Genomic DNA, 95,420 nt, shown 5'->3' on the forward strand with positions numbered 1-95,420 from the left:
CTCTGCTACCCCCCCTGGGGCAGCAAGAGCAGAAACCCCCGCTCGACGCCACACTGCGGCGGAGCGCGGCGCCTCTCTTTTCCCCAAACCGCCGCCCTCCCCGCTGCTCCCCCGCGCTCAGGCCGTGCCGGCGCGGTCGATCCAGTTCTGCAGGCCCGGCACCGTCAGGGTGCCCCCGAACTGGCCCGCCTGCTTCAGCTTGACGCTGGTGAAGAAGGCGAAGGGCACGTTCAGCGGCGGCGGGCTCTCGGGGCTGAAGGTGATCGGGATGATCCCGAAGAGGTTCCCCTTCAGCTCGTCGGTGTACATGGTGACCGTGCCGTCCCGGAAGGTGGACGTCGATCCCCGGGCCGCCTTCACGTGCGTGGTGTACGGGCCCTGGCGGACGGTCTGGTGCAGGTCCTTGATGTCGATCGAGGACGCGGTGAACTTCAGCACCTTCTTGATCTTCCCGCCGGCCGTCTTGACCTCGACGATGCCGTGGTAGTCCAGTCCGTAGAGGGTCAGCAGCGAGCTGTCGAGGTACCAGGGGTCGTCCGGCAGGAGCGGTACGCCGGGCTCCAGCTCCGCGTCGGCCAGGGCCTTTGCGTCGTACGTGGGGCACGGGAAGGGCTTCTTGCCGTCCCCGTCCGCCTGCGCACCCGTCTCGTCCCGCGGCTCCGCGGCCGTCCTCCTGACCTCGTCCGAGAGCTCCTCGACCTCGGCGCCCGCCCGCCGGGCCGCCTCGCGGACGGCCTCCTCGGCCGGATCCGGCGCGGACTGCACGGGCCCCCGCGCCCCGGGGGCCGCGGGCTGCTCCGGCGGCGGGGTGGCCGCCTTGCGCCCGAGCCGGCGGGCCGCCTCGTCGAGGAACTCCCCGATCCGGTCCCCCACCCCGAGCGGGTCGAGCGGGTCCACCGTGTCCCCCGGGGCCGGCGGGGGCTGTACGGGCCGGGCGGGCCCGGCCGTCGCCGTGGCGGAGGGGGAGGCCGCGGGCTCCGGCTCGCCGGTGTCCCCCGGGGCCGGGGTCGTACCGGGCGAGGGCGGGGCGGTGGGCTTCTCCCCCGGCTCGTCACCGGGCTTGCCGGGCTTGTCGCCGGGCTTCCCGCCGGGGGTAGCGGACGGCGAGGGCGTGGCCTCCGGCGCGGCCGGCTCGTCGGAGCGGGTCACGCAGGGGCCGGGGGCGAAGGGGATGTCCTTGTCGTCGGCCAGGGCCAGCCGGGGGGCCATGCCCATCCCCACGAACACGGCGGTCGGCATCGCCGCCAGGGCCATCGCCTTGCCGGCGGGTATCTGGAGCTTGGTCAGCAGGGACTTCCTGGGCGCCGCGTGCCGCGGCCCCCTCCGCTCACGGGAGTCTGCGCCCGGGGCAACCGCCCGCTGCGTCTCGTCACCCCGCACTGTTCCTCCCGCCGTTGGCGTGGGCAGTCGTCTCGGTCGCATCGGACTTCTCGAACGACACGCGCGGGGCGTGGCCGTACGGGGTCTCCTGCGGGGCCGTTTCCGCGCGGGGGCCGGGCAGTACCGCCTCGTCCGCCTCGTCGGCGGGCTGTCCCGGGGCCCAGGAGAGCGCGAGCCCGCCGCCGATCAGGGCGCACAGGAATCCCATGAAGAAGCCGCCGATGTTCGACACCGGGAGGGAGACCAGGGCGAGCAGGATCGACGCGACACCCGCGAAGATGCGGATGCTCTCCTGGAACCAGAGGGCCAGGCCGAGGGTGACCAGGAGCACGCCGATGATCAGCGAGCCCGCGCCGGCCGTGGTGGCCATGGCGATCGTGACATTGCCCAGCCGGAGGTCGGCGTACGGGAAGTAGGCGATCGGGACGCCGCCGAGCAGCGTGAACAACCCGGCCCAGAAGGGCCGCTGGCCGCGCCAGTCGCGGAACTTCATCCTCGCGAAGGCCAGCCAGTGCATGTCTGCGTGGGAACCGGGGATCTCGGCGTTCATGGACTACAGCTCCCTGGAAACGGTGGTACGGAGAACTCTGAAGATCACAGGTGACCGGACGGGCGGGTGACCGGCGAACGACCGCCCGCCCGTCCGGCTACGCGTTCAGCTCACGGGCCCGACGGGCCTAGTAGCACGGGTCGTTGCCCGCGATGAGCTTCAGGCTGAGGTTGCTCAGCTTGAACGTGCCGGCCGTGGTGGCCCACGCACGCTGCTTCACGCCCTCCAGGACCGCCACCTCGGCGCGCTGCGAGAAGGCGTACGGGTTCTTGACCGTCCCCGGCTGCGGCTTCGTCGCGTGGCTGGCGTCGCCGACGGCGACACCGATGTCGAGGTTCTTGAAGGTGGACACCTCGGTGTCCAGGTCGGCGACGTCGAGGTAGATGTTGTCGGCGACGGCGGGCGAGCCCTTGTGGCCCGCGCGCAGCTTCATGGTGATGTTGCCGAGGCCGGGCACCGGGGTGACCAGCGACTGGCACATGTTGCTGATCTCGGCCTTCTTGAAGCCCGAGATCGTGACCGGGTGCGCGGCCTTGTTGCCGTGCATGTCGTGGCCTTCGGCGACTCCGCCGTACTGGATCAGGTCGTAACCCTCGAGCTTGTCGGCCGTGACCTTGAAGTCCTGGCCGGACACGCTGAACGAGGCCGCGAGGGCGCCCTGCGCCAGACCGACGCCGACCGCGGCCGTGGCCGCGATGCTCGGCACCATGACCAGCGCGAAGCGCTTCCATCTGGTCCCGCCACGAACCTGGGAACTCATGTGTTTCCTCCTTCTCGGACGTACATCTCCGGTCCGGGGCAAGCCCGTCCTGGGATGGGAGAAGTGCTACGTCCTCGGAGGAGCGCAAGCGGCCGAGGCGGCGCGAACCGCAACGGGAACACCGGCGACCACCCCCGAGCGACAACCACTGGGCCGCACTGGCGCACGGCCGGAGGACAGGCCCTGCCGACGGCAGAGACCCCCCTGTCCCGGGCCGGTGCGACTGCCACCGGCCCGCCCGGTGGGGACCCATCTGAGCGATGGACCGAGCGTGGCCGATCGTGGTGCATTCACGGCCGGGGCACAAGGGGGTTCGTTACCGGCTAGTAACGGGACGATAACCAGCGTGCGTACGGGCGGCTCCGGGCAGCGACGCAGGGTCGTACCCGAGGCCACGACAGAAGGGGGCGCAGGCCAATAAACCGGGCAGAACCCGGGAGGGGACTTACTCCGAGTAACAGCGGCCGCGATAGCCAAGTTTTGGCAAAGCGCGGCCGTTGTTTGTCTCGGCGTCAATAACACTGCCGTCCGTTAACCGGAATCGGCGTCCGGATCAGAAGAGCACCCGCGCGAGGGCCGTACGGGCCGCGGAAACCCGGGGGTCGTCGGCGCCGATCACCTCGAAGAGCTCCAGCAGGCGCAGCCGTACGGAATCCCGCTGCTCGCCCGCCGTGACGCGCACGGTGTCGATCAGGCGCCCGAAAGCGTCCGATACGTGCCCGCCGGCAAGGTCCAGGTCCGCCGCGGCGATCTGGGCCGCCGGGTCCCGGGGGTCGGCGGCCGCGGCGGCGCGCACCGCCTGCGGGTCCATGTCCCGCACCCGCAGGAGCAGTTCGGCCTGCGCGAGGCCGAGGCGGGCCTCGGTGTTGCCCGGGTCGTCGGCGAGGACGTTCTTGTACGCCTGCACGGCGCCGCCCAGGTCCCCCGCGTCGAGCGCGTCCACGGCCGCGGCCAGCAGGGCGTCGTACGGGCCGACCGGGTCCCCGGCCGGGAGGGGGGCGCCCTCGGCGTCCGGGTCCACGGCGATGCCGGTGATCCCGAAGCGCTCCTCGGCGATCTGCACCAGCTGGGCCAGCGTCTCGCGGATCTGGGCCTCGGGCGCCGCGCCCTGGAAGAGGGGCAGGGCCTGTCCGGCCACCACGGCGAAGACCGCCGGGATGCCCTGGATGCCGAACTGCTGCATGAGCATCTGGTTGGCGTCCACGTCGACCTTGGCCAGCAGGAAGCGCCCGCCGGCCTCGACGGCGAGGCGCTCCAGCAGGGGGCCGAGCTGCTTGCAGGGCTCGCACCACTCGGCCCAGAAGTCGATGACGACGGGCACCTCGGCCGAGCGCTGCAGGACGTCCCGCTCGAATCCGGCCTCGTCTACGTCGATGACCAGCGCGGAGGGGGGTACGGCAGCACTGCCGCCCTGGCGCGCGGCCTCGGCACGGGCCTGCTCGGCCTTGGCCTTGGCCTCACCGGCCGCCTTCACAGCGGCGAGGTCGACTACGCCGCTCATGGACATGTTTCTGGGCTGCATGCGTACATCCTCCCCCCTGCGCGCGCGACCGCGAAAAGAGCGGCCGAAAACATCCGGTCGGAAGACCGGTTGTGAAGGAGCGCACGGATCTGCGGGTCGGCGCCGGGTCCCCACCGGGCGCCTGTGGTTGTCGCTCTTACGCTACGGGCCGTAGCGTAACTGGATCCCCGCCCGCGCGCTGCGTGATCTGGGCCACACCCCGCTCACCGACCGACCGGTATGGTCGCCGCCATGCACAACAGACCCGCCTCCCGCACCGGCCGCCCCCGCAGCGCCGCCGCGGACGCCGCGATCCTCGCGGCCACCCGCGAGGCGCTGGTCGAACTGGGCTGGTCCAAGCTGACGCTCGGGGACGTCTCGGTGCGCGCCGGGGTGGCCAAGACCACCCTGTACCGCCGCTGGTCGGGGAAGAACGAGCTGGTCGTGGACGCGGTGGCGGAGCTCTTCGACACCCTCGAACTGCCGGACCGCGGCTGTCTCGAAGCCGATGTCGAGTACGTGGTCCTGCAGTTCGCCGGGCTGCTGGCGCGCCCCGAGGCGCGGACCGCGCTGATGGCGGTGGTCGCCGAGTCCACCCGCGACGACGCGCTGCGCGAGCGGATCCGCTCGGCGATCGTGGAGCGCCAGAAGCACCTGGTGGCGCTGGGCCGCGAGCGGGCCCAGGCCCGGGGGGAGCTGCCGCGCGAGGAGGACGGGGAGCTGGTGGCCGCCGCCACGGACCTGGTCTTCGACGTGATAGCGGGCTCGGTGGTGCACCGCGCCCTGGTCAGCGCCGAGCCCGTGGACCCGTCCTGGGCCGCGGCGTTCACCGCCCTGCTGGTGCACGGCCTGAAGGGCCCGGCCGCCTGACCCTCCCGTACGCGCGGAGGCCGCCGGGCCCGTGCCCCGGCGGCCTCCGCCTGTGCTGCCCCGCAGGGGCCTAGAAGCCCGCGGGCTCCGTGTAGGTGCCCCACTCCTCGCGGAGGGTGTTGCAGATCTCCCCGAGCGTGGCCTCGGCCCGTACGGCGTCCAGCATGGCCGGGATCATGTTCGAGCCGTCGCGGGCGGCGGCGAGCATGGCCCCGAGGGACGCGGCGACCTTCGCCTCGTCGCGCCGGCCCTTGCGCTCCGCCAGGGCGCGGACCTGCTCCCGCTCGACCTCGTGGCTGACGCGCAGGATCTCCAGGTCGCCGGTGACCGAGCCGTGGTGGACGTTGACGCCGACCACGCGCTTGTCGCCCTTCTCCAGGGACTGCTGGTAGCGGAAGGCCGATTCGGCGATCTCGCCGGTGAACCAGCCGTCCTCGATACCGCGCAGGATGCCCGAGGTGATCGGGCCGATGGGGTGCCGGCCGTCGGGGTGGGAGCGCAGGCCGCGCTCCTTGATCTGCTCGAAGATCTTCTCGGCGTCGGCCTCGATGCGGTCCGTGAGCTGCTCGACGTACCAGGAACCGCCCAGCGGGTCGGCCACGTTGGCCACCCCGGTCTCCTCCATGATCACCTGCTGGGTGCGCAGGGCGATCTCGGCGGCCTGCTCGCTGGGCAGGGCGAGGGTCTCGTCCAGGGCGTTGGTGTGCAGGGAGTTGGTGCCGCCGAGGATGGCCGAGAGGGCCTCCACGGCCGTGCGGACCACGTTGTTGTACGGCTGCTGGGCGGTGAGCGAGACCCCGGCGGTCTGGGTGTGGAAGCGCAGCCACTGCGCCTTGTCGGTCCTGGCGCCGTAGACCTCCTTCATCCAGCGGGCCCAGATCCGGCGGGCGGCGCGGAACTTGGCGATCTCCTCGAAGAAGTCGAGGTGGGCGTCGAAGAAGAAGGACAGGCCGGGGGCGAAGACGTCCACGTCCATGCCCCGGGAGAGGCCGAGCTCCACGTACCCGAACCCGTCGGCGAGGGTGTAGGCGAGCTCCTGTGCGGCCGTGGCCCCGGCCTCGCGGATGTGGTAGCCGGAGACGGACAGGGGCTTGTACGCGGGGATCCCGGCGGCGCAGTACTCCATCAGGTCGCCGATGAGGCGCAGGTGGGGCTCCGGCTCGAAGATCCACTCCTTCTGCGCGATGTACTCCTTGAAGATGTCGGTCTGCAGGGTGCCGTTGAGCACCCCGGGGTCGACACCCTGCCGCTCGGCGGCGACGAGGTACATGCAGAAGACGGGCACGGCCGGGCCGCTGATGGTCATGGAGGTGGTGACACCCCCGAGGGGGATGTCCTTGAACAGGACCTCCATGTCGGCGGCGGAGTCGATGGCGACCCCGCAGTGGCCGACCTCGCCGAGGGAGCGCGGGTCGTCGGAGTCGCGGCCCATCAGGGTGGGCATGTCGAAGGCCACGCTGAGCCCGCCGCCGCCGGCGGCCAGGATCATCTTGTAGCGCTCGTTGGTCTGCTCGGCGTTGCCGAAGCCCGCGAACTGGCGGATGGTCCACGTCCGGCCGCGGTAGCCGGTGGGGTGCAGGCCGCGGGTGTACGGATACTCCCCGGGCCAGCCGATCCGCTCGAAGCCCTCGTACCGGTCGCCGGGGCGGGGGCCGTAGACCGGCTCCACCTCGTCGCCGGAGAGCGTGGTGAAGTCGGCCTCGCGCTTGCGGGCCTTGTCGTAGCGGGCCTGCCAGCGGAGGCGGCCTTCCTCGATGGCGTCAGCATCCATGCCTCCGAATTTACTAGGACGTCCTAGTAAATGTCGATGGGGAACCGCTCCCGGACACACGGAAGCGGGCCCCGGGATACTCCCGGGGCCCGCTTCCACGCGTGCGGAGGGCTGCCGTCAGGCCTTGGCCGGCTCCGGGCGCGGGTCGGCGATCAGCGGCTCGACCTCGGCGCGGACGTTCTTCTCCACGAAGAAGGCGGCGAAGGGGATGGTGCCGGAGACCAGCACCCACAGCAGCTTGCCGAAGGACCACTTGGCCTTGGAGCCCAGGTCGAAGGCGAAGACGAGGTACACCATGAAGAGCACGCCGTGCGCCTGCGAGACCGCGAAGGTCAGGTCGGCGCCGGTGTCGAAGCCGTACTTGGCCACCATGCAGGCGCAGAGGATCAGGAGCATGACCGCGGTCACGAGGGCCATGACGCGGTAGCGGGTCAGCACGCTTCGTTTCATGCCTACGAGCCTAACCGTCCGCAGGCGCGATCTTGACGGGGGTCCGCCTCCGCCGCCCCTGCCCCACGCCGCGCCCGCGCTCCTCCTGCTCCCCCCTACTTCTCCTCGAAGTCGGCGGCCGCGACCCGCAGCGGACGCAGCATCGCGAAGATCTCCGCGCACTCCTCCGCGTCGTACACGCCGAGCCCGAAGTCCACCGCCATCAGGTCCTTGGTGGCCGCCTCGACCACCTCGCGGCCCTTCTCCGTGATGGAGGCGAGGGTGCCGCGCCCGTCGTTGGGGTTGGGGCGCTTGGCCACGAGCCCGGAGCGCACCAGCCGGTCCACGGTGTTGGTGACGGAGGTCGGGTGCACCATCAGCCGCTCGCCGATCTTCGACATCGGCAGTTCGCCGGCCCGCGAGAAGGTCAGCAGCACCAGGGCCTCGTAGCGCGCGAAGGTCAGCCCGTACGGCTTGACCACCGCGTCGACCTCCCCGAGCAGGATCTGGTGGGCCCGCATGATCGAGGTGATCGCGGCCATCGAGGGCGCCGGCCCCCAGCGGCCCTGCCACAGCTCGTCGGCGCGGGCGATGGGATCGAAGGGGAGGCTCAGCGGCTTGGACACGTGCCGACCCTACCGGGGGGTCATTTCGCGGGTCAGCCCCGTCTCGCTTTTCGGTCACCCTCGGTCGCCCTCACCTCACCGAGCAGCACCAGGACGCAGCCGGTGCCGAGCACGGCCGCGCCGGTGACCACCCAGGTCACCGGGACCAGCTCGGCCGCGAGCCCGGCCAGGGCCATCCCGGCCCCCTGGAGGGTCATCAGGCCGGTGCTGAGCACGGTCATCGCCTGCCCGCGCAGCTCCGCGGGCACGGCTTCGACGTACCACTGGTCCAGACCGAGGGTGTAGGCGTGCGCGAACCCGGCGAGGACCAGCAGGAGGGCGGTGGCCCCTACACCGGGGCGGAGCGCGTAGCCGAGCAGCGGCAGCAGTCCGGCGGCGGCGAGCGGTACGACGATCCGCTCGCGGGCCCGCGGCCCGAGGGCGGAGCCGGCCCACAGCTCGCCCGCGATGGTGCCGACGGGCAGGGCGCACATGAGCAGCCCGAGGGCGGCGGTACCGGCTCCGATGCCGTCGGCGTACGGGACCATCAGCGCCTCGGGGGCGACGACGAACAGCGGGGGCAGCCAGAGGAGCAGGGTGAGGGCGCGCAGCCGCCGGTCGCCGAAGACCTCGCGGACCCCGGCGAGCGGGGAGGGCCGCGGGGCGCCCGCGGCGCGGGCGGGGCGCAGGGAGGTGCCGAAGCGCAGGAGCAGGGCGGAGCCGAGGAAGGCGGCGGCCGTGAGCGCGAGCGCCCCGCGGGCGGGGACCACGGCGAGCAGCAGTCCGCCGACCCCGAAGCCGGCGAGCTGGGCGCTCTGCGCGACCATCCGCAGCAGGGAGCGGCCGAGGACGTAGGTGTCGCCCTCGCCGAGGATGTCGGCGAGGGAGGCGTTGCGCACGCCCGTGAAGAGGGGGGCGACGAAGGCCATGGTGCAGCGCAGGACGAGCAGCACGGCCACGGGGGTGCCCGGCAGCACCATCAGCGCGGCGCAGCCGGCGCACACGAGGTCGCAGAGGACCAGGACGCGCCGGGCGGGGAGCCGGTCGGCGAGCGGGGCGAGCAGGGTGCCGCCGGCGAGGTAGGGCAGGAAGCCGAGGGCGAAGGTGAGGGCGCTCATCGCGGGCGAGCCGGTGAGCCGGTACACGAGCACGGTCAGGGAGAGCTCGGCGACGACCACGCCGAGCACGGAGGCGAGGTGTGCGGCGAACACGGGCCGGAACTCCCGGACGCCGAGGGGGGCGCGGTATCCGGGACGGGCGGCGGCCCGGGCGGGCGGGGTGCCGGGGGCGGCGTCGGGGGCGCCGGGCGAGGCGTCGGGTGCAGCGGACATGGCGCCGAGCCTGTCGGCCCGGGCGGCGGCGGACGATAGATTCGGGCTGGCCCGAATCCGACCGGATCCACCGTCGGGCCGGGGTCCCGGCGCCGGGCCGGGGTCCGGGTGCGGCGGGAGCGACGGCGGGGAGGCGGGCGGCGCGTGGCGTTCTACCTGCGGTTCGGGGAGGCCGACCTGCTGCGGTGCCGGTTCGCGGTGTCGCCGCGCTGGGAGACGCAGGAGGCCGTGCGGACCCTCGCGCGCCCGGAGCGGCTCGGGTACCACCTGCCCTGGCTGCGGGCGGTCCGCAGCGCCGCCGCCGGGCTGGACCTGCGGCCGCTGTGGCTGCTGATGCCGCTGCGCGGGCACAGCCCCGACTTCCTGGGCCCGCCGCCGCTGGGCCCGAACGCCTCCTTCGCCCAGGAGATCGCCTCGGTACGGGCGGCCGCGGCGGACCCGGAGGCCGTACGGGCGGACCTGGCCCGGTCGCTGGCCTGCACCCCGGGCGCCCCGGAGAGCGCCGCGGGCCGGGCCATGCTGGCCGATCCGGCCGCGGCGGTGGAGCGGCTGGCCGCCCTCACCGAGCAGGCGTGGCACGTGCTCGTGGAACCGCACTGGCCCCGGCTGCGCGCCCTGCTGGAGGCGGACGTGGTCTTCCACTCCCGGCGGCTGGCCGCCGAGGGGCTGGCGGGGCTGTTCGCCGGGCTGCACCCGGACCTCTCCTGGGACGAGCGCGCGGCCACGCTCGCCCTCGGCCGGCCCGGCCACCACGACCGGGACCTCGGCGGGCAGGGGCTGGTGCTGATGCCGAGCGCCTTCGTGTGGCCCGAGGTGGTGGGCGGTTTCGACCCGCCCTGGCAGCCGACCGTCATCTACCCGGCCCGCGGGGTCGGGGCCCTGTGGGGCGGCGGGCGGGAGCGCACCCCGCAGGCGCTGGCCCGGCTGCTGGGGCCGGCACGGGCCGATGTGCTGTGCGCCCTGGGCGAGCCCGCGTCCACCGGCGACCTCGCCGTCCGGCTGGGCCTCGCGCCCTCCTCGGTCTCGGCCCACCTGAAGGCGCTCCTGGGGGCCGGTCTGCTGCTCGCCCACCGGCACGGGCGCCGGGTGCTGTACGAGCGCACGCCGCTCGGGATCGCCCTGGCGGCGGGCGCCGACCCGGCAACAGGGGTACCGCCGGTGTCGTGACCCTCCGACCACTGTCCGTTATGTCACGATAACCCGGTCCGTTGCCCGCCCAGCCGCCCCGAGGGGTCCCGGATGCCAGGCCACCAGAGCCGCCCAGACCACAGCAGCCAGAGCCGGAACCGGAGCGAGCACCCGAACCGGAACCGGCAGACCCGCCGCCGCCTCCCGCGCCCCCCGCGCTCCCGGCTCGGCGCCCTCGCCCTGGCCGCCCTGCTCCTGCCGGCCGCCGCCTGCTCCCCCGGATCCGGGTCCGGGCGGGACGCGCCCGCAGCGACCCGGGCCGCCACCGGCGGCGCCGGAACCTCCGCAGAACCCGCGCCCGCCTCGCCCTTCTGGGTGGACCCGCAGAGCGATGCGGCCCGGCAGGTCGCGAGCTGGGAGGCGCAGGGCCGCACCGGGGACGCGCAGGTGCTGCGCCGGATCTCGGAGCGCCCGATGGCGCTGTGGGGGCCGGGCGAGGACCCGGCGCCGGAGATCCGGCGGGCGGCGGCCTCGGCCCGCGCGGAGGGCCGGACCCTGGTGCTGACGGCGTACAACATCCCCTACCGGGACTGCGGTCAGCACTCCGCGGGCGGGGCCGCGGACGCCGCGGCCTACCGCCGCTGGATCGGCGCCTTCGCCGGGGCCATCGGCACCGCGAAGGCGATCGTGATCCTCGAACCGGACGCGGTCCCGCACATCATCGACGGCTGCACCCGGGCCGACCACCACGCCGAGCGGCTCCAGCTGCTGTCGGAGGCGGTGGACCGGCTCAAGGCCCAGCCGGGCACCCGCGTCTACATCGACGCCGGCAACCCGGCCTGGATCCCCGACCCGCAGAAGCTCGTCGAGCCCCTCTTCAAGGCGGGCCTGGAGCGCGCCGACGGCTTCTCGCTGAACGTGTCGAACTTCCAGCCGGACGCGGAGGGCCGGGCGTACGGGGCGAGGATCTCGCAGGCCACCGGCGGCAAGCACTTCGTGATCGACACCAGCCGCAACGGCGACGGCCCGCTCCCGGGCAACCGGGAGCAGGCCTGGTGCAATCCGCCGGGCCGGGCGCTGGGCGCGCCGCCCACCGACCGGACGGGCGACCCGCTCGTGGACGCGTACCTGTGGATCAAGCGCCCCGGGGAGTCGGACGGGCAGTGCCGGGGCGGGCCCTCGGCGGGCACCTGGTGGCCGGACTACGCGCTGGGGCTGGCGCGCCGCGCCCGGCAGTAGCGCGTGGTCCGCGCGCGTCCGCCCGTACCGGGCAACCGGTACGGGCGGACGCGCGCGCAGGCCGTCAGGGCGTCTTCGGCGCGGGCTGCTTGACCTGGATCCACTTGGCCACCGACGGGGTCCCGTCGGCGTCCGTGACGAAGAGCATGTACCAGCCCGGCGGCACCAGCGTCGGGTCGGCGGGCACGTCCACGGTGACCGTGCCCGCGGCCTCGTCCTTCTCCAGCCCCAGTGCGATCGAGCGCTGCTCGACGTCCGTGGTGTGGGTGACGGCGCTGGGCCGCATCAGCCGGGCCCGCTCGATCCGGGTCGGGTCCGGGGTGGTGAAGGTGGCGCGGCCGTTCTGGTCCACCTCCTGCGGGCCCTGGCCGAGGGCGGGCCGCAGCGCGGGGTCGCGGTGCAGGTAGGGCGGGGTGTAGACCTCCATCCGGGTGTCGAACTTGCCCAGCTTGGTGTTGTCCTTGTCCGCGAAGAGCGGGTCGGATCCGAAGGTGGCCACCCGGCCGTCGGGCAGCAGCAGGGCCTCCGAGTGGTAGTTGCGGCCCACCGAGGGGGCCGCGGCGGCCGTGAAGGCGTTGGTGCGCGGCCAGTAGAACTGGGCCCGGTGGATGTCGCTGGCCCCGCGGCCCCGGTAGTCCGCGGCGCCGCCGGTGGTGAACACCGAGTCGTCCGGCAGGATCACCGAGCTGAGGTAGCGGGTGCCCTGGGGCAGCTTCGGCCCGTCCCGGAAGACCGGGGAGGCCGCCTTCAGGTCCACGACCGCGGTCCGGCTGGTGGCCTTCGGGGACTCGCCGACCCCGCCGCCGCCGAGCACCATGAGCCGCTGGTCCTGGGCGGGGGGCAGCAGCAGGGAGGAGGAGGTCTCCAGCTGGTCGGGGTCCGTGAGGCCCTTGAGCTGCTGGAAGCTGTTCGTCTTGATGTCCCACAGGCCGGGCTCGCGGCCCTTCTCGGCGGGCCCGTACCCGGCGTTGGAGCCGGTGTAGAGGAGCTTGCCGCCCTGGGTGAGGAAGAGGGCGGGGTAGGTGGGGAAGTAGCGGAAGGGCCCCTTGGACCACTTCTTCGTCTTCGGGTCGTAGATCTCGTTGTCCCCGGGGACCACGTCGCCGACGTCGTTGAGCCCGGAGACCGCGAGCACCTTCCCGTCCTGGAGGGTGACCAGGGTGGGGTACCAGCGGGCGTCCTTCATCGGGGCGACGGGGATGTACTTCTCGGCCTTCGGGTCGAACTCGTACGCCGCCTTGATCCCCTGGAAGTCCTGCTTGTCCACGCTGAGCCGCTCGGCCAGCCCGTAGACGTTGTCGGCGTCCTTGCCCTTGAGCCCGACCACCTCGTACTGGGCGGCCTGGGTGGTGAGCCCCTGGGGCCCCTCCTGCGCGGCCTCGACGAACACCCGGGACTCGGCGGCCACCACCTTCGTCTTCCAGGGCAGCATCCGCCCGCTGCGCGCGTACGAGATCTCGAACTCGCGCTTGGCCTTCGGCACGGTGACGTCGAACTTGGACACGTACTCGACCCCGGAGGGGGACCGGAAGACGGTCCCCTTCTTGAGGGTGACGTCCTTGTCGGGGCTCTCGTTCTTGACCCGCATGCCCCCGCCGGCCCGGGTGACCTTTCCGTCGAGGACCTCGTAGCGGGCGGTGCCGCCGGCGACGAGCAGGCGGCCGTCGGGCAGCTGGCTGTGGCCGGCGCAGAAGAAGTCCTCGGGGGTGGGGATCTTCTTGAAGGTGTCGTTCGACGGGTCCCACAGGACGGTGTCGAAACTGCCCTTGTCGAAGTTCTCCTGGTTGTTGCCGGAGCCCGCGATCAGGAGCACCTTGCCGGTGTGCAGCAGGGCCGCGTGCATCGCGTTGACCCGCATCTCGCGGGGCATGTCGACCATGCCCCAGGAGCCGTACTGGACCTTGTAGCTGCCTTGGCCGATCTTGTAGGTGTGGTACCTGTCCTCGGCGAAGGAGAGGGCCGCCGGGGCGTTGAGCCCGGCGAGGACGACCACCGCGCCCACGCCGAAGGCGGTCTTCTTGAACTTCTTCGAAGGCCGGTAGGCCATGGGTCAGTTCCCTCCTGTGGTCGTGGCGAAGGCCGGCTCCGGCTCGTCCCCGGGCTCGGGTCCGCCGGCCAGCACGGCGGTGGTCGTACGGGCCCGCACCCGGCGCTCCCGCAGGAGGCCCGCGCCCCACACCGCGACCGGTGCGAGGGCGATCAGCAGGGCCAGGACCGCCCAGACGCGCATGGCCGCATGGGTGTGGTCGTAGCGGACCGAGGCGGCGAGGGAGGTCACGAGCACCGCGGCCCAGAAGAGGTGGATGCGGAAGGTCGCGAGCCGGTCGGGGCTGGCGCCGTCCCCCTTGGGGGTGACGACGAACCGGCCGCGGGTGCGCAGCACCGCCGAGCCCAGGGACCGCAGGTAGACCGGGGCGCAGACGGCGGACATCGCCATGCCGGCCAGTCCGCCGGAGCCCGCGGGCTCGTGGGGTGAGACGTTGTGCCGCCGGTTCCAGAGGTAGAGGCCGATCTGGAGGGCCGCCGCGTCGCTGTAGAGCATCAGCCACACCGAGGAGGAGACCTGGGTGCCCGAGGCGCCGAACCAGAGGAACAGCACGCAGCTGAGGATGCCCAGCAGCCAGTTCACGGCGGTCATCGGGTAGTAGACCAGCATCAGCGTGTAGTTGAGCCAGCGCCCCGGAGGCATCCGGAAGAAGCTCTTCCAGTACTGCTTGACGAGGGTCTCGTACGTGCCCCGGGACCAGCGCAGCTGCTGGGTGAAGAAGTCGGTCCAGGAGGCCGGGCCCTCGCCGACGGCCAGCACGTCCGGGGTGTAGACGGAGCGCCAGTAGCGGCCGGTGGCCTTGTTGCGCCGGCGGTGCAGCTCGAAGCCGGTGGCCATGTCCTCGGTGATGGAGTCGTACAGGCCGCCCACCGAGAGGAGGGCGCTGATGCGCACGACGTTGTTGGTGCCGACGAACATGGGGGCGCCGTACCGGTTGCCCGCGCGCTGGATCAGCGCGTGGAAGAGGTACTGCTGCGATTCGGCGGCCTTGGTGACGGACTCGGTGTAGTTGCCGTAGACCTGCGGGCCGACGACGAAGGCCACGTCGGGGTCGCGGAAGAACCCGAGCATCCGCTCCAGGAACTGCGGCAGCGGGACGTGGTCGGTGTCGACGGAGGCGAAGAACTCGTACTCCGAGCCGTGCATGGCCAGCCAGGCGTTGTAGTTGCCGTGCTTGGTCTTCTCCCGGTGCGGACCCTTGGGCCGGTTCCACGCGGGCACGCCCTTGCGGGTGAAGTGGCGGGCCCCGAGCTCGGCGCACAGCGCCTGCGCGGCCGGGTCGTCGCCCTCGTCGAGGAGCCAGACGTCCAGCAGCCCGTCGTGGCGGATCCGCAGGGCCGCCTCCAGCGTGGCCCGCACCATCGGCAGCGGTTCCTTGCCGGGGACGTACGTCGTGAGGAAGGCGACCCGGGTGCCGGGCTCCGGCACCACCGGGACCGGGTCCCGGGCGACCATCGTGGCGTGGGCGATGGAGACCACGTTGACCACCATGAAGAGCATGATCAGCGCGATCGAGCCGAGCATCACGGCGTCCAGCCTGACCAGCCAGGGGTCGGCGCCCTCGCGTTCCGTCCAGTGGGAGGGCCAGACCAGGTAGAGCAGCAGTCCGGCGGCCGCGAGCGGGGCCAGCGTCATGAGGAGGGCTGCGCGTATTCGGTGCGGCTCCCCGGACATCAGGGAGCGGTACTGCACCCGGTATCCGTTGGGGTCCGGCTCGCTCAGCGGGCCGGCGAGACGGCTGTGGGTCTCGTAGTCGTAGCCTCTCGGCCGCACGGTCCCTCCAGAGCTCGAAACCGATGTCTGATACGCCCACAAAAATGGACAGAACCGGGCGTGTCGAACGGAATGCGGCCGAGCGGGGGAGATGGGAGAGCCGGGAGATCGCACCGCCGTACGGGTGGGCACCCCCGCCCCGGAGCCCCCGGCGGAGTGCCGGTCCGGCCCGGGGACCGACGCGAAAGCCCCCGGCCGGGAGGGGCCGGGGGCTTTCGTACGGCAGGGCCGCGGGGGCTGCGCGCGCAGCGCCGGACCGGCGACCGGGCAGACGGATCGGCGGGGCCGCGGATCCGCCGGTCAGTCGCGGGCGAGGTGCCGCTCCACGGTCTCGACCTTGGAGTCGAGCCCGCCGATCACCCCGGGGCGGAGGTCCGCCTTCAGCACCAGCGAGACCCGCGGGGCCCGCGCCTCCACGGCCGCGACGGCACGCCGCACGACGTCCATCACTTCCTCCCACTCCCCCTCGACGGAGGTGAACATGGCGTCGGTGCGGTTCGGCAGCCCGGACTCGCGGACCACCCGCACCGCGTCGGCCACGTACGCGCCGACCTCCTCGCCGACCCCCAGCGGGGTGACGGAGAACGCGACGATCATGCCGCGGCGCCTTCCGCGGCGGGGCGCGCGGCCGTGAGGGCGGCCTCGTCGCGCTTGAGGATCCTGTCGCCGTACAGGCCTCCGAAGGGGATCACGGCCAGCACGAAGAAGAGCAGGACCTTCTTGAAGGGCCACTTGGCCTTGTTCCACACGTCGAGCAGGAAGACCGCGTAGACCACGAACAGCAGACCGTGCAGCGCGCCGAGCGGCGGCATCAGGTAGTCGATGTCCGAGATCCGGCTCAGCAGCGACCCGAAGACCAGCAGGGCCGGGAAGGACAGCGCCTCCGGTATCGAGATCAGGCGCAGGCGGTGCAGGGCGGAGGCGGTCTTGATGTCCACGGGGAACCTTCGGGCCGGGGTCGGGTGCCCGGCCATTGTCCCAGCCCGCTTTACCCGATCTTGACCCAGGGGGTTGTGACCCTCGCTGGCAGGGGCTGATATCGGTCACAACCCCCTGTTCGCCGCCGCCGGGGGCCGTTAACGTCTCCCCGTGGCTCAGTTCCGACTCCAAGGCAGCAAGGTCCTCGCCGTCGACCTCGCCGGCGACACCGTCAAAGCGAAGAACGGCTCGATGGTCGCCTACGACGGCCAGATGGCGTTCAAGAAGATGTCCGGCGGCGGTGAGGGCATCCGCGGCATGGTGACCCGCCGCCTCACCGGCGAACAGATGACGGTCATGGAGGTGCAGGGGCACGGCACCTGCTTCTTCGCCGACCGCGCGAGCGAGATCAACCTCGTCAACCTGCACGGCGAGAAGCTGTACGTCGAGTCCAGCAACCTGCTGTGCACCGACGGGGGCCTGCGCACGGGCACCCACTTCACCGGCCTGCGCGGCGGGGCGACGGGCAACGGCCTGTTCACCACCACCGTCGAGGGCACCGGCCAGGCGGCGATCATGTCCGACGGCCCGGCCGTGGTCCTGCGGGTCAGCGCCCAGTACCCGCTGTCGGTGGACCCGGGCGCGTACATCGCGCACACGGGCAACCTCCAGCAGCACTTCCAGTCCGGCGTGACCTTCCGCACCCTCATGGGCGAGGGCGGCGGCGAGGCCTTCCAGCTCCGCTTCGAGGGCGAGGGGCTCGTGTACGTGCAGCCCAGCGAGCGCAACACCGTCGGGGGCGACGTCTGATGCCGTTCAACCAGATCAACTCGAAGATGATCGAGGCCCAGGTGCTCCCCGGGCAGCGGCTCTACAGCCAGCGCGGCGCGATGCTCGCCTACCGCGGCGAGGTCTCCTTCACCCCGGACCTGACCGGCGGCCAGGGCGGGGTCATGGGCATGATCGGCCGGCGGGTGGCGGGCGAGCAGACCCCCCTGATGACGGTCGAGGGCCAGGGCACCGTGCTCTTCGGCCACGGCGGCCACCACGTGCACGTGGTCACCCTCGGCGGGGACACCCTGTACGTCGAGGCCGACCGCCTCCTCGCCTTCGACGGCACCCTCCAGCAGGGCACCATGTTCATGGGCTCGCAGGGCGGGGTCATGGGCATGGTCCGCGGGCAGGTCACGGGCCAGGGGCTGTTCACCACCACCCTCGCCGGGCACGGCTCGGTGGCCGTGATGGCCCACGGCGGGGTCATCGAGCTGCCGATCACCCCGCAGCGGCCGGTCCACGTGGACCCGCAGGCGTACGTGGCCCACCGGGGCGACGTGCGCAACAAGCTCTCCAGCGCGGTCGGCTGGCGGGACATGGTGGGGCGCGGCTCGGGCGAGGCCTTCCAGCTGGAGCTCTCGGGCCACGGAGTGGTGTACGTACAGGCGTCGGAGGAGAAGCTGTGATGACCGGACCCGTGGTCCTCGACCCCTACACCCTGCCGTCGGACGACAACGTCAACCCGTACACCTTCTGCGTGGAGCTCAAGGGCAGCCAGTGGTTCCTGCAGAAGGGGAAGATGATCGCCTACTACGGGCAGATCGACTTCAACGGCATCGGGCACGGCCGCTTCGACCGGCTGCTGCGCACGAGCTTCCACTCCCCGCTGCACGCCTCCGACTGGGTGGTCGCCGAGGGCTCGGGCAAGATGCTGCTCGCCGACCGGGCGTTCGACGTGAACTCCTTCGACCTGGACGAGGGCAACCTGACCATCCGGGCGGGGAACCTGCTCGCGTACCAGCCGAGCCTGGCGCTCAAGCAGTCGATCGTGCCGGGGTTCCTGACGCTGATCGGGACCGGCAAGTTCGTGGCGGCGTCCAACGGGCCCGTGGTGTTCATGGAGCCGCCGCTGCGGGTGGACCCGCAGGCGCTGGTGGGCTGGGCGGACTGCCCCTCCCCGTGCCACCACTACGACCACGGCTACATGCAGGGCGTGATGGGCGGGCTGCGGCAGCTCGCCGGTATCGGCGGGGCCTCGGGCGAGGAGCACCAGTTCGAGTTCGTGGGCGCCGGCACGGTGCTGCTGCAGTCGACGGAGCTGCTGATGGCGGCGCAGCCGGTGGGCGCGGTGCACGCCGAGGCGGGGGTTCCGGCGGCCGGCGGGCTCGCGGGCCAGCTGGGCCTGCCGCCCGGCGCCCGGCTCCCCGGGCAGCTGGGCGACCTCCAGCGCCGCTTCGGACTGTGACCGCTACGCTGCGGAGGGGCGTGGCCGCCGGTCCGGCCGTTCATTTTTGTACGAAATTCAACATCTTAGGGTAGAGTCCTCTTATGGAGACCGAGACGGCACCCCTCCCCCAGGACCAGTCCGGGGCAGTCCCCTGGCTGAGCGACGCCGAGCAGTGCGCCTGGCGCACGTACCTCGACGTCAACAGGCTGCTGACGTACCAGATGGAGAAGGACCTCCAGCCCTTCGGCCTGACCAACAACGACTACGAGATCCTGGTCAACCTCTCGGAGTCCGAGGACCACCGGATGCGGATGAGCGACCTCGCGACCGCGACCCTGCAGTCGAAGAGCCGCCTGTCCCACCAGATCACCCGGATGGAGGGCGCCGGGCTCGTGGTCCGCGTGAACTGCGAGTCCGACCGCCGCGGGCTGTACGCCGTCCTGACCGACCAGGGCATGGAGACCATGCGCAAGGTCGCCCCGCACCACGTGGCCTCCGTGCGCGCGCACTTCATCGACATGCTCTCCCCCGAGGCGCTGGAGGAGCTGCGCAGCTCCCTCAAGCCCGTCGCGGAGCACCTGCGCGACCGGCGCGGCAAGGTCTGAGCGGCGCCGGCCCGCCTGCGCGATCCGCAGCGCCTCCGTAGACTGGCGAACGCCCGATCTGTCCGGGATGCCTGTTTCTGACCCTGCTTTCGGCTGCGGACACGGAGCCGACGGAGTTGACGGAGGAGACGCCATGTCGAAGCGCGGCAACAAGCGGCGGGCCCGCAAGAAGAAGGGCGCGAACCACGGCAAGCGCCCCAACACCTGACACGGCGGTGCCCCCGCCCCCTCGCGAGGAGGGGGCGGGGGCACCGGCGCGTCCGGGTGCGGTACGGGCCCCGGGAGGGGCCGTACGGTCCCTCAGGCGCCCGCGGTGAGCCCGGCCAGCAGCTCGTCGGCCGCCGCGTACGGGTCCAGGGCGCCGGCGGCGACCCGCTCCGCGAGACCGCCCAGGTGGGCGTCCCCGCCCAGGTCCCCGATCCGCGAGCGCAGGGCCGTCACCGCGATCGTCTCGATCTCGCGGGCCGCCCGGGCCGCCCGCCGCCCGGCGAGCACCCCGCGCTCCTCCATCCAGGCCCGGTGCTTCTCCAGGGCCTCGACCAGCTCGTCGATCCCCTGGGACCGGGCCGCCACGGTCTTGACGATCGGCGGGCGCCAGTCACCGGGGCCGCGGGTCTCCCCCAGCCCCAGCATGTGGTTCAGCTCCCGCGCGGTGGCGTCGGCCCCGTCCCGGTCGGCCTTGTTCACCACGTACAGGTCGCCGATCTCCAGGATGCCCGCCTTGGCGGCCTGGATGCCGTCGCCCATGCCCGGGGCCAGCAGCACCACCGAGGTGTCGGCCTGCGAGGCGATCTCCACCTCGGACTGGCCCACGCCCACCGTCTCCACCAGGACCACGTCGCAGCCGGCCGCGTCCAGCACCCGGATGGCCTGCGGGGCGGCCCAGGCGAGCCCGCCGAGGTGGCCGCGGGTGGCCATCGAGCGGATGTACACCCCCGGGTCGGAGGCGTGGTCCGACATGCGCACGCGGTCGCCGAGGAGCGCCCCGCCCGAGAAGGGCGAGGACGGGTCCACGGCGAGGACGCCGACCCGCTTGCCGGCCTTGCGGTACGCGGTGACCAGGGCCGAGGTGGACGTGGACTTGCCGACCCCCGGGGAGCCGGTCAGGCCGACCACGTAGGCCCTGCCGGTGAGCGGGGCCAGCGCGGCCATCACCTCGCGCAGCTGCGGGGACGCCCCCTCGACCAGTGAGATCAGCCGGGCCACCGCCCGGGGCCTGCCCTCGCGGGCCTGCGCCACGAGCTGGGGGACGTCCACCGTCATGCGTTCTGCGCTCCTCGGTTCGGTGCGGTCGGGCTCACTGGGTCGCGCAGGTCACGCCTTCGGCACGCGCAGGATGAGCGCGTCGCCCTGGCCGCCGCCGCCGCACAGGGCGGCCGCTCCGAGGCCGCCGCCGCGCCGCTTGAGCTCCAGCGCCAGGTGCAGCACCACGCGGGCGCCGGACATGCCGATGGGGTGGCCCAGGGCGATGGCGCCGCCGTTGACGTTCACCTTCTCGGAGGTCACGCCCAGGTCCTTCATTGACTGGACGGCAACCGCGGCGAAGGCCTCGTTGATCTCGATCAGGTCGAGGTCGGCGACCTGCTTCCCCTCCTTCTCCAGGGCGTGCAGGATCGCGTTGGACGGCTGCGACTGGAGCGAGTTGTCCGGGCCGGCCACGTTGCCGTGGGCGCCGATCTCCGCGATCCACTCCAGGCCCAGCTCCTCGGCCTTGGCCCTGCTCATCACGACCACCGCGGCGGCGCCGTCGGAGATCTGCGAGGAGGTGCCCGCCGTGATCGTGCCGTCCTTCGCGAAGGCCGGGCGCAGCTTGCCGAGGGACTCGGCGGTGGTCTCGGCGCGGATGCCCTCGTCGGCCGAGAAGAGCACCGGGTCGCCCTTGCGCTGCGGGATCTCGACCGGGGTGATCTCGGCCTCGAAGACGCCGTTCTTCTGGGCGGCGGCGGCGCGCTGGTGCGAGGCGGCGGCGAAGGCGTCCTGCGGGGCGCGGTCGATGCCGAGGCGGGTGTTGTGCTTCTCGGTGGACTCGCCCATGGCGATGCCCTCGAAGGCGTCGGTCAGGCCGTCGTACGCCATCGCGTCGAGCATCTCGACGGCGCCGTACTTGTAGCCCTCGCGGGACTTGGGGAGCAGGTGCGGGGCGTTGGTCATGGACTCCTGGCCGCCGGCCACGACCACGTCGAACTCTCCGGCGCGGATGAGCTGGTCGGCCAGCGCGATGGCGTCGAGGCCCGAGAGGCAGACCTTGTTGATCGTCAGCGCGGGCACGTTCATCGGGATGCCGGCCTTGACGGCGGCCTGGCGGGCCGGGATCTGGCCCGCGCCGGCCTGGAGCACCTGGCCCATGATCACGTACTGGACCTGGTCCCCGGAGATGCCGGCCCGCTCCAGCGCGGACTTGATCGCGAAGCCGCCGAGGTCGGCGCCGGAGAAGGACTTGAGAGAACCAAGAAGGCGACCCATGGGCGTGCGGGCCCCGGCGACGATCACCGACGTGGTGCTGTTCGTTCCGGACATGTTGGCGAATCCCCTTTCAGCTGGGGAAGCTGAGGAGTGAACGAGGGTTTACGTCAATGTACTGAGCGGTACCGGCGGGGTCACCGGGCAACAGGTGTGATCGCGCGCACGTTGCGTAACCACCCTGTCAAGCGCTGCACTGAACCCATGCTGACAAGAATCGACCACATCGGGATCGCCTGCTTCGACCTCGACAAGACCGTCGAGTTCTACCGTGCCACGTACGGTTTCGAGGTGTTCCACACCGAGGTGAACGAGGAGCAGGGCGTCCGCGAGGCCATGCTCAAGATCAACGAGACCTCGGACGGCGGCGCCTCCTACCTCCAGCTGCTGGAGCCCACCCGTGAGGACTCCGCCGTGGGCAAGTGGCTGGCCAAGAACGGCGAGGGCGTGCACCACATCGCCTTCGGCACCGCGGACGTGGACGGCGACGCCGAGGCCATCCGCGGCAAGGGCGTGCGCGTCCTCTACGACCAGCCGCGGACCGGCTCCATGGGCTCGCGGATCACCTTCCTCCACCCCAAGGACTGCCACGGCGTCCTCACCGAACTGGTCACTTCGAACCCGGAGCACTGAGCTCCCCGACCCTGAGCACTGACCACCGGATTCCCCGGCCGGTAGAGTGACGGTGGCTCGGCCGGGGTTTGGCGTGCGCTGAGGGGCCGGGGCCTGTACGGGTCCGCGTCCCGCGGCGGGAATCTGACACCATTCCCCGGGGGCGCCGTTCAGCGGGCGGACGGTGCTCTTTGGGAGAGCTTGCGACCAGGGGACGGATGGGACCGCGCCGTGCGGGGCTACGAACGCCAGGAGAGTATTCAGGCCGAGGCCGACCATCTCTCGCGCTTCGAGGCCGAGATGGAGCGGCTGAAGAAGGAGCGCGAGAAGGCCGTCCAGCACGCCGACGACCTGGGATACCAGGTCGAGGTGCTGCGGGCGAAGCTCCACGAGGCACGCCGCAACCTGGCGTCCCGCCCCGCCTACGACTCGGCTGACGCCGGCTACCAGGCCGAGCAGCTGCTGCGCAACGCGCAGATCCAGGCCGACCAGATGCGCACCGACGCCGAGCGCGAGCTGCGCGAGGCCCGGGCCCAGACCCAGCGCATCCTCCAGGAGCACGCCGAGCACCAGGCCCGGCTCCAGGCCGAGCTGCACGCCGAGGCCGTCAGCCGCCGCCAGCGGCTTGACCAGGAGCTCAACGAGCGCCGCCAGACCGTCGAGTCCCACGTCAACGAGAACGTCGCCTGGGCCGAGCAGCTGCGCGCCCGTACGGAGTCCCAGGCCCGCCGGCTCCTGGAGGAGTCCCGCGCCGAGGCCGAGCAGTCCCTGGGCGCCGCCCGCTCCGAGGCCGCCCGCGTGGCCGAGGAGACCCGGCGCCGGATGTCCGCCGAGGCCGAGGCGGCCCGTACGGAGGCCGAGGCCACGCTGGCCCGGGCCCGCAAGGAGGCCGAGCGGCTGCTGACCGCCGCCTCCGCGCAGGCCCAGGAGGCCGCCGAGCACGCCGAGCGGGTGCGGACCAGCACCACCGCCGAGGCCGAGCAGGCCCGGCAGCAGACCATGGACCTCGGCCGGGTCGCCGAGCAGCGCGTCCAGGAGGCCGACAGCACCCTGCGCGAGGCCCGCGCCGAGGCCGAGAAGGTGCTCGCGGAGGCCAAGGAGAGCGCCGAGCGGCAGCTGAGCTCCGCCGAGTCCGTCAACGAGCAGCGCACCCGCACCGCCAAGGAGCAGGTCGCCCGCCTGGTCGGCGAGGCCACCAAGGAGGCCGAGGTCCTCAAGGGCGAGGCCGAGCAGGTGCTCGCCGACGCCCGCGCCGAGGTGGAGCGGATCCGCACCGAGGCCGCCGAGGAGGCCCGTACCGCCGCCGCGGAGGACACCGCCGCGCAGCTGGCCAAGGCCGCCCGGACCGCCGAGGACGTGCTGAACAAGGCCTCCGAGGACGCGCAGGCCACCACGCGGGCCGCCGGCGAGGAGGCCGAGCGGATCCGCCGCGAGGCGGAGGCCGAGGCGGAGCGGCTGCGCTCCCAGGCCGCCGCCACCGCCGAGCAGCTCAAGGGCGCGGCGAAGGACGACACAGAGGAGTACCGCGCCAAGACCGTCGAGCTCCAGGAGGAGGCCCGGCGGTTGCGCGGCGAGGCCGAGCAGCTGCGCGCCGAGGCCGTCGCCGAGGGCGAGCGGATCCGCGGCGAGGCCCGCCGCGAGGCCGTCCAGCAGATCGAGGAGGCGGCGAAGACCGCCGAGGAGCTGCTGACCAAGGCGAAGGCCGACGCGGACGGGCTGCGCGGCGGGGCCGCCGCCGAGAGCGAGCGGGTCCGCGCCGAGGCCGTCGAGCGGGCCGCGGCTCTGCGCGCGCAGGCCGCGGAGACCCTGGAGCGGGCCCGCACCGAGGCCGAGGAGCTGCGCACCGGTGCCGAGGAGCGGGCGCAGGCCGTGCGCGACGAGGCCGACGGGGCCGCGCGCGAGCGCCGCGAGGAGACCGAGCGGGCCCTGGCCGCCAAGCGGGCCGAGGCCGACGCCGAGCTGGCCCGCCTCCACGAAGAGGCCGAGGGCCGCCTCGGCACCGCCGAGCAGACCCTGCGCGACGCCCGGTCCGGGGCCGAGGGCATCCGCCGCGAGGCCGCCGAGGAGGCCGAGCGGCTGCGCACGGAGTCCGCCGAGCGGATCCGCACCCAGCAGGCCCTGGCCGAGACCGAGGTCCAGCGGCTGCGCGACGGGGCCGCGGACGACGCGGCCCGCACCCGCGCCGAGTCCGAGTCGGCCGCCGTCCGGCTGCGTACCGAGGCCGCCGCCGAGGCGGAGCGGCTGAAGACCGAGGCGCAGGAGACCGCCGACCGGCTGCGGGCCGAGGCGAAGGCCGCCGCCGAGCGGGTGGGCGAGGAGGCCGCCGAGGCCCTGTCCGCCGCCCGTGAGGAGGCCGAGCGGCGCCGCCGCGAGGCCGAGGAGACCCTGTCGGGGGCCCGCGAGGAGGCTGGCCGCGAGCGCGACCAGGCCCGCGAGCAGAGCGAGGAGCTCCTCGCCCAGGCCCGCAAGCGGGTCGAGGAGGCCCAGGCCGAGGCGCAGCGGCTGGTCGAGGAGGCCGACGCGCGCGCCACCGAGCTGGTCTCCGCGGCCGAGCAGACGGCGCGCGAGGTCCGCGAGTCCGTCGCCGGTCTGCACGAGCAGGCCGAGGAGGAGGTCGCCGGGCTGCGCAGCGCCGCCGAGCACGCGGCCGGCCGCACCCGCACCGAGGCGCAGGAGGAGGCGGACCGGGTCCGCGCCGACGCGTACGCCGAGCGGGAGCGGGCCGGCGAGGACGCCGCCCGGATCCGTGCGGACGCCAAGACCGAGACGGACGCGGCGAAGGCCCTCGCGGAGCGCACGGTCGCCGAGGCCATCACCGAGGCCGAGCAGCTGCGCGCCGACACCGCGGAGTACGCCCAGCGGCTGCGTACGGAGGCCACGGACGCCCTCGCCGCCTCGGAGAAGGACGCGGCGCGCACCCGCGCGGACGCCCGCGAGGACGCGAACCGCATCCGTTCGGAGGCCGCGGAGCAGGCCGACGGGGTCCGGGCGCAGGCCCAGGAGGACGCGGAGGCCGTACGGGCCGAGGCCGCGCAGGTCATCGACGCGGCGCGCGCCGAGGGCGCCCGCCTGGTCGGCGAGGCGCAGGCCGAGACCGAGCGGATGACGGTCGAGACCCGGGCCGCCAACGACCGCACGGTCGGCGAGGCGGCCGAGGAGGCCGGTCGGCTGCGCGCCGAGGCCCGCGAGGCCCTGGAGGGCGCGCGCGCCGAGGGCGGCCGGATCATCGGCGAGGCCACCGCGGAGGCCGAGCGGGTCACGGCGGCGGCGAACGAGACCCTGGCCTCGGCGGAGCGCGAGGCCGAGCAGACGCTCGACGAGGCCCGCGCCGAGGGCAACCGGCTGCGGTCGGAGGCCGCCGAGCAGGCGGACCGGCTCCTCGCGGAGGCCGTCTCGGAGTCCGAGCGGCTGACGTCCGAGACCCGGACGGCCAACGAGCGCACGGTCGGCGAGGCCGCGGCGGAGGCCGAGCGGCTGCGGGCCGAGGCGGCCGAGACGGTGGCCTCCGCCCAGGAGCACGCCACGCGGACGCGCACGGAGGCCGAGCGGGTCAAGGCCGAGGCGGCCGGCGAGGCGGAGCGGCTGCGCACGGAGGCCCGCGAGGCGGCCGAACGGATGCAGGACGAGGCCCGCGAGGCGGCCAACAAGCGGCGCTCCGAGGCGGCCGAGCAGGCGGACCGGCTCATCGGCGAGACGGTCGCCGAGGCGGAGAAGCTGACGGCCGAGGCGCAGAAGCAGGCGCTCGCGGCGACCACGGCGGCCGAGGAGCAGGCCGACGCGATGGTGGACGCGGCCCGCAAGGAGGCCGCGCGGATCACCTCGGAGGCCACGGTCGAGGGGAACTCGACGGTGGAGAAGGCCCGTACGGACGCGGACGAGCTGCTGGTCGGCGCGCGGACGGACGCGGCGGCCATAAGGGAGCGCGCGGAGGAGCTGCGCACCCGGGTCGAGTCCGAGGTGGAGGAGCTGCACGACCGGGCCCGCCGGGAGGCCGCCGAGCAGATGAAGACCGCCGGCGAGCGGGTGGACAACCTGGTCAAGGCGGCCACCGAGCAGAGCGAGCTGGCCGAGCGCAAGGCCAAGGACCTGGTGTCCGAAGCCAGCAGCGAGGCGAGCAAGGTGCGCATCGCGGCCGTCCGCAAGGCGGAGGCGCTGCTCAAGGAGGCCGAGCAGAAGAAGGCCGTGCTGGTCAGGGAGGCCGAGGCGCTGCGGGCCGACGCGAAGGCGGAGGCGGAGCAGCTGGTGGCCGAGGGCCGGCGCGAGCTGGAGGTGCTGGTGCGCCGCCGGGAGGACATTCAGGCGGAGATCTCCCGTGTCCAGGACGTCCTTGAGGCGTTGGAATCATTCGAGGCGCCTACGGGTGGCGGGAAGTCTTCCACCGGCTCGGCGGGCGGTCAGACCGGGGGCGGGGTCAAGGCCGGCGCGGCGGCGGGATCCACTCGTTCGGGTGGCAAGTCGTCAGAGGGCTAGCGAGCGGTACCGGAAGTGTGCTCCTGATGGAGGATCAGGCGAACGAGTGACAAGCATTCCGTCGCCTTGCCACTCAAAAGGGGTGTCATTGTCCAGATCAAACGCGGATTGACTCGATGACACGCCGCTCCGGCGCCTAGGATCCCCTTAACACCTCACCTAGCAACTCATCGGTCTCATTCGACAGGAACCCCATGAGCGACACTTCCTCCCCCTTCGGCTTCGAGCTCGTGCGGCGTGGTTACGACCGCGGTCAGGTGGACGACCGCATTTCCAAGCTCGTCGCCGACCGCGACGGCGCCCTGGGCCGCATCAGCTCGCTGGAAAAGCGCATCGAAGAGCTCCACCTCGAAACGCAGAACGCCCAGGCCCAGGTCAGCGACGCGGAGCCGTCGTACGCCGGCCTCGGTGCGCGCGTCGAGAAGATCCTGCGCCTCGCCGAGGAGGAGGCGAAGGACCTGCGCGAGGAGGCCCGCCGCGCCGCCGAGCAGCACCGCGAGCTCGCCGAGTCCGCCGCCCAGCAGGTGCGCAACGACGCCGAGTCGTTCGCCGCGGACCGCAAGGCGAAGGCCGAGGACGAGGGCGTCCGCATCGTGGAGAAGGCCAAGTCCGACTCCGCCACCCTGCGCGCCGAGGCCCAGAAGGACGCCGCCTCCAAGCGCGAGGAGGCCGACGCGCTGTTCGAGGAGACCCGCGCCAAGGCCGCCCAGGCCGCCGCGGACTTCGAGACCAACCTGGCCAAGCGCCGCGAGCAGTCCGAGCGCGACCTGGCCTCCCGTCAGGCCAAGGCGGAGAAGCGCCTCGCCGAGATCGAGCACCGGGCCGAGCAGCTGCGCCTGGAGGCCGAGAAGCTCCGTACGGACGCCGAGCGCCGGGCCCGCCAGACGGTGGAGACCGCACAGCGCCAGGCCGAGGACATCGTCGCCGACGCCAACGCCAAGGCCGACCGCATCCGCAGCGAATCGGAGCGCGAGCTGGCGGCGCTCACCAACCGCCGCGACTCCATCAACGCCCAGCTGACCAACGTCCGCGAGATGCTGGCGACGCTGACCGGTGCCGCGGTGGCGGCGGCGGGCTCCCCGATGGACGACGAGCCGGTGACCCGCGGCGTCCCCGCGCAGCAGAGCCGCTAGTCCCCGCGAGGGCGGCGCAGCAGCCCTCCACCGCACGACAGCAGTACCGCAGTACCCACCCCCGTACGGCCAAGGGCCCCTCCGTCACTCCGGTGGCGGGGGGCCCTTGGCCGTTCTAGCGTGTTCGGCATGATCGAGCTCGAGGGACTCACGAAGCGATTCGGCGCGAAGACCGCGGTGGACCACCTCAGCTTCCAGGTCAGGCCGGGGGTGGTGACGGGGTTCCTCGGGCCGAACGGGGCCGGGAAGTCCACGACGATGCGCATGATGCTGGACCTGGACAACCCGACCGCGGGTACGGTCCGCATCGACGGCCGGCACTACCGCGAACTGGACGAGCCCCTCAAGTACATCGGGGCCCTGCTGGACGCCAAGGCGATGCACGGCGGGCGCAGCGCCTACAACAACCTGCTGTGCCTGGCCCAGTCGAACCGGATCCCGGAGCAGCGGGTCGCGCAGGTGCTCGACATCGTCGGACTGACGGCCGTGGCCAGGAAGAAGTCGAAAGGCTTCTCGCTGGGCATGGGTCAGCGGCTGGGAATCGCCTCCGCACTGCTGGGGGATCCGGAGATCCTCATGTTCGACGAGCCCGTCAACGGTCTGGACCCCGAGGGAATTCACTGGATCCGCAATCTCATGAAGGGCCTGGCGGCAGAGGGGCGGACCATCTTCGTGTCCAGCCACCTGATGAGCGAAATGGCCCTCACGGCGGATCATTTGATCGTTATCGGCCAGGGCCGGCTGCTGGCCGATACCTCGATGGCCGATTTCATTCAGCAGAACTCCCGTAGTTACGTGCGGGTAAGGTCCCCGCAGCAGGAACGCCTCAAAGACGCCCTCCACGAGGCCGGTATCACCGCGGTCGACGCGGGCGGCGGCAGCGTGGAGATCGACGGGGTCGCCGCCGAGCGGATCGGCGAGCTCGCCGCCCGCCACCAGCTGGTCCTGCACGAGCTCAGCCCGCAGCGCGCCTCCCTCGAGGAGGCCTTCATGCGGATGACCGCCGAGACGGTCGAGTACCACGCCCACTCCCCCGGGCCCGGCCCCGGCACACCTCCGCAGGCCCCGGCGCCCGCGGCCGGCCCCGCCCGGCCCTGGGGCGCCTCCTACGACGAGCAGCGCAAGGGGGAGTGACCGATGGCCCCGGTAACCGCCGTCCTCACCTCCGAGTGGACCAAGATCCGTACGGTGGCCTCGACCACCTGGACCCTGGTCAGCGCACTCGTGGTGACCGTGGCCCTGAGCGCCGCCCTGTGCGCCCTCATGAAGTCGCAGTTCGACGACCTCTCCGACATCGAGCGGGCCACCTTCGACCCCACCCTGATCAGCTTCTCCGGGATGGTCCTCGGCCAGCTCGCCATGGTGGTCTTCGGGGTGATGGTGGTCGGCACCGAGTACAGCTCGGGCATGATCCGCACCTCCCTGGCCGCCGTGCCCCAGCGGGCCGCCTTCCTGTTCAGCAAGGTGGCGGTGGCCGCCGTCCTCGCCCTGGTGATCGGCATGGCGACCAGCTTCCTGTCCTTCTTCCTCGGACAGGCCCTGCTGGGCGGGCACCGGACCTCCATCGGCGAGCCGAACGTCCTGCGGGCCGTCTTCGGCGCCGGGCTCTACATGGCCCTGATCGCGGTCTTCTCCATGGGCGTCACGGCCATGCTGCGCAGCTCCATGCTCTCCCTCGGCATCCTGATGCCCTTCTTCTTCCTGGTCTCGCAGATCCTGTCCGCCGTACCGGGCGCCAAGGAGGTGGCCCGCTACTTCCCCGACCAGGCCGGGGCCAAGATCATGCAGGTGGTCCCGGAGGCCATGGGCAGCGACCCGTCCCCGTACGGGCCGTGGACCGGGCTCGGGATCATGGTGCTGTGGGTGGCGGCCGCACTCGTCGGCGGCTGGCTGGTCCTCAAGCACCGCGACGCCTGAACCCGCTCCCCGGGGGCCTTCTCAGGGACGGCTCAGGGGTGGGATCAGGGTCACCCCCGGGGCCGGTCCGGGACGGAACCGGCAGGGCCCCAGTAAGCTCTTAAGCCTTACGAGGGCGAGAGCCGCCCGGGCCAGGCAAGGGACGAGCAGCATGATCGAGGCAGTCGGCCTGACCAAGCGCTTCGGTGCGAAGACCGCCGTCGACCAGCTGTCCTTCCAGGTCAAGCCCGGTCTGGTGACCGGATTCCTGGGGCCGAACGGCTCCGGCAAGTCCACGACGATGCGCATGATCCTCGGCCTGGACCGGCCCACCTCCGGCCAGGTGACGATCAACGGCCACCCCTTCCGCTCCCTGCCCCACGCCCAGCGGCACGTCGGCGCCCTCCTCGACGCCAAGGCCGTCCACGGCGGCCGCCGGGCCCGCTCCCACCTCGTGGCCCTCGCCCAGCTCTCCGGGATCCCCGAGAAGCGCGTGGACGAGGTGCTCGGCGTGGTGGGCCTCCAGGACGTGGCCCGGCAGCGCGCCAAGGGCTTCTCCCTGGGCATGGGCCAGCGGCTGGGCATCGCCGCGGCCCTCCTCGGCGACCCCCAGGTGCTGCTCTTCGACGAGCCGGTCAACGGGCTCGACCCCGAGGGCATCCTGTGGGTCCGCAACCTGATGAAGCAGCTCGCCGCGGAGGGCCGTACGGTCTTCGTCTCCTCGCACCTGATGAGCGAGATGGCCCTGACCGCCGACCACCTGATCGTCATCGGCCGCGGCCGGCTGCTCGCCGACATGGGCGTGCAGGAGTTCATCTCGCGCAACTCCGCCGGCTTCGCCCGCGTACGGGTCGCGGAGGACGGCGGGGAGTCCCCCGCAGCCGCCCGGCAGCGGCTCGCCGCCGCCCTGGAGGAGGCCGGAGCCCGGGTGCTGAACGAGCCCGACGGCGGCCTGCGGGTGACGGGCCCGGGCCTGCCCCGCATCAGCGCGCTGGCCCATGCGGCCGGCATCCGGCTCTGGGAGCTCTCCCCGCACCGGGCCTCCCTGGAGGAGGCGTACATGCGCATGACCCAGGGCTCCGTCGAGTACACCTCCACCGACGACCCCCGGGCCGAGCTGTGGGAGCCGCAGCCGCACGCGCTGCCCTCCTGGCCCGACGAGGACGCCGCCCCCGAGGTCCCCGAGGAAGGCTGGTTCGCACCGCCCCCGCCGGACGCGGCCGGGCGGACCGCGCCCTTCCTGATGCCCTCCCAGCCCGCCGACCTGGCCCCCGCGGCCCCGTCGCCGGCCGCCCCCGCAGCCCCGCAGACCGACCCCGAGGACCCCAGATGACCGGCCCGACCACCGGCACGAGCCCCGGCGGCGCGCCCTACACCTCGCCGCTGCCCGCCGTCCGCCCGCACCTCGGCCACGCCATGGCCTCCGAGTGGACCAAGCTGGTCTCGGTCCGCTCCACCCTGTGGACCCTGGGCTCGCTGGTCGGCCTCGTCGTCGGGATCGGCCTGATCGCGGTGGCGCAGACCAAGGACAGCGACTTCCTGTCGGTGCCGTTCATCGCCCCGGCGCTGTTCGGGCTGTTCGTCGGGCAGATCGCCGTGATCGTCCTGGGCGTGCTCACGATCTCCTCGGAGTACGGCACCGGGCTGGTGCGCACCACCTTCACCGCCGCCCCCGACCGCTACCGCGTGCTGACCGCCAAGCTCCTGGTCTTCACCGGCACGGCCTTCCTCGCGGTGGCCGGCTCGGTCCTGACCGTCGGCCTCGCCGCCGCCGTGGTGCACAGCGGCCCCGCCGCCGGCCACCACGGCGCGGGCGAATGGCTCGACGCCCTCGCGGGCAGCCTGTACGTCACCCTGCTCGGGGTGCTCGGACTGGCCGTCGGGGCCGTGCTGCGGCACTCGGCCGGGGCCATCGCCGTGATGCTGGGCGTGGTCACCCTGCCGCCGATCATCGGAGGCTTCCTCACGGTCTGGGAGACCACCCAGGCCCTCGGCACGGGCATCCTGCGGTACAACGCCCCCGTCGCACTGAGCGCCCTGTTCGGCCTGCCGGCCGACGGTGACGCCTCGGGGACCAGCGGCCTGGGCCAGTTCGCCCTGCTGCTGCTCGTCACGGCTGGCGCGGTGGCGGGCGCGTACGCCGCCACGGGCCGCCGGGACATCTGAGGCGGGGGCCCGCCGCGCGGCGGGCCCGGCCCCGTCAGTAGCGCGGGGCGTTCCGGGACCGCTGCACCCGCGAGGTGCGGCGGTCCTTCGCGTTCCAGCAGGCCTTGTGCCAGTGCCGGCGGTCGTCCACGCCCCCGTACTCGGGCCAGGCCACCAGGTGCGGCTGCCCGGAGGGGATCTCCTGGTCGCAGCCCGGGCAGCGGTAGCGCTTGCCCCGGGCGCTCGCCCCGGCGACCGTCCGGACCTTCCAGTCCTCGCCCAGCCACTCCTCGGTGCGCTCCAGGCCGAAGCGGTCCGCTCCCTCGGAGTCTCGGCCCGAGCCTCGATCCTGGGGGGTCTCGCCGCCGCGGGGGCGGTTGTGGCGCGGTGACACGTATACCTCACGGGGAGACTGCGGACGGGGACTTTGCTCCAGACTACGCGCAGCCGCACCGGTCTCCCCCATGGTGTCCGCGGAGGGAAACAGTCCGTTCACGAGTGTCCGATCCCGGTCGCCACGGAAGTGATTCCCCGACAATCTCAATAACTTCCGCCTCCGCCCGTGCCTTTGGCACGTGTCAGACGTTGTTGCCGTCGAGGGGGAAAGGCGCGTCAGCCGCGAGGAGGCAGAAGGCGATGCGGGTAGGAGCGTTTGTACTGGCGGCCCAGTTCCCGGGCCAGGGGCAGGGGGAGGCGCTGCACCGGGCGGTGCGGACCGCCGAGGTGGCCGAGGAGGCCGGGCTGGACTCGGTGTGGGTCGCCGAGCACCACTTCATCCCGTACGGGGTCTGCCCGTCGGCGGTGACCCTGGCGGCCCTGATGCTGGGCCGGACCCGGCGGCTGCGGGTGGGGACCGCCGTGAGCGTGCTGCCCACCGCGCACCCGGTGGCGCTGGGCGAGCAGGCCGCCCTGCTGCACCTGACCTCCGGCGGGCGGTTCAGCCTCGGGGTGGGCCGCGGGGGCCCCTGGGTGGACCTGGAGGTCTTCGGCACCGGCCTGGCGGCGTACGAGGAGGACTTCCCGGAGTCGCTGGACCTGCTGCGCCGGTGGCTGGCCGAGCCCCGGGTGGGGGCGGCCGGGGACCGGTACTCCTTCCGCGAGGTCGCCGTGGTCCCGCGTCCCGCGCAGGCCATGGAGGCGGGCGCGGAGGACGGCGCGGGGACGGGCGGGTCCGGACCCGAGGTGGTCCTCGCCTGCACCTCCCCCGCGTCGGTGCGGCTGGCCGCGGAGCGCGGGCTGCCGATGCTGCTGGGGATGCACTGCGGGGACGAGGACAAGGCCGCGATGGTGGCCATGTGGCGGGAGGCCGCGCTCGCCGCGGGGCAGGATCCGGAGCTCGTACGCACCGCCGGGCACGTCTCGGCGGGGGTGGCCCAGCTCGCCGACCGCACCGAGGACGCCGTGGAGGCCCTGATGAAGGCGGTGCCGGGCTGGCTGCGGGAGGGCCTGGCGGCGTACGAGACGGTCGACGGGCGGCAGCGGGCCATGCGGGACCCGGTGGCCTACACCGAGCTGCTGTGCTCCCTGCACCCCGTGGGCAGCCCGCGGCTGGCCGCCGACCGGCTCGCCGCCACGGCGGAGCGCACCGGCATCAGCCGGTTCGCCCTGCTCGTCGAGGGCTCCGGGGACCTCGCCGGCACCGAGGAGAACGTCCGGCGGCTGGGCGCCGAGGTGCTCCCCGCACTGGGCTGATCCCGGAGGGCTGCCGCTCCGGTCGTGCCTTCGGAGCGGCAGCGCAGTGCCGGTACCGGCTTCGGGGTCGGTACCGGCGGACGGCAGACGGCTAGGCAGTGTTTTAGAACTGGGGTCCGTGTCTCGCCTTGTGCCGTGATGATCTCGGTGTGGGGCGAGGGGATCTTTCGGATGACCAGTGGGCGGTGCTGGGGCCGTTGTTGCCGGTCGCGGTGTTGGGCAGGCCGTCGGTCGGCCGGCGTCGGTTGATCGACGGGATCCGCTGGCGGGTGCGGACCGGTGCACCTTGGCGTGATCTGCCACCCGAGTACGGTCCGTGGCAGACCGTCTACGGGCTCTTTCGTCGGTGGCAGCGCGATGGCGTCTGGTCGGCGGTGTTGACCCGGTTGCAGGCCCGGGCGGACGCCGCCGGGCTGATCACCTGGGACGTGAACCTGGACTCCACGATCTGCAGGGCTCATCAGCACGCGGCCGGTGCCCGGCGGGACGGCCAGACCCAGAAGGAACCGCCGGGCGGCCACCGGGCCGAACCCGACGACCACGGCCTGGGCCGGTCCCGAGGCGGCTGGACCACAAAGATCCACCTGTCCTGCGAGCAAGGGCAGAAACCGTTATCGCTGCTGGTCACAGCAGGTCAGCGCGGGGACAGCCCACAGTTCACCGCCGTGCTGGAAGCCATCCGGGTTCCCCGCATCGGCCTGGGCCGCCCCCGAGTCCGCCCGTTGCGGGTCCGTGGTGACAAGGCGTATTCATCACGCGCGAACCGCGCGTATCTGCGTCGGCGAGGGATCCGCTGCACGATCCCGGAACCTGCCGGTCAGGCCGGCCACCGCAAGCGCCGGGGCACCTTCGGCGGGCGGCCTCCGGCCTTCGACCGCGAGGACTACAAGGCCCGGCACGCGGTCGAGTGCGGCATCAACCGGCTGAAGCGCAACCGGGCGGTGGCCACCCGGTTCGACAAGCTCGCGGTCCGCTTCGAGGCGACCGTTCTCATCGCCGCCATCAACGAATGGCTGTGACCAGCCGGAAGTGTCGGCCGCGCATGTCATTCTGGCCGCGATCAGTCAGCGGGTTGAGGGGAGACAGGGCCGATGGGGACTGCGTACTACCGGGCCGAGAGCGAGAACGGCGACCACATCGCGGACCCGTCCGAGGATGCGCTGTTCATGCTGATCGACGACCTCAACGACTCGGACAACACCTTCGTCGTCATCCAGCCCGACGAGGACGACCCGGTCTGGTTCACCTCGGTCGCCGTCCTGGACGCAGGCGGCTACGAGGTCGTCCGACGCGACACAACCCGCAGCGAACACTCCGTCGTCACCGAAACCAGCACCGACCGGATCGCCCGCGACCTCACCATCTGGATGGCCGCCCGCGACTTCCCCGGACGGCCCACCCAGCACACCACCAACTTCCAAAACAAGCCCTAGCAGTCCCGGAGCAGCGGCGACTGGTTCAGGAGCTGGCCCCGGAGGGACGTGAACTTGGCCAGCCGGTCGTCCGCGGCCGGGTCCAGCGGGAACACCGCGACGCGGTGGCAGTTCTGGAAGGCCAGGCGCACCCCGAAGTGCCGCTCCAGCGAGCCCCGTATCGCATCGCTCGCGAGGGCGCGCAGCAGCTGGCCACGGGCCTGCTCGTCCGGCGGCGGCGTCTGGTTGTCGGCGAACTCTCCGCCGTCCACCTTCAACCGGGCCACCAGGGAACTGACCATCTCCCAGGCGTAGGGCAGGGAGGTCCGGACGCAGTCGACGAAGGCGGCTTCGTCGACCTCGCCTCGCTCGGCCTGTTCGAGTAGGGCCGGTGAGACGTCGAGCGACATGGGTTCTCCTCTCGCGGCCCCGGGTGGCCGGGGCCTTACGGGCAGGGAAGGAGGCAGCGACGCAGCGTGCACATTCGGCGACCTCCCGCTAACACGGTAGGCGCCCCGTGGGTACGGCACCAGGAGAATGCGCATACAACGAGCCACCAGCGAAGGGGGCTTTCAGGGGCGAATCGCGCCGGGGCGTGCCGGTCGAGTAGCGTTGCGCACCATGCGTCTCGTCATCGCCCGCTGCTCCGTCGACTACGCGGGCCGGCTCACCGCCCACCTGCCCTCCGCCCCCCGCCTGATCCTCGTCAAGGCCGATGGGAGCGTCTCCATCCACGCGGACGACCGGGCGTACAAACCGCTCAACTGGATGTCTCCGCCCTGCACCCTCAAGGAGGGCAGCGGGGACGAGGCCGGCGTCTGGACCGTCGTCAACAAGGCGGGCGAGAAGCTCATCATCACGATGGAGGAAGTCCTGCACGACTCCTCGCACGAACTGGGCGTGGATCCGGGCCTCATCAAGGACGGCGTGGAAGCGCACCTCCAGGAGCTCCTCGCCGACCGGATCGAAACCCTGGGCGAGGGCTACACCCTGATCCGCCGCGAGTACCCGACGGCCATCGGCCCGGTGGACATCCTGTGCCGGGACTCCGACGGGGCGACGGTCGCGGTCGAGATCAAGCGGCGCGGCGAGATCGACGGGGTCGAGCAGCTGACCCGCTACCTGGAGCTGCTGAACCGCGATCCCCATCTCGCCCCGGTGCGCGGGCTGTTCGCGGCCCAGGAGATCAAGCCGCAGGCCCGGGTGCTGGCCAACGACCGCGGTATGGACTGCGTGGTGCTCGACTACGACGCCCTGCGCGGTATCGAGGACGACAAGCTCCGGCTGTTCTGAGCCCTCACGCGGCGGGTCCGGGACCTGCCGTACGCCGACTGCCCCGGCGCCGTCACGACGGCGCCGGGGCAGTGGTGTCAGAGGGTGCCGGCGGAGGCTCCGGGGGTGGTGCCGGCGGCCGAGGGGCCACTGGTCGTACCGGAACCGGAGCTGGTGCCGGCGGTGGTGCCGGTACCGCCGGACGGGCTGGTGCCGCCGGTGTCGGTACCGCCGGTGTCAGTGCCCCCGGTGTCGGTACCGCCCGTGTCGGTGCCACCCGTGTCCGTACCGCCGGTGTCGGTACCGCCCGTGTCGGTGCCCCCGGTGTCGGTACCGCCGGTGTCCGTGCCCCCGGTGTCCGTGCCCCCGGTGTCGGTACCGCCCGTGTCGGTGCCACCCGTGTCCGTACCGCCCGTGTCGGTACCGCCCGTGTCGGTGCCCCCGGTGTCCGTACCGCCCGTGTCCGCGCCGCCGGGGCCCGCGCTGGGGCCGCCGGAGGTGGTCGGCGGGGTCGGGCGGCCGGTGCCGGGGGCGGAGGGCGAGCCGCTCGGGTCGGTGCCGCCGCTGCCGCCGGTGGCCGCGCCGCCCGACGCGGACGAGGAGGACCCGGAACCCGCGGGGTCCGAGCCCCCCGAGCCCCCGCCGGAGCCGCCCGAGCCGTCCTCCGGGCCGCCGTCGCCCTCGTCGTCCGGGGCGACCTCCGGGTCGCCGCTCTCGTCGGTGGTGACGTACTGGCCGCTGCGCTGGCGCTGGCCGCCCTCGTCGTCGCCGGACAGGCTGAGGCTGATGGTGGTGCCGAGCACGGCCACCAGCAGGGCCGCGGCGGCCGCCACGACCACGTTGCGCTCGCCGCGCAGCAGGGAGCGCCCGCCGGGCCGCTTCCCGCCGGGGACCCCGGCCGCGGCCGGGGCGGCGGGCGCGCCCACGGAGAGCACCGGCACCACGGGCTCCGGCGGCGTCGCGGCCACCTCGGTGGGCGGCGCGAGCCTCGGGAAGGCGTCCTTGACCACCTCGGGGACCGGCTCCGCGTCCAGGCCGAGCGCGGGCAGCCCCTGGGTCAGGGCCTCGGAGGGCTTGGGGGCCTCCAGGACCAGCGGCGGGGAGAGCGGGGCGCCCGCGCGCGGGCCGCCCTCGCGGTCCTCGACGAGGGTCAGGGCGCGCCGGCCGGCGACCGTGCCGCGCTTGTCGGCGAGGGCCCCGCGCAGGGCGATGGAGGCCTCCAGCTCGGCCCGGGCCCGGTCCAGCTGCCCGTTGCAGAAGGCGAGGACGCCGCGCTCGTGGTGGAAGTACGCCTCCTCGGCGACCTCTCCGGCGATCCGCGCGGCCTCCTGTCCAGCGCGCAGGATCCGCTCCCAGGCGCCCCAGTGCAGGCCTGCGGCGAAGGCGGGCGCGGCGGTGCGGGCCAGCAGCACGGCGGCGGCGGGCTCCCCGTCCTCCTGCCCGGGGACCAGGGCGGCGAGTACGGCGAGCACGGCGTCCGCCTCGGCGGCGGCCCGCTCGGGGGTGACGGAGGAGTGGCCGGTCCACCAGGTGTAGTGGCGGGCTGCGGTCAGGGCCAGTTCGGCGGCCTCGTCCCCGTACCCGGCCTCCGCCAGCTGGGCGGCGACCCCGTCGGCCAGCCGGTGGCGGGAGCCGACGGGGGTCAGGAGCCCGCAGGCGAGCAGTTCGGCGGTGGCGGTGTCGGCGTGGGTGTCCCCGACCAGGGCGGGCAGGTGGGCCGGGTGCGGGAGCTCGCCGCCGAGGGCGACGGCGAAGCGCAGCACGGTCCGGGCGGACTCGGAGAGCCGGGAGGCGAGCAGGACGGCCGGGGCGGCGGTCTGGCCGAGCGAGGGCAGTCCGGCGTGGCCGCCCTCGCGGCGCTCCTCGAAGACCCCGGGCTCCTCGCCGTCCTCGTCCTCGTCGGTGCGGTTGATCTCGTCGCGCTGCCGCAGCAGGGCGCCGGCCTGCACGAAGCGGCGGGGCAGCCCGTCGGAGGCGAACCAGAGGGCGCCCGCCCAGGCGTCCTCCTCCTCGGTGAGCGGCCGGCCGGCGATGCGCTGCAGCAGTTCGGTGGCGGCGGGCCGGCCGAGTCCGCCGAGTTCGACCTCCTCGACGCGGGCGTCCGGGGAGGGGGCGGGGGCGCCGGGGGCGGCCGCGATCAGGTAGGCGCACTCGGGGGTGGCCCGCAGCAGTTCGTCGAGGGCGGCGCCGCCGAACTCCAGGTCGTCGAGGACGACGACGGCGCCTATCTCGCGGACGCGGTCGAGGAGTTCCTGCCGGTCGGGGCGGTGGTCGGGGGCCTCGTACACGCAGTGGTAGAGGGCGTGGAGGAGGTCGGCGACCTGCTGGCGGTGGCCGCAGAGGCGGACCAGCCCGTCGGGGGCGAGTGCGGCGCAGTCCCCGGCCACCGCGTCGAGGAGGGCGGAACGGCCGGATCCGGCGGGCCCGGTGAGGCGTACGGAGCGTCCGGCGCCGAGCAGCCGCACCAGGCGCTCGCGCTGCTCGGTGCGCTCCAGCAGCGGGAGGTGTGCGTCGGGGGCCGGGGCGGCGGGTCCGGCGGGGGCCTGCGGGCGGGCTTCGAGGGCGCGGGCGGCGCGGTCCTCGGCGGTGCGCCGGACGGGCTCGGGGGCGGGGGTGCCGGGGCGGCGGGCCTCTATCTCGCTGCCGTCCACCGGATTGACCGTCAGGACGGCGTCCCCGCAGTGGAGTCGGAGGATGCGGGCGGGTCCCGGCGGGCGGCCCCCGTGCGTGCCGGAGTGTCCGGCGGCTCCTCCGAGCCCCTGTATCCGGTCCATGACCAAAGCCCCCCGATCGCGTCGTGCGCCGTCGTTCTCCCCGGCCTTCGCACACTCCGCTGTCGCTGCTGGTCCGGCATCCGGTCCGCGGTTTCTCACCACGTACCGATGGCCGAACCCTAGACGTAGGGCAAGTATCACGGAACAGGCGGGGTCCCCATCCGCACCGGACCATCACGGTATGGCCTCAGGGGCTCCGCTGGGCGGGGCTGATGATTTGCGCAGCAGAATCCGGCCCGCGCGGCGATGGAGCGCACCGGGCGCGGAGCGCACGGTCCAGGGGCCCGGGTCAGGAGCGCGGCAGGGACTCCGCCGCGATTCCGCCCTCGATGGCCAGGATCCGGTGCAGCCGGGTGGCGACGAGCAGCCGCTGCATCTGGGGCGGTACGCCGCGCAGCACGAGCCGGCGGCCGGAGCGCCCGGCCCGCCGGTGGGCGCCCATGATGACGCCCAGCCCGGTCGCGTCCCAGGAGTCGAGGGCGGTCAGGTCGAGGACGAGGTCGCCGTCGCCGTCGTCGAGGGCGGAGTGCAGGACCGTACGGGCATCCGCGGCGCTGCGCACGTCGAGGCGGCCCCCGACGGCCAGTTCGGCGTGGTCGCCCCTGATGTGCATGTGTGCTCCCCGGGAGGTACTGCGTACGAGTGGTCCGTGGTCGGCAACTCTCACCGGAAGTGACTGCCGCGCGGGCAGGGAAGTTGCCGACCGTGAGCGAACCGATACCTAATTCACCCTGGGGGGTGGGGCATCCGAACGGCCGTTCGCTCAGTGCTGGTAGAAGCCCTGTCCGCTCTTGCGGCCGATGTCGCCCGCGTCGACCATGCGCCGCATGAGCTCCGGCGGGGCGAACTTCTCGTCCTGGCATTCGGTGTAGATGTTGCTGGTGGCGTGCAGGAGGATGTCGACGCCCGTCAGGTCGGCGGTCGCCAGCGGCCCCATCGCGTGGCCGAATCCCAGCTTGCACGCGATGTCGATGTCCTCGGCGGAGGCCACGCCCGATTCGTACAGCTTCGCCGCCTCGACGACCAGCGCGGAGATCAGGCGGGTGGTGACGAAGCCGGCCACGTCGCGGTTGACGACGATGCAGGTCTTGCCCACGGACTCGGCGAAGGCGCGCGTGGTGGCGAGGGTCTCGTCGCTGGTCTTGTAGCCGCGGACCAGCTCGCACAGCTGCATCATCGGGACCGGCGAGAAGAAGTGGGCGCCGACGACCCGCTCGGGGCGGTCCGTCACGGCGGCGATCTTGGTGATCGGGATGGCGGAGGTGTTGGAGGCGAGCACCGCGTCCTCGCGCACCAGCTTGTCGAGGGTGCGGAAGATCTCGTGCTTGACCTCCAGCTTCTCGAAGACGGCCTCGACGACGATGTCCACGTCGGCGACGGCGTCCATGTCCGTGGTGGTCGTGATGCGCGCGAGGGCCGCCTCGGCCTCCTCCGCGCTCAGCTTGCCCTTGGAGACGAACTTGTCGTACGAGGCCTTGATGCCGTCCGTACCGCGCGTCAGGGCGGCGTCGGTGACATCGCGCAGCACGACGTCCCAGCCCGCCTGGGCGGACACCTGGGCGATTCCGGACCCCATCAGTCCGGCACCGATGACGGCAAGCTTCCCAGCCACTGCACACCCCTGGATCTCTGTCGGAACTCCGGCTCTCCGGCGGAGACTAGCGCCCGCGGGCGGCCGTGTGACCGGGAAGTAACACGCGTCACGTCTCAGATGACGGACATCACACCGGTACGGCCCACCCGGTGGCGCACGGCCCCCAGTTGGGTGCTGGCTACGCTGGCGGCATGGTGAACCTGACGCGCATCTACACCCGGACCGGTGACAAGGGCACGACCGCCCTCGGCGATATGAGCCGCACCGCCAAGACGGACCTGCGGATCTCCGCCTACGCCGACACCAACGAGGCCAACGCCGCCATCGGCACGGCCCTCGCCCTCGGCGGACTGTCCGAGGAGGTCGCCGCGGTGCTGGTCCGCGTCCAGAACGACCTCTTCGACGTGGGCGCGGACCTGGCCACCCCGGTGGTCGCGGAGCCCGAGTTCCCGCCGCTGCGCGTGGAGCAGTTCTACGTGGACAAGCTGGAGGCCGACTGCGACCGCTTCAACGGGGAGCTGGAGAAGCTGCGCAGCTTCATCCTGCCCGGCGGCACACCCGGCGCGGCCCTCCTGCACCAGGCCTGCACGGTGGTCCGGCGCGCGGAGCGCTCCACCTGGGCGGCCCTGGAGGTGCACGGCGAGGTCATGAACCCGCTGACCGCGACCTACCTCAACCGGCTGTCCGACCTCCTCTTCATCCTGGCCCGTACGGCCAACAAGGAGGTCGGGGACGTGCTGTGGGTCCCGGGCGGGGAGCGCTGAGGCCCCGCCCCGCGCCCCTCCCCTTCTCACCCTCCCGGCCCGCCCCCCGGGCGGGACGGGACGCGCCGGGACGGGCCGCCCCCCGCGCGACCCGTCCCGCAGCCCCTCCCCCGCCACTCCCCGCGGTCGCTTCCCGCGGTCACTTCCTGAGGTCGGTGAGCCGCTGCGGCTCCGGGGCGGCGGGCGCACCGGCAGGGGCCTTCTTCGGCCACACCGTGTAGCAGACGGCGATCAGGGCGTGGATGCCGGTCACGCGCAGGGCCGCGTACTGCCAGGAGCGCAGCGACTCCGTGCTCCCGTCCCCGCCGACGTACCAGATCGCGCACTGGAGCAGCGCCAGGGCGACGGCGGCGCCGAGCACGGTGCGGGCCCACAGCCGCCACTCGTGGGCGGCGCGCTCCCTGCCGTAGCCCGCGCCGGGCGGCTTGGGGCCGCCGGCGAAGCGGTACGCGGCGTGGCTGTCGAGCCACTTCACCGTGTAGTGCCCGAACGCGACCGTGTAGCCGATGTAGAGCGCCGCGAGGCCGTGCTTCCAGTCCGGCTCGGCCCCGTTCTTGAGGTCGATGGTGGTCACCACCAGCAGGACCACCTCCAGCAGCGGCTCGCACAGCAGCACCGCCGCGCCGAGGCGGGGCATCCGCGCCAGGTAGCGCAGGGCCAGGCCGGCGGCCAGCAGCACCCAGAAGCCGACCTCGCAGGCGATGATCAGTCCGACGATCACGGTAGTTCCCCTCTCGGCTCGCCGCGGATCCCCCCGGCTCCCTTCCAATGTGCCGCCCCCGCGGTCGCGGATCGTCGTCGCCGGTGACGATCCGCGCCTGCGTCCTTCGATGTACGCGGCGCGGCCGCAGATCTGACCGGGCGCCGACGCCGGGGGCCCCGCCCACCGTGTTTCATGGGCGGGTGACCGCCGCCCCCCACCCCCTGCACCGCCTGCGCCCCCATCCGCACGACGTCCTGATCGGCGCGGTCGGGCTGGCCACCGGACTGCTCCTGTACGCCTTCGGGCTGTCGAGCAACGGCCCCCGCGAGTTCGTGCCCCGGTGGTCGGTGCTGGTGCCGCTGTGCGCGATGGCCGCCCTGGAGCTGCTGCGCCGGACCGCCCCGCACACGGCCCTGGTCCTGGGGACGGCCGCGCTGGTCGCGGACCAGTTCACGCCGGGCAACCTGGCCACGATCGCCCTGTTCACGGACCTGATGTACGCGGCCGTGGTGTACGGCTCCCCCAAGCTGGCCCGGCGGCTGCCGGTGGTCACGGCCGTGATCACGGTGGTCCTGACCGTGGTGTTCCTGCTGTGGCTGCGCAGACCCGAGGCCCTGCTGATCGGCGTGGTGACCTCCTTCATCGCCTTCTTCCCCGCGATCACCGGCGCCGCCCTGCGCAACCACCGCGAGGCCGCCGCGGCCGCCCGGCTCCAGGCCGAGCAGACCGCCCGGCTCGCCGAGATGGACCGGATGCAGGCGGTCACCGCCGAGCGCTCCCGGATGGCCCGCGAACTGCACGACATGGTCGCCAACCACCTGTCGGCCATCGCGATCCACTCCACCGCCGCGCTGTCCATCGACTCCCCCGAGACCAGCCGCGAGGCCCTCGGGGTGATCCGCGAGAACAGCGTGCAGGGACTCGCCGAGATGCGCCGGCTGATCGGGCTGCTGAGGCAGGCGACGGGGGCCGAGGAGCCCGCGGCGGCCCCCACCCTGGACGGGCTCGGGGCCCTGCTCGCCCAGGCGCGCACCAACGGCTCCGCCAGCGGCCTGGAGTTCGAGCTCGACGACGCGCGGACCGGGGGCGCGCCCCTGCCGGCCCCGGTGGAGCTGGCCGCGTACCGGATCGTCCAGGAGTCGCTGACCAACGCCCTGAAGCACGCCGGACCGGGCCGGGTGGCCGTCCGGCTGGAGCACGGGGACGGGTCCCTGACCGTACGGGTCGACAGCCCGTACGCGGCCGCGGGGCGGCCCGGTCCGCGGGCCCCCGGCTCGGGCGCCGGGCTGATCGGGATGCGGGAGCGGGCCGCCCTGCTGGGCGGGGAGTTCGAGGCCGGGCCGGACGGTCCGGGCCGGTGGCGGGTGCGGGCGGTCCTGCCCGCCGAGGAGAAGGCGGTGGAGTCGTGAGCGGGCCGGAGGAAGGCCGCAGGGCCGTACGGGTACTGGTCGCGGAGGACCAGCAGGCCGTACGGGCGGGGCTGGTGCTGATCCTGCGCAGCGCCGGGGACATCGAGGTGGTCGGCGAGGCCCCGGACGGCGAGGAGGCGGTCCGGCTGGCCCGGGAGCTGCGCCCGGACCTGGTGCTGATGGATGTGCAGATGCCCCGGCTGGACGGGGTCTCGGCGACCCGGCAGGTGGTGGCGGAGGGTCTGGCGGACGTCCTGGTGCTGACCACCTTCGACCTGGACGAGTACGTGTTCGGGGCGCTGCGCGCCGGGGCGGCGGGCTTCCTGCTGAAGAACGCGGACGCGCGGGAGCTGATCGAGGCGGTGCGGACGGTCGCCCGCGGGGAGGGGCTGATCGCGCCGGCGGTGACCCGGCGGCTGATCGCCGAGTTCGCGGCCCCGCGGCCGGTACGGAGCGTGACCGCGGCGGAGGAGGCTGCTGTGGCGGGGCTGACGCGGCGGGAGCGCGAGGTGCTCTCCTGCCTCGGGCAGGGGCTGTCGAACGCCGAGATCGCGGAGCGGCTGGAGATGGCGGAGGCCACGGCGAAGACCCACGTCAGCAGGCTGCTGGGCAAGCTCGACCTGCGCAGTCGGGTCCAAGCGGCCGTACTGGCACAGGAGTTGGGGATCTAGGGCGGCGCTCGAACGAGTTCCCCAGGGAGGTCTGGACCTCTTGACGGTTGGTCCAGACCTTTCTAGTCTCACCGCAACACTGTGGTGAGCGTGCCATGACAAAGCGTGCTCACGGGCGGCGCAGGTCCCACCCCCATGTCGTGCTCGGCTACCGATGCGACGGACCTACGGAGGAGCACCCTTGAGCACAGCTTCCCCCCCACGCACGAAGCGCCCGCGCTTCCTGAACCGCGTCGCGGCCACGGTCGCGGCCTTCGCCCTCCCGCTCGCCGGGCTCGTCGGCCTGGCGTCCCCCGCCCAGGCCGCGACCTCGGCCACCGCGACCTACACCAAGGTCTCGGACTGGGGCAGCGGCTTCGAGGGCAAGTGGACGATCAAGAACACCGGCACCACCTCCCTCAGCAGCTGGACCGTCGAATGGGACTACCCGGCCGGCACCCGCGTCACCTCCGCCTGGGACGCCACGGTCACCAGCAGCGGCAACCACTGGACCGGCAAGAACCTCGGCTGGAACGGCACCCTCTCCCCCGGCGCCAGCGTCAGCTTCGGCTTCAACGGCTCCGGCCCCGGCGCCCCCAGCGGCTGTAAGATCAACGGCGCCTCCTGCGACGGCACCCCGCCCGGCGACACTCCCCCCACCGCCCCGGGCACCCCCGTCGCCAGCAACGTCGCCGACACCTCGCTGACCCTGAACTGGTCCGCCGCCACCGACGACAACAGCGTCAAGAACTACGACGTCTACCGCGGCTCCACCAAGATCGGCACGGTCGCCGCGACCACCTACAACGACAGCGGCCTGACCAAGGGCACGACGTACACGTACTCCGTGGTCGCCCGCGACAGCATCGACCAGACGGGCCCCGCCTCCGGGACCGTCTCGGTCACCACCACCGGCGGCGACCTCCCGCCCCCCGGCGACAAGGTCAAGCTCGGCTACTTCACCAACTGGGGCGTCTACGGGCGCAACTACCACGTGAAGAACCTGGTCACCTCGGGCACCGCGGCGAAGATCACGCACATCAACTACGCCTTCGGCAACGTCCAGGGCGGCCGCTGCACCATCGGTGACGCGTACGCCGACTACGACAAGGCGTACACCGCCGACCAGTCCGTCGACGGCAAGGCCGACACCTGGGACCAGCCGCTGCGCGGCAACTTCAACCAGCTGCGCAAGCTGAAGGCCCAGTACCCGCACATCAAGATCCTGTGGTCCTTCGGCGGCTGGACCTGGTCCGGCGGCTTCGGCCAGGCGGCCGCGAACCCGACCGCCTTCGCCCAGTCCTGCTACGACCTGGTGGAGGACCCGCGCTGGGCCGACGTCTTCGACGGCATCGACCTGGACTGGGAGTACCCGAACTCCTGCGGCCTGTCCTGCGACACCTCCGGCCCCGCCGCGTTCAAGAACATGATGCAGGCCATGCGCGCCAAGTTCGGTGCGAACAACCTGGTCACCGCGGCCATCACCGCCGACGCCTCCGACGGCGGCAAGATCGACGCGGCCGACTACGGCGGCGCCGCCCAGTACATCGACTTCTACAACGTCATGACGTACGACTTCTTCGGCGCCTGGGCCGCCAAGGGCCCGACCGCCCCGCACTCCCCGCTCACCTCGTACGCCGGCATCCCGCAGGCCGGCTTCAACTCCGCCGACGCCATCGCCAAGCTCAAGGCCAAGGGCGTCCCGGGCAGCAAGCTGACCCTCGGCATCGGCTTCTACGGCCGCGGCTGGACCGGGGTCACGCAGGCCACCCCCGGCGGCACCGCCACCGGCCCGGCCGCCGGCACGTACGAGCAGGGCATCGAGGACTACAAGGTCCTCAAGAACACCTGCCCGTCCACCGGCACCATCGCCGGCACGGCCTACGCCAAGTGCGGCAGCAACTGGTGGAGCTACGACACCCCGGCCACCGTCGTCTCCAAGATGGCCTGGGCCAAGCAGCAGGGCCTGAAGGGCGCCTTCTACTGGGAGTTCAGCGGCGACACCGCGAACGGCGAGCTCGCCAACGCCGTCCACACCGGGCTCCAGTAGCCCGCCCGCGGCCGCACCGGCCGCGGCACCCGAACGGAAGCCGGGGAGAGGGGTCCGCCCCCCGATCCCCGGCTTCTGCCGTGTCTGCGGGCCTACTCCTCCTCGTCCCACTCGCAGGTGGCGATGCCGTGGTCGATCTGCACGGCGGAGCTGCCGGGCGGGCACTCGTGCACGACGTGGTCACCGCCCTCGCACACGGTGTACAGGCCGCCGGGCAGGGCCCAGACCCCCTCCTCGCACAGCAGCCCCGGCGCGGCGTGCGCGGAGGCGCCGCCCAGGGTGAGCACCCCGGCGGCGAGGACGACGGAAGCGGTGGCAGTGGAGAGGCGGAACAGACGGGGGGACGTCATGGGGAGCGGACCTCGTTCCTGTCGCGGCGGGGCGTACATACGTTCCGCAGCACAACGAGGCGCACACCGCGGGGTCACCGCGATGGGGCCGATCGGGCCAAGAAGACCACCGGAGGGGGCCCGCAGGACCGCGGCCGCGGCCGCGGCCGCCCGGACGGCACCGGGCGGGGACCGGTCAGGCCACGTTGACGCGCTGGCCGGGGGGCGCGGCCTCCAGCCAGGCCAGGAAGCCCGTCAGGGCGTCCTCGCTCATCGCCAGCTCCAGGCGGACCCCCTCGTGGAGGCAGCCGAGCACGACGGAGTCGGAGAGCAGGGCCAGCTCCTCCTCGCCCTGCGGGGCGCGGCGGGCCAGCACCTCGATCGAGGAGCGCTGGAGCTGCCGGCGCGGCCGGTGCGCGTAGCTGAACACGCGGAACCACTCGACGTGGTCCCCGCTGTACCGGGCCACCCCGTACACCCAGCCCTTGCCGGAGGCGTCGGGCTCCTCGGGCACGTCCCAGCGCAGGCTGCAGTCGAACGTGCCGCCCGAGCGCTGGATCAGCCGCCGGCGCAGGCCGAACACGAAGAGACCGATCACCACCAGGGCGACGACCAGGCCGCTCACAAGCAGAGCGAGGAGCATCTTCACCGACCTCCTCGCTCATCAGAATGACGCTGTGAACACCGAACCAGTACCTGCACCTGCATCGCCTCAGCCGCGGCCCCGCCTGGAAGGTTCCAGCGGGCCGCGGCTGAGAGGGTAAAACTCTTCCGGTGCCGGGGTCAGGACCCCGCCACCGCACGCAGCCGGACTTCGGCGCGACGCTCGGAGGCCGCGTTGGCCTCCGACTTGGCGCGCTCCAGTGCCCGCTCCGCACGCTGGACATCAATCTCGTCGGCGAGCTCGGCGATTTCCGCCAGCAGCGAGAGCTTGTTGTCCGCGAAGGAGATGAATCCGCCGTGCACCGCAGCGACGACGGTCCCACCCTCGGTGGTGCGGATGGTCACCGGGCCCGATTCCAGCACACCGAGCAGCGGCTGGTGACCGGGCATGACGCCGATGTCGCCGGACGTGGTGCGCGCGACAACGAGAGTGGCCCCGCCGGACCAGACACTGCGGTCCGCGGCGACCAGCTCGACGTGCAGCTCAGCAGCCAAGATGGCTCCTCGGGTCTCCACCCGGCGGGTCGGCCGGGTGTTGGGTCAAATTCTAATGGGCGTGGGGAGAGGGACGGGACGCACCCGCCCCTCTCCGTCAGTCTCAGCTGTGCTCACGGATGAGCGCGGCTTCAGGAGACGCCCAGCTCCTTGGCGTTGGCCTTCAGGTCCTCGATGCCACCGCACAGGAAGAACGCCTGCTCGGGGAAGTGGTCGTAGTCACCGTCGCAGATCGCGTTGAACGCGGTGATCGACTCGTCGAGCGGGACGTCCGAGCCGTCGACACCGGTGAACTGCTTCGCCACGTGGGTGTTCTGCGACAGGAAGCGCTCGACGCGACGGGCACGGTGGACAACGAGCTTGTCCTCCTCGCCCAGCTCGTCGATACCGAGGATCGCGATGATGTCCTGGAGGTCCTTGTACTTCTGCAGGATCCCCTTGACGCGCATCGCCGTGGCGTAGTGGTCCTGCGCGATGTACCGCGGGTCGAGGATGCGGGACGTCGAGTCCAGCGGGTCCACGGCCGGGTAGATGCCCTTCTCGGAGATCGGACGGGAGAGAACCGTCGTCGCGTCGAGGTGGGCGAAGGTGGTCGCCGGCGCCGGGTCGGTCAGGTCGTCCGCGGGGACGTAGATCGCCTGCATCGAGGTGATCGAGTGACCACGGGTCGAGGTGATGCGCTCCTGGAGGAGACCCATCTCGTCGGCCAGGTTCGGCTGGTAGCCCACCGCGGAGGGCATGCGGCCGAGCAGGGTCGACACCTCGGAACCCGCCTGGGTGTACCGGAAGATGTTGTCGATGAAGAAGAGCACGTCCTGCTTCTGCACATCGCGGAAGTACTCCGCCATGGTCAGACCGGCCAGGGCGACGCGCAGACGGGTGCCCGGGGGCTCGTCCATCTGGCCGAAGACGAGCGCCGTCTTGTCGATGACGCCGGAGTCGGCCATCTCCTCGATGAGGTCGTTGCCCTCACGGGTACGCTCACCGACGCCCGCGAACACCGACACACCGTCGTGGTTGTTGGCGACGCGGTAGATCATTTCCTGGATCAGAACGGTCTTGCCGACACCGGCACCACCGAACAGACCGATCTTTCCACCCTTGACGTACGGGGTGAGGAGGTCGATGACCTTGACGCCGGTCTCGAACATCTCGGTCTTCGACTCGAGCTCGTCGAAGCGGGGGGCCTTGCGGTGGATGGGCCACCGCTCGGTCACCTCGGCGTTGGCCTCCGGGTAGTTCAGCACCTCGCCCAGGGTGTTGAAGACCTTGCCCTTGGTGAAGTCGCCGACCGGGACGGTGATGCCCGTGCCCGTGTCGGTGACCGGGGCCTGGCGGACCAGGCCGTCGGTCGGCTGCATCGAGATGGTGCGGACCAGGCCGTCACCCAGGTGCTGGGCCACCTCGAGGGTCAGCGTCTTGAGCGCGCCGTCCTCGGCCGGGTCGGAGACCTGGACCTTGAGCGCGTTGTAGATGTCGGGCATCGCGTCGACGGGGAACTCCACGTCGACGACCGGGCCGATGACCCGGGCGACGCGGCCCGTGGCGGCGGCCGTCTCAACAGAGGTCGTCATTACTTGTCACTCCCCGCGGTCGCGTCGGCCATGGCGCTGGCGCCACCGACGATCTCGCTGATTTCCTGGGTGATTTCGGCCTGGCGGGCCGCGTTGGCAAGCCGGGAGAGGCTCTTGATGAGGTCTCCGGCGTTGTCGGTCGCCGACTTCATCGCGCGGCGGCGGGCGGCGTGCTCGGAGGCAGCCGACTGCAGCAGCGCGTTGTAGATCCGGCTCTCGACGTAGCGCGGCAGCAGGGCGTCGAGGACGTCCTCCGCCGACGGCTCGAAGTCGAACAGCGGAAGGATCTCGCCCTTCGTACCGCTCTCCTCCGCAGCCTTGTCGAGGCTGAGCGGCAGCATCCGGCCGTCCACCGCGCTCTGCGTCATCATCGACACGAATTCCGTGAAGACGATGTGCAGCTCGTCGACACCACCCTCGGCGGTCTCCGTCTGGATGGCCTCGATCAGCGGCCCGGCGACGCGCTTGGCGTCGGCGTAGGCCGGGCTGTCGGTGAAGCCGGTCCACGAGTCCGCGACCTTGCGCTCGCGGAAGCCGTAGTAGGCCAGACCCTTGCGGCCGACGATGTACGTGTCGACCTCCTTGCCCTCAGCCCGCAGCCGCTCGGTGAGCCGCTCCGCCTGCTTGATGGCGTTGGAGGAGTAGCCGCCGGCCAGACCGCGGTCGGCCGTGACGAGCAGAACCGCGGCGCGGGTCGGCGTCTCGGCCTCGGTCGTCAGGGCGTGCTTGGTGTTCGAGCCGGTCGCCACCGCGGTCACCGCACGGGTGAGCTCGGTCGCGTACGGCATGGATGCCGCCACCTGGCGCTGCGCCTTGACGATGCGCGAGGCGGCGATCATCTCCATCGCCTTGGTGATCTTCTTGGTCGCCGTGACGGCACGGATGCGACGCTTGTAGACCCGGAGCTGCGCTCCCATGAGTCAGGTCCCTTCCGTCGTCACTTGGAGACGTTGACGGCCGCCGGAGCGTCCTCGCCGAGGAGCTTGCCGTCCGAGGTCTCGAACTGCTTCTTGAAGTCGGCGATGGCGTCCGCGACGGACTGCAGGGTGTCGTCGGACATCTTGCCGCCGTCGGCGATCGAGGTGAGGAGGTCCTTGCGGCTGACCCGCAGGTGCTCCAGCAGCTCCGACTCGAAGCGGCGGATGTCGTTGACCGGGACGTCGTCCATCTTGCCGGTGGTGCCGGCCCAGACGGAGACGACCTGCTCCTCGACGGGCATCGGCTGGTACTGGCCCTGCTTGAGCAGCTCGACCAGGCGCTTGCCGCGCTCCAGGGCAGCCTTCGAGGCGGCGTCCAGGTCGGAACCGAAGGCGGCGAACGCCTCCAGCTCGCGGTACTGGGCGAGGTCCAGGCGCAGACGGCCGGAGACCTGCTTCATCGCCTTGTGCTGGGCGGAGCCACCGACGCGGGAGACCGAGATACCGACGTTCAGCGCCGGGCGGATGCCCGCGTTGAACAGGTCGGACTCCAGGAAGCACTGGCCGTCGGTGATGGAGATGACGTTGGTCGGGATGAACGCCGACACGTCGTTCGCCTTGGTCTCGACGATCGGCAGACCGGTCATCGAACCGGCACCCATGTCGTCGGAGAGCTTCGCGCAGCGCTCCAGCAGACGGGAGTGCAGGTAGAAGACGTCGCCCGGGTAGGCCTCGCGGCCCGGCGGACGGCGCAGCAGCAGCGACACGGCGCGGTAGGCGTCGGCCTGCTTCGACAGGTCGTCGAAGATGATCAGGACGTGCTTGCCGGCGTACATCCAGTGCTGGCCGATGGCGGAGCCGGTGTACGGCGCCAGGTACTTGAAGCCGGCCGGGTCGGACGCCGGGGCGGCGACGATCGTCGTGTACTCGAGCGCGCCGGCGTCCTCCAGGGCGCCGCGCACGGACGCGATGGTCGAGCCCTTCTGGCCGATGGCGACGTAGATGCAGCGGACCTGCTTGTTCACGTCGCCGGAGCGCCAGTTGTCGCGCTGGTTGATGATCGTGTCGACGGCCAGCGCGGTCTTGCCGGTCTGGCGGTCGCCGATGATCAGCTGACGCTGACCGCGGCCGACGGGCACCATGGCGTCGATGGCCTTGTAGCCGGTCTGCATGGGCTCGTGGACCGACTTGCGGACCATGACGCCGGGGGCCTGCAGCTCGAGGGCGCGGCGGCCTTCGGTCGCGATCTCGCCGAGACCGTCGATCGGGTTGCCGAGCGGGTCGACGACGCGGCCGAGGTAGCCCTCGCCGACGCCTACGGAGAGGACCTCACCGGTGCGCTGCACCGGCTGACCCTCCTCGATGCCGCTGAACTCGCCGAGGACGACCGCACCGATCTCGCGCTCCTCGAGGTTGAGGGCGAGACCGAGGGTGCCGTCCTCGAACTTCAGCAGCTCGTTCGCCATGGCGGAGGGCAGGCCCTCCACCTTCGCGATGCCGTCACCGGCAACGCTGACCGTGCCGACCTCTTCGCGCGAGGCCGCGTCCGGCTTGTACGACTGGACGAAGTTCTCCAGTGCGTCCCGGATCTCCTCCGGCCGGATCGTGAGCTCCGCCATCTGGGTTCCCTGCTCTCCTTGTTGGGCCTGAAGCTTCTTAGGGGTCTGGGGGTGACCCCCAGGAATCTTCTGCAATTTCTGCACGGCCCAACCGGGCCGCTAGGAATGCTTTGTGCTTGTTGTGGCTTGGTCAGCCGGCCATGCGGCGGGACGCCTCGGCGAGGCGCTCCGACAGGCTGCCGTCGATGACCTCGTCACCGACGCGCACCGTGATCCCGCCGAGGACCGCGGGGTCCACGTCGAGGTTCAGGTGCATCTCGCGGCCGTACAGCTTGGCCAGGACCGCACCGAGGCGCTGCTTCTGCACGTCGCTGAGCGGAACCGCGGTGGTCACCGTGGCGACCATGCGGTCACGCCGCGCAGCGGCGAGCTTGGAGAGGGACTCGAGTCCCGCTTCCAGGCTACGTCCGCGCGGGTGCGTCACGAGACGCTGGACCAGGCGCTCGGTGACGGCGCTCGCCTTGCCGCCGAGGAGGCTGCCCAGCAGCTCGCCCTTGGCGGAGGCGGCGGCCGACCGGTCGGTCAGCGCCGCGCGGAGCTCCTTGCTCGACGACACGATCCGCCCGAAGCGGAACAGCTCGTCCTCGACGTTGTCCAGGACGTTGCCCTGCTGGGCCGCCGTGAGGTCGGCGGTGGCCGCCAGCTCCTCCAGCGAGTCCACCAGGTCACGCGACTGCGACCAGCGGGAGCGGACCATGCCGGACACCAGGTCGAGGGTCTCCCCGCCCACCTGGCCACCGAGCAGGCGCCCGGCCAGCTCGGCCTTGGCCTCGCCGGACTGCGCCGGGTCGGTGATGACCCGACGCAGCGACACCTCGCGGTCGAGCAGCGCGGTCACGGCAGCCAGCTCGCCGGCGAGCTTCGCGGCGTCGGCGGACGTGTTGTCCGTCAGCGCGTCGAGACGCTCACGTGCGGCGGCCAGAGCCTCGCGGCTCGCTCCGTTCATCGCGCGGCCTCGGCCTTCTCCTCGAGCTCGTCGAGGAAGCGGTCGATGGTCCGGCTCTGCCGGGCGTGGTCCTCGAGGGACTCGCCGACGAGCTTGCCCGCCAGGTCGGTGGCCAGCTTGCCGACGTCCTGGCGCAGGGCCTGGGACGCGGCCTTGCGGTCGGCCTCGATCTGGGCGTGACCGGCAGCGATGATCTCCTCACGCTGCCGCTGGCCCTCTGCGCGGAGCTCTTCCTTCAGCGCAGTGCCCTGCTCCAGCGCCTCCTGGCGCAGGCGAGCGGCCTCGTGACGGGCCTCGGCGAGCTGAGCCTTGTACTGCTCGAGCACGCTCTGGGCCTCGGTCTGAGCGGCCTCGGCCTTCTCAATGCCACCCTCGATCGCCTCGCGGCGCTCCTCGAGAACCTTGTTGATGGTCGGCAGGAGCTTCTTCCAGAAGAACAGGAAGACGATGGCGAAGGCGATGGTGCCGATGAGCAGCTCGGGACCCGGCGGAATCAGCGGGTTCTGCTTCTCCTCAGCCGCGATAGCGACCAGGTTGGCGATCACATCAGTGCCTTTCGTCGAAACGGGTCAGCGAGTGGAATTACTGACCGAAAACGAACGGCATGACGATGCCGATGAGGGCGAGCGCCTCACAGAAGGCGAAGCCCAGGATCTGGTTGGCGCGGATCAGGCCGGCAGCCTCGGGCTGGCGGGCGAGGGCCTGGGTGCCGTTACCGAAGATGATGCCGACGCCGACGCCGGGGCCGATGGCCGCGAGGCCGTAGCCGATGGAGCCGAGGGAGCCGGTGACGGCGGCAAGGGTCTGAGACATGCCGGGTTCTTCCTTCTCTTTCACGGACCGGTGGGGGTTGGCCACCGGACGACTGTGTGTGTTGCGGGGCGGGTGAGGCTCAGTGGTGCTCGGCGAGAGCGCCCTGAATGTAGGAGCAAGCGAGGAGCACGAACACGTACGCCTGGACCGCCTGCACGAAAAGCTCGAAGAGGATCATGATGATCGTCATCACGAAGGAGACACCGGCGGCGGGGATCATCACGCCGTTCAGCAGGTACCAGGAGGCAACCGTGAACATGACCAGCATCAGGTGACCGGCGAACATGTTCGCGAACAGTCGGACCGCGTGGGTGAAGGGCCGGACCAGCAGGTTCGAGAAGAACTCGATGACCATGACCAGCGGCAGCACCGGGCCGAGCGACTTGTCGTAGCCGGTGACGTTCTTGAAGAAACCGATGAAACCGTGGCGCTTGAAGGTCAGCGAGACCCAGACGACGTACACGATCAGGGCCAGGACCATCGGGAAGGCGATGATCGAGGAGACCGGGAACTGCGCCAGCGGGATCACGGACCAGATGTTCATGATCCAGATGAAGAAGAACAGCGAGACCATCAGGGGGACGTACTTCTCGCCCTCCTTCTTGCCCAGCGTCTCGTAGACGATGCCGCGGCGGACGAAGTCGTAGCCCGCCTCGCCGACCATCTGGAGCTTGCCCGGGATGACCTTGGCCTTGCCGAAGGCGGCCCAGAAGAACCCGACGACGATCAGGGTGGTGACGACTGCGAGCAGCATCACCTTGTTGAACTCGTACCCGCCGACCGTGAAGATCGGCTGGAAGAGGAACGAGTTCAGTCCCGGAGCGGGGAAGCCACAGCCGTTGTCGGACAGGATGCGGCAGCTCCAGTCAAAGGCCAACTGGGTCTGGTCAGCACTCACCGCGGGCTCCTTCAGCGTGGCGCATAGGTACGGCAACCTCGTTGTGTCGGCGCGGCACGCAGCCGCGGATCGGCACTGGACTGGTCTTACGGATGTGGGGGCGGCTGGCAGGCAAAGAGCCTCGCGATTGAGCAGGCGTCAGCTCAGATGCCCGCGCCCGCGATGCCGCAGTTGGCACCGGACGATAGCAGGATCCCGAACGCGCACTTATCCCGCCCCTACCCTTCACGACGAGGACCCCGTGTTTCCGGGCTTCTCGCCCTTCTCGGAGTCGGGCTCGACGTAAAGGATCTTGGCCTTCATGTGCGCACGGGCCTGGGCGGCGATCCACACGAGGGTGGTCGCGACCAGGGTGGCGGCGAAGGCCTTGGGATTGAACAGCGTCGTGTCCTTGAACACGGCGACGAAGACGAAAAGCAGCAGCAGCTGGGTGGTGTAGAGCATCAGCCCCATGGCCTGGAACAGCTGCGGCAGCGACTTGGCGGTGCGCTGGAGCACCACCACGCCGATCCCCATGAAGAGGATCACCACCAGCGTCGCCACGACGGCTCCGAGCGCACCCTTGCCCCCGGCGACCACACCGCTGATCACCGCGGCAACGGCGCCGGCGGCAGCGGTGGGTACGACGGTACGCAGGAGCGACCGGGTGTCTTCAGAGCGCATGGCGAAGTAGCTCCGCGTGGTGGTGGGGGTACGGGACTCGTCGGGACGAGCGTAAGCCCGGTCCGGGATTGCTCCTCGGGCCAATGGACCGTCGCACTACGGTCCTTCGGCTCTGTCGCCGGGTCTAGTGAACGGTATCACAAACTATTTGATGAGGTCTTTACCTGGGAGGTGTGCGGACTGTCACACATGAGAGTGACCATGCGCGTGTGTGCACTCCACAGCTTCGCTTTGTCTGGTATTGGGATGCGGCACCCGAATCGTCAACACGGCGATACCGGGTCCGGACCCCTGTGCCCGGGCAAAATGTTGGCCTGCCGTCCACTTCCGGTTGACCCGTTCGCATACCCGCGTACGGCGTCCGCTCAGCGGGACGACTCGGCCGTCGGGCGCTCCTCGGTGAGGGTGTGGCGGCCGCCGGTGCCGTGCGGGCGGGCGGTGCGGGGGTGGTGGTCCAGGGCGGTGGCCCCGTTGGCCCCCGAGACCCCGACCGTGACCCGGGCCGGGACCGGCTCCTCGGCCGCCGCGTCCGCCAGGGCGGCCTCCGCGGCCCGCTCCGCGTGCCGGTAGCGCGGCGGGACCAGGCGCTCGGCCCAGTGCGGCGCCCGGGGGCTGAAGCGGGGCAGCAGGAGCAGGACGAGGCCCACGGCGCTCAGCCCGAAGAGGACGAGCACGATCCACATCGAGGCCGAGTGCACGGAGTACGCCACCGCGCCGAAGGCCACGAGCCCGGACCAGAAGTACATGATCAGCACGGCCCGGCTGTGCGAGTGGCCGATGTCCAGCAGCCGGTGGTGCAGGTGGCCGCGGTCGGCCGCGAACGGCGACTGGCCGTTCCAGGTGCGCCGCGCGATGGCCAGCAGCAGGTCGGCCATCGGGATCGCGATGATCGTCAGCGGCAGCAGCAGCGGGATGAAGACCGGCACCATCGCGTGGGTGGCGGTCCGCTCGCTCGCGAACCACACCTTCAGCGCGTCCGGGTCCACCTGCCCCGTGATCGAGATCGCGCCCGCCGCCAGCACCAGCCCGATCAGCATCGAGCCCGAGTCGCCCATGAAGATCCGCGCCGGGTGCATGTTGTGCGGCAGGAAGCCCAGGCACATGCCCATCAGGATGGCCGCGAACAGCGTCGCCGGGGCCGCGGCCTCGATCCCGTACCCGAACCACAGCCGGTACGAGTAGAGGAAGAACGCCGCCGCCGCGATGCAGACCATGCCGGCCGCGAGCCCGTCGAGCCCGTCGACGAAGTTGACCGCGTTGATGGTGATCACCACGAGGGCGACCGTGAGCAGGTTGCCCTGCCACTGGGTGAGCGCGACCGTCCCGACACCCGGGACGGGGATCCACAGGATGGTCAGGCCCTGCATGACCATCACGCCGGCGGCGATCATCTGCGCGCCGAGCTTGATCAGGGCGTCGATCTCGAACTTGTCGTCGAGCACGCCGACCAGCCAGATCAGCGCCGCCCCGGAGAGCAGCGCCCGGGGCTCGTTCGACAGCTCGAAGACCCCGTTCAGGTTCTGCAGGTGGTCGGCGACCAGCAGGCCCGCGCAGAGCCCGCCGAACATGGCGATGCCGCCCAGCCGCGGGGTGGGCTCGCGGTGGACGTCGCGCGCCCGGATCTCCGGCATGGCGCCGGCCGCGATCGCGAACTTGCGCACCGGTCCGGTGAGCAGGTAGGTCACCGCGACCGTGACGCAGAGCGTCAGCAGGTATTCACGCACGGGCTGCCCCAGATGTATCGCCGGCCATCTCAGGCCCACACATTAGCTGCGAAGTCCACTCCGTTGAGGACACCCGCAGGACGGTATCCGGTTGCGGAACGCCCCGGTTGTCCTCAGCGGTCCGGGTAAGGGGGAAATCTCCCCGCGAGATCCGCGACCTGCGCCCGCACCCCGGGGTCCCCGCGCAGGGCCGCTCCGAAGAGCTCCCCGATGCGCGCCATCTCGGCCGTCCCCATGCCCTGCGTGGTCACGGCGGCCGTGCCGAGCCGGATCCCGCGCTGCTCCCCGTACGGCAGGGCGCAGGTGTCGAGGACCATGCCGGCGGCGGCCAGGAGGCGGCGGGCGGCGGGGCCGTCGGGGCCGAGGGCGGCCGGGTCGGCGGTGATCAGGTGGGTGTCGGTGCCGCCGGTGGTCACGTGCAGCCCCTGGAGGGCCAGGGCCTGGGCGAGAACCCTCGCATTGGTGACGACCCGATGGGCGTACGCCGTGAACGCCGGGGCGGCGGCCTCCCCGAAGGCCACGGCCTTGGCCGCGACGGTGTGCATCTGGGCGCCGCCCTGGGTGAAGGGGAAGACGGCCCGGTCGACGCGCTCGGCGAGCTCCGCGGAGCACAGCAGCATCCCGCCGCGCGGGCCGCGCAGCACCTTGTGGGTGGTGGCGCAGACGATGTCGGCGTACGGCACGGGGCTGGGCGCGGCGCCGCCGGCGACCAGCCCGATGGGGTGGGCGGCGTCCGCGATGAGGTAGGCGCCGACCTCGTCGGCGATCTGCCGGAAGGCCGCGTAGTCGGGGTGGCGGGGGTACGAGATCGAGCCGCAGACCAGGGCCTTGGGGCGGTGCCGCCGGGCGAGGGCCTCGACCTGCCCGTAGTCGATGAGCCCGGTCTCGGCGTCGACCCCGTACCCGACGAAGTCGAACCACCGGCCGGAGAAGTTCGCCGGGGAGCCGTGCGTGAGGTGCCCCCCGTACGCCAGCCCCATCGCGAGGACGGTGTCCCCGGGCCGCAGGAGGGCCGCGTAGGCCGCCAGGACGGCGGCGGAGCCGGAGTGGGGCTGGACGTTGGCGTGCTCGGTGCCGAAGAGGGCGGTGGCGCGCTCCACGGCGATCCGCTCGGCGGCGTCGGCGTACTCGCAGCCGCCGTGGTGGCGGGCGCCGGGGTAGCCCTCGGCGTACTTGTTGGCGAGGGCGGAGCCGAGGGCGGCGAGGACGGCGGGCGAGGTGAAGTTCTCGGCCGCGATCAGCTGGAGGCCGGTGGCCTGCCGGTGCCGCTCCCCGTCGAGGACGTCCGCGACGGCGGGGTCCTGGCTGCGGAGCGCGTCGGGGGCGGCGGGGCCCGGGGCGGAGGGGGTGCGGGCGGGGTTGCTGACGGTGGTCATGGCGTGACTCCGACGCGTGGGGGCAGTACGCCCACTCTAGGCCGCCATCACCGCATACGCACCGAATGCGGACATACGGGCGGTCGGGGCCGGGGCGGGCGGGAGGCCCGCGGTCCGCCGCCGGGTCCCCGGCGGCGGGGCCCGGCGCCCGGTTCAGCGCCGGGCCGCGACCCCGGTCAGCGCGGTCACGACCGGGTCCAGGGCCTGGTTGATCTCGTCGCCGATGGAGCGGAAGAAGGGGAGCGGCGACCCGTACGGGTCGTGTACCTCGTCGGCTTCCGCGGAGGGGGCGAGCAGCCAGCCGCGCAGGGCCGCCGCCGCCCGGACCAGGGCACGGGCGCGCTCGGCCATGCCCTCGTCCAGGGGCGGGAGCGTCGCGGGGTCTATGGCCCGCACCAGGCGGGTGAACTCCTTCAGCGTGAAGGTGCGCAGGCCCGCCGAGTGGCCCATCGAGATGACCTGGGCCCGGTGGTCGCGGGTGGCGGTCAGGACCAGGTCGGCGCGGATGACGTGCTCGTCGAGCAGCTCGCGGCCGGTGAATCCGGAGGCGTCCGCACCGAAGTCGGCGAGCACCTCGGCGGCGTTGGCCTCCATCGGGGCGCCCTCGTGGCCCCAGGTGCCCGCGCTCTCCACGATCAGCCCCGCGCCGCCGGACCGCCCGGCGCCGAGCCGGTCGGTCAGGGCGTGGCGGGTCAGCCGCTCGGTGATGGGCGAGCGGCACACGTTGCCCGTGCTGACGTGGAGGATGCGGAAGGCGTCCGTCCCGGCTATGCCACGCCCCTCAGGGCTCACGGGGCCACCTCGAGGTCGGGTACGACCTCCCGCAGCTGCGCCGCCGTCAGCGCGCCCTCCCTGAGCAGGACGGGCACCTTCCCGGTCACGTCGACGATGGAGGAGGGCTGGATGCCGGGCGTGGGCCCGCCGTCCAGGTACACGGAGACGGAGTCGCCGAGCATGGTGCGGGCGGCGTCGCAGTCCTCCGGTGCGGGGTGCCCGGTGAGGTTGGCGGAGGAGACGGCCATCGGGCCGACGTCCGTGAGCAGCTCGATCGCGACCGGGTGCAGGGGCATCCGGATCGCGACGGTGCCGCCGGTCTCGCCGAGGTCCCACTGGAGGGAGGGCTGGTGGCGGGCGACCAGGGTCAGGGCGCCGGGCCAGAAGGCGTCGACGAGCTCCCAGGCGGCCTCGGAGAAGTCCGTGACGAGCCCGTGGAGGGTGTTCGGGGAGCCGATGAGCACGGGCGTGGGCATGCCGCGGCCGCGGCCCTTGGCGGCCAGCAGGTCCGCGACGGCCTCGGGGCTGAAGGCGTCCGCACCGATCCCGTACAGGGTGTCGGTGGGCAGCACGACCAGTTCGCCGCGGCGGACGGCCGAGGCGGCCTCCCGCAGGCCCGTCTTGCGGTCCGTGGCGTCGTTGCAGTCGTATCGCCGGGCCATCAGCGGGTCTCCTCGTGCGCGGGGGTGGGGGCGGGGCGGGGCTTCGTCACGGCAGCGCCTTGCGGGCGGTGGCGAAGCGCGGCCGGTTGTTGAGGTCGGGGTGGTCGGCGGCGTCGGCCCAGCCGCGCTCCTCGGCGAAGATCCAGGGGACCTGGCCGCCCTGGGTGTCCGCGTGCTCGACGACGACGATGCCGCCGGGGCGCAGCAGCCGGTGCGCGGTGCGCTCCAGGCCGCGGATGGTGTCGAGGCCGTCCTCGCCGGAGAACAGCGCCATCTCGGGGTCGTGGTCGCGGGCCTCGGGGGCGACGTACTCCCACTCGGTGAGGGGGATGTACGGCGGGTTGGAGATGACCAGGTCCACCTGGCCGTCCAGCTCGGGCAGCGCGGTGAGGGCGTCGCCCTGGTGGACGACGACGCGGGAGCCCTCGGCGTTCCTGCGGGTCCAGTTCAGGGCCTCGTCGGAGAGCTCGACGGCGTGCACACGCGAGCGCGGCACCTCCTGCGCCATGGCCAGGGCGATGGCCCCGGAGCCGGTGCAGAGGTCCACGATGAGGGGTTCGACCACGTCCATGGCCCGGACGGCCTGTATGGCCCAGTCGACCACCGACTCGGTCTCGGGCCGGGGGACGAACACCCCGGGGCCCACCTGGAGCTCCAGGTAGCGGAAGAAGGCGCGGCCGGTGATGTGCTGCAGGGGCTCGCGGGCCTCGCGGCGCGCGACCGCTTCCCAGTAGCGCGCGTCGAAGTCGGCGTCCTTGACGTGGTGCAGCTCACCCCGTTTGACGCCGTGCACCCAGGCGGCGAGCTCTTCCGCGTCGAAGCGCGGTGAGGGCACGCCGGCGGCGGCCAGCCGCTGGGTGGCCTGGGCCACCTCCGCGAGCAGCAGGTTCACGCTTCCTCCACCGGGGTCGTACGGGCTTGCAGGGTGCGGCCGGGGCGGCCGGGTCCCCGAGCGGGCTTACTGGGCGGCGGCGAGCTTGGCCGCGGAGTCCGCGTCCACGCAGGCCTGGATGACCGCGTCGAGCTCGCCGTCGAGGACCTGGTCCAGGTTGTACGACTTGAAGCCGACCCGGTGGTCCGAGATCCGGTTCTCGGGGAAGTTGTACGTACGGATCTTCTCGGACCGGTCGACGGTGCGCACCTGGCTGCGGCGGGCGTCGGCGGCCTCCTGCTCGGCGGCCTCCTGCGCGGCGGCCAGCAGGCGCGAGCGCAGGATGCGCATGGCCTGCTCCTTGTTCTGGAGCTGGCTCTTCTCGTTCTGGCAGGAGGCGACCACGCCGGTCGGCAGGTGCGTGATGCGCACGGCCGAGTCGGTGGTGTTGACGGACTGGCCGCCGGGGCCCGAGGAGCGGTAGACGTCGATGCGCAGGTCGTTGGCGTTGATCTCGACCTCGACCTCCTCGGCCTCCGGGGTGACGAGCACGCCGGCGGCGGAGGTGTGGATGCGGCCCTGGGACTCGGTGGCGGGGACGCGCTGGACGCGGTGCACCCCGCCCTCGTACTTCAGGCGGGCCCACACGCCCTGGCCGGGCTCGGTGGCGCCCTGGCCGCCCTTGGTGCGCACGGAGACCTGGACGTCCTTGTAGCCGCCGAGCTCGGACTCGGTGGAGTCGATGATCTCGGTCTTCCAGCCGACGCGCTCGGCGTAGCGCAGGTACATGCGCAGCAGGTCGCCGGCGAAGAGGGCGGACTCGTCGCCGCCCGCGCCCGCCTTGATCTCCAGGAGGACGTCCTTGTCGTCGCTCGGGTCGCGCGGGACCAGCAGCAGGCGGAGCTTCTCGGTGAGCTCCTCGCGCTGCGCGGTCAGCGTCTTGACCTCGGCGGCGAAGTCGGGGTCGTCGGCAGCGAACTCCTTGGCCGTCTCGATGTCCTCGCCGGCCTGCTTCCAGGCGCCGAAAGTGCCCACGATCGGGGTCAGCTCGGCGTAGCGCTTGTTGAGCTTGCGCGCGTTGGCCTGGTCGGCGTGGACCGAAGGGTCGGCGAGCTTCTTCTCGAGGTCGGCGTGCTCGCCGACCAGTTCCTCGACCGCTTCGAACATCGGGGGCTCCTGGGGTGAAGTGCGTGCAGGCCTGGGAGGCGCTGCAGGGGCTGCGGGACGACAAAGGCGCCGGTCCGGCCGCCCCCGAGTGCTCGGGGGCGGCCGGAGACCGGCGCCGGGGTCGCGCTACTTCTTGGCCGCGGCCTTGCCGAAGCGGGCCTCGAAGCGGGCCACGCGGCCACCGGTGTCGAGGATCTTCTGCTTGCCCGTGTAGAACGGGTGGCACTCGGAGCAGACCTCGGCACGGATGGTGCCCTCGGTCAGGGTGCTCCGGGTGGTGAACGACGCGCCGCAGGTGCAGCTGACCTGGGTCTCGACGTACTCGGGGTGGATCTCGCGCTTCAAGGTGTCTCCTAGTTTCGGGAGGGCGCCGGGTCGCAGGAGCCGAATTGCGCGCTGCGTGAACCGGGGCCGACGTACCAGTCTGCCAGGACCGGCCCGCCTGAACAAAATTCGCGGACGCTCCCCTCAACGGGGGCGGGCGGGTGTCTATTCCTTGACGAGCGAGCCCGCGGTCCCCTTGTCCCCGGCGGACTTCTCGGTGGCCGAGGCGGGGATCGGCCGGTCCGCGAGGAGGGCCTGCCAGACCTGCCCGGTCTCGGCCTCCAGCGGGACGACCCGGTTGGGGTCGATGCGGTCCGCACCCACCGGCAGGGTGATCATGTGCAGGTCCTGGGAGTCGATCTCGGCCAGGCCCGCGGCGAAGCCCATGAGCTCCTTGACGTCGCTGAGCTTGCTGTCGGTGGTGATGGCCTTGGTGCCGGTGTCGGCGAGGTCGAGGAGCCGCTTGGGGCTGTCGAAGACGCCGATGCTCTTGACCTGCTTGATCAGCGCCTTGATGAAGGCCTGCTGGAGCTGTATCCGGCCCAGGTCGCTGCCGTCGCCCACGCTCTTGCGGGTGCGGACCAGGCCGAGGGACTGCTCGCCGTTCAGGGTGTGGGTGCCGGCGGAGAGGTCGAGGTGGCTGGCCTTGTCCTTGATCGGCTTGGTGGTGGTGATCTCCACCCCGCCGAGCTTGTCGATGATCTTCTTGAAGCCGGTGAAGTCCACTTCGAGGTAGTGGTCCATCCGGATCCCGGACATCTTCTCCACGGTCTTGACCGCGCAGGCGGCCCCGCCGACGGTGAAGGACTCGTTGAACATCTGGCGCTCGCCGCCCGGGTCGACCGAGCCGCCCGCGGTGGTGCAGGAGGGCCGGGTGACCAGGGTGTCCCTGGGTATGGACACCACGCTGGCCTTCTTGTGGCCCTCGTAGAGGTGGACGATCATCGCGGTGTCCGAGCGGGCCGAGCCGCCGTCGTCCGCGCCGTACTCCGCGTTGTCCCCGCCGCGGCGGGAGTCGGAGCCGAGGACGAGGATGTCCATGGAGCCGTTGTCGACGTCCGCGGGGCGGTCGTTGCCCAGCGCGGCGTCGATGTCGACGCTCTTCAGGTTGCCGTTGAACTTCGTGTAGACGTAGCCGATCCCGGCGCCGCCGAGCACGATCGCCGCGGCGGCCGTCCAGCCGGCCGCCTTCAGCGCCCTGCGCCGCGGGGCCTGCCGGCGGCGGCGCCCCTGCCCGCTCCGGCCGGCCGCACGCGCGCCCGCCCTGCGGGGCCTGCTGTCCTCGGTCATGCTCTCCTCAGTTCTGCGGCTGTGCGCGCTGCGTCGTCCCCTGCCCCGGTGCCGTGCCCCTCCCGGCCCCCGCGGGCCGCGGGCCCCGGGCTTCCCGGGGGCCCGCATCCAGAGACGGGAGCGGCGGCCAAAGGGTTGCACGACGCACTGTGCCCACCGTGCGGGCACGGTGGGCACAGGGGTGGCACGATATGACGCCGTGATCAGACCGTTACACCGGTCTGACCTGGGCTTTAGCCGAAGAGGTTGTACGCGTTCCAGCCGGCACCGAAGTTGGTGCGTGTGGCGAAGGTCGCACCGGAGGAGGTGCCGTAGCCGCGGTACAGCCACATGGTGCCGGAGCTGTCGCGGGCCAGCAGGTCCGCCTTGCCGTCGTTGTTGACGTCACCGGTCAGCGTGATCTGGTTGTAGATCTGCCACCCGGCGCCGATCTTCACGCGGGCCGCGAAGGCCTTCGTGCTCAGCGCGCCCTGGCCCTTGTACAGCCACAGCACACCGGCGGAGTCGCGGGCCACGAGGTCGGCCTTGCCGTCACCGGTGAGGTCGCCGTAGCCGCGGACGGCGTTGTAGATCTGCCAGCCGAAGCCGACCTTGACGCCGGAACCGAAGGTGCCGTTGCCCTTGCCGGGGTTGATGTACAGGTCGCCGTTGGAGGTGACCGACACCACGTCCGGGAGGTCGTCGCCGGTCACGTCGCCGGGGGCGACGATCTGGCGGCGGGTCTGCCAGCCGGTGGTGACCTTGCTCCACGTCTTGCTGGCGCCGTTGAGCAGGTAGACGTCACCGCTCGCGTTGCGGCGGATCAGGTCCTGCGCGCCGTCCCGGTTGAGGTCGGTCTGGCGGATCAGGTTCGCGCTCGACGCGTCGCCCGCGCTGCTGCCCTTGGAGAGGGAGGTCAGCTTCGAGTGGAAGGGGTACAGGTCCCCGTTCGAGGTGTTGCGGGCGATCAGGTCCGCGGCGGAGTCGCGGTTCCAGTTCGCGTCGTAGACCTCGGCGCGCAGCGCGCCCGCGTACGCGGTGGCCTTGGCGTACACGCCGTAGGCACCCTTGTACACACAGCCGGTGACGCCCCACGAGACCACGCCGATCAGGCGGCCGTTGCGGACCAGCGGGCCGCCGGAGTCGCCGTTGCAGGCGGTGGTGGTGCCCGCGTTGGTGCCGGAGGCCGGCTTGCCCGCGCAGACCATGTGGCCCTTGACCAGCTGCGAACCCCAGAAGTTGTCGCAGGTGGTGTCGGCGACCAGCGGGAGGTCGGCCTTCTTGAGGTACTGCGACAGGCTGCCGTTCGAGGACGTGAGGCCCCAGCCGAAGACGGTCGCGGTCGCGCCGGCGGTGTAGTAGCCGGTGTCCGTGCTGCGGGCGAGCGGCAGGTTCTTCGCGCCGGTCTTCGCGGTCAGCGTCAGGACGGCGACGTCGTTGTCGAACGTCTGGTTGTTGTACTTGGGGTGGATCCACTGGCGCTGCACCTTGTAGGCGGTGCCGCCGTTGGGGTCCACGGTCCCGTTCGAGTAGATGGTCGCCAGCTGCGTACCGCCGGTGATCACGTGGCCGAACGTGCCGTAGTTCAGGCCCTCGACGCAGTGCGCCGCGGTGACGATCTTCGTGGGGGTGACCACGGTGCCGCCGCAGAACGAGCCCTTGTCCGGGTTGCTCGGGTCGAACCAGATCAGCTGCGCCATCCACGGGGCGCTGGAGATCGTGGTGGTGCCGCCGCCGATGATCATGGCGTCGGCCTGGGGCTTGTCGCCCGCCTTGCGCAGGGCCTGGAAGGCGGCCTCGCGCTGCTTGACCGGGTCGGCCTTGACCGGGGCGGCGCCGGAGTCGGCGGCCTGGGCGCCGGTGGCGCTCAGGGTGGCGCCGGCGAGGGCGAGAACGGACACGGCCACGGGGGCCACGAGAAGCCTTCTGCGCTGCAGACGGCCCGCACGAGTGCGTATGTGCACGCGTTCATCCTTCGGGATTGGTCCGGCGCGCACCCCCGGGAGGAGGTGCGCGCCGAAATCAGGAGTGGAAGCGGAACCGGTCCTTGGCTACCGGTCCCGCTCCGCGGCAGGGGTGCCGCTTAGTTGCGAAGCTGCGGCGCCACGATCTTCGCGTACGCGCTGTACTTCGCGAACACCGGGTAGGCACCCTTCGCGACGCAGTTCACGACGCCCCACGAGGTGACGCCCACGAGGCGGCCCTTGACGATCAGCGGACCGCCCGAGTCGCCGTTGCAGGTGGTGGTGGTGCCGCGGTCGCTGCCGGTGGCCTTCTTGCCCGCGCAGACCATCAGGCCCTTCTTGAACTTGCTGCCCCAGACGTAGCGGCTGCCGCAGGTGGAGTCCGCCTGGATGGGGAGCACCGCGTGCTTCAGGTTGGGCGAGATGTTGTTGCTGCGGGAGCTGTAGCGGCCCCAGCCCGCGGTGACGGCCTTGGTGCCGGGGCGGTAGGAGGCCTTGTCCGTGGCGGTGGTGACCTTGAGCGGCTTGACCGAGGTCTTCTTCGCCAGGGTGAGGACCGCGATGTCGTTCGCGTAGGTCTTCGGGTTGTACTTCGGGTGGATCCACTGCTTCTTGAGCTTGATCACCTTGCCGCCGTAGAGGCCGCCGTTGTCGGCCACGTGCGTGGCACCGACGACGACTACGCCCTTGGTGACGTAGTTGCGGCCCTTGACGCAGTGGGCAGCGGTGACGATCTTGCGCGAGTTCACGACGGAACCGCCGCAGAAGTACCCGCGGCCACGGCTGTCCTGGACCCACAGCTGCGCCATGAAGGGGTACTTCTTGATGCTGGTCTTCGCCCCGCCGATGATGTACGAGTCGCGCTCCGGGGTCGACTGCACCCCGGCCGCCTTGATGATGCTCATCAGCTGGGCCTCGGCCGGGTCGGCGGCCGGAGCGGAAGCGGCGCCGGCCGGAGCCACGCCGGTGGCCAGCAGGCCCGCAGCCATCGCGGACGCGAAGCCCACGGACGTCATACGGCGCACGGTCTTGGAAAGGAACACTCAAACTCCCCGTAGAACGGATACGAGCGGCACGTCCGGGGAAACTGCTCCGGCAGGCGGAGCGCAGCGGAACTGGAAGCGGAACGCCCCCTGGCCGCTACCGCGGTGGCTGCGGACGAGCAGCTCAACCGGTGTCCCCCGACGTGCGGCCCGCCGATCGTATGACGTGTCCGCGACCAACTCCAATCAATAGAAGTCGAGTTACAGAAGCAAGGCGACTTTGTGACAAGACCCGGAAATACCGAAGGTAGTTGAGGAAACAACCACCAGCGGAGGCGGGAGCGGAAGCCCGGCCGGCCGCCGGACAGCAGAGTGCCCCGGCACCGAAGTGCCGGGGCGCTCTGCGCTGTTGACGGACCGTCAGTCGTCGTTCTTGCCCGACGGGGTCGTCTTCGCGATCTGCATCAGGAACTCGGCGTTCGACTTCGTCTGCTTCATCTTGTCGAGGAGCAGCTCGATCGCCTGCTGCGAGTCGAGCGCGTGCAGCACCCGGCGCAGCTTCCAGACGATGCTGAGCTCCTCGCTGTTGAGGAGGATCTCCTCCTTGCGCGTACCCGACGGGTCGACGTCGACCGCCGGGAAGATGCGCTTGTCGGCGAGCTTCCGGTCGAGCTTGAGCTCCATGTTGCCGGTGCCCTTGAACTCCTCGAAGATCACCTCGTCCATGCGCGAGCCGGTGTCGACCAGCGCGGTGGCCAGGATGGTCAGCGAGCCGCCGTCCTCGATGTTGCGCGCCGCACCGAAGAAGCGCTTCGGCGGGTAGAGCGCGGTCGAGTCGACACCACCGGACAGGATGCGGCCGGAGGCGGGCGCCGCGAGGTTGTACGCGCGGCCCAGGCGGGTGATGGAGTCGAGCAGGACGACCACGTCGTGACCCAGCTCCACGAGGCGCTTCGCGCGCTCGATGGCCAGCTCGGCGACGGTGGTGTGGTCCTCGGCCGGGCGGTCGAAGGTCGAGGAGATGACCTCGCCCTTGACCGACCGCTGCATGTCGGTGACCTCTTCCGGACGCTCGTCGACCAGGACGACCATCAGGTGGCACTCGGGGTTGTTCGTGGTGATCGCGTTGGCGATCGCCTGCATGATCATGGTCTTGCCGGTCTTCGGCGGGGCCACGATCAGACCGCGCTGGCCCTTGCCGATCGGCGACACGAGGTCGATGATCCGCGTGGTCAGCACGCCCGGGTCCGTCTCCAGGCGGAGGCGGTCCTGCGGGTACAGCGGCGTCAGCTTCTGGAACTCGGGGCGGCCGCGGCCGGACTCCGGCGCCATGCCGTTGACCGAGTCGAGGCGCACGAGCGCGTTGAACTTCTCGCGGCGCTCGCCCTCCTTCGGCTGGCGCACGGCACCGGTGACGTGGTCGCCCTTGCGCAGGCCGCTCTTGCGGACCTGGGCGAGGGAGACGTAGACGTCGTTCGGGCCGGGCAGGTAGCCGGAGGTCCGGATGAACGCGTAGTTGTCGAGGATGTCGAGGATGCCCGCGACGGGGATCAGCACGTCGTCGTCGGCGACCTGCGGCTCGTTCGGGCCGAACTCGTCGCGTCCGCGACGGCCGCGGCGGTCGCGGTAGCGCCCGCGGCGGCCCCGGCGGCCGTTCTCGTCGTCGAAGTCGTCCTGCGGGCCGTTGTCCCGCGGCTGCTGCTGGCCCTGGCCCTGCTGGCCGCGGTCCTGACGGTCCTGGCCCCGGCCGCCGCCCTGCTGCTGGCGCTGGCCGCGCTCCTGCTGGCCGCGGTCCTGGCCCTGCTCCTCGCCCTTGCCGCGCTCACGGCGGTCGCGCTGACCGCGCTCGCCGCGCTCACGGCGGTCGCGGCGGCCGCGGCCCTCGCCGTCCTGCGCGGACACGGCGCCGACGTCGGCCTTCGCCTCGGCCTGCACGGACTCGGTCCTGGTCTCGGCCTTCGGCTCCGCCTGGACCGCGGTGGCGGCCGGGGCGGACTGCTCGGGGCTGCCCGAGGGGGCGGTGGCGCGGCGGCGGCGGCGCTCGCCGGCCGGCTGCTCGTCGCCCTGCTCCGCGGCGGGAGTCTTGGGGGACGGCTGGCCCGGGATGTCGATCTGCTGCTGGGCGGCCGGCTTCTCGGCGCGCGCGGCGGCAGGGGCCTCGGCGGGCGCCTCGGCGGCCGCACGGGCCTTGGAGGCGGCGGTGCGGCGCTTCGGCTTGGCCTCGGCGGCGTCGGCGGAAGCGGCAGCGGCCTTGGGGGCGCCCGCGCCCGCCTGGGCCTCCTTGATGACCTCGATCAGCTGGCTCTTGCGCATCCGCGCGGTGCCCCTGATCCCGAGGCCGGAGGCGACCTGCTGCAGCTCGGCCAGGACCATGCCCTCGAGGCCGGTGCCGGAGCGGCGACGCTTGGGCGCGGCGCCCGCGGCGGGCGCGCTGCTGTCGACGGAGGTGTCGGCAACGCCCATCAGATCGGTGGTGTCGCTCACGAAGGGTCCTTCCCTGGAGCGGACGTCGGCCTGTCTGGCTCGGCGACCGGTTGTGCTGTCCGGCCGCGGTCCATTGCGTGGACCGTGCCGGGGCGGTGGTCCGCCGGTACACGTACGGCGGAGGAAATTAGTGCATGGGTTCCGGCGAGAAGCCCCCCAGCTGGAAGCGTGGGAATGTCACGCCGATTCCGGAGCGTGGCTCGTAACTGCCTGGCAGTGGTCAAAGCAGTCGGGGAGGCTCCCGGAAGAAAGGTGGTCCCGGATGGGGACACAGAGCACCGAGCCGCAAAGGCTTCGGCTGCGTACTTGAGGTTAACACTACCGGATCCAACAGACATTCCCCCTCTCAATCACCGGCAATCGCATGACTCACCGGCAGGCGCGCCCCTGCGTGCCCATTTCCGCAGGAGCGCCTTTGTGCGCTTTCGTGCAGGCGCCGCCCGGCCCGGCAGCGGGCCGGGCGGGCTCAGCCGCCGAGCGGCAGGACGCTCGCACCCGCGGCGTCGAGGGCGAGCCGGTTGGCCGCCCACCCCTCGCCCGCGAGCAGCGCGACCTTGTCGGCCGCACCGTGTTCGACCAGCGCGAGGACCGTCGGGCCCGCGCCGGAGATGACCGCGGGGACCCCGTCCGCCCGCAGCCTGTTGACCAGGGCCGTGCTCTCCGGCATCGCCGGGGCGCGGTACTCCTGGTGCAGCCGGTCCTCGGTGGCGGGCAGCAGCAGCTCGGGGCGCCTGGTCAGCGCCTCCACGAGCAGGCCGGCCCGGCCCGCGTTCACCGCGGCGTCGACGTGCGGGACGGTACGGGGCAGCAGCCCGCGGGCCGTCTCGGTCAGCACCGGCTTCGAGGGGACGAAGACCACCGGAACGATGGAATCGCTGGGTTCCATCCTGATGGCCTTGGCGGAGCCGCCGTCCATCCAGGCCAGCGTGAACCCGCCGAGGAGGCAGGCGGCGACGTTGTCGGGGTGGCCCTCGATCTCGGTGGCCAGCTCCAGCAGCGCGGCGTCGTCGAGCTTCGCCTCGCCGCCTATGGTCACGGCGCGGGCGGCGACGATGCCGGCGCAGATCGCAGCGGAGGAGGAGCCGAGGCCGCGGCCGTGGGGGATGCGGTTGGCGCAGACGACCTCGAGGCCGCGCGGCTGCCCGCCGAGCAGGTCGAAGGCCGTGCGCATGGAGCGTACGAGCAGGTGGCTCTCGTCGCGCGGCAGGGAGTCGGCGCCCTCGCCCGCGATGTCGATGTTCAGGCCGGAGTCGGCCACCCGGACGACCACGTCGTCGTAGAGCCCCAGGGCGAGGCCCAGGGCGTCGAAGCCGGGGCCGAGGTTGGCGCTGGAGGCGGGGACGCGCACCCGTACGGCGGCGGCGCGGAAGGCGGGACCGGCCATCGCTCGATGACACTCCTTGTGACTGGCTGCGAGATTTCGCGGCGAATGTACTGCAGAAGGTACGACATCCACAGACCCGGCGAGCCGCTGACGGCGGACCCCCGGCATATGCAGCGGCGCGGCGGCATATGCGGCTGACGGATGTAAGTACAGCCTATCGAAGGAAGGTTCTGTCACGACATAGGGCGCACAGGAGGCGCACGATGCGTGTCGCGGGCCTCCTGTGCCCCTTTGTCTCGGTACCGCCGGGACTGCGGGGGACTGACCCCGGCCGCCGCGGGGAAGCCGGGCCGGGGCGCTCCCCCGGCCCGGCTTCAGACCCGTACCGGACCCTCTCCGGGCCCGGGCGGTACAGGCGTCAGGCCAGGCCCAGGCGGGCCGCGGCGGCCTCGGCGTCCACCGGCACGGTGACCGGCTGCGGGGCGCCGGCGACGGCCCAGTCGGGGTCCTTCAGGCCGTTGCCCGTGACGGTGCACACGATCTTCTGGCCCGGGTCGACCAGCCCCGCCTCGGCGGCCTTGAGGAGGCCCGCCACGGAAGCGGCGGAGGCGGGCTCCACGAACACGCCCTCCTGGGCGGCCAACAGCCGGTACGCGGCCAGGATCTGGCGGTCCGTCACCTCGTCGATGAAGCCGCCCGACTCCTCCTTGGCCGCCAGGGCGTACTCCCAGGAGGCCGGGTTGCCGATCCGGATCGCCGTGGCGATGGTGTGCGGCTCCTTGACGACCTCGCCGCGCACGATCGGCGCCGAGCCGGAGGCCTGGAAGCCCCAGACCCGCGGGGTGCGGGTGGCCAGGCCGTCGGCCCGGTACTCCTTGAAGCCCTTCCAGTACGCGGTGATGTTGCCCGCGTTGCCCACCGGCAGGACGTGGATGTCCGGGGCGTCGCCGAGCGCGTCCACGATCTCGAAGGCGGCGGTCTTCTGGCCCTCGATGCGGACCGGGTTCACCGAATTGACCAGCGCGACCGGGTAGTTCTCGGAGAGCCGGCGGGCCAGCTCCAGGCAGTCGTCGAAGTTGCCGTCGACCTGGAGGATCCGCGCGCCGTGCACCAGCGCCTGGCCCATCTTGCCCAGGGCGATCTTGCCCTGCGGCACGAGCACCGCGCTGACCATGCCCGCGCGGACCGCGTAGGCGGCCGCGGAGGCGGAGGTGTTGCCCGTCGAGGCGCAGATGACGGCCTTGGCGCCGTCCTCCTTCGCCTTCGTGATCGCCATGGTCATGCCGCGGTCCTTGAAGGAACCGGTCGGGTTGGCACCCTCGACCTTCAGGTGCACCTCACAGCCCGTGCGCTCGGAGAGGACCTGAGCGGGGACCAGGGGCGTGCCGCCCTCGCGGAGCGTGACCACGGGGGTCGCGTCCGTCACCGGAAGGCGGTCCCGGTACTCCTCGATGATGCCGCGCCACTGGTGGGTGCGATGGGTGCTCATGGGTGCTTACTCCCCTTCAACGCGCATGATGCTGGCGACACCGCGGACGGTGTCGAGCTTCCGCAGCGCCTCGACGGTCCCCGAGAGGGCCGCGTCGGGCGCGCGGTGGGTGACGACGACGAGGCTGGCCTCGCCGTCCTTGCCCTGCTGCCGGACGGTGTCGATCGAGACCCCGTGGAGGGCGAAGACGGTCGCCACCTGGGCGAGCACGCCCGGCTTGTCGGCCACGTCGAGGCTGATGTGGTACCGGGTGACGACGTCGCCCATGGGGCTGACCGGCAGCTGGGTGTACGCCGACTCGCCGGGCCCCGTTGCCTCGGCGAGCTTGTTGCGGCAGACGGCGACGAGGTCGCCGAGAACGGCCGAGGCGGTCGGCGCGCCGCCCGCCCCCGGGCCGTAGAACATCAGCCGCCCGGCCGCCTCCGCCTCGACGAAGACGGCGTTGTAGGCCTCGCGCACGGAGGCGAGGGGGTGGCTGAGGGGGATCATCGCCGGGTGGACGCGGGCGGTGACGGACTCGCCGTCGGCCGCGCGCTCCAGGATGGCGAGGAGCTTGATGGTGCAGCCCATGCGCTTCGCGGATGCGAAGTCCGCGGCGCTGACCTCGGTCATCCCCTCGCGGTACACGTCGTCCAGGCGGACGCGGGTGTGGAAGGCGATGCCGGCCAGGATCGCGGCCTTGGCGGCGGCGTCGTAGCCCTCGACGTCGGCGGTCGGGTCGGCCTCGGCGTACCCGAGGGCGGTGGCCTCGTCCAGCGCCTCCTGGTAGCCGGCGCCGGTCGAGTCCATCTTGTCGAGGATGAAGTTCGTGGTGCCGTTGACGATGCCCATCACGCGGTTGATCTTGTCGCCGGCGAGGGACTCGCGCAGCGGGCGGATCAGCGGGATGGCGCCGGCCACGGCGGCCTCGTAGTAGAGGTCCTTGCCGTGCTGCTCGGCCGCGGCGTGCAGGGCGGCGCCGTCCTGGGCGAGCAGGGCCTTGTTCGCCGAGACGACGGACGCGCCGTGCTCGAAGGCGGTGGTGATCAGGGTCCGGGCGGGCTCGATCCCGCCGATGACCTCGATGATCACGTCGATGTCCCCGCGTTTGACCAGGGCGGTCGCATCGGTGGTGATCAGCGCGGGGTCGATGCCCTCGCGCACCTTGGAGGGGCGCCGCACGGCCACGCCGGCCAGTTCCACGGGCGCGCCGATCCTCTGCGCGAGGTCGTCGGCGTGCGTCGTCATGATGCGCGCCACCTCTGAGCCGACCACTCCACAGCCCAGCAGCGCCACCTTCAGCGGACGCGTACGCATCATCGACCTACGCCTTTCGTCAAAAACCCGGCCTGCACTGCGCAGGCCGTGGAAGAGCACGGTGTGAACCAGTCTCACGCACTGGACACAAGTTTCCACCCTCGGTCCAGTGCGTGAGACGCCAATTTCATTATCCGAGGTCGAGACTCAAGAGATCCTCCTCCGTCTCGCGCCGGACGATCACCCGGCCCGCCCCCTCGCGGACGGCCACGACCGGCGGGCGCAGGGCGTGGTTGTAGTTGCTGGCCATCGAGCGGCAGTACGCACCGGTGGCCGGGACGGCGACCAGGTCGCCCGGGGCCAGGTCCGCGGGCAGGTAGGCGTCCCGTACGACGATGTCGCCACTCTCACAGTGCTTGCCGACCACACGGGACAGCATCGGCGCGGCGTCCGAGCGGCGCGACACGAGCGCGACGCTGTACTCGGCGTCGTAGAGGGCGGTGCGGATGTTGTCCGACATGCCGCCGTCGACGCTCACGTACGTGCGCAGCCCCTCCAGCGGCTTGACGGTGCCGACCTCGTACAGGGTGAAGGCGGTGGGCCCGACGATGGCGCGGCCGGGCTCCACGGAGATCCGCGGGGTGCGCAGCCCGGCGGACTCGCACTCGCGGGTGACGATCTCGCTGAGCGCCTTGGCGATCTCGTGGGGCTCGCGGGGGTCGTCCGCGGAGGTGTAGGCGATGCCGAGGCCGCCGCCGAGGTCGATCTCGGGCAGCTCGACGCCGTGTTCGTCGCGGACGGCGGCCAGCAGCTGCACCACGCGGCGGGCGGAGACCTCGAAGCCGGCCATGTCGAAGATCTGCGAGCCGATGTGCGAGTGGATGCCGGTGAGCTCCAGGCTGTCGTGCCCGAGGGCCCGGCGCACGGCCTCGGCGGCCAGCCCGTCGGCCACGGCGATGCCGAACTTCTGGTCCTCGTGCGCGGTCGCGATGAACTCGTGCGTGTGCGCCTCGACGCCGACCGTGACGCGGATCTGCACCTTCTGGCGCACCCCGAGCCCGGCGGCGGCGTGCGCGACCCGGGCGATCTCCTGGAAGGAGTCGAGCACGATCCGGCCGACCCCGGTCTCGATGGCGCGGCGGATCTCGGCGGCGGACTTGTTGTTGCCGTGGTACGCGATGCGCTCGGCCGGCATCCCGGCGGCGAGCGCGGTCGTCAGCTCGCCCGCGGAGCACACGTCGAGGTTGAGCCCCTCCTCCTTCAGCCAGCGCACAACGGCCTTGGAGAGGAAGGCCTTTCCGGCGTAGTAGACGTCGGCCTCCCGGCCGAAGGCGTGCGCCCAGGCGCGGCACCGGTCGCGGAAGTCCTCCTCGTCGAGGAAGTACGCGGGCGTGCCGAACTCCTCGGCGAGCCGGGTCACTTCGATGCCGGCGACCGAGACCACACCGTCCGCACCGCGGCTGACGGTCTTCGACCAGACCTTCTCGTCAAGGACGTTGAGGTCGGCGGGCGGGGCGGTGAAGTGGCTCTCGGGGAGCACGTCCCCGTGGCGGGGACCTGCGGGATGCGCGGAACGGCTCATCGTTCGGGTCTCTCTCTGCTGTCCGGGCCTCCGGCCCCGGGCTCCTCCGGGACTCCGGGGATCCTGGGGCCTTCGTATCCGGCGGATCTGGAACGGATCTGGGACGGATCTACATGACTTCGGGTGCTTCGATACCGAGCAGGGACAGGCCGCCGGCCAGCACCGTCCCGGCGGCTTCGGCGAGGGCCAGCCGGGAGCGGTGGGCGGCCGAGGGTTTCTCGTCCCCCTTGGGGAGCACGCAGTGCTGGAAGTCCAGGAGGGCGTCGGCGGTCAGCGCGAGGTGCCTGGTGATCCGCTCGGGAGACCGGTGGTGTGCGGCCGCCTCGAGCACGAGCGGGTACTCGGCGACGAGCCGGAGCAGCACCCGGGGGTCGCGGGCGCCGGGGATGCGGTGACTCCCGCGGTCCGGGGAGCCGCTGCTGTACGGAGGGTCGCTGCTGTACGGAGAGCCGTCGCGGCGCGGACCCTCGGGTTCGGGGTGGTCGGGTTCGGGGTGGTCGGGTCCGGGGCCATCATGGCGCGGATCCTCGTACAGCGGCTCGAAGCCGAGCAGAGCGGCGGCGCGCAGCAGCGCCAGGGCGCGGGTACGGGCGTACCGGACCCGGAAGCAGGGGTTGGAGTCGTCCTGCGGAAGCGGCGCATCCGGCAGCCGCAGGTCCTCCCGGGCGGGCACGGCGAGCATCAGCCACTGCACATCGGCGCCCCCGAGCACCTCGTAGCCCCGCCCCGAGGCCCCCCTGACGGCCCCCACCCGCACGACGCCGCGGCCCTTCCCCTGAACCTGCTGCGCCCCTGGGGCCCCTTGCGCCCCTTGGATCCCTTGCGTGCTGAGAATCCGCCGCACAGCACCCCGCACGACCTCTTCCCGCCCGGCCCCGAACGGATTGGCCCCGCGAACGGCAACCCCCCCGAAACCCTGCCCCTGCCCCTGCCCCCTGTACCCGAACCGCAGCCCTTCCCTCCGCACCAGGCCCACCAGGCTGGGAGTGCCGGGGGTACCGGAACCCGCTGCACTCTCCAGTACAAAGTTCAGGAACCCAGGCCCCGTGACCTGCACGGACGCGATCCCGCCCGTGCCGTCGATCTTCGAAGCGAGCAGCTCGGCCAGGGCGTACGGGGCCATCCCGGCCTCGCGGGCGAGCCGCAGCGCAACGGTGCAGGCGTAGTCCCCGACCCCACCGGGCCGGGACCGCTCGACCACGATCCGGTCGGGCACGGCGGCATGCAGCTCCCCGCTCTCGACGGCGCTGCGCACGGCGCGCACGACGGTACGGGAGAGGTCTGCGGGGGTCACGGGTCCAGCGTAGGGGAGGAGGCCCTCACGACCGCGAAGGGTTTCGCCATGTGGATGCCGGAGCTACGGCGCCCCCTCATCCTTCGGCCGGCCTACCGCCCCGCCCCCTGCGGCTCAGCCGCCTCCGCGCGCCCACCCCGCCTGGGCCCGGCGCCCCTCCCTCTCCATCAGCCGCCGCACGACCCGCACCAGCTCGGCGGGCTCGAAGGGCTTGGCGAGGAAGGCGTCCACGCCGAGCGCGGAACCGTCCTCGACCTCGTACTGCGTACACGCGCTGACGATGGCGACGGGGAGGTGGCTGGTACGCGGATCGGACCGCAGCCGCGCGGCGGTCCCGAGCCCGTCGAGCCGCGGCATGACGACGTCGAGCGTGACCACGTCGGGCCGCACTTCGTGGACGACGTCCAGGCATTCGGCACCATCGTTCGCGGTCACGACCTCGAAGCCCTCCAGCTCGAGATTGACCTTGATCAGCTGCCGGATGACCTTGTTGTCGTCGACAACAAGCACCCGGCCCGAGGCGCCTGACACAACTCGAGAGTAGGTGGGCCCCGGCCCCCGCGTCCGGGTTTTCCCCACTTCCACCCCGTCCGAGCGACCCGACCACCCCTCCCCCGCAAACCAGTTCCTGATCACCCCGGGGAAGCTGGTAGGGTTCTACCCGTCGCCGCAAAGCAGACGACACGCCCCCGTAGCTCAGGGGATAGAGCAACGGCCTCCGGAGCCGTGTGCGCAGGTTCGAATCCTGCCGGGGGCACTTCGCAGGAAGTGCCCAAAGACCCCGCCATCAGCGGCAACGCTGAGAACGGGGTCTTCGCGTATGTGCAGCCAACTGCCCCTGTGCGCAGCCGTATGCCAGGGCCCGCGGACTATTCGTGGACGGGATCTTGAGCCGTCGGCGCAGGTCAGCCCAGGAAACGCCGAAGGCCCCCGGACAGGTCCAGGGGCCTCGCGGTCTATCGCACCTCTTGCGCGCTCACTCACTCGTACTCGCGTAACAGGTCCTCGATCCGCCGGTTCGCCACCTCCTGCCGACCGTCCAGGCACTTGGCGTACCGGCTCAACAGCACCTCCACGCTGTTGCCCGCGCGCTCGGCGACCTCGGTCGGGTCGACGCCCGCGTTGAGCCACGTGGACAGCGCCGAGTGTCGGAGGTCGTACGGCCGGTGCGCGAGCGGCGAGGCCGCGACGGCCGGCGGCAGGGCGAGGACCCGGGCTTCCTGCCAGGCCCGGTAGTACGTCGAGGAGGACACCACTCCCCCGCCCTCACTGGCGAACAGCCGACCGTCCGCAGCCGTGCCGAAGGTGTCCAGGTGCTCCCGGAGGATGGACACGAGCTGGGGCGGGATCGGCACCCGGCGGACGTCCTCCACGGGCCGGTTCTTCAGCCCCCGGTCGTCGTGGCTCTCCCCCGAATCGGTCCACTGCTTGCCCACGCTCGGCCGGGTGCGGTGCAGCAGGGCGGTGCCCCAGCCGGAGTCCGGCAGGGTCAGGTCCGGCTCGGAGAGACCGACCGCTTCGGCCGGCCGGAAGCCCCCGAAGTACATCCCGGCGAAGAGGCCCACCAGGCGCCGGCCGCGGGCCCGGCGGTAGCCGCCGACGTACGAGACCGCGTGCAGGAGCGCGCGGGCCTGCTCCGGGTTGGCCACGACCCGGGGGTCCACCTCGTTCGAGACCTTGGGCTTCTGCCAGCGAACAGCCGCGAGCGGGCTCTCTCGGAACTCGCCGAGGTCCACGGCGTAGAGCAGGGCGTTCACCAGCGTGCGCCGCTTCCGCCGTACGGTCTCGGCAGCCGCCGCGGTCCCGTCCAGCTTGAGCTTCAGCGAGTCGAGGACCGCACGGCCGAGTGCCGGATCGGTGAGGTCGGACAGCGGCCGGGAGGCCTTGGCCACCCAGTGCAGGACGTTGCCGACGTCGGCCGGAAGCTCCCGGTCGTCCGGGGCGGGGAGGACGAAGGCCCAGTTCCTGAGGGCCTTGCGCAGCTCAGCGTCCGCAGGTCGGCCGGGCCGGTCGTTCAGGAGCGCCATCGTGACCGAGGTCAGGGACTCGTTGATCCCGTCCCGGGTGTTCGGGGCCGCGTGCGGCCACTTCATGGCGAGGTACTTGAGCGCGAAGGCGTACCAGGTCAGCGTCGGCTTCTGCTCGGCCATCGAGCCGGGGAGCCCCGAGCCCGTGTCGAACTCCTCACCGTCACGGGCCGCCCGCATGAGCTTGGACCGGTAGTTGTCCGCGAGCCCCTTCGTCCGGAAGGACTCTGAGAACACCTGCCCGGACACGGACCAGCGGACGTCGTAGGAAGGCCGCTTGGTGTCCCGCTTCCGGACGCTCCAGATCTTGACGTCCAGCGACTTCACGCGGCAGCCCCTTCCCGGGACCGCAGCCAGGCGTGGAAGTCGGAGCGCCAGACCCGCAGCTCGCCGTTGGGCAGCGTGAAGGCCTTGGGCGCCTTGCCCAGCTCTCGCCACCGGTAGAAGGTCCGCCGCGAGATCCCCTTCAGCTCGGCGAGAACCTCCGCGGTGGTCATCAGCTCGTCCTTCATACCGCGTCTCCTTCCGGGGCAGGGAGGTCTTGCAGGGCTTCACGGGCGGTCCGGCGGTTGAGCTGGATGCCGCGGGCGATGGTGGCGGCGAGGGCGGACTCGCCGGGGGTGTGGCCGTGGCCGGCGTACTGCCAGGAGGAGAGGACGAGGACCGTGTCCGGTGCGGCGTCGAAGGCGTGCTGTTCCTGGGCGGCCCGGTAGTCGGCGCGGGTCTGGCGGAGGGCGCCGAGGGTGGTGGAGTACTGGCGGGACTTGGTGGAGAAGTGGCCGCGGAAGCCGAGCATGTGCGACCAGGCGGCGAGGCGGCGGTCCGGGTACAGCGGGTCCAGGTCGAGGCAGGCCGTGATCAGGCGGGCGGCGTGGTCGGGGACGTCGAGGAGGACAAGGGCTTCGCGGTTGCCGATGCGGCGGTCGAGGGTGCCGGTGTCCTCGGCGGCCTTGGTGGCGTACTTGGCGACGTACGAGGCCACGGCCTGTTCGGTGATGTCGGAGCCGTCGCCGAAGGCCTTGATGGGGCGTACGTCGAGCTGGGTGCCCCAGCGGAGGGTGCGGGCGGGCTGGTCGCCGGCGGCGGGGACGGTGAGGGTCGTGTAGGCGTGGGCGGCGGCGGCCCGGATCGCTTCGGAGAGCAGGTGGGTGGAGGCCCAGTGGGGCGGCGGGGTGGAGGGGCCGCCGGGTCCGTCGAGGCGGATCACGGCGTGGAAGTGGATCGCTCCGCGCTTCTGGAACTCGGCGACCTTGCCGAAGGAGACGCGGCAGGACTCGGCGAGCTCACGGCGGGTGAGGCCGGCGCGTAGGGCGAGCTCGCGGCGGAGGCGGTTGGCGAAGCGGGCCCAGAGCTGTCCGGCGTGGTTGTTGAAGAGGACGGCGCCGGCGTAGTCGTAGGTGGCGGGGTCGAGGGCGGTGCCGAGTTCGGCCGCGTCCTCGTGGTGGCGGGTGCCGCAGCGGCAGGGGCGGCCGGTGGCGGGGCGGTTGTGGACCGGGCCGAAGGACGGGGCAGTGAGGGTGGCGAAGACGCGGGGGTGCTCGCGGACGGTGGCGGGGACACCGCGCCGGTCGTCTCCGGCGAGTCCCGCCCGGATCAGGTGGTACGTGTCGCCCGCGTAGGTCCAGGCGCAGGAGGGGCAGCGGGAGGCCCGGCGGTTGCCGCAGGCGATCCGGAGCCGGCCGCCGGGCTCGTCGGCGGTGGAGTAGCGGTGCAGCGCCAGCCCCGTGGCCTTGTCGGTCGTAGCGGTCCAGCCGGTGATGTGGATGGGGTCGGCGCAGCCGCCGGTGCGGTGGACCTGCTCTTCCCAGCGGCGGAAGCCGGGGGACCCGGCCACCCTCAGCGCATCGGCGAGGGTGGCCGGGTCCAGGCCCGCCATGGTGGCGGTGTGGGTCACGCGTGGTCTCCCTGGTTCTTCTTGGGGGCCGGGTCGGAGAAGAAGCGCCAGGAGCCGAGGACGGTGGAGTTGCCGTTCCGGTCCGGCGGGGTGCTCTGGCGGGGCTCGTCGGGGTGCCGGTCGTTCCAGTCCTCGGCGCACACCTTGTGGACGGGCTCGCCGCGGTGGGACCGAAGGGGGGTGGGCTTGCCGCAGAGGGTGCAGGCGCAGTCCCCGGAGTGGTCGAAGTGGCGGTTGTCGCGCCAGTTCAGGAGGCCCATGCCAGCACCTCCGCCCGCCGGTGGTGGTCGAGGAACTGTTCGCCGATGTGGCGGGTGTAGGCGGGCGGGATCGCCTGGGCGAGCGCGCGGCGGTCGGACGTCCAGCCGATGCCCATGGCGGTCTGCCACTGGGGGACGGTGCCCTTGCCGCCGCCCTGGCCGTAGACGGCGAAGTACGGGCCGGTGTGCGTACGGCCGTGGCGGACGCCGGCGACCCGGCCACGGTGGCGCAGGTGCGGGGTCTGGAGCGTGGGGAAGCCGTGGACCTCGAAGACCCGGTGGCGAATCACGCCGAGCCCGAACATCTCCCCGCACAGCACCAGGTCCGGGCGCAGCGGGGCGCTGGGAACGTTCTCGATGACGTAGGGGCGGCCGGTGGCGAGGAGGGCGGTGCGACCGGCGGGGATGAGGTCGGGGTACGTGCGGCCCCGGTTGGTGCCCTTGGTCAGGGTGGAGTGGGACTGGCAGGGCCAGGAGGCGTGGACCAGGTCGAAGCCAGCGCCGTGGCGGCGGACGAAGTCGACCGCGTCGCCCTGGTGGAACTCGAAGGGGTAGTCGGGCTGGGGGTTGACGTCCACGCCCACGACGTCCAGGCCGGCGAGGTGGTAGCCCATCCCGGCGCCACCGGCCCCGCAGCACAGGTCCAGGACCCGAAGACGGCCCACGGGCCTCACCGTCCGGCCCTGGCGGCGGAGGCGGACGGCGATCCGGTGCGCCCGCTCTGACGGGTGCCGGTGCCGTGGCAGGCCTTGCAGTGGGCGGTGATCGTGCGCAGGTGGCCGGCGGGGGTGCGGCCGCCGAGGGTGATGGCGACGGAGGCGTGACCGTCGCAGTCGGGGCAGATGTGTCCCCGGGCAAGGGTGTGCTGGGCCATGATGGTGCTTCCTTCCGGATCGTTTGGTTCGGGCAGGAGCACGGCGCCGGGACGGCGGAGACTTGGCGGTTGAGGCCGTCCCGGGGCCGGATCAGCGGTGGGTCTGGCCGTTCAGCAGCGACCGCAGGACGACGGCGCAGACGGCGACCGAGGCGCCGGTGATGGCGACGGCGAGCAGCAGCGAGACCAGCACCGCACCGACGACCAGAACCAGGCCCGCACCACCGGCGACCGCGGCGACGAGGCCGGTCGGGGTGAGGCGGACAGCCGGGATCTGTACACGAGGCTGAGCCACCGGCGCCGCGACCGGGGCGGGGGCAGGGACGGACGTCGGGTCCGGCACGGCGGGCGCGGTCGGGTGGGCCAGCGGGGTCACGAGGCCGGTCGGCAGGGGGTTGGTCGGGATCTTGGGGCGGAACATGGCTGTTCTCCCTTCATGGGGTTACTTGGTGATGGCTCCGTCGATGACGGGGGCGAGGAGGCTGTCCGCGAGGAGGTAGCCGCCGAGCAGGAGCACGGCGATCAGCCACCAGGGCGGGCGGACGAGCTTGACGCCGAGGGCGCCGACGGCGATCAGGGCGAGCCAGAGCGGGACGTCCATGACGGTCTCCTGGGGTCAGGTGATGCGGCAGCGGTGGGCGCGGGCGGCGAGCTGGGCGGCGGTGCTGGAGGCGTAATTGGCGACCGACCATCCGCAGTCCTCGGCGGTGCAGACCGCGGCGTGCCGGGTGCGGCCGTTGCGGCGGTCGCGGTAGGTGCCGATCTGCACCGGGCCGATGCGCATGAGCGAGGTGAAGCGGTCGAGGGCGGACACGGGATCTCCTTTCAGGCGAGTTGGGCGGCGATCGCGTCGGCCATCGGGGCCGGGACGCCGAGGCGGGCGCGGAGGGCGGACGGGTCGAGCGGGGTGCCCGTACGGGCCTGGTGGTCGGCAGCGAGGCGCCGGGCGTGCTCGACCAGGGCGAGCGGTACGGCCGGGGCTAGCGACTCAGGGATCGGTACGGGGTCGGGCTCAGTCACCGCCGGGTCCGGGGCCGCGGTCGGCAGTTCGGGCACGTCGGGGACTTCAGGGATGGGATCGGGCTCGGGATCGGGCTGGGGGTCCGGCTCCCGCTCGATCACCGTGAGGGCGGGACCCTTCACGGGGTCCGAGGTCTCGCCGTGATCGGGGGCAGTCGCGGCCGGGGGCCGGTGGTGGGCGAGGAGGGTGCCGCCGAGGAAGGCGAGGGCGGGCCAGCCGGCCACGAGGATCCGCAGCCAGGCCGGTACGTCGTCCAGGTCGAGCAGTCCGGCGGTGGCGACGTTCGCCCCGAGCGAGGCGGCGAGGGCCACCGTGAACCAGAGCCAAGCCGAACCGGTCGGGCATCCGGCCTTCCGAAGCAGCCGGAGCCGGTGCCAGGCAGCGACGAGGAGCAGGTCCACGCTGACCGGGTAGGCCCAGGCCTTCCAGCCGGTCTGGCCGGCCGCTTCGGCGAGGTCGTGCAGGTGGGCGAAGGACAGGGCCCCGGCGATGACGGCCTGTACGAGCACCGCGTCCAGGCGCAGGGTGCGGGCCATTGTCCGCTCCTCTCAGGTGGTCGCGGTCTGGCCGGCCCCGAAGCAGGTCAGGCAGACGGCGGTCTGCTTGTCGCCGGTCTTCCGGCGCCCGCGGGGGCCGACACAGACGCTCTCGTCGGTCTCGCCGGACCCGTGGCAGTCCGGGCACTCGATGACCGCGGGCTTGGGCCTGCGGGCCGTGTTCTTCCTGGTCGTGGCCATGGCGAACGCTCCTTTCGGATCGGTTGAGGGCATGGCTGGGTAGGGGCGTGGCGTGTCGAGGTCACGCCGACCTTGGTGCGATGGGGTTCAGACGCCGGCCGCGGATTGCTTGGGCAGGACCTTGCCGGTCAGCGGCGGCGCGGGGACCGCGGGCCGGAACGGGGCCAGTTCGCCGATGTCCGGGGTCCGGTGCGCGTTGGCGTTGCAGACGTCCACGGCGCGGCGGATCGAGAGGTGCGGGGTGCGGATGCGGACCCAGCCGCCGGAGGAGTCGCCGGCCACGGCGGTACCGGGGCGGTCGGCCGCGATCCGTACGGTCGCGAGGGCCGCGTCTTGGGCGATGTCACCGAAGGCCATGTTTGCCGAGGTCTCGTCGTTGACGCGGTGCGCGGTGCGGCCGGTGAGCTGGGCCCGGAGCATGGTGATCCCCTTGCCGAGCTCTGATCCGAACCGCTGGCCGCAGATCTCCAGATAGATGCCGGCGGCCCGGCCGAGCTGGGCGAGGCGTACCAGGTCCGTGATGATCTGGTCGCGCCGCCGTTCTTCGTCCTTGGTGACGTACAGGGCGAGTTCGGCGACTTCATCGACCAGCAGGACCACCGGCACCGGCCGCAGGTGCCGCGGCAGGTCCCAGATGTTGGCGGTGATCTCCGCGTCGGGCACGTCGAGGCTGATGCCCTGCTCGCGCCGGATCAGGTCGTAGATACGGGACATGTAGCGGACGAGTGCGGCGAGCACGTCCGCGGCGGTTTCGGGGTTCTCGGCGAGGGCCGTGAAGCGCCGCGCCAGCGGGGCGAGTTCCACCCCGTTCTTGCAGTCGATGCCGACCAGGGCGACGCGGTGGGTCGCGAGGCCGACGACCAGGTTGCGGAGGTAGACGGACTTGCCGGACTGCGTGGCGCCGACGTTCAGCGCGTGCGGCACCTGGAGGTAGTCCCGGCAGAAGACCTGCCCGTCCTCCCTCAGCGCCACGGGAACGCTCATCGGGTGTTCGTCCCGTACGGCTGGCATCCGTACCCGCTTGAGTACGTCGTAGCCGGTCATCCGCAGTTCGACGACTCCCGAGCGGACTTCCCGGGCGATCACGTTGTACATCGCGAAGGAGTGCCGGAGCCGGTCCGAGGCGGCGGAAAGGTCATACGCGTCCTGGCCGGGCCGAAGCCGGAGCCGGAGCACGAGGCCGGTCCGGGTCGGCCGTATCCGCAGGATGCGCGGGGCCCGCCACTCCGGGACTTCGCGCTTCGACCAGCGGGCCAGGGTCAGGCGCCACCGGGGCGGCGGGACGGTGAGCCCGCAGGCTTCCATCACCGACCGGTAGCGGACCAGGACCCGTACGACCGCGAAGACGATCCCGAAGGCCATCCAGTACCAGGCCGGCCGCCACCACCGGAGCACCAGCACGGGTGCGACGAAGGCGACCAGCAGCAGCGCGACCGCTAAGGCGTCCACGTTCAGGCGCCCTTGGCCTTCGACGCGTCCGCGGCGAGCGAGGTCACGGCGATGGCCTTGAAGGAGATGCCGTGCCGCTTCTGGCCGTTGAACTCGTTCTCCCAGGGTCGGGCGACGAGACCGGTCAGGGCCACCGGGGTCCCCATGGTCAGGTCGCCGGTGATGCCGGGCTTGGGCACGACCACGGACAGGACCTCGGCCTCGCCGTACGCGGCGAAGAGCACGTCCACGGTCATGAGCGTGGCGTTCGTCTCGGGGTCGGTGGCGATCTCGCCGGTCCGCCGGTCCTTGATCTTCGGGGTCGGGGGCTGGGCCACCATCACCATGGCCGCGGCGGTGTCGATGGGGAGCTGACGCACGCAGATCACTCCTCTATAGAGGTTCGACTCCGTCACTCATGTATATGAGTGACATGAAGAAGAGTGCCCGACTCCTATACATGAGTCAACCCGCTACGAGAGAAAACTCGCAGCGGGTTGAAGGGACTTGAGGGCGCGTCAGTCCTGAGCGGGGATCCGGTACTCGAAGACGAACTGGTCAGCCGCCATGAGGGTGTCGCAGACCTCGACCACACGCCCCTTGGTCGTCACGGCGTTCCGGAGCAGCCGGACCACCGGGGCGCCGGGGCTGAGAGCCAGCTCGGACACCTCCGCCGCCGTGGCCTGCCGAGCCTGGAGCGTCTCCACGAACTCCGCGAACACGTGCCCGTGGTCTTCGAGCCGGGCGTAGATGCCCCCGCCGCCCGGGTTCTCGGCGAACAGCTCGGGGATCTCCTTCACCACGTCCCACGGCAGGTAGGAGCTGGCCGTCTCGACCGGCGTCCCGTTGCGGAAGTAGAGCCGCCGGCGGGCGAGCACCTGGGTGCCTTCGTCCACGCCGAGCCGATCGGCGATCTCCCCCTCAGCCGCCAAGGGGCCGATGTACAGCACGCTGACCTTGGCTTCCGCCCCGGACTGCGTGGACTCGGCGAGGTACGCAGCCTTGCCCTCCTGCCGCAGCGAGCGGCGGAAGCGGTCCGAGGACCGGTGCCGCACCGGCGGGCGGTCTTTGACTATCGACCCCTTGCCGTGGCGGGTCTCGACCAGCCCGCTCGCGCGGACCTCCACCATGGCCTTGCGTACGGTCCCGACGGAGACGCCGTAGCGGTCCATCAGCTCCGACTCGCTCGGCACCATCTGGCCGGCGCTGAGCACCCCCGCCCGGATCTGCTGGACAAGGTCGTTCGCCACCTGCAAGTACTTGGGTACGGCCTTGCCGTTGCTTGCGGTTCCCATGCTCCTTCTCGGCCTCCTATGCTCCTGTACATGAGTACGGGAGCCCCGAAGGTCCAGTCAACGCCCCTCCACTCCGTGTCCGTGGCGGGCGCGGTCGTGCGCGAGGACGGCCGGCTGCTGGCGATCCAGCGCGCGGACAACGGGACCTGGGAACTCCCCGGCGGAGTCCTGGAGCTCACCGAGTCCCCCGAGGACGGCGTACGCCGCGAAGTCCTGGAGGAAACCGGCATCCACGTGGCGGTAGACGAGCTGACCGGCGTCTACAAGAACACGACCCGGGGCGTGGTCGCCCTGGTCTTCCGCTGTAGGCCGACAGGCGGCACGGAGCGCACCTCCGATGAGTCCACGGCCGTCGCATGGCTCACCCCCGACGAGGTAGCCGACCGCATGGCCGAGGTCTTCGCCGTACGTCTCCTGGACGCCTTGGACGGAGCGGGCCCCCACGTCCGCAGCCACGACGGGCGCCGGCTGATCGACGCGAGCTGAGCCGACGATCCACTACGGCCCTCAGGCAGTAGCCCAGGCCTGCCGGTGCCGGGCGACGGCGTAGATCTGCTCCACTTTCCGAGCGTCGAGCACTCCGGTGGCGTGCGCGAGGGCCGCGAGGCTGCGGTCGTTGTAGACCTGCACCGTCTGCCGAGGCGAGGCGAGTTCGACCGCTGCCGGCTGCACGAAGATCAGCAGCGGGGCCACCTCCACTGAGAAGCCGCAGTGGGCAGTCAGCACCTTGGCCGCGCGTTCGGCTTCCCGCCGGGCCTTCTTCGGGATGGGGTACCCCGGCCCGTGATCGACCTTGACGACGTCGTCGCCGACCCAGACGTTCCGTCCGGTGAAGTTCTTCGTGTTCAGCGTGAACACCCCGCCGGGCCCGATCAACAAGTGATCGATGTCGTGCTTCGGCGGCAACGGCACCGAGTGCAAGACCACCCAGCCATGCCCAAGGAACCGCCGCAGTTCCTTCCCGACCTTCCGCTCCCCCACCAGGCCCTTGCGCCAGCTGTCCATCCTTGCGGGGCGCCGCAGCACCACATCGAGCCACCGCTGTGCGAGCCCGGGCCCCTCCGCGGCCAGCTTCTTCTTCAGCCCCTCACCGGGCTTGTTCCGCGCCAGATCGTCACCGTCAGCCAGGGGCGGCAGCGAAGGAGGCACCGAAGGCCGAGGAGGAGGCGACACCTGAGAGGTCGGCCGGGGCTCAGGCTGCGGCCGAGAGACGAGTGGCGGAGGCACCGACCCCCGCATCTTCGGAACCTTCCCAGCCGTGGCCCCGTTGGCACCACCCTCCGTCGGCACGTACCGAACGAGCGCCATGAGCACCTCTGCCTGTAACTCCGGACGCTTCAACTCCAGATGCCCGCTGACCTGATCAAACCAAGCCACCTCACCGCCATCGGAGTCATTCACATAGAGCCGGTCTCGCCCATACCGCTTCCATGCCTTGACCGTCAGCTCCCCCACAGGCCCCCCTCAGCCTTGGCCGTCCCCAAGACCATGGCAACAGCCCGAGCAGCCGCCCACAAGAAGGCCTTTAGGAGTGGGTCAAACTTTCCCTACTTCATCAAGCACCCGGCTGCGCTCCGCTCCGCCGGGCGGGCTTCCCGGCTCCGCTCTCGCGCGACGCTCCTGCCTTCGGCCCGCTCCGCGCGCGCTGCGCCGACGCCCGCCCCTACAGACGGGATAGGCCCGAAGGCATGAGCCGAGCACATGGGGGCCGCTGGTTCCCTCCCTCACCGAACAGGCCTCCGGCGGGGGCGCTCAGGCTCCGGGATGGCGGGGCACCGCTCGCGCGTGCCGGCCGGAGTGTGGTTGAGGCGGGGAACTCCCATCCCGTCTGCCATCGACCCAGGACAAGCCGAGCAGCCACGGCACCGGGCGTCCAGGTCGTACGTCCAGTTGGGCGCTCCACCTGGACGCCCGGCACCGCGCCCGCTCCACATACGTGTGGGTCGACGGCAGACGGGATGGGAGTTGGGTGGGTAGCGAGAAGGGGCACGCCCCCGTCTATATCCGCTCAGCCCACACCGATGCGTGTTCTAACTTGCGCCACCGACCGGATCATGAACAAGCGACTGCATACGCAGGTCCTCCGGTGCTCGCGAGAAGAGGATCTCGAAGTAATCTTCCCATTGCTTCTTCGCCCGCCCGAGCAATCCCGCCCAATCCATTGCATCCATGTCGCGCGGCCGCATGTCATCGATCTTAGCGAGAACATCCGTCGCCTTCTCGATCTTATCCGCAACCAGCAACCCGGATACCGAACGGAAATCGGAGTAACGGGCCAGTGTGGCATGTTGCAGTTTGTAGACGTAGCGCTCGTATCGGTTCAGGTGATCCCAGTCAACCTTGAGTCCGGGGCGCATGAACTCCACAACCAGAAGCTGATTGCCGGATGACAAGACGAGATCCATCCGAGCGTTCCAGTATTCTCCATACGCCTCCTTGGCGACCTCGTCAACGAGCCCCTTTACGCTCTTTTCCACCCTGAAGGTTTCCCATCTGGGAGAGACAAGCCAGGGGTTCTCGGCAATGTAGTCGCGGACTTCGTTCTCAAGTTCGCGCTTCTTGATCCTCTCTTCCAGTCCCGTAATCAAATTCAGCTGACTCTTGACACGCTCAGCCGCATGAAGCGCACTCATGACGCGCGACTCTGCCAGGATCTTCACCAGGGCCTCAGCATCCATGATGTCAGCCTCAGAGAGATCATCAATCAGCCCTCGAAGCCGGCCACCTTCCCAGGCCGTAAGCATCGCTTCTGCCAGGTCCGCAAACTGATCGTCATTCAGCGAAGAAATGCGGGCGATTGACGTGAGCGCCTTCTCAACGATCTTCCGCTCCGGCTTTTCCAGCTTTCCGAGCCGTACCGAAAACGGCGTCATTCGCTTGCGCATCGCATCGACCTTGGCCTTGGAACGCAGGCCCTGCCAGATCCGCAGCAGCGACTTGACCCGACCCTGCCCCCATTCCAAAAGGGGGCGAGATGCGTCCATCTCCCAGTTGACCCGCTGACGCTCAGTGGAGATGAGATCCCGCTTCTGTTCATCGAGGAAATCCGCCTCGACCCGCCCAGACAGATAGCTAGTTCCCTGCTGACCCCCGAACCCGCCACTGAGGTTGAACAGGAAGGGCCGCTGGGCGAGTTTGTGATGACTGAAAACCGAAATCCCAGTCAGCTCCTCTTCGCCGATCGGCTCCTTGTAGAAGACAAACTTCCATCGAACCGTGTTGCCATCCGGGAGGGTCTCCAAGCCCCACCCGTCCTCGTCGATAACCACCCCGTCCGGCAATTGATCATGAGAGTAGGCGCCAGGGAAAGAGAACTCTATCTTCTCGACATCCTCAGAATCCGAAATGGGCTCGCCGTTCACATTTACGTGGAACTCATCTGCCCGCTCCAGCAGCAAGAACCTACGCGCCATGCTCGTCCTGAACTGAGATGCATTCGGCGTAACCTTCAGCGAAAGGTCACTCAGGGTGATAGTCGTGCCGTGGTCCCTCTTACGCCCCTCTGAAGGCGCATCGTACTCCAAAACCTCGACCGCCAAGGGCCGACTTTCGGCGTAAGAGTCAACATCTTCAATCAGCTGCGCAGCATCGAGGCGGAATACCGTCCGCTCGCCGGTCTCTTTGCTAACCGTTTCCACGGTCACGAATCGAGCAATACCGAAGCCAGCAAACTTGCCGATGCCCTTCCGCCCCATCATTGGGCGACCTTCAGGCGTCCTATCGTCGCCTCGATCTTTACGGCGGTCATAACCGACGTTCAGGTAACGCTCCTGGCACTGGGCAAGCGTCATCCCCTCGCCGGTGTCGGAGATGACAATTTGCGCACCCGGACCAATCTTTACCGGCAGGGCAACATCGACGTTCCGGGAATCCGCATCCCAAGAATTGGAAACCAGTTCAGCGATTGCCGCCACTGGCGATTGATACATGTCGATGCCGAGATGCTCGATAACCCGGCCTCGAAATCGAATCTCCAACTGAGGTACGACAGTGCTCATGAGTCCCCCGTTCGTCACGGAACATGCCAATGCAGGGCGATCAAGCTACCGCGTGGTTCGTGGTGGCACCAGCACTTCGTCCCACACGCTGCGTTCATGCCAGTTGGGGCCCTGCCGGCCAGGCAACGTCCGTCAGTGCATGAGCGTCACGCGAACGGAGTCTGGACTCTCACCGGGAGGGACGCCCCGACTGTCGGTACCTGCCGCTAGTGTCGCCGCAGGATCGCAACAGTGTCAGGGGGCGCCATGGGTGGGAGCTTACGTGTGGGTCAGGTGTATCGGTACGCCACCGGCAAGGACCCCGTACCAAAGGTTCTCGACGGCTATCCCAACTTCCACCACGTGACCCACTCACCGGACATGAGGCGAGCGCTCCTCGAGTCAGGCATCAACGGGATGGCCAAGGTCGCGGCGGCGCCATCTCCCCGACGGCCGGTGATCCTCGTCCGATCCAGTCCGTGGAAGGCAGGAACCGAACAAACCCCTTGGCATGACGTGTTCGACATGGACAACGGGCACGTGCGTTACTTCGGAGACCACAAAGCCACAACCACGGTGCCCCCCGGAAAGACGATCGGCAACGCTGCACTGCTCGATGCGTTCACCGGGCATCAGGGGCACACACCTGAGGAACGTGCCAGTGGTGTCCCGCTGCTCCTATTCCGCGCCGTCTCACGCAGCGGCAAGGTAAAGGGCCATGTCGAGTTCTGCGGGCTGGGCATCATCGAGCGGGCTGAGCGACTGGTGCAGTGGGGCGGTAGTGACCACGCTACTTTCACCAACTACGTGTACGACATCGCCCTGCTCGACCTGACCGACGAGGACGACAAGGTCTCTTGGGAGTGGATCCACTCCCGTCGCAACAAGGATCTGAGCGACGCAGAGACGCTCGCACTTGCTCCGCGGGCGTGGCGGGAGTGGGTCAGGAACGGCAGTTCGGAGCTTCCGCGACTCCGCCGGCGGGTTGCACGGGCCAAAGTGACCAAGGTGCCTGACCAGCGACCGCAGCCGGGCACGCCTGAGGCCAAAGATCTGGAGTTGATCTACAAGTACTTCGATGGCCGCAAGCACGACTTCGAGGCTGTGGCCTCCGCGGTTGCCGCGCGCGTGCTGCGAGGTGCTGGGAACAGTTACCTCGAAGGATGGCTGACCCAACGGTCCGGCGATGGAGGGGCTGACTTCGTGGGCAGGCTCGACATCGGAAGCGGACTGGCAGGCACCAGCCTCGTCGTCCTCGGTCAGGCGAAGTGTGTCCGGCTCGACCACGTCGTCTCCGCCGACCAGATCGCTCGGGTTGTGGCGCGTCTCCGCCGGGGCTGGATCGGCGTCTATGTCACGACCGGGGCCTACTCCGTGCCGGCGCAGACCGAGATGGTCGAGGATCAATATCCGATCGTTCTAGTCAACGGGCTAGACCTGGCGCGGGAGCTCAGGAGCATGGCCCGGGATGATCACGGCGGAGACCTTGAAGCCTGCATCGAGGACATACTGCGGGTCCGCGAGACCGCGGTCACCAACCGTCGACCGGAGGAGATCCTGCTGGAGTAGGCGCCTGGGCAGCCCGTGGCCCATTCGTGGACTGGGCAGCCCCGACCGGCCCGTAGCAAGCTGCTGAACTGCTGCTATGCCGCAAGCTCACAGGCCCTCCGGAGCCGTGTGCGCAGGTTCGAATCCTGCCGGGGGCACTTCGCAGGAAGTGCCCGAAGACCCCGCCATCAGCGGTAACGCTGAGGACGGGGTCTTCGCGTATGTGCGGGCAACTGCCGCTGCTGGATGGCGCGGAGCAGGTCTCCGCCGAGTCCGCGGGCGCAGGCCCGCATCACCCGGGGCCGAGGGGCGGCAGTCCCCGTATGTGCACAGCACGTCGGCGTCGGCGCACCAGTGGTTCGGCCTCACGCATCCCGCTGAGGCAGGTGGTGCCGGGCTGCGGCGTAGATCTGCTTCGCCTTCCGGGCGCCGAGCACCCCAGCGGCATGTGCGGGAGCCGCGAGGGGGGTTACGGCTGGGGAGCGTTGGGGGTTTCGGTTTTTTCGCGCATTTTGCGGAGGAGTTCTGCCTTCTTGTCGGCTGCGCCCTGGCGGTCCAGGTTGCGGTGGGGGCCGTTGTTCTGGCGTTCGGTGCGGGACAGGCGCTTGCGTTGGCCGCCGCCCTGGCCGATGGGGTTGTTGATGTTCTTGCTCTTGGTCACGGGGGCTCCCGGTCGTGGGTGGGTGGGTCGGTCGTGGCGGTCTTCGGGTCGTCGGCCGGAGGGCTGCTGTGGCCCGGCGGGGGCCGTCCGTGCGGGTGACGGTGGGAAGAGCGTGTGGGGACGACGTTACTCCGCCGCGGGGGGAGGGGGCGGGTGGGGCGAGGCGTGGGGTGCGGTGGGGTGGGGTTCAGAGCTGTTGGAGGAGGTGGCGGAGGTGGGTGCTGGAGACGTGGGTCGTATAGGGGAGGTAGACGACCTCTACGCCTACGGCACCGAAGTCGCTCTCCCACTGGGCGGCTCGGGGGGTGCCTCGCCAGTCGTCGCCCTTGAAGAGGCGGTGGAAGCCGACCCGCTGCCAGGCCTCCATCTTCTCCAGCGTGTGGTCGACCACGACCTCGTCGACGTACGACATCGAGCGGACGATCTCCATGCGCTCTTCGAGGGGGATCACCGGGAGGTGGCCCTTGTGGGCGGAGGCCTCGTCGCTCAGGACGCCGGCGACCAGGTGGTCGCACTGGGCGCGCGCGTGCCGGAGGAGGTTCAGGTGCCCGATGTGGAAGAGGTCGAAGACTCCGGACGCGTAGCCGATGAGCTGAGACACCTGGGGGTCGTCCTTCAGGTGGCGCAATCCCGCTGGCGGTGTGCGCTGCAGGGCGGGAGGCGGGGCAGAGCGGGAGGTGCGGTGGGGCAGTGCAGTGCAGGGCAGGGCAGGGCAGGGCAGGGCGATCTTGCACCATCGGGTGGGTTTAGCAAAGGGTCAGGTCAGGGGTGGTGGGGGGGCGGTGGGGGTGCGGGTTGGCGGATCGTACGGGTGGGGTTGGGGGAAAGGCTGGACATGGGCTTGGGGTGGGGTGGCGGTGTGGGGGGCGGGCGTACGTTGGGGGCGTTGGGCCTCTGGTGAAAACGCCTGGTGAAAGGGGTGTCCGGTGCGGGAGATCGTGGATGTCGCGCAGCAGTGGGTGGCTGAGGGGCGGGGGGCCTTTCTGGCCAGGGCCGTGACCGAGCAGGGGTTCGGGCCGCGGGAGCCCGGCGGGGCGGTGCTGATCGATGCGCGCGGCACCTGCGAGGGCCGGCTGTACCGCGGGGTCTTCGATGCTCAGCTCGTCGCCGAGGTGGCGGCGCTGCCGGCCGGGGACACGGCCCGGGTGTGCGAGGTGTCGGTGCACGGGGCCGAGGCGGAGTCCGCCGGGCTGACCTGCGGCGGGCAGGCGGAGATCCTGATCCAGCCGCTGGACTCCGTACCGGCGCAGTGGTGGCGGCTGCTGGGTGAGGGGGCCGGGGCGGCGCTGGTGTCGCGGCTGGACAGGGCCGGGCGGCAGGTGGTGAGCACGGTGGTGCGGCCTGGGCTGGGTGGGGGTGGGGCTGAGGATAAGGGGGTGGGTTCGGGTGAGCTCCAGGGTGCGGGTGGGCGCGCTGGTGCGGAGGTTCTAGGGGCTGAGGAGCGGGCTCGGGAGATGCTCGGGCGGCATCGGGCCGGGCGTGAGGCGCGGTGCGGGGAGGGTGACGAGGGGCTGGTGCTGATCGAGGCGCAGCCTGCCGATCCGTACCTGGTCATCGGCGGGTCGGGGGAGCTCGCCGAGCTGATCCGGGCGCAGGCCCGGCTGCTGGGCTGGCAGGCGGTGACCACGCTCGACGGGGGCGAGGCAGCCGAGCTGCTGGGCGGGCGGCGCGGTTCGGAGTGCCTGGTCATGCTGAGCCACGATCCGGAGTTCGACGTGCCCACGCTGCGGACCGCGTTGCGGGACGGGGTCGCGTACGTCGGAGCGCTCGGCTCCCGCAAGACGCAGGCACGGCGCCGTGACGGGCTGCTCGCGGCGGGGGTCGGCGAGGAGGCACTCGCCCGGATCCACGGGCCGATCGGGCTGGATCTGGGGGCGCGTACGCCTGCGGAGACGGCGATGGCGATCTGTGCGGAGGTTCTGAGCGTGTTGACGGCCGGGGAGTAGGGGGAAGGGCGGGTGGGGCGGGGTGGGGCGGGATTCCCGTCCGGGGGGGGTGAGGGGGGCGTGAGGGGGCGAGGGGAGCGGTCGTGAGGCTCCTCCTGGGCTCCGGGGGGCGGTTTGGCCGTGTGGTGAGGTCGTCTCCTTTGGATCTTGGCGGATCGGGGTGGACGGCGTCTGATGCTGTGCCGCGAAAGGGCGGAGGGGGCCGGGTACTGGGTGCACCAGGCTTCCCGGGTACACCCAGTAGCCGGGCTTCCCGGCGGCTCGGCTTCTCCAAGGCCCTCGATGCGGAGCCGAGACGGAGCGAGCGCGGCAAGCGCGGCAAGCGCGGCAAGCGCGGCAAGCGCGGCAAGCGCGGCAAGCGCGGCAAGCGTGGCAAGCGCGGCGAGGCCGCAGAGTCAGGGGGCAGGCGCAGGGGCGGGGGGCAGGGGCAGGGGGCCGTCTGGTTCCGGAGGAGACGGTCTGTCTAGGTTCGGTGCCACCAGCGGCGGCGTTGTGGGGGGTGGCAGGCGGCTGCGGCGTTCTGGGCGTCGCGGGTGAGGGGGTGGTCCGGGCCGAGGGTGCGGGCGCGGGCGGCGGCCACCTGGGTGTGGAGGGCCAGGGCGTCGGGGCGGCGGCCGGACTCGCTGTACGTGTGGGCCAGTTCGGACAGTGCGGTGAGGGTGTGCGGGTGGTCGGGGCCCTGGGTGTGTTCGCGGCCGGAGGCCACCTGCTGCTGGAGGGCGAGGGCCTGCGGTAGCAGGCCCGCTGTGCGGAGGGTACGGGCCAGGGCGGCGGCCCGGTCGAGGGTGTCCGGGTGCTCGGGGCCGAGGAGGCGGAGGTGCTCCTCGTGGAGCTCCTCCTCCAGCGCGAGGGCGTCCTCGGTGTGGCCGGCCAGGGAGAGGGTGGCCGCCAGGCGGATTCGGGCGGTGGTGTGGATCTCCGTGGTGGGGAGTTCTGGGGTGGGGACTTCCGGGGGGTGGGTTTCTGCGGGGTGGGTTTCTGCGGGGTGGGTCTCCGGGAGGTACGTCTCCGTGGTGGGGAGTTCTGTGGGGCGCGTGGGTGCGGGGCGCGTCGCCGGGGGGCGGGTGGCTGGGGTGGGGGCGTCCGTGGGGTCGGTCGTGGTGGGGGGCTCCGTGGGGTGCGTTGTCGTGGTGGGGGGCTCCGTGGCGGGGGCAGGGGGTGGGGTGGGGCCGCTGGTGGGGGGTTCGGTCGGGGGGTCGGCGGGGGTGGGGGCTGGGTTTGGGGTGGGGGGTTCGGGGGCCGGGGGGCTCGCGGCCGGGGGCGGGGGTGTGTGGGGTGTGGGTGGGCGGGGGGCGTCGGCCAGGACTTCTTCCAGGAGGTCGATGGCTTCCGCGTAGCGGTTCAGGTCCCGGTAGGCGAGGGCCAGGTCCGCGCGGGCCGCGAGGGTTTCGGGGGCGCCCGGGCCGAACAGGCGGATGCGGTCGGCCACGATCTGCTCGGTGAGGTCGAGGGCCTCGTTGCCGTACCCCGCCGCCGCGTACGCGGCCGCCAGTCCCGCGCGGCGGTCCAGGGCGGTCGGGTGTTCCGGGCCGTACGCCTCTTCGCAGCGGCCGACGAGGAGTTGCCCGTACGCGATGGCCGCCCGGTGCAGCCCGGCCTCGCGCAGGCTGCGGCCGGCCCGGTCCAGGGCGGGGTGGAGCCGGGGTTTCCAGAGGGCGTCGGAGGGTTCGCGGGCGAGCAGGAGGGCGTTGGCGCGCAGGACTGCGCACAGGTCGGGGTCGGTCTCCTCGCTCGCGGGCCAGCGTTCCAGGAGGGCGTCCGCGGCGGCGGTGAGGATCGCCGGGAGCTGCGCGGCGGGGAGGTCGGCGCGGGTGGCGCGGACGGTCAGGGCGTGGATCCGTACCGCCCGGGGGCCTGATCGGGGGTCGTCGGCGAGCAGCCCGTACCGGTTCAACAGCCGTACGGCCGCCCGCGCTTGACCCGGGTCCACGTCGGTGCCCGCGGCTGCTGCGAGGTGGCGGGAGACGGCGGGGCCGGTCCAGAGGGAACGCGGGTGCCCGGCGGGGTCCAGGACGGCGGCCAGGCGGAGGGCGGGCACGGCCAGGCCTACGGGGTCGCACTCCTGGGCCGCTTCCAGGGCGAGGTGGAGGGTGGCTGCGATGTGGCGGGAGTGGGGGGTGGGGAGGGTGTGGCGGATGCGGTGAGGGG

General features: G+C 71.7%; 93 protein-coding genes and 1 tRNA gene. 27 read left to right on the plus strand and 67 right to left on the minus strand.

Annotated elements, in window-relative coordinates; genetic code table 11:
• Positions 1–117: 117 nt before the first annotated feature.
• The 4 genes from ACZ7JZ_RS29290 to ACZ7JZ_RS29305 form a co-directional block, all read right to left on the minus strand.
• Positions 118–1,380 carry a hypothetical protein gene (locus ACZ7JZ_RS29290; protein ID WP_470944499.1) on the minus strand — a complete coding sequence of 421 codons (1,263 nt, stop codon included), beginning with the start codon at positions 1,378–1,380 and terminating at the stop codon, positions 118–120.
• Positions 1,370–1,930, minus strand: coding sequence for a DUF6114 domain-containing protein (locus tag ACZ7JZ_RS29295; RefSeq protein ID WP_470944502.1), 561 nt, complete (start codon positions 1,928–1,930; stop codon positions 1,370–1,372). Before ACZ7JZ_RS29295 ends, ACZ7JZ_RS29290 begins: the two co-directional genes overlap by 11 nt.
• A 127-nt stretch (positions 1,931–2,057) precedes the next feature.
• Entirely contained in the window at positions 2,058–2,690 is a 633-nt protein-coding gene (locus tag ACZ7JZ_RS29300) for a DUF6230 family protein (RefSeq protein WP_470944505.1), read from the minus strand.
• Positions 2,691–3,243: 553 nt separating this feature from the next.
• Positions 3,244–4,212: a tetratricopeptide repeat protein gene (locus ACZ7JZ_RS29305; protein WP_470944507.1), complete on the minus strand. Its 969-nt coding sequence runs from the start codon at positions 4,210–4,212 to the stop codon at positions 3,244–3,246.
• Positions 4,213–4,443: 231 nt separating this feature from the next.
• Here ACZ7JZ_RS29305 and ACZ7JZ_RS29310 point away from each other — a divergent pair, with 231 nt between their 5' ends.
• On the plus strand, positions 4,444–5,061 hold the full coding sequence (locus tag ACZ7JZ_RS29310; protein WP_470944508.1) for a TetR/AcrR family transcriptional regulator: 618 nt from the start codon (positions 4,444–4,446) through the stop codon (positions 5,059–5,061).
• Positions 5,062–5,131: 70 nt separating this feature from the next.
• On the opposite strand, the gene ACZ7JZ_RS29315 is transcribed toward ACZ7JZ_RS29310, so the two are convergent.
• The 4 genes from ACZ7JZ_RS29315 to ACZ7JZ_RS29330 all read right to left on the minus strand — a co-directional run bounded on the left by ACZ7JZ_RS29315 (position 5,132) and on the right by ACZ7JZ_RS29330 (position 9,197).
• A complete protein-coding gene (locus ACZ7JZ_RS29315; protein ID WP_470944511.1) occupies positions 5,132–6,832 on the minus strand; it encodes an acyl-CoA mutase large subunit family protein in 1,701 nt (566 codons plus the stop codon).
• Between the two features lie 117 nt (positions 6,833–6,949).
• Positions 6,950–7,282 (minus strand): DUF3817 domain-containing protein, encoded by a 333-nt coding sequence (locus ACZ7JZ_RS29320; protein WP_470944514.1) that lies wholly within the window; start codon positions 7,280–7,282, stop codon positions 6,950–6,952.
• 95 nt (positions 7,283–7,377) lie between these two features.
• Complete coding sequence (locus ACZ7JZ_RS29325; RefSeq protein ID WP_470944517.1) at positions 7,378–7,887, minus strand: MarR family winged helix-turn-helix transcriptional regulator; 510 nt, start codon at positions 7,885–7,887, stop codon at positions 7,378–7,380.
• A gap of 32 nt (positions 7,888–7,919) precedes the next feature.
• Complete coding sequence (locus ACZ7JZ_RS29330) at positions 7,920–9,197, minus strand: MFS transporter (RefSeq protein ID WP_470944519.1); 1,278 nt, start codon at positions 9,195–9,197, stop codon at positions 7,920–7,922.
• A 144-nt stretch (positions 9,198–9,341) separates the two neighbouring features.
• On the opposite strand from ACZ7JZ_RS29330, the gene ACZ7JZ_RS29335 reads away from it, so the two are divergent.
• Together ACZ7JZ_RS29335 and ACZ7JZ_RS29340 are read left to right on the plus strand one after the other, a co-directional pair.
• The gene (locus ACZ7JZ_RS29335; RefSeq protein ID WP_470944522.1) at positions 9,342–10,364 is read left to right on the plus strand and encodes a DUF5937 family protein; all 1,023 of its coding nucleotides are present in this window, start codon (positions 9,342–9,344) and stop codon (positions 10,362–10,364) included.
• Positions 10,365–10,436: 72 nt separating this feature from the next.
• The gene (locus tag ACZ7JZ_RS29340) at positions 10,437–11,564 is read left to right on the plus strand and encodes a glycoside hydrolase family 6 protein (RefSeq protein WP_470944524.1); all 1,128 of its coding nucleotides are present in this window, start codon (positions 10,437–10,439) and stop codon (positions 11,562–11,564) included.
• Positions 11,565–11,628: 64 nt separating this feature from the next.
• Here ACZ7JZ_RS29340 and glxA read toward each other — a convergent pair whose 3' ends face one another.
• The 4 genes from glxA to ACZ7JZ_RS29360 all read right to left on the minus strand — a co-directional run bounded on the left by glxA (position 11,629) and on the right by ACZ7JZ_RS29360 (position 16,322).
• Positions 11,629–13,611 (minus strand): radical copper oxidase GlxA, encoded by a 1,983-nt coding sequence (gene glxA / locus ACZ7JZ_RS29345; RefSeq protein ID WP_470944527.1) that lies wholly within the window; start codon positions 13,609–13,611, stop codon positions 11,629–11,631.
• 3 nt (positions 13,612–13,614) lie between these two features.
• Entirely contained in the window at positions 13,615–15,384 is a 1,770-nt protein-coding gene (locus ACZ7JZ_RS29350) for a glycosyltransferase family 2 protein (RefSeq protein WP_470944529.1), read from the minus strand.
• 300 nt (positions 15,385–15,684) lie between these two features.
• Positions 15,685–15,981 carry an MTH1187 family thiamine-binding protein gene (locus tag ACZ7JZ_RS29355; protein WP_470944532.1) on the minus strand — a complete coding sequence of 99 codons (297 nt, stop codon included), beginning with the start codon at positions 15,979–15,981 and terminating at the stop codon, positions 15,685–15,687.
• Positions 15,978–16,322 (minus strand): DUF3817 domain-containing protein, encoded by a 345-nt coding sequence (locus ACZ7JZ_RS29360; RefSeq protein WP_470944536.1) that lies wholly within the window; start codon positions 16,320–16,322, stop codon positions 15,978–15,980. The genes ACZ7JZ_RS29355 and ACZ7JZ_RS29360 overlap by 4 nt, the downstream gene beginning before the upstream one ends.
• Before the next feature lie 151 nt (positions 16,323–16,473).
• Here ACZ7JZ_RS29360 and ACZ7JZ_RS29365 point away from each other — a divergent pair, with 151 nt between their 5' ends.
• The 5 genes from ACZ7JZ_RS29365 (at position 16,474) to ACZ7JZ_RS29385 (ending at position 19,336) form a co-directional block, all read left to right on the plus strand.
• Complete coding sequence (locus tag ACZ7JZ_RS29365) at positions 16,474–17,112, plus strand: AIM24 family protein (protein WP_470944540.1); 639 nt, start codon at positions 16,474–16,476, stop codon at positions 17,110–17,112.
• Positions 17,112–17,762 (plus strand): AIM24 family protein, encoded by a 651-nt coding sequence (locus ACZ7JZ_RS29370; RefSeq protein ID WP_470944543.1) that lies wholly within the window; start codon positions 17,112–17,114, stop codon positions 17,760–17,762. Before ACZ7JZ_RS29365 ends, ACZ7JZ_RS29370 begins: the two co-directional genes overlap by 1 nt.
• Positions 17,762–18,541 carry an AIM24 family protein gene (locus ACZ7JZ_RS29375; RefSeq protein ID WP_470944546.1) on the plus strand — a complete coding sequence of 260 codons (780 nt, stop codon included), beginning with the start codon at positions 17,762–17,764 and terminating at the stop codon, positions 18,539–18,541. The genes ACZ7JZ_RS29370 and ACZ7JZ_RS29375 overlap by 1 nt, the downstream gene beginning before the upstream one ends.
• Positions 18,542–18,624: 83 nt before the next feature.
• Positions 18,625–19,128 carry a MarR family winged helix-turn-helix transcriptional regulator gene (locus ACZ7JZ_RS29380; protein ID WP_470944549.1) on the plus strand — a complete coding sequence of 168 codons (504 nt, stop codon included), beginning with the start codon at positions 18,625–18,627 and terminating at the stop codon, positions 19,126–19,128.
• A gap of 133 nt (positions 19,129–19,261) precedes the next feature.
• Positions 19,262–19,336 (plus strand): 50S ribosomal protein bL37, encoded by a 75-nt coding sequence (locus ACZ7JZ_RS29385; RefSeq protein ID WP_372460710.1) that lies wholly within the window; start codon positions 19,262–19,264, stop codon positions 19,334–19,336.
• 92 nt (positions 19,337–19,428) lie between these two features.
• Here ACZ7JZ_RS29385 and meaB read toward each other — a convergent pair whose 3' ends face one another.
• Positions 19,429–20,391: a methylmalonyl Co-A mutase-associated GTPase MeaB gene (gene meaB, locus ACZ7JZ_RS29390; RefSeq protein WP_470944552.1), complete on the minus strand. Its 963-nt coding sequence runs from the start codon at positions 20,389–20,391 to the stop codon at positions 19,429–19,431.
• 51 nt (positions 20,392–20,442) lie between these two features.
• Positions 20,443–21,645: an acetyl-CoA C-acetyltransferase gene (locus ACZ7JZ_RS29395; RefSeq protein ID WP_470944554.1), complete on the minus strand. Its 1,203-nt coding sequence runs from the start codon at positions 21,643–21,645 to the stop codon at positions 20,443–20,445.
• 147 nt (positions 21,646–21,792) lie between these two features.
• Here ACZ7JZ_RS29395 and mce point away from each other — a divergent pair, with 147 nt between their 5' ends.
• From mce to ACZ7JZ_RS29430, 7 genes are all read left to right on the plus strand, one after another.
• Positions 21,793–22,221: a methylmalonyl-CoA epimerase gene (gene mce / locus ACZ7JZ_RS29400; protein WP_470944556.1), complete on the plus strand. Its 429-nt coding sequence runs from the start codon at positions 21,793–21,795 to the stop codon at positions 22,219–22,221.
• A 210-nt stretch (positions 22,222–22,431) separates the two neighbouring features.
• On the plus strand, positions 22,432–26,670 hold the full coding sequence (gene scy / locus ACZ7JZ_RS29405) for a polarized growth protein Scy (protein WP_470944559.1): 4,239 nt from the start codon (positions 22,432–22,434) through the stop codon (positions 26,668–26,670).
• A 194-nt stretch (positions 26,671–26,864) separates the two neighbouring features.
• A complete protein-coding gene (locus tag ACZ7JZ_RS29410) occupies positions 26,865–27,803 on the plus strand; it encodes a cellulose-binding protein (RefSeq protein ID WP_470944562.1) in 939 nt (312 codons plus the stop codon).
• Positions 27,804–27,932: 129 nt separating this feature from the next.
• Complete coding sequence (locus ACZ7JZ_RS29415; RefSeq protein ID WP_470944565.1) at positions 27,933–28,937, plus strand: ABC transporter ATP-binding protein; 1,005 nt, start codon at positions 27,933–27,935, stop codon at positions 28,935–28,937.
• A gap of 3 nt (positions 28,938–28,940) precedes the next feature.
• Positions 28,941–29,720 carry an ABC transporter permease gene (locus ACZ7JZ_RS29420; RefSeq protein ID WP_470944568.1) on the plus strand — a complete coding sequence of 260 codons (780 nt, stop codon included), beginning with the start codon at positions 28,941–28,943 and terminating at the stop codon, positions 29,718–29,720.
• Between the two features lie 151 nt (positions 29,721–29,871).
• Positions 29,872–31,032, plus strand: coding sequence for an ABC transporter ATP-binding protein (locus tag ACZ7JZ_RS29425; RefSeq protein ID WP_470944570.1), 1,161 nt, complete (start codon positions 29,872–29,874; stop codon positions 31,030–31,032).
• Entirely contained in the window at positions 31,029–31,865 is an 837-nt protein-coding gene (locus tag ACZ7JZ_RS29430) for an ABC transporter permease (RefSeq protein ID WP_470944573.1), read from the plus strand. The genes ACZ7JZ_RS29425 and ACZ7JZ_RS29430 overlap by 4 nt, the downstream gene beginning before the upstream one ends.
• Before the next feature lie 34 nt (positions 31,866–31,899).
• Here the strand turns inward: ACZ7JZ_RS29430 and ACZ7JZ_RS29435 are convergent, their stop codons facing one another.
• Positions 31,900–32,238, minus strand: a complete 339-nt coding sequence (locus tag ACZ7JZ_RS29435) for an ATP/GTP-binding protein (protein ID WP_470944575.1) — start codon at positions 32,236–32,238, stop codon at positions 31,900–31,902.
• Between the two features lie 242 nt (positions 32,239–32,480).
• Between ACZ7JZ_RS29435 and ACZ7JZ_RS29440 the strand changes: the two genes are divergently transcribed.
• The 3 genes from ACZ7JZ_RS29440 to ACZ7JZ_RS29450 all read left to right on the plus strand — a co-directional run bounded on the left by ACZ7JZ_RS29440 (position 32,481) and on the right by ACZ7JZ_RS29450 (position 34,969).
• Entirely contained in the window at positions 32,481–33,536 is a 1,056-nt protein-coding gene (locus ACZ7JZ_RS29440) for an LLM class flavin-dependent oxidoreductase (RefSeq protein WP_470944578.1), read from the plus strand.
• Between the two features lie 149 nt (positions 33,537–33,685).
• Complete coding sequence (locus ACZ7JZ_RS29445; protein ID WP_470944581.1) at positions 33,686–34,555, plus strand: IS5 family transposase; 870 nt, start codon at positions 33,686–33,688, stop codon at positions 34,553–34,555.
• A 72-nt stretch (positions 34,556–34,627) separates the two neighbouring features.
• Positions 34,628–34,969, plus strand: a complete 342-nt coding sequence (locus ACZ7JZ_RS29450; protein ID WP_470944582.1) for a hypothetical protein — start codon at positions 34,628–34,630, stop codon at positions 34,967–34,969.
• Here the strand turns inward: ACZ7JZ_RS29450 and ACZ7JZ_RS29455 are convergent.
• Complete coding sequence (locus ACZ7JZ_RS29455; protein WP_470944585.1) at positions 34,966–35,358, minus strand: SCO5389 family protein; 393 nt, start codon at positions 35,356–35,358, stop codon at positions 34,966–34,968. The genes ACZ7JZ_RS29450 and ACZ7JZ_RS29455 overlap by 4 nt on opposite strands.
• Positions 35,359–35,569: 211 nt before the next feature.
• Between ACZ7JZ_RS29455 and nucS the strand changes: the two genes are divergently transcribed.
• A complete protein-coding gene (gene nucS / locus ACZ7JZ_RS29460) occupies positions 35,570–36,241 on the plus strand; it encodes an endonuclease NucS (protein WP_470944588.1) in 672 nt (223 codons plus the stop codon).
• Positions 36,242–36,318: 77 nt separating this feature from the next.
• On the opposite strand, the gene ACZ7JZ_RS29465 is transcribed toward nucS, so the two are convergent.
• The 3 genes from ACZ7JZ_RS29465 to ACZ7JZ_RS29475 all read right to left on the minus strand — a co-directional run bounded on the left by ACZ7JZ_RS29465 (position 36,319) and on the right by ACZ7JZ_RS29475 (position 40,606).
• Positions 36,319–38,994, minus strand: a complete 2,676-nt coding sequence (locus ACZ7JZ_RS29465) for an ATP-binding protein (protein ID WP_470944591.1) — start codon at positions 38,992–38,994, stop codon at positions 36,319–36,321.
• Between the two features lie 289 nt (positions 38,995–39,283).
• Positions 39,284–39,607 carry an STAS domain-containing protein gene (locus ACZ7JZ_RS29470; protein ID WP_470944593.1) on the minus strand — a complete coding sequence of 108 codons (324 nt, stop codon included), beginning with the start codon at positions 39,605–39,607 and terminating at the stop codon, positions 39,284–39,286.
• A 150-nt stretch (positions 39,608–39,757) separates the two neighbouring features.
• Positions 39,758–40,606 carry a 3-hydroxyacyl-CoA dehydrogenase family protein gene (locus tag ACZ7JZ_RS29475; RefSeq protein WP_470944595.1) on the minus strand — a complete coding sequence of 283 codons (849 nt, stop codon included), beginning with the start codon at positions 40,604–40,606 and terminating at the stop codon, positions 39,758–39,760.
• Positions 40,607–40,779: 173 nt separating this feature from the next.
• On the opposite strand from ACZ7JZ_RS29475, the gene ACZ7JZ_RS29480 reads away from it, so the two are divergent.
• Positions 40,780–41,352 carry a cob(I)yrinic acid a,c-diamide adenosyltransferase gene (locus ACZ7JZ_RS29480; RefSeq protein WP_470944598.1) on the plus strand — a complete coding sequence of 191 codons (573 nt, stop codon included), beginning with the start codon at positions 40,780–40,782 and terminating at the stop codon, positions 41,350–41,352.
• Positions 41,353–41,491: 139 nt separating this feature from the next.
• Here the strand turns inward: ACZ7JZ_RS29480 and ACZ7JZ_RS29485 are convergent, their stop codons facing one another.
• Positions 41,492–42,073: a hypothetical protein gene (locus ACZ7JZ_RS29485; RefSeq protein WP_470944600.1), complete on the minus strand. Its 582-nt coding sequence runs from the start codon at positions 42,071–42,073 to the stop codon at positions 41,492–41,494.
• 182 nt (positions 42,074–42,255) lie between these two features.
• On the opposite strand from ACZ7JZ_RS29485, the gene ACZ7JZ_RS29490 reads away from it, so the two are divergent.
• From ACZ7JZ_RS29490 to ACZ7JZ_RS29500, 3 genes are all read left to right on the plus strand, one after another.
• Positions 42,256–43,464, plus strand: coding sequence for a sensor histidine kinase (locus ACZ7JZ_RS29490; RefSeq protein WP_470944603.1), 1,209 nt, complete (start codon positions 42,256–42,258; stop codon positions 43,462–43,464).
• Positions 43,461–44,135 (plus strand): response regulator, encoded by a 675-nt coding sequence (locus ACZ7JZ_RS29495; protein WP_470944605.1) that lies wholly within the window; start codon positions 43,461–43,463, stop codon positions 44,133–44,135. The genes ACZ7JZ_RS29490 and ACZ7JZ_RS29495 overlap by 4 nt, the downstream gene beginning before the upstream one ends.
• A 154-nt stretch (positions 44,136–44,289) precedes the next feature.
• Positions 44,290–46,164, plus strand: a complete 1,875-nt coding sequence (locus tag ACZ7JZ_RS29500; protein WP_470944608.1) for a glycosyl hydrolase family 18 protein — start codon at positions 44,290–44,292, stop codon at positions 46,162–46,164.
• A 92-nt stretch (positions 46,165–46,256) separates the two neighbouring features.
• Here ACZ7JZ_RS29500 and ACZ7JZ_RS29505 read toward each other — a convergent pair whose 3' ends face one another.
• From ACZ7JZ_RS29505 to ACZ7JZ_RS29640, 28 genes are all read right to left on the minus strand, one after another.
• Complete coding sequence (locus ACZ7JZ_RS29505; RefSeq protein ID WP_470944610.1) at positions 46,257–46,514, minus strand: hypothetical protein; 258 nt, start codon at positions 46,512–46,514, stop codon at positions 46,257–46,259.
• A 175-nt stretch (positions 46,515–46,689) separates the two neighbouring features.
• Entirely contained in the window at positions 46,690–47,142 is a 453-nt protein-coding gene (locus ACZ7JZ_RS29510; protein WP_470944613.1) for a DUF2550 domain-containing protein, read from the minus strand.
• 134 nt (positions 47,143–47,276) lie between these two features.
• The gene (locus ACZ7JZ_RS29515) at positions 47,277–47,651 is read right to left on the minus strand and encodes a F0F1 ATP synthase subunit epsilon (protein WP_470944616.1); all 375 of its coding nucleotides are present in this window, start codon (positions 47,649–47,651) and stop codon (positions 47,277–47,279) included.
• Between the two features lie 131 nt (positions 47,652–47,782).
• Positions 47,783–49,225, minus strand: a complete 1,443-nt coding sequence (gene atpD, locus ACZ7JZ_RS29520) for a F0F1 ATP synthase subunit beta (RefSeq protein WP_470944618.1) — start codon at positions 49,223–49,225, stop codon at positions 47,783–47,785.
• Positions 49,225–50,142, minus strand: coding sequence for a F0F1 ATP synthase subunit gamma (locus ACZ7JZ_RS29525; protein WP_470944620.1), 918 nt, complete (start codon positions 50,140–50,142; stop codon positions 49,225–49,227). Before ACZ7JZ_RS29525 ends, atpD begins: the two co-directional genes overlap by 1 nt.
• A 20-nt stretch (positions 50,143–50,162) precedes the next feature.
• Complete coding sequence (gene atpA, locus ACZ7JZ_RS29530) at positions 50,163–51,761, minus strand: F0F1 ATP synthase subunit alpha (RefSeq protein WP_470944622.1); 1,599 nt, start codon at positions 51,759–51,761, stop codon at positions 50,163–50,165.
• Between the two features lie 130 nt (positions 51,762–51,891).
• Entirely contained in the window at positions 51,892–52,707 is an 816-nt protein-coding gene (locus ACZ7JZ_RS29535) for a F0F1 ATP synthase subunit delta (RefSeq protein ID WP_470944624.1), read from the minus strand.
• Positions 52,704–53,252 carry a F0F1 ATP synthase subunit B gene (locus ACZ7JZ_RS29540; RefSeq protein WP_470944627.1) on the minus strand — a complete coding sequence of 183 codons (549 nt, stop codon included), beginning with the start codon at positions 53,250–53,252 and terminating at the stop codon, positions 52,704–52,706. Before ACZ7JZ_RS29540 ends, ACZ7JZ_RS29535 begins: the two co-directional genes overlap by 4 nt.
• Before the next feature lie 37 nt (positions 53,253–53,289).
• Positions 53,290–53,520 (minus strand): ATP synthase F0 subunit C, encoded by a 231-nt coding sequence (atpE, locus tag ACZ7JZ_RS29545; protein WP_470944629.1) that lies wholly within the window; start codon positions 53,518–53,520, stop codon positions 53,290–53,292.
• 79 nt (positions 53,521–53,599) lie between these two features.
• Complete coding sequence (atpB, locus tag ACZ7JZ_RS29550) at positions 53,600–54,370, minus strand: F0F1 ATP synthase subunit A (protein ID WP_470944692.1); 771 nt, start codon at positions 54,368–54,370, stop codon at positions 53,600–53,602.
• Between the two features lie 273 nt (positions 54,371–54,643).
• Positions 54,644–55,081: a hypothetical protein gene (locus ACZ7JZ_RS29555; RefSeq protein WP_470944630.1), complete on the minus strand. Its 438-nt coding sequence runs from the start codon at positions 55,079–55,081 to the stop codon at positions 54,644–54,646.
• 365 nt (positions 55,082–55,446) lie between these two features.
• Positions 55,447–56,805, minus strand: a complete 1,359-nt coding sequence (locus tag ACZ7JZ_RS29560) for an MraY family glycosyltransferase (RefSeq protein ID WP_470944632.1) — start codon at positions 56,803–56,805, stop codon at positions 55,447–55,449.
• A gap of 113 nt (positions 56,806–56,918) precedes the next feature.
• Positions 56,919–58,181, minus strand: coding sequence for a serine hydroxymethyltransferase (locus ACZ7JZ_RS29565; protein ID WP_470944634.1), 1,263 nt, complete (start codon positions 58,179–58,181; stop codon positions 56,919–56,921).
• A 153-nt stretch (positions 58,182–58,334) separates the two neighbouring features.
• Positions 58,335–58,973, minus strand: coding sequence for an arsenate reductase/protein-tyrosine-phosphatase family protein (locus ACZ7JZ_RS29570; protein ID WP_470944636.1), 639 nt, complete (start codon positions 58,971–58,973; stop codon positions 58,335–58,337).
• The gene (locus ACZ7JZ_RS29575; protein ID WP_470944639.1) at positions 58,970–59,617 is read right to left on the minus strand and encodes an L-threonylcarbamoyladenylate synthase; all 648 of its coding nucleotides are present in this window, start codon (positions 59,615–59,617) and stop codon (positions 58,970–58,972) included. Before ACZ7JZ_RS29575 ends, ACZ7JZ_RS29570 begins: the two co-directional genes overlap by 4 nt.
• A gap of 46 nt (positions 59,618–59,663) precedes the next feature.
• Entirely contained in the window at positions 59,664–60,509 is an 846-nt protein-coding gene (gene prmC, locus ACZ7JZ_RS29580) for a peptide chain release factor N(5)-glutamine methyltransferase (RefSeq protein WP_470944641.1), read from the minus strand.
• A gap of 66 nt (positions 60,510–60,575) precedes the next feature.
• Positions 60,576–61,655 (minus strand): peptide chain release factor 1, encoded by a 1,080-nt coding sequence (gene prfA / locus ACZ7JZ_RS29585; RefSeq protein ID WP_470944642.1) that lies wholly within the window; start codon positions 61,653–61,655, stop codon positions 60,576–60,578.
• Between the two features lie 126 nt (positions 61,656–61,781).
• Positions 61,782–62,000, minus strand: coding sequence for a 50S ribosomal protein L31 (rpmE, locus tag ACZ7JZ_RS29590; RefSeq protein WP_046909139.1), 219 nt, complete (start codon positions 61,998–62,000; stop codon positions 61,782–61,784).
• Positions 62,001–62,144: 144 nt separating this feature from the next.
• On the minus strand, positions 62,145–63,269 hold the full coding sequence (locus ACZ7JZ_RS29595; RefSeq protein WP_470944643.1) for an LCP family protein: 1,125 nt from the start codon (positions 63,267–63,269) through the stop codon (positions 62,145–62,147).
• A gap of 233 nt (positions 63,270–63,502) precedes the next feature.
• Positions 63,503–65,155 carry a trypsin-like serine protease gene (locus tag ACZ7JZ_RS29600; protein ID WP_470944645.1) on the minus strand — a complete coding sequence of 551 codons (1,653 nt, stop codon included), beginning with the start codon at positions 65,153–65,155 and terminating at the stop codon, positions 63,503–63,505.
• A gap of 176 nt (positions 65,156–65,331) precedes the next feature.
• Positions 65,332–66,228 (minus strand): S1 family serine peptidase, encoded by an 897-nt coding sequence (locus ACZ7JZ_RS29605; protein ID WP_470944648.1) that lies wholly within the window; start codon positions 66,226–66,228, stop codon positions 65,332–65,334.
• Between the two features lie 387 nt (positions 66,229–66,615).
• Positions 66,616–68,679, minus strand: coding sequence for a transcription termination factor Rho (gene rho / locus ACZ7JZ_RS29610; protein ID WP_470944650.1), 2,064 nt, complete (start codon positions 68,677–68,679; stop codon positions 66,616–66,618).
• Between the two features lie 466 nt (positions 68,680–69,145).
• Positions 69,146–70,063, minus strand: coding sequence for a homoserine kinase (gene thrB / locus ACZ7JZ_RS29615; protein WP_470944652.1), 918 nt, complete (start codon positions 70,061–70,063; stop codon positions 69,146–69,148).
• A 358-nt stretch (positions 70,064–70,421) separates the two neighbouring features.
• Positions 70,422–71,492, minus strand: coding sequence for a threonine synthase (thrC, locus tag ACZ7JZ_RS29620; RefSeq protein WP_470944655.1), 1,071 nt, complete (start codon positions 71,490–71,492; stop codon positions 70,422–70,424).
• A 6-nt stretch (positions 71,493–71,498) separates the two neighbouring features.
• Positions 71,499–72,788, minus strand: coding sequence for a homoserine dehydrogenase (locus ACZ7JZ_RS29625; RefSeq protein WP_470944694.1), 1,290 nt, complete (start codon positions 72,786–72,788; stop codon positions 71,499–71,501).
• A gap of 130 nt (positions 72,789–72,918) precedes the next feature.
• Positions 72,919–74,310, minus strand: coding sequence for a diaminopimelate decarboxylase (lysA, locus tag ACZ7JZ_RS29630; RefSeq protein WP_470944658.1), 1,392 nt, complete (start codon positions 74,308–74,310; stop codon positions 72,919–72,921).
• A 109-nt stretch (positions 74,311–74,419) separates the two neighbouring features.
• Positions 74,420–75,604 (minus strand): ArgS-related anticodon-binding protein NrtL, encoded by a 1,185-nt coding sequence (nrtL, locus tag ACZ7JZ_RS29635; RefSeq protein WP_470944659.1) that lies wholly within the window; start codon positions 75,602–75,604, stop codon positions 74,420–74,422.
• A gap of 114 nt (positions 75,605–75,718) precedes the next feature.
• Positions 75,719–76,237, minus strand: a complete 519-nt coding sequence (locus tag ACZ7JZ_RS29640) for a response regulator (protein WP_470944696.1) — start codon at positions 76,235–76,237, stop codon at positions 75,719–75,721.
• 52 nt (positions 76,238–76,289) lie between these two features.
• Between ACZ7JZ_RS29640 and ACZ7JZ_RS29645 the strand changes: the two genes are divergently transcribed.
• Positions 76,290–76,361: transfer RNA gene (locus tag ACZ7JZ_RS29645), tRNA-Arg, on the plus strand.
• Between the two features lie 223 nt (positions 76,362–76,584).
• On the opposite strand, the gene ACZ7JZ_RS29650 is transcribed toward ACZ7JZ_RS29645, so the two are convergent.
• The 14 genes from ACZ7JZ_RS29650 to ACZ7JZ_RS29715 all read right to left on the minus strand — a co-directional run bounded on the left by ACZ7JZ_RS29650 (position 76,585) and on the right by ACZ7JZ_RS29715 (position 85,140).
• Positions 76,585–77,958: a tyrosine-type recombinase/integrase gene (locus tag ACZ7JZ_RS29650; RefSeq protein ID WP_470944662.1), complete on the minus strand. Its 1,374-nt coding sequence runs from the start codon at positions 77,956–77,958 to the stop codon at positions 76,585–76,587.
• Positions 77,955–78,143 carry a helix-turn-helix transcriptional regulator gene (locus ACZ7JZ_RS29655; protein WP_470944664.1) on the minus strand — a complete coding sequence of 63 codons (189 nt, stop codon included), beginning with the start codon at positions 78,141–78,143 and terminating at the stop codon, positions 77,955–77,957. The genes ACZ7JZ_RS29650 and ACZ7JZ_RS29655 overlap by 4 nt, the downstream gene beginning before the upstream one ends.
• Positions 78,140–79,507: a replication initiator protein RepSA gene (repSA, locus tag ACZ7JZ_RS29660; RefSeq protein WP_470944697.1), complete on the minus strand. Its 1,368-nt coding sequence runs from the start codon at positions 79,505–79,507 to the stop codon at positions 78,140–78,142. Before repSA ends, ACZ7JZ_RS29655 begins: the two co-directional genes overlap by 4 nt.
• Positions 79,508–79,521: 14 nt before the next feature.
• Positions 79,522–79,785 carry a hypothetical protein gene (locus tag ACZ7JZ_RS29665; protein WP_189809275.1) on the minus strand — a complete coding sequence of 88 codons (264 nt, stop codon included), beginning with the start codon at positions 79,783–79,785 and terminating at the stop codon, positions 79,522–79,524.
• Entirely contained in the window at positions 79,773–80,450 is a 678-nt protein-coding gene (locus tag ACZ7JZ_RS29670) for a DNA methylase (RefSeq protein ID WP_470944667.1), read from the minus strand. The genes ACZ7JZ_RS29665 and ACZ7JZ_RS29670 overlap by 13 nt, the downstream gene beginning before the upstream one ends.
• A 5-nt stretch (positions 80,451–80,455) precedes the next feature.
• A complete protein-coding gene (locus ACZ7JZ_RS29675) occupies positions 80,456–80,659 on the minus strand; it encodes a hypothetical protein (protein WP_189809188.1) in 204 nt (67 codons plus the stop codon).
• Between the two features lie 91 nt (positions 80,660–80,750).
• Positions 80,751–81,080: a SpdD-like protein gene (locus tag ACZ7JZ_RS29680; RefSeq protein WP_470944669.1), complete on the minus strand. Its 330-nt coding sequence runs from the start codon at positions 81,078–81,080 to the stop codon at positions 80,751–80,753.
• A gap of 21 nt (positions 81,081–81,101) precedes the next feature.
• Positions 81,102–81,260 carry a hypothetical protein gene (locus tag ACZ7JZ_RS29685; RefSeq protein ID WP_402377875.1) on the minus strand — a complete coding sequence of 53 codons (159 nt, stop codon included), beginning with the start codon at positions 81,258–81,260 and terminating at the stop codon, positions 81,102–81,104.
• A 15-nt stretch (positions 81,261–81,275) separates the two neighbouring features.
• On the minus strand, positions 81,276–81,473 hold the full coding sequence (locus ACZ7JZ_RS29690; RefSeq protein ID WP_189809191.1) for a mobile element transfer protein: 198 nt from the start codon (positions 81,471–81,473) through the stop codon (positions 81,276–81,278).
• 11 nt (positions 81,474–81,484) lie between these two features.
• On the minus strand, positions 81,485–82,216 hold the full coding sequence (locus ACZ7JZ_RS29695) for a DUF2637 domain-containing protein (protein WP_470944673.1): 732 nt from the start codon (positions 82,214–82,216) through the stop codon (positions 81,485–81,487).
• A gap of 12 nt (positions 82,217–82,228) precedes the next feature.
• Positions 82,229–82,417, minus strand: coding sequence for a hypothetical protein (locus ACZ7JZ_RS29700; RefSeq protein WP_470944676.1), 189 nt, complete (start codon positions 82,415–82,417; stop codon positions 82,229–82,231).
• 87 nt (positions 82,418–82,504) lie between these two features.
• Complete coding sequence (locus ACZ7JZ_RS29705; protein ID WP_470944678.1) at positions 82,505–83,866, minus strand: FtsK/SpoIIIE domain-containing protein; 1,362 nt, start codon at positions 83,864–83,866, stop codon at positions 82,505–82,507.
• 2 nt (positions 83,867–83,868) lie between these two features.
• Positions 83,869–84,225, minus strand: coding sequence for an SCO3933 family regulatory protein (locus ACZ7JZ_RS29710; protein WP_189809193.1), 357 nt, complete (start codon positions 84,223–84,225; stop codon positions 83,869–83,871).
• A gap of 138 nt (positions 84,226–84,363) precedes the next feature.
• Complete coding sequence (locus ACZ7JZ_RS29715) at positions 84,364–85,140, minus strand: GntR family transcriptional regulator (RefSeq protein ID WP_470944680.1); 777 nt, start codon at positions 85,138–85,140, stop codon at positions 84,364–84,366.
• An 18-nt stretch (positions 85,141–85,158) separates the two neighbouring features.
• Between ACZ7JZ_RS29715 and ACZ7JZ_RS29720 the strand changes: the two genes are divergently transcribed.
• Positions 85,159–85,626 carry an NUDIX hydrolase gene (locus ACZ7JZ_RS29720; RefSeq protein ID WP_470944681.1) on the plus strand — a complete coding sequence of 156 codons (468 nt, stop codon included), beginning with the start codon at positions 85,159–85,161 and terminating at the stop codon, positions 85,624–85,626.
• A 21-nt stretch (positions 85,627–85,647) separates the two neighbouring features.
• Here the strand turns inward: ACZ7JZ_RS29720 and ACZ7JZ_RS29725 are convergent, their stop codons facing one another.
• Entirely contained in the window at positions 85,648–86,595 is a 948-nt protein-coding gene (locus ACZ7JZ_RS29725) for a nuclease-related domain-containing protein (RefSeq protein WP_470944682.1), read from the minus strand.
• Positions 86,596–87,170: 575 nt separating this feature from the next.
• Positions 87,171–89,138: an ATP-binding protein gene (locus ACZ7JZ_RS29730; RefSeq protein WP_470944684.1), complete on the minus strand. Its 1,968-nt coding sequence runs from the start codon at positions 89,136–89,138 to the stop codon at positions 87,171–87,173.
• 264 nt (positions 89,139–89,402) lie between these two features.
• Here ACZ7JZ_RS29730 and ACZ7JZ_RS29735 point away from each other — a divergent pair, with 264 nt between their 5' ends.
• Positions 89,403–90,686 (plus strand): restriction endonuclease, encoded by a 1,284-nt coding sequence (locus ACZ7JZ_RS29735; protein ID WP_470944686.1) that lies wholly within the window; start codon positions 89,403–89,405, stop codon positions 90,684–90,686.
• A gap of 448 nt (positions 90,687–91,134) precedes the next feature.
• On the opposite strand, the gene ACZ7JZ_RS29740 is transcribed toward ACZ7JZ_RS29735, so the two are convergent.
• Both ACZ7JZ_RS29740 and ACZ7JZ_RS29745 read right to left on the minus strand, forming a co-directional pair.
• Positions 91,135–91,326 (minus strand): DUF6243 family protein, encoded by a 192-nt coding sequence (locus ACZ7JZ_RS29740; protein ID WP_470944687.1) that lies wholly within the window; start codon positions 91,324–91,326, stop codon positions 91,135–91,137.
• Between the two features lie 187 nt (positions 91,327–91,513).
• A complete protein-coding gene (locus ACZ7JZ_RS29745) occupies positions 91,514–91,927 on the minus strand; it encodes an FAD synthase family protein (protein WP_470944689.1) in 414 nt (137 codons plus the stop codon).
• A gap of 325 nt (positions 91,928–92,252) precedes the next feature.
• Between ACZ7JZ_RS29745 and ACZ7JZ_RS29750 the strand changes: the two genes are divergently transcribed.
• The gene (locus ACZ7JZ_RS29750; protein ID WP_470944690.1) at positions 92,253–93,272 is read left to right on the plus strand and encodes an XdhC family protein; all 1,020 of its coding nucleotides are present in this window, start codon (positions 92,253–92,255) and stop codon (positions 93,270–93,272) included.
• Between the two features lie 463 nt (positions 93,273–93,735).
• Here ACZ7JZ_RS29750 and ACZ7JZ_RS29755 read toward each other — a convergent pair.
• Positions 93,736–95,420 (minus strand): tetratricopeptide repeat protein (locus ACZ7JZ_RS29755; protein WP_470944691.1); only part of this gene is annotated, 1,685 nt, incomplete at its 5' end.

This window comes from Streptomyces sp. NPDC038213 (assembly GCF_055600495.1).

What these genes read in the sequence shown, in the direction of transcription:
- ACZ7JZ_RS29295 (WP_470944502.1), bottom strand. Translation starts at nt 1,930, where the DNA reads ATGAACGCCGAGATCCCCGGTTCCCACGCAGACATGCACTGGCTGGCC.
- ACZ7JZ_RS29300 (WP_470944505.1), bottom strand. Translation starts at nt 2,690, where the DNA reads ATGAGTTCCCAGGTTCGTGGCGGGACCAGATGGAAGCGCTTCGCGCTG.
- ACZ7JZ_RS29305 (WP_470944507.1), bottom strand. Translation starts at nt 4,212, where the DNA reads ATGCAGCCCAGAAACATGTCCATGAGCGGCGTAGTCGACCTCGCCGCT.
- ACZ7JZ_RS29310 (WP_470944508.1), top strand. Translation starts at nt 4,444, where the DNA reads ATGCACAACAGACCCGCCTCCCGCACCGGCCGCCCCCGCAGCGCCGCC.
- ACZ7JZ_RS29315 (WP_470944511.1), bottom strand. Translation starts at nt 6,832, where the DNA reads ATGGATGCTGACGCCATCGAGGAAGGCCGCCTCCGCTGGCAGGCCCGC.
- ACZ7JZ_RS29320 (WP_470944514.1), bottom strand. Translation starts at nt 7,282, where the DNA reads ATGAAACGAAGCGTGCTGACCCGCTACCGCGTCATGGCCCTCGTGACC.
- ACZ7JZ_RS29330 (WP_470944519.1), bottom strand. Translation starts at nt 9,197, where the DNA reads ATGTCCGCTGCACCCGACGCCTCGCCCGGCGCCCCCGACGCCGCCCCC.
- ACZ7JZ_RS29340 (WP_470944524.1), top strand. Translation starts at nt 10,437, where the DNA reads ATGCCAGGCCACCAGAGCCGCCCAGACCACAGCAGCCAGAGCCGGAAC.
- glxA (WP_470944527.1), bottom strand. Translation starts at nt 13,611, where the DNA reads ATGGCCTACCGGCCTTCGAAGAAGTTCAAGAAGACCGCCTTCGGCGTG.
- ACZ7JZ_RS29355 (WP_470944532.1), bottom strand. Translation starts at nt 15,981, where the DNA reads ATGATCGTCGCGTTCTCCGTCACCCCGCTGGGGGTCGGCGAGGAGGTC.
- ACZ7JZ_RS29370 (WP_470944543.1), top strand. Translation starts at nt 17,112, where the DNA reads ATGCCGTTCAACCAGATCAACTCGAAGATGATCGAGGCCCAGGTGCTC.
- ACZ7JZ_RS29375 (WP_470944546.1), top strand. Translation starts at nt 17,762, where the DNA reads ATGACCGGACCCGTGGTCCTCGACCCCTACACCCTGCCGTCGGACGAC.
- ACZ7JZ_RS29380 (WP_470944549.1), top strand. Translation starts at nt 18,625, where the DNA reads ATGGAGACCGAGACGGCACCCCTCCCCCAGGACCAGTCCGGGGCAGTC.
- meaB (WP_470944552.1), bottom strand. Translation starts at nt 20,391, where the DNA reads ATGACGGTGGACGTCCCCCAGCTCGTGGCGCAGGCCCGCGAGGGCAGG.
- ACZ7JZ_RS29395 (WP_470944554.1), bottom strand. Translation starts at nt 21,645, where the DNA reads ATGTCCGGAACGAACAGCACCACGTCGGTGATCGTCGCCGGGGCCCGC.
- mce (WP_470944556.1), top strand. Translation starts at nt 21,793, where the DNA reads ATGCTGACAAGAATCGACCACATCGGGATCGCCTGCTTCGACCTCGAC.
- ACZ7JZ_RS29410 (WP_470944562.1), top strand. Translation starts at nt 26,865, where the DNA reads ATGAGCGACACTTCCTCCCCCTTCGGCTTCGAGCTCGTGCGGCGTGGT.
- ACZ7JZ_RS29415 (WP_470944565.1), top strand. Translation starts at nt 27,933, where the DNA reads ATGATCGAGCTCGAGGGACTCACGAAGCGATTCGGCGCGAAGACCGCG.
- ACZ7JZ_RS29420 (WP_470944568.1), top strand. Translation starts at nt 28,941, where the DNA reads ATGGCCCCGGTAACCGCCGTCCTCACCTCCGAGTGGACCAAGATCCGT.
- ACZ7JZ_RS29425 (WP_470944570.1), top strand. Translation starts at nt 29,872, where the DNA reads ATGATCGAGGCAGTCGGCCTGACCAAGCGCTTCGGTGCGAAGACCGCC.
- ACZ7JZ_RS29430 (WP_470944573.1), top strand. Translation starts at nt 31,029, where the DNA reads ATGACCGGCCCGACCACCGGCACGAGCCCCGGCGGCGCGCCCTACACC.
- ACZ7JZ_RS29440 (WP_470944578.1), top strand. Translation starts at nt 32,481, where the DNA reads ATGCGGGTAGGAGCGTTTGTACTGGCGGCCCAGTTCCCGGGCCAGGGG.
- ACZ7JZ_RS29450 (WP_470944582.1), top strand. Translation starts at nt 34,628, where the DNA reads ATGGGGACTGCGTACTACCGGGCCGAGAGCGAGAACGGCGACCACATC.
- ACZ7JZ_RS29455 (WP_470944585.1), bottom strand. Translation starts at nt 35,358, where the DNA reads ATGTCGCTCGACGTCTCACCGGCCCTACTCGAACAGGCCGAGCGAGGC.
- nucS (WP_470944588.1), top strand. Translation starts at nt 35,570, where the DNA reads ATGCGTCTCGTCATCGCCCGCTGCTCCGTCGACTACGCGGGCCGGCTC.
- ACZ7JZ_RS29465 (WP_470944591.1), bottom strand. Translation starts at nt 38,994, where the DNA reads ATGGACCGGATACAGGGGCTCGGAGGAGCCGCCGGACACTCCGGCACG.
- ACZ7JZ_RS29470 (WP_470944593.1), bottom strand. Translation starts at nt 39,607, where the DNA reads ATGCACATCAGGGGCGACCACGCCGAACTGGCCGTCGGGGGCCGCCTC.
- ACZ7JZ_RS29480 (WP_470944598.1), top strand. Translation starts at nt 40,780, where the DNA reads ATGGTGAACCTGACGCGCATCTACACCCGGACCGGTGACAAGGGCACG.
- ACZ7JZ_RS29500 (WP_470944608.1), top strand. Translation starts at nt 44,290, where the DNA reads ATGCGACGGACCTACGGAGGAGCACCCTTGAGCACAGCTTCCCCCCCA.
- ACZ7JZ_RS29505 (WP_470944610.1), bottom strand. Translation starts at nt 46,514, where the DNA reads ATGACGTCCCCCCGTCTGTTCCGCCTCTCCACTGCCACCGCTTCCGTC.
- atpD (WP_470944618.1), bottom strand. Translation starts at nt 49,225, where the DNA reads ATGACGACCTCTGTTGAGACGGCCGCCGCCACGGGCCGCGTCGCCCGG.
- ACZ7JZ_RS29525 (WP_470944620.1), bottom strand. Translation starts at nt 50,142, where the DNA reads ATGGGAGCGCAGCTCCGGGTCTACAAGCGTCGCATCCGTGCCGTCACG.
- atpA (WP_470944622.1), bottom strand. Translation starts at nt 51,761, where the DNA reads ATGGCGGAGCTCACGATCCGGCCGGAGGAGATCCGGGACGCACTGGAG.
- ACZ7JZ_RS29535 (WP_470944624.1), bottom strand. Translation starts at nt 52,707, where the DNA reads ATGAACGGAGCGAGCCGCGAGGCTCTGGCCGCCGCACGTGAGCGTCTC.
- atpE (WP_470944629.1), bottom strand. Translation starts at nt 53,520, where the DNA reads ATGTCTCAGACCCTTGCCGCCGTCACCGGCTCCCTCGGCTCCATCGGC.
- ACZ7JZ_RS29555 (WP_470944630.1), bottom strand. Translation starts at nt 55,081, where the DNA reads ATGCGCTCTGAAGACACCCGGTCGCTCCTGCGTACCGTCGTACCCACC.
- ACZ7JZ_RS29565 (WP_470944634.1), bottom strand. Translation starts at nt 58,181, where the DNA reads ATGACCACCGTCAGCAACCCCGCCCGCACCCCCTCCGCCCCGGGCCCC.
- ACZ7JZ_RS29575 (WP_470944639.1), bottom strand. Translation starts at nt 59,617, where the DNA reads ATGGCCCGGCGATACGACTGCAACGACGCCACGGACCGCAAGACGGGC.
- prfA (WP_470944642.1), bottom strand. Translation starts at nt 61,655, where the DNA reads ATGTTCGAAGCGGTCGAGGAACTGGTCGGCGAGCACGCCGACCTCGAG.
- ACZ7JZ_RS29595 (WP_470944643.1), bottom strand. Translation starts at nt 63,269, where the DNA reads ATGACCGAGGACAGCAGGCCCCGCAGGGCGGGCGCGCGTGCGGCCGGC.
- ACZ7JZ_RS29605 (WP_470944648.1), bottom strand. Translation starts at nt 66,228, where the DNA reads ATGACGTCCGTGGGCTTCGCGTCCGCGATGGCTGCGGGCCTGCTGGCC.
- thrB (WP_470944652.1), bottom strand. Translation starts at nt 70,063, where the DNA reads ATGGCCGGTCCCGCCTTCCGCGCCGCCGCCGTACGGGTGCGCGTCCCC.
- thrC (WP_470944655.1), bottom strand. Translation starts at nt 71,492, where the DNA reads ATGAGCACCCATCGCACCCACCAGTGGCGCGGCATCATCGAGGAGTAC.
- ACZ7JZ_RS29625 (WP_470944694.1), bottom strand. Translation starts at nt 72,788, where the DNA reads ATGCGTACGCGTCCGCTGAAGGTGGCGCTGCTGGGCTGTGGAGTGGTC.
- lysA (WP_470944658.1), bottom strand. Translation starts at nt 74,310, where the DNA reads ATGAGCCGTTCCGCGCATCCCGCAGGTCCCCGCCACGGGGACGTGCTC.
- ACZ7JZ_RS29655 (WP_470944664.1), bottom strand. Translation starts at nt 78,143, where the DNA reads ATGAAGGACGAGCTGATGACCACCGCGGAGGTTCTCGCCGAGCTGAAG.
- repSA (WP_470944697.1), bottom strand. Translation starts at nt 79,507, where the DNA reads ATGGCGGGCCTGGACCCGGCCACCCTCGCCGATGCGCTGAGGGTGGCC.
- ACZ7JZ_RS29665 (WP_189809275.1), bottom strand. Translation starts at nt 79,785, where the DNA reads ATGGGCCTCCTGAACTGGCGCGACAACCGCCACTTCGACCACTCCGGG.
- ACZ7JZ_RS29675 (WP_189809188.1), bottom strand. Translation starts at nt 80,659, where the DNA reads ATGGCCCAGCACACCCTTGCCCGGGGACACATCTGCCCCGACTGCGAC.
- ACZ7JZ_RS29680 (WP_470944669.1), bottom strand. Translation starts at nt 81,080, where the DNA reads ATGTTCCGCCCCAAGATCCCGACCAACCCCCTGCCGACCGGCCTCGTG.
- ACZ7JZ_RS29685 (WP_402377875.1), bottom strand. Translation starts at nt 81,260, where the DNA reads ATGGACGTCCCGCTCTGGCTCGCCCTGATCGCCGTCGGCGCCCTCGGC.
- ACZ7JZ_RS29695 (WP_470944673.1), bottom strand. Translation starts at nt 82,216, where the DNA reads ATGGCCCGCACCCTGCGCCTGGACGCGGTGCTCGTACAGGCCGTCATC.
- ACZ7JZ_RS29700 (WP_470944676.1), bottom strand. Translation starts at nt 82,417, where the DNA reads ATGGCCACGACCAGGAAGAACACGGCCCGCAGGCCCAAGCCCGCGGTC.
- ACZ7JZ_RS29715 (WP_470944680.1), bottom strand. Translation starts at nt 85,140, where the DNA reads ATGGGAACCGCAAGCAACGGCAAGGCCGTACCCAAGTACTTGCAGGTG.
- ACZ7JZ_RS29720 (WP_470944681.1), top strand. Translation starts at nt 85,159, where the DNA reads ATGCTCCTGTACATGAGTACGGGAGCCCCGAAGGTCCAGTCAACGCCC.
- ACZ7JZ_RS29730 (WP_470944684.1), bottom strand. Translation starts at nt 89,138, where the DNA reads ATGAGCACTGTCGTACCTCAGTTGGAGATTCGATTTCGAGGCCGGGTT.